The sequence below is a fragment of the Erysipelothrix tonsillarum DSM 14972 genome (genome assembly GCF_000373785.1).
GTDB classification, from domain to species: domain Bacteria; phylum Bacillota_I; class Bacilli_A; order Erysipelotrichales; family Erysipelotrichaceae; genus Erysipelothrix; species Erysipelothrix tonsillarum.
On sequence record NZ_KB892380.1, the window covers coordinates 230,686 to 346,028 of the forward strand.

At 36.6% G+C, this 115,343-nt stretch carries 112 protein-coding genes, 2 other RNA genes and 2 other annotated features (2 of these 116 only partly in view); of the genes, 58 read left to right on the forward strand and 56 right to left on the reverse strand.

Going from position 1 to position 115,343, the window contains the following annotated elements; genetic code table 11:
- Positions 1 to 92: the 5' end (the start) of an aldehyde dehydrogenase gene (locus tag B096_RS0108800; RefSeq protein ID WP_018580364.1), read on the reverse strand. The gene continues 1,270 nt to the left of window position 1, outside the view; only the first 92 of its 1,362 coding nucleotides appear in the window; the start codon lies at positions 90 to 92; its stop codon lies off the left edge, out of view.
- Between the two features lie 91 nt (positions 93 to 183).
- Positions 184 to 422, forward strand: a binding site (T-box leader).
- Between the two features lie 33 nt (positions 423 to 455).
- Here B096_RS0108800 and B096_RS0108805 point away from each other — a divergent pair.
- Genes B096_RS0108805 through B096_RS0108820 form a run of 4 tightly spaced genes read left to right on the forward strand, consistent with a single transcriptional unit; the run spans position 456 to position 4,166 of the window.
- The gene (locus B096_RS0108805) at positions 456 to 1,640 is read left to right on the forward strand and encodes a M20 family metallopeptidase (RefSeq protein ID WP_018580365.1); all 1,185 of its coding nucleotides are present in this window, start codon (positions 456 to 458) and stop codon (positions 1,638 to 1,640) included.
- Positions 1,633 to 2,694: a methionine ABC transporter ATP-binding protein gene (locus B096_RS0108810; RefSeq protein WP_018580366.1), complete on the forward strand. Its 1,062-nt coding sequence runs from the start codon at positions 1,633 to 1,635 to the stop codon at positions 2,692 to 2,694. The genes B096_RS0108805 and B096_RS0108810 overlap by 8 nt, the downstream gene beginning before the upstream one ends.
- The gene (locus B096_RS0108815; protein WP_018580367.1) at positions 2,687 to 3,367 is read left to right on the forward strand and encodes a methionine ABC transporter permease; all 681 of its coding nucleotides are present in this window, start codon (positions 2,687 to 2,689) and stop codon (positions 3,365 to 3,367) included. Before B096_RS0108810 ends, B096_RS0108815 begins: the two co-directional genes overlap by 8 nt.
- Before the next feature lie 10 nt (positions 3,368 to 3,377).
- The gene (locus B096_RS0108820; RefSeq protein WP_018580368.1) at positions 3,378 to 4,166 is read left to right on the forward strand and encodes a MetQ/NlpA family ABC transporter substrate-binding protein; all 789 of its coding nucleotides are present in this window, start codon (positions 3,378 to 3,380) and stop codon (positions 4,164 to 4,166) included.
- 32 nt (positions 4,167 to 4,198) lie between these two features.
- Here B096_RS0108820 and B096_RS0108825 read toward each other — a convergent pair whose 3' ends face one another.
- The 13 genes from B096_RS0108825 to mnmG form a co-directional block, all read right to left on the reverse strand.
- A complete protein-coding gene (locus tag B096_RS0108825; protein ID WP_018580369.1) occupies positions 4,199 to 4,984 on the reverse strand; it encodes a TatD family hydrolase in 786 nt (261 codons plus the stop codon).
- Positions 4,985 to 5,035: 51 nt separating this feature from the next.
- Positions 5,036 to 6,376, reverse strand: a complete 1,341-nt coding sequence (mnmE, locus tag B096_RS0108830) for a tRNA uridine-5-carboxymethylaminomethyl(34) synthesis GTPase MnmE (protein ID WP_018580370.1) — start codon at positions 6,374 to 6,376, stop codon at positions 5,036 to 5,038.
- A 42-nt stretch (positions 6,377 to 6,418) separates the two neighbouring features.
- Positions 6,419 to 6,970, reverse strand: coding sequence for an SIR2 family NAD-dependent protein deacylase (locus B096_RS0108835; RefSeq protein ID WP_018580371.1), 552 nt, complete (start codon positions 6,968 to 6,970; stop codon positions 6,419 to 6,421).
- Between the two features lie 25 nt (positions 6,971 to 6,995).
- Positions 6,996 to 7,940: a nucleoside hydrolase gene (locus tag B096_RS0108840; protein WP_018580372.1), complete on the reverse strand. Its 945-nt coding sequence runs from the start codon at positions 7,938 to 7,940 to the stop codon at positions 6,996 to 6,998.
- Positions 7,941 to 7,997: 57 nt separating this feature from the next.
- Positions 7,998 to 8,513: a hypothetical protein gene (locus B096_RS0108845; RefSeq protein ID WP_018580373.1), complete on the reverse strand. Its 516-nt coding sequence runs from the start codon at positions 8,511 to 8,513 to the stop codon at positions 7,998 to 8,000.
- A gap of 90 nt (positions 8,514 to 8,603) precedes the next feature.
- Positions 8,604 to 9,473: a ParB/RepB/Spo0J family partition protein gene (locus tag B096_RS0108850; protein ID WP_018580374.1), complete on the reverse strand. Its 870-nt coding sequence runs from the start codon at positions 9,471 to 9,473 to the stop codon at positions 8,604 to 8,606.
- Entirely contained in the window at positions 9,457 to 10,254 is a 798-nt protein-coding gene (locus B096_RS0108855; RefSeq protein ID WP_018580375.1) for a ParA family protein, read from the reverse strand. Before B096_RS0108855 ends, B096_RS0108850 begins: the two co-directional genes overlap by 17 nt.
- 29 nt (positions 10,255 to 10,283) lie before the next feature.
- Positions 10,284 to 11,039 (reverse strand): nucleoid occlusion protein, encoded by a 756-nt coding sequence (gene noc / locus B096_RS0108860; RefSeq protein ID WP_018580376.1) that lies wholly within the window; start codon positions 11,037 to 11,039, stop codon positions 10,284 to 10,286.
- Entirely contained in the window at positions 11,032 to 11,748 is a 717-nt protein-coding gene (gene rsmG, locus B096_RS0108865) for a 16S rRNA (guanine(527)-N(7))-methyltransferase RsmG (RefSeq protein ID WP_018580377.1), read from the reverse strand. Before rsmG ends, noc begins: the two co-directional genes overlap by 8 nt.
- A gap of 184 nt (positions 11,749 to 11,932) precedes the next feature.
- On the reverse strand, positions 11,933 to 12,223 hold the full coding sequence (locus tag B096_RS10090) for a hypothetical protein (protein ID WP_156813137.1): 291 nt from the start codon (positions 12,221 to 12,223) through the stop codon (positions 11,933 to 11,935).
- Positions 12,184 to 14,376, reverse strand: coding sequence for a hypothetical protein (locus B096_RS0108875; RefSeq protein WP_018580379.1), 2,193 nt, complete (start codon positions 14,374 to 14,376; stop codon positions 12,184 to 12,186). The genes B096_RS10090 and B096_RS0108875 overlap by 40 nt, the downstream gene beginning before the upstream one ends.
- Positions 14,377 to 14,521: 145 nt before the next feature.
- Complete coding sequence (locus B096_RS0108880; protein ID WP_018580380.1) at positions 14,522 to 15,481, reverse strand: Gfo/Idh/MocA family protein; 960 nt, start codon at positions 15,479 to 15,481, stop codon at positions 14,522 to 14,524.
- An 11-nt stretch (positions 15,482 to 15,492) separates the two neighbouring features.
- Positions 15,493 to 17,343, reverse strand: coding sequence for a tRNA uridine-5-carboxymethylaminomethyl(34) synthesis enzyme MnmG (gene mnmG, locus B096_RS0108885; protein WP_018580381.1), 1,851 nt, complete (start codon positions 17,341 to 17,343; stop codon positions 15,493 to 15,495).
- A 142-nt stretch (positions 17,344 to 17,485) separates the two neighbouring features.
- Between mnmG and B096_RS0108890 the strand changes: the two genes are divergently transcribed.
- From B096_RS0108890 to B096_RS0108900, 3 genes are all read left to right on the forward strand, one after another.
- Positions 17,486 to 17,857: a GntR family transcriptional regulator gene (locus B096_RS0108890; protein WP_018580382.1), complete on the forward strand. Its 372-nt coding sequence runs from the start codon at positions 17,486 to 17,488 to the stop codon at positions 17,855 to 17,857.
- Complete coding sequence (locus B096_RS0108895; protein WP_018580383.1) at positions 17,841 to 18,731, forward strand: ABC transporter ATP-binding protein; 891 nt, start codon at positions 17,841 to 17,843, stop codon at positions 18,729 to 18,731. The genes B096_RS0108890 and B096_RS0108895 overlap by 17 nt, the downstream gene beginning before the upstream one ends.
- 79 nt (positions 18,732 to 18,810) lie before the next feature.
- On the forward strand, positions 18,811 to 20,709 hold the full coding sequence (locus B096_RS0108900; protein ID WP_244264591.1) for an ABC transporter permease: 1,899 nt from the start codon (positions 18,811 to 18,813) through the stop codon (positions 20,707 to 20,709).
- Between the two features lie 193 nt (positions 20,710 to 20,902).
- Here the strand turns inward: B096_RS0108900 and B096_RS0108905 are convergent, their stop codons facing one another.
- Complete coding sequence (locus tag B096_RS0108905; protein ID WP_018580385.1) at positions 20,903 to 21,505, reverse strand: histidine phosphatase family protein; 603 nt, start codon at positions 21,503 to 21,505, stop codon at positions 20,903 to 20,905.
- A 31-nt stretch (positions 21,506 to 21,536) separates the two neighbouring features.
- Positions 21,537 to 23,465: a methionine--tRNA ligase gene (gene metG / locus B096_RS0108910; protein WP_018580386.1), complete on the reverse strand. Its 1,929-nt coding sequence runs from the start codon at positions 23,463 to 23,465 to the stop codon at positions 21,537 to 21,539.
- 430 nt (positions 23,466 to 23,895) lie between these two features.
- Between metG and B096_RS0108915 the strand changes: the two genes are divergently transcribed.
- A complete protein-coding gene (locus B096_RS0108915) occupies positions 23,896 to 24,252 on the forward strand; it encodes a helix-turn-helix transcriptional regulator (protein ID WP_018580387.1) in 357 nt (118 codons plus the stop codon).
- 112 nt (positions 24,253 to 24,364) lie between these two features.
- Here the strand turns inward: B096_RS0108915 and B096_RS0108920 are convergent, their stop codons facing one another.
- Genes B096_RS0108920 through tmk form a run of 5 tightly spaced genes read right to left on the reverse strand, consistent with a single transcriptional unit; the run spans position 24,365 to position 28,258 of the window.
- Positions 24,365 to 24,766: a Fur family transcriptional regulator gene (locus B096_RS0108920; RefSeq protein ID WP_018580388.1), complete on the reverse strand. Its 402-nt coding sequence runs from the start codon at positions 24,764 to 24,766 to the stop codon at positions 24,365 to 24,367.
- A gap of 59 nt (positions 24,767 to 24,825) precedes the next feature.
- Positions 24,826 to 25,800 carry a GMP reductase gene (gene guaC / locus B096_RS0108925; protein ID WP_018580389.1) on the reverse strand — a complete coding sequence of 325 codons (975 nt, stop codon included), beginning with the start codon at positions 25,798 to 25,800 and terminating at the stop codon, positions 24,826 to 24,828.
- Positions 25,801 to 25,809: 9 nt separating this feature from the next.
- A complete protein-coding gene (rsmI, locus tag B096_RS0108930; RefSeq protein WP_018580390.1) occupies positions 25,810 to 26,655 on the reverse strand; it encodes a 16S rRNA (cytidine(1402)-2'-O)-methyltransferase in 846 nt (281 codons plus the stop codon).
- Between the two features lie 36 nt (positions 26,656 to 26,691).
- A complete protein-coding gene (locus tag B096_RS0108935) occupies positions 26,692 to 27,642 on the reverse strand; it encodes a DNA polymerase III subunit (RefSeq protein ID WP_018580391.1) in 951 nt (316 codons plus the stop codon).
- Positions 27,635 to 28,258: a dTMP kinase gene (gene tmk, locus B096_RS0108940; protein WP_018580392.1), complete on the reverse strand. Its 624-nt coding sequence runs from the start codon at positions 28,256 to 28,258 to the stop codon at positions 27,635 to 27,637. The genes B096_RS0108935 and tmk overlap by 8 nt, the downstream gene beginning before the upstream one ends.
- A 108-nt stretch (positions 28,259 to 28,366) precedes the next feature.
- Here tmk and B096_RS0108945 point away from each other — a divergent pair, with 108 nt between their 5' ends.
- The 3 genes from B096_RS0108945 to B096_RS0108955 all read left to right on the forward strand — a co-directional run bounded on the left by B096_RS0108945 (position 28,367) and on the right by B096_RS0108955 (position 30,201).
- Positions 28,367 to 28,561, forward strand: a complete 195-nt coding sequence (locus B096_RS0108945; RefSeq protein ID WP_018580393.1) for a hypothetical protein — start codon at positions 28,367 to 28,369, stop codon at positions 28,559 to 28,561.
- A complete protein-coding gene (locus B096_RS0108950; protein ID WP_018580394.1) occupies positions 28,562 to 29,101 on the forward strand; it encodes an NUDIX hydrolase in 540 nt (179 codons plus the stop codon). It abuts the gene before it with no gap.
- A 95-nt stretch (positions 29,102 to 29,196) separates the two neighbouring features.
- Complete coding sequence (locus B096_RS0108955; protein ID WP_018580395.1) at positions 29,197 to 30,201, forward strand: linear amide C-N hydrolase; 1,005 nt, start codon at positions 29,197 to 29,199, stop codon at positions 30,199 to 30,201.
- 149 nt (positions 30,202 to 30,350) lie between these two features.
- Here the strand turns inward: B096_RS0108955 and B096_RS0108960 are convergent, their stop codons facing one another.
- The 8 genes from B096_RS0108960 to rpmH form a co-directional block, all read right to left on the reverse strand.
- A complete protein-coding gene (locus B096_RS0108960) occupies positions 30,351 to 30,671 on the reverse strand; it encodes an FtsB family cell division protein (protein WP_018580396.1) in 321 nt (106 codons plus the stop codon).
- A 110-nt stretch (positions 30,672 to 30,781) separates the two neighbouring features.
- On the reverse strand, positions 30,782 to 31,045 hold the full coding sequence (locus tag B096_RS0108965) for an RNA-binding S4 domain-containing protein (RefSeq protein WP_018580397.1): 264 nt from the start codon (positions 31,043 to 31,045) through the stop codon (positions 30,782 to 30,784).
- On the reverse strand, positions 31,042 to 34,458 hold the full coding sequence (mfd, locus tag B096_RS0108970) for a transcription-repair coupling factor (RefSeq protein ID WP_018580398.1): 3,417 nt from the start codon (positions 34,456 to 34,458) through the stop codon (positions 31,042 to 31,044). The genes B096_RS0108965 and mfd overlap by 4 nt, the downstream gene beginning before the upstream one ends.
- A gap of 2 nt (positions 34,459 to 34,460) precedes the next feature.
- Complete coding sequence (gene pth / locus B096_RS0108975; RefSeq protein WP_018580399.1) at positions 34,461 to 35,009, reverse strand: aminoacyl-tRNA hydrolase; 549 nt, start codon at positions 35,007 to 35,009, stop codon at positions 34,461 to 34,463.
- A gap of 39 nt (positions 35,010 to 35,048) precedes the next feature.
- The gene (locus tag B096_RS0108980) at positions 35,049 to 35,663 is read right to left on the reverse strand and encodes a Jag family protein (RefSeq protein ID WP_018580400.1); all 615 of its coding nucleotides are present in this window, start codon (positions 35,661 to 35,663) and stop codon (positions 35,049 to 35,051) included.
- Between the two features lie 17 nt (positions 35,664 to 35,680).
- A complete protein-coding gene (gene yidC / locus B096_RS0108985; RefSeq protein ID WP_018580401.1) occupies positions 35,681 to 36,523 on the reverse strand; it encodes a membrane protein insertase YidC in 843 nt (280 codons plus the stop codon).
- A 29-nt stretch (positions 36,524 to 36,552) separates the two neighbouring features.
- Positions 36,553 to 36,879, reverse strand: a complete 327-nt coding sequence (gene rnpA / locus B096_RS0108990) for a ribonuclease P protein component (RefSeq protein WP_018580402.1) — start codon at positions 36,877 to 36,879, stop codon at positions 36,553 to 36,555.
- Positions 36,880 to 36,927: 48 nt separating this feature from the next.
- Positions 36,928 to 37,062, reverse strand: coding sequence for a 50S ribosomal protein L34 (gene rpmH, locus B096_RS09865; RefSeq protein ID WP_003774176.1), 135 nt, complete (start codon positions 37,060 to 37,062; stop codon positions 36,928 to 36,930).
- An 805-nt stretch (positions 37,063 to 37,867) separates the two neighbouring features.
- Here rpmH and dnaA point away from each other — a divergent pair.
- The 10 genes from dnaA to serS all read left to right on the forward strand — a co-directional run bounded on the left by dnaA (position 37,868) and on the right by serS (position 51,718).
- The gene (dnaA, locus tag B096_RS0108995) at positions 37,868 to 39,229 is read left to right on the forward strand and encodes a chromosomal replication initiator protein DnaA (protein ID WP_018580403.1); all 1,362 of its coding nucleotides are present in this window, start codon (positions 37,868 to 37,870) and stop codon (positions 39,227 to 39,229) included.
- 264 nt (positions 39,230 to 39,493) lie between these two features.
- The gene (dnaN, locus tag B096_RS0109000; RefSeq protein ID WP_018580404.1) at positions 39,494 to 40,612 is read left to right on the forward strand and encodes a DNA polymerase III subunit beta; all 1,119 of its coding nucleotides are present in this window, start codon (positions 39,494 to 39,496) and stop codon (positions 40,610 to 40,612) included.
- A 2-nt stretch (positions 40,613 to 40,614) separates the two neighbouring features.
- Positions 40,615 to 41,364, forward strand: a complete 750-nt coding sequence (locus B096_RS0109005; protein WP_018580405.1) for a DeoR/GlpR family DNA-binding transcription regulator — start codon at positions 40,615 to 40,617, stop codon at positions 41,362 to 41,364.
- 105 nt (positions 41,365 to 41,469) lie between these two features.
- Positions 41,470 to 42,396, forward strand: coding sequence for a 1-phosphofructokinase family hexose kinase (locus B096_RS0109010; RefSeq protein ID WP_018580406.1), 927 nt, complete (start codon positions 41,470 to 41,472; stop codon positions 42,394 to 42,396).
- 1 nt (position 42,397) lies between these two features.
- Entirely contained in the window at positions 42,398 to 44,254 is a 1,857-nt protein-coding gene (locus B096_RS0109015; protein ID WP_018580407.1) for a PTS fructose transporter subunit IIABC, read from the forward strand.
- A 128-nt stretch (positions 44,255 to 44,382) separates the two neighbouring features.
- The gene (locus B096_RS0109020; RefSeq protein ID WP_018580408.1) at positions 44,383 to 44,604 is read left to right on the forward strand and encodes an RNA-binding S4 domain-containing protein; all 222 of its coding nucleotides are present in this window, start codon (positions 44,383 to 44,385) and stop codon (positions 44,602 to 44,604) included.
- Positions 44,594 to 45,679 (forward strand): DNA replication/repair protein RecF, encoded by a 1,086-nt coding sequence (recF, locus tag B096_RS0109025; RefSeq protein ID WP_018580409.1) that lies wholly within the window; start codon positions 44,594 to 44,596, stop codon positions 45,677 to 45,679. Before B096_RS0109020 ends, recF begins: the two co-directional genes overlap by 11 nt.
- Positions 45,679 to 47,598, forward strand: coding sequence for a DNA topoisomerase (ATP-hydrolyzing) subunit B (gene gyrB / locus B096_RS0109030; RefSeq protein ID WP_018580410.1), 1,920 nt, complete (start codon positions 45,679 to 45,681; stop codon positions 47,596 to 47,598). Before recF ends, gyrB begins: the two co-directional genes overlap by 1 nt.
- Before the next feature lie 9 nt (positions 47,599 to 47,607).
- A complete protein-coding gene (gyrA, locus tag B096_RS0109035; RefSeq protein WP_018580411.1) occupies positions 47,608 to 50,124 on the forward strand; it encodes a DNA gyrase subunit A in 2,517 nt (838 codons plus the stop codon).
- Between the two features lie 85 nt (positions 50,125 to 50,209).
- Positions 50,210 to 50,397: a binding site (T-box leader), on the forward strand.
- 34 nt (positions 50,398 to 50,431) lie between these two features.
- Complete coding sequence (gene serS, locus B096_RS0109040) at positions 50,432 to 51,718, forward strand: serine--tRNA ligase (protein ID WP_018580412.1); 1,287 nt, start codon at positions 50,432 to 50,434, stop codon at positions 51,716 to 51,718.
- Positions 51,719 to 51,721: 3 nt separating this feature from the next.
- Here serS and B096_RS0109045 read toward each other — a convergent pair whose 3' ends face one another.
- Complete coding sequence (locus B096_RS0109045) at positions 51,722 to 52,510, reverse strand: HAD family hydrolase (RefSeq protein ID WP_018580413.1); 789 nt, start codon at positions 52,508 to 52,510, stop codon at positions 51,722 to 51,724.
- A gap of 98 nt (positions 52,511 to 52,608) precedes the next feature.
- Between B096_RS0109045 and ffs the strand changes: the two genes are divergently transcribed.
- Positions 52,609 to 52,696, forward strand: an RNA gene (gene ffs / locus B096_RS09870) — signal recognition particle sRNA small type.
- Between the two features lie 13 nt (positions 52,697 to 52,709).
- A complete protein-coding gene (locus tag B096_RS09710) occupies positions 52,710 to 53,618 on the forward strand; it encodes a GNAT family N-acetyltransferase (protein ID WP_244264593.1) in 909 nt (302 codons plus the stop codon).
- Positions 53,619 to 53,640: 22 nt separating this feature from the next.
- Here B096_RS09710 and B096_RS0109055 read toward each other — a convergent pair whose 3' ends face one another.
- Positions 53,641 to 54,264, reverse strand: a complete 624-nt coding sequence (locus B096_RS0109055; RefSeq protein WP_018580415.1) for a sortase — start codon at positions 54,262 to 54,264, stop codon at positions 53,641 to 53,643.
- Positions 54,265 to 54,352: 88 nt separating this feature from the next.
- Here B096_RS0109055 and dnaX point away from each other — a divergent pair, with 88 nt between their 5' ends.
- Genes dnaX through B096_RS0109070 form a run of 3 tightly spaced genes read left to right on the forward strand, consistent with a single transcriptional unit; the run spans position 54,353 to position 57,684 of the window.
- The gene (dnaX, locus tag B096_RS0109060) at positions 54,353 to 56,194 is read left to right on the forward strand and encodes a DNA polymerase III subunit gamma/tau (protein WP_018580416.1); all 1,842 of its coding nucleotides are present in this window, start codon (positions 54,353 to 54,355) and stop codon (positions 56,192 to 56,194) included.
- An 11-nt stretch (positions 56,195 to 56,205) separates the two neighbouring features.
- Entirely contained in the window at positions 56,206 to 56,796 is a 591-nt protein-coding gene (gene recR, locus B096_RS0109065) for a recombination mediator RecR (protein ID WP_018580417.1), read from the forward strand.
- Positions 56,797 to 56,805: 9 nt separating this feature from the next.
- Positions 56,806 to 57,684 (forward strand): hypothetical protein, encoded by an 879-nt coding sequence (locus B096_RS0109070; RefSeq protein ID WP_018580418.1) that lies wholly within the window; start codon positions 56,806 to 56,808, stop codon positions 57,682 to 57,684.
- On the opposite strand, the gene B096_RS0109075 is transcribed toward B096_RS0109070, so the two are convergent.
- Positions 57,647 to 58,192 carry a CYTH domain-containing protein gene (locus tag B096_RS0109075; protein WP_018580419.1) on the reverse strand — a complete coding sequence of 182 codons (546 nt, stop codon included), beginning with the start codon at positions 58,190 to 58,192 and terminating at the stop codon, positions 57,647 to 57,649. The genes B096_RS0109070 and B096_RS0109075 overlap by 38 nt on opposite strands.
- 42 nt (positions 58,193 to 58,234) lie before the next feature.
- Here B096_RS0109075 and B096_RS0109080 point away from each other — a divergent pair, with 42 nt between their 5' ends.
- Positions 58,235 to 59,017, forward strand: coding sequence for an NAD kinase (locus B096_RS0109080; RefSeq protein ID WP_018580420.1), 783 nt, complete (start codon positions 58,235 to 58,237; stop codon positions 59,015 to 59,017).
- Between the two features lie 85 nt (positions 59,018 to 59,102).
- Here the strand turns inward: B096_RS0109080 and B096_RS0109085 are convergent, their stop codons facing one another.
- Positions 59,103 to 60,314 (reverse strand): FtsW/RodA/SpoVE family cell cycle protein, encoded by a 1,212-nt coding sequence (locus B096_RS0109085; protein ID WP_018580421.1) that lies wholly within the window; start codon positions 60,312 to 60,314, stop codon positions 59,103 to 59,105.
- Between the two features lie 41 nt (positions 60,315 to 60,355).
- Here B096_RS0109085 and B096_RS0109090 point away from each other — a divergent pair, with 41 nt between their 5' ends.
- The 7 genes from B096_RS0109090 to B096_RS0109120 are packed head-to-tail and all read left to right on the forward strand — an operon-like array spanning position 60,356 to position 71,455.
- Complete coding sequence (locus B096_RS0109090) at positions 60,356 to 61,924, forward strand: PTS transporter subunit EIIC (RefSeq protein ID WP_244264594.1); 1,569 nt, start codon at positions 60,356 to 60,358, stop codon at positions 61,922 to 61,924.
- A complete protein-coding gene (gene mutS / locus B096_RS0109095; RefSeq protein WP_018580423.1) occupies positions 61,921 to 64,428 on the forward strand; it encodes a DNA mismatch repair protein MutS in 2,508 nt (835 codons plus the stop codon). The genes B096_RS0109090 and mutS overlap by 4 nt, the downstream gene beginning before the upstream one ends.
- Positions 64,421 to 66,196, forward strand: coding sequence for a DNA mismatch repair endonuclease MutL (gene mutL, locus B096_RS0109100; protein WP_018580424.1), 1,776 nt, complete (start codon positions 64,421 to 64,423; stop codon positions 66,194 to 66,196). Before mutS ends, mutL begins: the two co-directional genes overlap by 8 nt.
- The gene (gene miaA, locus B096_RS0109105) at positions 66,193 to 67,089 is read left to right on the forward strand and encodes a tRNA (adenosine(37)-N6)-dimethylallyltransferase MiaA (protein WP_018580425.1); all 897 of its coding nucleotides are present in this window, start codon (positions 66,193 to 66,195) and stop codon (positions 67,087 to 67,089) included. Before mutL ends, miaA begins: the two co-directional genes overlap by 4 nt.
- Positions 67,090 to 67,148: 59 nt before the next feature.
- Positions 67,149 to 68,000 carry an ABC transporter ATP-binding protein gene (locus tag B096_RS0109110; RefSeq protein WP_018580426.1) on the forward strand — a complete coding sequence of 284 codons (852 nt, stop codon included), beginning with the start codon at positions 67,149 to 67,151 and terminating at the stop codon, positions 67,998 to 68,000.
- Positions 67,984 to 69,117 carry an ABC transporter permease gene (locus B096_RS0109115; RefSeq protein WP_018580427.1) on the forward strand — a complete coding sequence of 378 codons (1,134 nt, stop codon included), beginning with the start codon at positions 67,984 to 67,986 and terminating at the stop codon, positions 69,115 to 69,117. Before B096_RS0109110 ends, B096_RS0109115 begins: the two co-directional genes overlap by 17 nt.
- A gap of 46 nt (positions 69,118 to 69,163) precedes the next feature.
- Entirely contained in the window at positions 69,164 to 71,455 is a 2,292-nt protein-coding gene (locus tag B096_RS0109120) for an ABC transporter ATP-binding protein/permease (RefSeq protein WP_018580428.1), read from the forward strand.
- 69 nt (positions 71,456 to 71,524) lie between these two features.
- Here the strand turns inward: B096_RS0109120 and B096_RS0109125 are convergent, their stop codons facing one another.
- Positions 71,525 to 72,379, reverse strand: a complete 855-nt coding sequence (locus B096_RS0109125; RefSeq protein ID WP_018580429.1) for a DegV family protein — start codon at positions 72,377 to 72,379, stop codon at positions 71,525 to 71,527.
- Positions 72,380 to 72,432: 53 nt separating this feature from the next.
- Positions 72,433 to 73,302, reverse strand: a complete 870-nt coding sequence (locus B096_RS0109130; protein WP_018580430.1) for a DegV family protein — start codon at positions 73,300 to 73,302, stop codon at positions 72,433 to 72,435.
- A 97-nt stretch (positions 73,303 to 73,399) separates the two neighbouring features.
- Between B096_RS0109130 and B096_RS0109135 the strand changes: the two genes are divergently transcribed.
- The 4 genes from B096_RS0109135 (at position 73,400) to B096_RS0109150 (ending at position 76,480) form a co-directional block, all read left to right on the forward strand.
- Positions 73,400 to 74,008, forward strand: coding sequence for an IMPACT family protein (locus tag B096_RS0109135; RefSeq protein WP_039736964.1), 609 nt, complete (start codon positions 73,400 to 73,402; stop codon positions 74,006 to 74,008).
- A gap of 12 nt (positions 74,009 to 74,020) precedes the next feature.
- A complete protein-coding gene (locus tag B096_RS0109140) occupies positions 74,021 to 74,440 on the forward strand; it encodes a Fur family transcriptional regulator (RefSeq protein ID WP_018580432.1) in 420 nt (139 codons plus the stop codon).
- 70 nt (positions 74,441 to 74,510) lie between these two features.
- Positions 74,511 to 75,350 carry a VOC family protein gene (locus tag B096_RS0109145; protein ID WP_018580433.1) on the forward strand — a complete coding sequence of 280 codons (840 nt, stop codon included), beginning with the start codon at positions 74,511 to 74,513 and terminating at the stop codon, positions 75,348 to 75,350.
- Between the two features lie 17 nt (positions 75,351 to 75,367).
- The gene (locus B096_RS0109150; RefSeq protein ID WP_018580434.1) at positions 75,368 to 76,480 is read left to right on the forward strand and encodes a cation diffusion facilitator family transporter; all 1,113 of its coding nucleotides are present in this window, start codon (positions 75,368 to 75,370) and stop codon (positions 76,478 to 76,480) included.
- Between the two features lie 47 nt (positions 76,481 to 76,527).
- On the opposite strand, the gene B096_RS0109155 is transcribed toward B096_RS0109150, so the two are convergent.
- From B096_RS0109155 to B096_RS0109165, 3 genes are all read right to left on the reverse strand, one after another.
- Positions 76,528 to 77,193, reverse strand: a complete 666-nt coding sequence (locus B096_RS0109155) for a hypothetical protein (RefSeq protein ID WP_018580435.1) — start codon at positions 77,191 to 77,193, stop codon at positions 76,528 to 76,530.
- A gap of 87 nt (positions 77,194 to 77,280) precedes the next feature.
- Positions 77,281 to 78,504, reverse strand: a complete 1,224-nt coding sequence (locus tag B096_RS0109160) for an MFS transporter (protein ID WP_018580436.1) — start codon at positions 78,502 to 78,504, stop codon at positions 77,281 to 77,283.
- Between the two features lie 109 nt (positions 78,505 to 78,613).
- Entirely contained in the window at positions 78,614 to 79,807 is a 1,194-nt protein-coding gene (locus tag B096_RS0109165; RefSeq protein WP_018580437.1) for a helix-turn-helix domain-containing protein, read from the reverse strand.
- Between the two features lie 222 nt (positions 79,808 to 80,029).
- On the opposite strand from B096_RS0109165, the gene pyrR reads away from it, so the two are divergent.
- The 4 genes from pyrR (at position 80,030) to B096_RS0109185 (ending at position 82,770) form a co-directional block, all read left to right on the forward strand.
- A complete protein-coding gene (pyrR, locus tag B096_RS0109170) occupies positions 80,030 to 80,542 on the forward strand; it encodes a bifunctional pyr operon transcriptional regulator/uracil phosphoribosyltransferase PyrR (RefSeq protein WP_018580438.1) in 513 nt (170 codons plus the stop codon).
- A 16-nt stretch (positions 80,543 to 80,558) separates the two neighbouring features.
- Complete coding sequence (gene pyrF / locus B096_RS0109175) at positions 80,559 to 81,245, forward strand: orotidine-5'-phosphate decarboxylase (protein WP_018580439.1); 687 nt, start codon at positions 80,559 to 80,561, stop codon at positions 81,243 to 81,245.
- Positions 81,245 to 81,871, forward strand: coding sequence for an orotate phosphoribosyltransferase (gene pyrE / locus B096_RS0109180; RefSeq protein ID WP_018580440.1), 627 nt, complete (start codon positions 81,245 to 81,247; stop codon positions 81,869 to 81,871). The genes pyrF and pyrE overlap by 1 nt, the downstream gene beginning before the upstream one ends.
- Before the next feature lie 65 nt (positions 81,872 to 81,936).
- Entirely contained in the window at positions 81,937 to 82,770 is an 834-nt protein-coding gene (locus B096_RS0109185; RefSeq protein ID WP_018580441.1) for a MerR family transcriptional regulator, read from the forward strand.
- 25 nt (positions 82,771 to 82,795) lie between these two features.
- Here the strand turns inward: B096_RS0109185 and B096_RS0109190 are convergent, their stop codons facing one another.
- A complete protein-coding gene (locus B096_RS0109190) occupies positions 82,796 to 83,269 on the reverse strand; it encodes a hypothetical protein (RefSeq protein ID WP_018580442.1) in 474 nt (157 codons plus the stop codon).
- A gap of 103 nt (positions 83,270 to 83,372) precedes the next feature.
- Positions 83,373 to 84,041 (reverse strand): metal-dependent hydrolase, encoded by a 669-nt coding sequence (locus B096_RS0109195; protein WP_018580443.1) that lies wholly within the window; start codon positions 84,039 to 84,041, stop codon positions 83,373 to 83,375.
- Positions 84,042 to 84,189: 148 nt separating this feature from the next.
- Here B096_RS0109195 and B096_RS0109200 point away from each other — a divergent pair, with 148 nt between their 5' ends.
- From B096_RS0109200 to B096_RS0109225, 6 genes are all read left to right on the forward strand, one after another.
- A complete protein-coding gene (locus B096_RS0109200; RefSeq protein WP_018580444.1) occupies positions 84,190 to 84,843 on the forward strand; it encodes a metal-dependent transcriptional regulator in 654 nt (217 codons plus the stop codon).
- A gap of 1 nt (position 84,844) precedes the next feature.
- Positions 84,845 to 85,762, forward strand: coding sequence for a metal ABC transporter solute-binding protein, Zn/Mn family (locus B096_RS0109205; protein ID WP_018580445.1), 918 nt, complete (start codon positions 84,845 to 84,847; stop codon positions 85,760 to 85,762).
- Between the two features lie 21 nt (positions 85,763 to 85,783).
- On the forward strand, positions 85,784 to 86,524 hold the full coding sequence (locus B096_RS0109210) for a metal ABC transporter ATP-binding protein (protein ID WP_018580446.1): 741 nt from the start codon (positions 85,784 to 85,786) through the stop codon (positions 86,522 to 86,524).
- Positions 86,521 to 87,654: a metal ABC transporter permease gene (locus B096_RS0109215; protein WP_018580447.1), complete on the forward strand. Its 1,134-nt coding sequence runs from the start codon at positions 86,521 to 86,523 to the stop codon at positions 87,652 to 87,654. Before B096_RS0109210 ends, B096_RS0109215 begins: the two co-directional genes overlap by 4 nt.
- Positions 87,651 to 88,772 (forward strand): metal ABC transporter permease, encoded by a 1,122-nt coding sequence (locus tag B096_RS0109220; protein WP_018580448.1) that lies wholly within the window; start codon positions 87,651 to 87,653, stop codon positions 88,770 to 88,772. Before B096_RS0109215 ends, B096_RS0109220 begins: the two co-directional genes overlap by 4 nt.
- A gap of 81 nt (positions 88,773 to 88,853) precedes the next feature.
- Positions 88,854 to 89,408: a phosphatase PAP2 family protein gene (locus B096_RS0109225; protein WP_018580449.1), complete on the forward strand. Its 555-nt coding sequence runs from the start codon at positions 88,854 to 88,856 to the stop codon at positions 89,406 to 89,408.
- A 16-nt stretch (positions 89,409 to 89,424) separates the two neighbouring features.
- Here B096_RS0109225 and B096_RS0109230 read toward each other — a convergent pair whose 3' ends face one another.
- Positions 89,425 to 90,381 (reverse strand): serine hydrolase domain-containing protein, encoded by a 957-nt coding sequence (locus B096_RS0109230; RefSeq protein WP_018580450.1) that lies wholly within the window; start codon positions 90,379 to 90,381, stop codon positions 89,425 to 89,427.
- Positions 90,374 to 90,997, reverse strand: a complete 624-nt coding sequence (locus B096_RS0109235) for an HAD family hydrolase (protein ID WP_018580451.1) — start codon at positions 90,995 to 90,997, stop codon at positions 90,374 to 90,376. Before B096_RS0109235 ends, B096_RS0109230 begins: the two co-directional genes overlap by 8 nt.
- Before the next feature lie 200 nt (positions 90,998 to 91,197).
- Between B096_RS0109235 and B096_RS0109240 the strand changes: the two genes are divergently transcribed.
- On the forward strand, positions 91,198 to 92,217 hold the full coding sequence (locus tag B096_RS0109240) for a G5 domain-containing protein (RefSeq protein WP_018580452.1): 1,020 nt from the start codon (positions 91,198 to 91,200) through the stop codon (positions 92,215 to 92,217).
- A 241-nt stretch (positions 92,218 to 92,458) separates the two neighbouring features.
- On the opposite strand, the gene B096_RS0109245 is transcribed toward B096_RS0109240, so the two are convergent.
- On the reverse strand, positions 92,459 to 92,857 hold the full coding sequence (locus B096_RS0109245) for a hypothetical protein (RefSeq protein ID WP_018580453.1): 399 nt from the start codon (positions 92,855 to 92,857) through the stop codon (positions 92,459 to 92,461).
- A 130-nt stretch (positions 92,858 to 92,987) separates the two neighbouring features.
- Positions 92,988 to 93,335: a transfer-messenger RNA gene (ssrA, locus tag B096_RS09875) on the reverse strand.
- Positions 93,336 to 93,451: 116 nt separating this feature from the next.
- Here ssrA and proB point away from each other — a divergent pair.
- Complete coding sequence (gene proB, locus B096_RS0109250) at positions 93,452 to 94,282, forward strand: glutamate 5-kinase (protein WP_018580454.1); 831 nt, start codon at positions 93,452 to 93,454, stop codon at positions 94,280 to 94,282.
- Between the two features lie 8 nt (positions 94,283 to 94,290).
- Positions 94,291 to 95,523, forward strand: coding sequence for a glutamate-5-semialdehyde dehydrogenase (locus B096_RS0109255; RefSeq protein WP_018580455.1), 1,233 nt, complete (start codon positions 94,291 to 94,293; stop codon positions 95,521 to 95,523).
- Positions 95,524 to 95,535: 12 nt separating this feature from the next.
- Here B096_RS0109255 and B096_RS0109260 read toward each other — a convergent pair whose 3' ends face one another.
- The 9 genes from B096_RS0109260 to B096_RS0109300 form a co-directional block, all read right to left on the reverse strand.
- On the reverse strand, positions 95,536 to 97,347 hold the full coding sequence (locus tag B096_RS0109260; RefSeq protein ID WP_018580456.1) for a sulfatase-like hydrolase/transferase: 1,812 nt from the start codon (positions 97,345 to 97,347) through the stop codon (positions 95,536 to 95,538).
- A 97-nt stretch (positions 97,348 to 97,444) separates the two neighbouring features.
- A complete protein-coding gene (gene proC / locus B096_RS0109265; RefSeq protein ID WP_018580457.1) occupies positions 97,445 to 98,218 on the reverse strand; it encodes a pyrroline-5-carboxylate reductase in 774 nt (257 codons plus the stop codon).
- A gap of 18 nt (positions 98,219 to 98,236) precedes the next feature.
- The gene (locus tag B096_RS0109270) at positions 98,237 to 99,562 is read right to left on the reverse strand and encodes an AAA family ATPase (RefSeq protein ID WP_018580458.1); all 1,326 of its coding nucleotides are present in this window, start codon (positions 99,560 to 99,562) and stop codon (positions 98,237 to 98,239) included.
- Positions 99,563 to 99,574: 12 nt separating this feature from the next.
- Positions 99,575 to 101,548 (reverse strand): alpha/beta hydrolase family protein, encoded by a 1,974-nt coding sequence (locus tag B096_RS0109275; RefSeq protein ID WP_018580459.1) that lies wholly within the window; start codon positions 101,546 to 101,548, stop codon positions 99,575 to 99,577.
- Between the two features lie 114 nt (positions 101,549 to 101,662).
- The gene (locus tag B096_RS0109280) at positions 101,663 to 102,919 is read right to left on the reverse strand and encodes a DUF1576 domain-containing protein (RefSeq protein ID WP_018580460.1); all 1,257 of its coding nucleotides are present in this window, start codon (positions 102,917 to 102,919) and stop codon (positions 101,663 to 101,665) included.
- 113 nt (positions 102,920 to 103,032) lie between these two features.
- On the reverse strand, positions 103,033 to 103,704 hold the full coding sequence (locus B096_RS0109285; RefSeq protein WP_018580461.1) for a GTP pyrophosphokinase: 672 nt from the start codon (positions 103,702 to 103,704) through the stop codon (positions 103,033 to 103,035).
- Positions 103,705 to 103,781: 77 nt separating this feature from the next.
- A complete protein-coding gene (locus B096_RS0109290; RefSeq protein WP_018580462.1) occupies positions 103,782 to 104,072 on the reverse strand; it encodes a HesB/YadR/YfhF family protein in 291 nt (96 codons plus the stop codon).
- Between the two features lie 57 nt (positions 104,073 to 104,129).
- Positions 104,130 to 104,783 carry a beta/alpha barrel domain-containing protein gene (locus tag B096_RS0109295; protein ID WP_018580463.1) on the reverse strand — a complete coding sequence of 218 codons (654 nt, stop codon included), beginning with the start codon at positions 104,781 to 104,783 and terminating at the stop codon, positions 104,130 to 104,132.
- A gap of 9 nt (positions 104,784 to 104,792) precedes the next feature.
- A complete protein-coding gene (locus tag B096_RS0109300) occupies positions 104,793 to 105,647 on the reverse strand; it encodes a YitT family protein (protein WP_018580464.1) in 855 nt (284 codons plus the stop codon).
- 97 nt (positions 105,648 to 105,744) lie between these two features.
- Between B096_RS0109300 and B096_RS0109305 the strand changes: the two genes are divergently transcribed.
- Genes B096_RS0109305 through alr form a run of 4 tightly spaced genes read left to right on the forward strand, consistent with a single transcriptional unit; the run spans position 105,745 to position 108,680 of the window.
- Positions 105,745 to 106,254, forward strand: a complete 510-nt coding sequence (locus B096_RS0109305) for a GNAT family N-acetyltransferase (protein WP_018580465.1) — start codon at positions 105,745 to 105,747, stop codon at positions 106,252 to 106,254.
- The gene (locus B096_RS0109310) at positions 106,238 to 107,182 is read left to right on the forward strand and encodes a dipeptidase (protein ID WP_018580466.1); all 945 of its coding nucleotides are present in this window, start codon (positions 106,238 to 106,240) and stop codon (positions 107,180 to 107,182) included. Before B096_RS0109305 ends, B096_RS0109310 begins: the two co-directional genes overlap by 17 nt.
- Positions 107,183 to 107,199: 17 nt before the next feature.
- Positions 107,200 to 107,610, forward strand: coding sequence for a hypothetical protein (locus B096_RS0109315; protein ID WP_018580467.1), 411 nt, complete (start codon positions 107,200 to 107,202; stop codon positions 107,608 to 107,610).
- Positions 107,610 to 108,680: an alanine racemase gene (gene alr / locus B096_RS0109320; protein ID WP_018580468.1), complete on the forward strand. Its 1,071-nt coding sequence runs from the start codon at positions 107,610 to 107,612 to the stop codon at positions 108,678 to 108,680. The genes B096_RS0109315 and alr overlap by 1 nt, the downstream gene beginning before the upstream one ends.
- A 37-nt stretch (positions 108,681 to 108,717) precedes the next feature.
- Here the strand turns inward: alr and B096_RS0109325 are convergent, their stop codons facing one another.
- From B096_RS0109325 to B096_RS0109335, 3 genes are all read right to left on the reverse strand, one after another.
- On the reverse strand, positions 108,718 to 109,395 hold the full coding sequence (locus B096_RS0109325) for an HAD family hydrolase (protein ID WP_018580469.1): 678 nt from the start codon (positions 109,393 to 109,395) through the stop codon (positions 108,718 to 108,720).
- Positions 109,396 to 109,621: 226 nt separating this feature from the next.
- Entirely contained in the window at positions 109,622 to 110,539 is a 918-nt protein-coding gene (locus tag B096_RS0109330; protein WP_018580470.1) for an aminoglycoside phosphotransferase family protein, read from the reverse strand.
- A 3-nt stretch (positions 110,540 to 110,542) separates the two neighbouring features.
- Entirely contained in the window at positions 110,543 to 111,817 is a 1,275-nt protein-coding gene (locus B096_RS0109335; RefSeq protein ID WP_018580471.1) for a DNA recombination protein RmuC, read from the reverse strand.
- A 114-nt stretch (positions 111,818 to 111,931) separates the two neighbouring features.
- Between B096_RS0109335 and B096_RS0109340 the strand changes: the two genes are divergently transcribed.
- The 3 genes from B096_RS0109340 to B096_RS0109350 form a co-directional block, all read left to right on the forward strand.
- A complete protein-coding gene (locus B096_RS0109340; RefSeq protein WP_018580472.1) occupies positions 111,932 to 112,840 on the forward strand; it encodes a patatin-like phospholipase family protein in 909 nt (302 codons plus the stop codon).
- Positions 112,840 to 113,652 (forward strand): aldo/keto reductase, encoded by an 813-nt coding sequence (locus B096_RS0109345; RefSeq protein WP_018580473.1) that lies wholly within the window; start codon positions 112,840 to 112,842, stop codon positions 113,650 to 113,652. The genes B096_RS0109340 and B096_RS0109345 overlap by 1 nt, the downstream gene beginning before the upstream one ends.
- A 165-nt stretch (positions 113,653 to 113,817) precedes the next feature.
- Positions 113,818 to 115,343, forward strand: the 5' portion of a protein-coding gene (locus B096_RS0109350) for a heavy metal translocating P-type ATPase (protein WP_018580474.1). Its footprint extends 334 nt past the window's final position; 1,526 of the gene's 1,860 nt are visible here — the first part of the coding sequence; the start codon lies at positions 113,818 to 113,820; the stop codon falls past the right edge of the window.

Below are 115,343 nucleotides of genomic sequence, written 5' to 3' on the forward strand. Positions count from 1 at the left end.
TTTTCTAAACGGTTTAACGCATCTTTACGGAATAAAATTGGCTTTGTAATTTGAGATTTGAAAAAATTCTGTTGTGCTTCAAATAATGTCATGGTGGTCACACTCCTTAGGTACATCATAAGGTACAAGGGGTGAAATGTTAAATGAATTGGTTGACAAATATTTTTTTTTAGTTGATAATAATGAAAAGCAATGAAAAGGAAAGTAAGTCCGTGAAAGTTTTTACAGAGAGTCTGAGATGGTGAGAGCAGATGAATGGAAACGTACTGAAAATGGCCTTGGAGCTGTATAGTTGAATTCGAAAGATTTAGGCTATGCCGTATTCGCCCGTTAAAGCGATAGAGTTTGGTAGAACTTGAAGAGGTTAATATCGTAAGGTATTAATAAATTAAGGTGGTAACATGAGCACGCTCATCCTTTGGGATGGGCGTTTTTTATTTGTCAGGAGGAAGTATATGAATAAAATCATAGAGACAGCCGTATTAAATCGAATTGATCAATATAAAGCATTATCGTGTGATATCCATGCACACCCCGAGATTTGTAATGAAGAAGTTTATGCATGCGACCGTTTAAGCTCCTTATGTGTGCAGGAGGGTTTTGCTGTCACAGTTGACGTGGCAGGTCATCATACCGGTTTTGATGCCCGTTATGTTTCGAAAAAGCCAGGTCCAGTCATCGTCTTTCTTGCTGAATATGATGCATTACCTGGACTCGGTCATGCTTGTGGACATAACCTCTTTGGGGTCACTTCAATTCTTGCTGCGACAGCACTTAAATCGGTAATTGATCGCGTTGGCGGAGAAGTTCGTATCTACGGGACGCCTGGTGAAGAAGGTGGCGAGAACGGAAGTGCGAAAGGAAGCTTTGTACGTGAACATTACTTTGATGATGTGGATGCCGCTTTATGTGTCCATCCGGGTCATTTGCACAGTCTAACGGTTGAAACACTCGCCAATGATCCTGTTGATGTTGCCTTTTACGGAAAACCCAGTCATGCCGCAGCTGCTCCTGAACTCGGTATCAACGCATTGGATGCCTTAATTCAAGTCTTCAATTCAACAAACGCCATGCGAGAGCATTTTCCCAAAGATGTTCTAATTCACGGAATTATAACGGATGGTGGTATCGCCCCCAATATCGTTCCAGAATATGCAAAAGGACGTTTTTACCTCCGAGCTCAATCTCGCACAACCCTTAGCAAAGTCACGAAACGCTTTGAGGACATTGTTAGAGGTGCAGCATTAGCAACAGGATGTGAATACAAATTCGGTTTATTCCAAAACAGTGTTGACGATACCATCCTTACCCCTTCTTTTGACAAGCTCTACCTTAAACATCTTCAAAATTTCGGATTTGATGTTGTCCACCGCGACGGTTCAACCTTTGGTTCCAGTGACGTGGGGAACGTGAGCTATGTTGTTCCGACAATACAGCCAACCATCAATATTTCTGATACCTTTATCGCTGGCCATAGTCCTGAGTTTCGTGAAGCAGCTTGCAGTGAACAAGGACTTAACTCTATCGCACTTGGCGCACAACTTCTTGCTTTAACCGCTTTGGATTTGATTCAAGATCCAGCACTTCTTAAAGCCATCCAAAAAGAACACCAAGAAAGGATTGAAAACAAACATGATTGAACTCCAAAATATAAGTAAAACCTTCAGTACCAAAGAACATCAGGTACATGCATTAAAGAATGGATCCCTGCATATTGAAAAGGGAGAAATATTTGGCGTAATCGGCTTTAGTGGTGCCGGAAAAAGTACTTTGGTACGCTGTATTAACTTGCTTGAAGTGCCTACTTCTGGAAATGTAATTGTAAATGGAACACATCTAAATCCCGACTTTTCAAAATCGAACTATCAAAAGCAACGAGAACAAGTTAAAGTCTTGCGCCAACAACGGCAAAAAATAGGTATGATATTCCAACAATTCAACCTCATGCGGTCTCGTACAGTCTTCCAAAACATTGCATTCCCCCTTAAAAATCAAAAGCTTTCACACGATGAAATGAAGACAAAAGTTGAGAACTTGTTAGAGTTAGTTGGTCTTGAAGACAAAGCAGGCGCTTACCCAAGTCAATTATCCGGCGGGCAGAAGCAACGTGTGGGTATTGCACGTGCACTTGCTAACGACCCTGATATTCTCTTATGTGATGAAGCGACAAGTGCCTTAGACCCCCAAACAACCAAAACAATCCTCAAATTGCTCAAAAAGGTTAATAAAACCCTCGGTATTACCATTGTAATCATTACCCATGAAATGGACGTCGTCAAAGATATTTGCGATCGTGTCGCCGTTATGGAAGACGGGGAAATCAAGGAGGTTAATACCGTTAAAGCTATCTTTGTGAATCCTCAAGCACAAATTACCAAAGATTTTGTTGATACAACCACCAACACCGCAGAAACGATTGAACTCTTTAAAACAAATCCTGAGGTCTTAAACTTACAGTCCGACCAAGAGTTAATAAAAATTGATTTTATCGGCTCGAGCACACGCGATTCCATCATTTCAGAAATATCTCAACAATTTGAAGTCAACGCAAGCATCATCCACGCTAATATCGAGATTGTGCAAAACGATATTGTCGGAACCATGATTGTTATTCTCTCTGGAGCACGAAAAATCGAAGCATTAAATTATTTACATCAATTAGATTTAAACGTGGAGGTGATTAATAATGACTAATATAATTCAACAATGGGTTCCAAATTTAGTTCAATATTGGCCTGAGTTTATTGAAAGTATCCAACAGACACTGTACATGTTAACAAAAGCAGGAATCTATTCAATTATTGCAGGGTTGTTCTTCGGAGTTGTCTTGGTGATGACTCGAGAAGATGGCTTAAAACCAAATCGTATGCTTTATACTCTCTTGGATACATTTGTAAACATCTTTCGGTCGATACCTTTTGTAATTTTATTAACTGCCCTCATTCCCGTTACTAAAATAATATCCGGCACCGCAATCGGTGTCGAAGGTACCATCTTCCCCCTCGTCGTAGGATGTACGCCATTTTTTGTTAGACAAGTTGATTTAAGTCTATCAGAAATTGATCGCGGTCTCATTGAGGCGGCACAGTCGATGGGACTCTCATCATTTCAAATCGTCACGCGTGTCTATTTGCGTGAAAGCATTCCTTCGCTAGTCCGTTCAACAACCATAACCCTTATTAGTCTACTGGGCCTTACAACCCTCGGTGGTGTTGTTGGGGGTGGCGGGCTTGGCGATTATGTCATTCGTTACGGTCATAATAAGTATAATACCGATATTTCAATCGTGGCAGTACTTGTTATTCTCATCTTTGTTTCAATCATACAGATGATTGGAAATTATATTATTAAGAAAACAACACACTAAGGAGCAAATTATGAAAAAAACACTTATTATATTACTAACATTATTAGTACTTACAGGCTGTGGTTCAAAACCTAAAGATAAGGTTGTGCGAATTGGTCTTCATGGCGGTGACCAAACTAAAAGTTGGAACTATGTTGTGGACCAAGCAGCTCAGGAAGGCATTAACATCGAATTGGTTTATTTTTCTGATTATCCCCAACCTAATGCAGCTTTGCACTCGAAAGAAATTGATATGAACGCCTTCCAACATCATATTTATTTGGAGGATGAAAGCCAACAAAATGGTTATGATCTTACTGCTGTTGCCGATACATTTTATTCACCACTCGGACTTTACTCTAAATCGATTAAAAATCTATCTGAATTAAAAGATGGCGATAAAATCGCAATTCCAAGTGATCGTACAAACGGTGCACGTGCCCTTCAATTACTTCAAACGCATGGTCTCTTAAAACTCAACGACGCAAAGCTTCCGGATAAAAAGGATATTGTCGAAAACCCTCATAATTTTGATATCTTCGAATTAGAAGCATCAAATCTCCCAGGTGCACTTGGAGAAATTCCTCTAGCTGCAATCAATTCTGGAATTGCCGTTGATGCTGGCTTCACACCAAGCCGTGACGCGATTGAACTTGAGGCCTTAACAGAAGATAATGCTGACTATGTCAACCTCATCGCAATCCGTTCCGAAGATAAAGATCGCGATGATTTAAAACGTATTGTGGAAATTTATCAAACTGATGCCGTTAAAGCGTTAATTATTGAAGAAACAAGTGGCGCTTCAGTCCCAGTATTCTAAAAGAAAAAGAGAATCCCACGAGATTCTCCTTTTTATCCTTGAAATAATGTTTGGTAGTTTTTATGAATTTGTGTTTTTACTTCATTCGGTGTTAAATCTTTAAGCTCACCAATCTTTTCTCCCGTATAACAAACAAAGGCAGGTTCATTCCGTTTCCCTCTTTTAGGTACAGGTGCTAAGTAAGGTGAATCAGTTTCTGTCAAAATTCGGTCAATCGGCGCAATCTCCAATACATCACGAACATTTTGCCCGTTTTTAAACGTTAAAATTCCACCAACCCCTATGTAAAATCCTAAATCAAATACTCGGCAAGCATTTTCTACCGTATCGCTATAGCAATGTACAATCCCCTTTGCTTCAACGGGGTGTTGTGTAAGAATATCAAGTACATCTGCCATCGCATTTTGCTCGCCATTTCGAACATGAATCGCAATTGGCTTTTTATGTTCATTGGCAAACTTAATTTGACGTATAAACATTTCTTTTTGTGCTTCCTTATTTGAATCATCCCAATAGTAATCCAACCCAATTTCGCCAATACATACAACTTGAGGATGTTCAAGGTACGCCATCATGCGCTCAAGATCACCATCCTTAGAATCCTTTACATCACAAGGATGGATACCAACCGCGAGATCAAACATTTCTGGTTCATCTTTTGTTTTTTCTAATGCTAATTCAATTTCGTTTATTGACCCGCAAATAATACAAATCTTATCAATCCCTTGTTCCTTTGCATTCAATACAAGTTCATCAAAAGATTCTACAAGTCCTTCCGATGCAATGTGTGCATGGGAATCAATCCAACCATATGCCATATTTTTAACTCCTCATTCTAAGATAATAAAGGCTCCCTTAGGAGCCTTGGTTTATTTACCGAGACAGAAACGCGCGAAAATTTCATCCAACACATTAATATCTTTCTTTGGTTTAACGACTGATGCGAGTTCTATATAAGACTCATTTAAATCAATCGTGACTAAATCAAGTTCCATTCCAAATTCTAACGCTTCAATAGCTCGTTGCATTGCCAAATAACTCTTTTGGACCTGAGCAATATGACGCTCATTTGAGAGCGTTGGCTTGGTAAGTGCTTTTGTATGCTCGACATATCGTTTATTTATCTCATCCACTAGTTCATGAACATCACCGTTTAAGGCACTGACATATAGCGCATCTTCATGACGCTCAACAAGATCTTCTTTGTTATAAACAACGATTCGTTCTTTATCCTTGGTCGCTTCTAATAAATCAAGGTCCTCTTGATCGCGTGGGGCAGAAGCATCGAATACCACAATGACCAACTCAGCGGTCTCCAACGCTTTACGACTTTTTTCAATACCAATTTGTTCAATACGATCACCGGTATCTCGCAATCCAGCAGTATCAACGAGATGCAATGCTACATTCTCTAAGCGTATCCAACCTTCAACCAAGTCTCGAGTTGTTCCTGCGATCTCCGTAACAATTGCCTTATCTTCTTCAAGTAATACATTAAGAATGCTTGACTTACCCACATTCGGTTTTCCAAGAATAACGGTTTTAACGCCTTCTTTCATAATTCGACCACTCTGCGATTCTTTAAGGATTTTACCTAAATCTTCCAGGAATCGTTTTGCTTCCGGAAGAATGATTGATTCCGTCAAGACCTCGACATCATCATACTCCGGATAATCAATATTAACCTCAATATTTGCGATAATTTGGATCAAACGCTCCAAGAAGGGTTCAATTAATTTACGTACATTCCCTTGAACACCTGAAATCGCAAGTTCTTGTGCAAATTCATTAGGAGCCTGTATGAGTTCCATGACAGATTCCGCTTGTGACAAGTCAATACGTCCATTTAAAAAGGCACGTTGCGTATATTCGCCCGGTTCTGCCATGCGCGCACCCACAGAAAGACACAATGCGAGTATTTTTTTGGTTACCAAAACACCACCGTGACAGCTGATTTCAACCACATCTTCACGCGTATAAGTTCGAGGCGCTCTAAAAACGCTGACAAGAACCTCATCAACAACTTGTTGGTTCACGGGATCAATAATATGACCATAATGAACGGTGTGGGAATCAACATTTTCAAGATTACGCGAGAAAATCTTATTGACGGTGTCAATGGCATCGACACCGCTAATTCTTAAAACATTGATGGCACTTTCCTGAAGTGCCGTTATAATTGCTACTATTGTATCTGTTATCATACGCATATTATAGGTAAAAAAAAGAGAATGCGCAATGAATTCTCTTTTTTAATCTTCTTTAAGTGACTTAAGGGTCTCACGAACCTGTTTTTCAGCATTATCTTGAATTTCAATAATTTCAGCGCCATTTGCGTGCGCAATCTCACGAAGGTCAGTTGCGACAGCAGTAAATCGAGATGCCCCAACCACGAGTAGGATATCTCCTTCGCCCAGTGAATCAACTTTTTGGTATGCTCGTTGATAATTTGGGGCAGGATCACCATACAAGACCGGCTTATTAAAAAGTTGATCAGCATAAGCTAATTCATCTTCATCGGGCATGCGACCATGTAGTGCTATGGGTACACTTCCCGCCTTTTCATGCAACCCGTCAATGTTCATTGTTATAACCGGGATATCGTATTCCGCTAAAGCTCGATGTGCATCGTTTGGTTCTGCATTTTTAATCACTTTGAAGAGTGAAGCAATCGTTTCACGATACAATTCGGGATGGTGTGTCGCAAAACTACGATGCAAACGATCACGTATCTCGGGTTGCTCCATAAATGTATTAATTCCCGAAGCCTTACTAATTCCAGCTCCTGTAAATGCCAATATCATCCAACCACTCCTTTTGTCTATTGTATCATGAGATGGATTCAATGAGTGAATCAATATCGCTAATTAAACGATCCTTAAAGGCTTCGATATTGGCATCCAGAGCGACCCAAACATTAGGCATTTTATTTTTATTGTATGCTTCAAGATCAAGTACAGTTCGTCCTTTTTGTGTTGAATCGTTAAGAACGTCTAAGTTGACACATACTCCTTCAACCACTGTATCGTCTAAAGCAACCACCGCAGCAAGGGGATCATGAAGTGCACACCCGCCCCACGATGGATATGATTTTTTATAAGCCTTAAAATAATAATCTACAATTTGGTATAGTTTTGGGGCTTTTTCTTCCCAGTGTTTTAAATCCTGTTTGGTGAAAATGGCTCGATTTGTGACATCAAGACCAATCATAGTTATGGGTACCGAACTTCGTAAAACGATCTTACTGCTTAGATCGTCTTGTGCAATATTAGCTTCCGCAAAAACACTGACATTTCCTGGAACGCCGAAGGCTCCCCCCATAAGAACTAACTTCCCAATTGATTCCATAACTTGTGGATTACGTTCAATTGCCTTGGCTACATTGGTCAACGGCCCCGAAGCAATGATTACAAGATCTTTGCCGTATTTCTTGGCAGATTCCAGCAAAAAATCTACTGCATGTTTCTGTTCCTTTTGAATTGGTGATGTAGAAAGTTCTACATTACCAAGTCCATTTTGACCATGAAACAGAATGCCTCCCGCTAAATGTTCATACTTTTCATCACGGCGCGCATGGGTACAGCCTTGATATACAGGTACATCATGACGCTTAAAATAATTTAAGAGATTTAATGTATTTTGAGTTGCACTCGCAACATCGATATTACCATAAACCGTTGTAATCCCTAGCAAATTAATGTTTGTTTGTGCACACATGTATGCGATTGAGATTGTATCGTCTATACCTGTATCCACATCTAAAATATATTTCATTTCATCCCCCTCTTTGATTATAACTAATTATTAACAACTAAAACAATCCACTTTATACTATGGTTTTTCACAGACCATCTGCTGTTTGAGTGCCAATTCGTGAATACCTTCTATACTCGGAGAACGATCAATCCAAGGTGTATACCCTTTAATTGTGTTGCCATCAAAAATAATATCTACCGCTCCGGATATTAGGTATTCTGGCTTGTACTCTTTCGCTTTCGTTTCACTATTCTCTTGTTCAATATTCACCACAAAGACTTGTGCTTGTGCCGTTTTATTACCACCTAAGCACATATCAAGTGGATTCAGTCGAAAGGAAAGGATTGTTTTTGTGTCAACTAATTCTTGGTAATATTGTGTTGCATTCGCATACATGGCATCAAACAACTCTGTCTCAGATATTGCGACGTTGGTAACGTTACTGGTTTCATTATTGATATTATCTGTCGCAGTTGTTTGTTGATATATAAAAATACCTAGAACTACAATAAAAAGAATTAAAGCAACTCTTAATAATATTTGGTTTTTTTTATTCGATTTATCTAATATTTCATGTCGTTTTTGTATCATGAATCCACCTCTAACTTTACGATATCATTATCATTTTATCGATACGAGAAATTACCATGAAAGATGTAAAAAGGACGCGTTGGCGTCCTCTTATTCAATAATATCAAGCAATTCTAAAATACGGTTTAAATCTTCATCATCATCAAATGAAATGGTAACTTTATTGTTGGTGATGTTAACACGTGTTTGTAGACGGCGCTCAAAAAGTGATTGCGCATACTCGTATTCCTTATTGCGAACCTTTGGTTCAATGGGTTTAACATCTTCTTTATTAATGAGACGTTCTGCTTCTCGAACCGATAATTTTTTGTTATATATTTCTTCAGCAATACGCTCAATTTCTTTTGGATCTTCAATTGTTACTAATGGGCGAACATGACCCATGGTTAATTTATTTTCACTAACCATTTCTTGAACCGATTTTGGAAGTCTTAGCAGACGAAGTAAGTTCGTAATATGACTTCGAGACTTGCTTACACGCTTTGCAACTTCTTCTTGGGTTAAGCCCAAACGATCAATAAGGGAACTGTATCCCATCGCTTCTTCAATAACATTTAAATCTTCACGTTGAACATTCTCAATGATCGCAATTTCCATCATCTGTGAATCATCGAAATCAACCACGATTGCGGCAATTTCATCAATTTTGGCACGCTTTGTTGCACGTAATCGGCGTTCACCAGCAACCAGTTCGTAACCTTTGTTGGTTTCTCGAACTAAAATCGGTGTGAAAAGTCCATGAGTTGAAATTGATTGTGATAATTCTTGTAACTTGTCTTCGTCAAAATGACGACGAGGTTGATAAGGATTCGTACGAATATCTTTTACTTTAAGGCTTGTTTTTACCCCAGTAAATTCATCATTATTGCCTTGTTGGATATCTTCTAGAACTGATGTTACATCATCACCGAAGATTGCACCAAGTCCACGACCTAATCGATTACTATCTTTCTCTGCCATTCGAGTCACTCCGTTTCTTATTATATGATAAGACTTCTTTCGCTAGAGATGCATATGCTTTAGCGCCTTCCGATTTTAAATCATATTCGAAGATTGAGTTTCCACGAGAAGGAGCTTCAGACAACTTAACATTTCTAGGGATATTACTCTTATAGACACGTTCTTTAAAATATTTACGAACTTCTTGTTGAACTTCCACACTCAATCGAGTACGTACATCAAACATCGTAAGTAAAACGCCTTCTATTTTTAAATCTGGATTAAACAGCTTTTGTACGAGGCGGATTGTAGATAATAACTGTGTTAATCCTTCCAATGCATAATATTCACATTGCACAGGTATAATGACTGAATCCGCAGCCGTCAATGCATTTGTATTCAAAAGTCCCAATGATGGCGGACAGTCTATAATTATATAATCATAGTCTTCCTTTGCCTTAATCAATTTATTCTTTAAAAGACGTTCACGACCAATCTTGAATTCAACCATTTCCAGGTCTGCACCCGCAAGATCAATCGTTGCAGGAATTAAATCCATGGGTGGAGTATTCAAAGTCATTTTAATGTCACTTACTTCTTTTTCAGAAAGAATTAAATCATAGGTACTATCTTTAATGGCCATTCTATTTGCACCGACACCTTGTGATGCATTTCCTTGGGGGTCAAGGTCAACTAATAGAACTTTTTGGCCAAGGTAGGCTAAACCGGCTGATAAATTTATACTTGTCGTAGTTTTACCAACGCCACCTTTTTGGTTAGCTACAGCGATTATTTTCCCCATTGACTCACATCCTTTGTTATATTCTTAGGTTATTTAGGGAAGCGTACCGTGATGATAACCTCATCATCCGTTTCTTCCATATCATGTTTTACCGTAATTCCTGTTTTCTCGATCATGCCGATTGATTGTTTAATTGTATTAATTCCAATCTTAATATGTTGAGAGATACCACGTGTTACAACTTTTTTCTTGCGTGGTTTGTTAATGAGCGTTTCCGTTTCTTTAACATTTAGTTTTTTATTCAGAATTTCATCTAAAACTTCTTCAGTTTTTTCTTTTTCAACACTGAGTAATGCACGCGCATGACGTTCTGTAATCTTACGCTCACCCAATGCCTCAAGTACTGGCTCCGGCAATTCAAGGAGTCTAATTTTATTGGCAATTGCGGATTGTGACTTACCCACTTTTGTGGCTAGTTCTTTTTGAGTGATTTTTTGAATCCTTAAAAGGTCTCGGTATGCTTTTGCTTCCTCTAACACACTTAAGTCTTCACGTTGAATATTTTCAATAAGTGCCAATGTTGCACTCTTATTATCATCAATATTACTGATAATGCATGGAACTTCCGTAAAACCAAACATTCGCATCGCACGATATCGACGTTCACCCGCAATAATTTCATATTCATCTGTCTCGTTCACTTCACGAACTACAATCGGTTGAAGAAGGCCATTTTCACTAATCGATTGTCCCAATTCCAACAAACTCTCATCGTTAAAAGTTAGCCGCGGTTGATTACGGTTAGGTTTAATTTTTTCAATAGCTATTTCTCTACGATCAATCATGGTTCCTCCCAGACAGTGGTGTCTTCTTAATTTTAGCATAACTTCTTGGATACTTATGTGAAGCCGATTTTACTTTAGTAATCTCTAAATTGTAACGGTCACCCATCAGCTCATCACTGAATTTATGAGTTTCAGTCAGTTCTCCGCCGAGAATTTTTATGGCTTTCAAAGAATCTTCATATTCTTCGATTCCTTTCGATCCTTTCATTGCTAAAAATACGCCTCCTACTTTCACAAAAGGAAGGCATAGTTCGCTCAAAATATCGAGATATGCAACAGCACGTGCGGTTGCAACATCAAACGATTCTCGAAGATCACCAATTACATCTTCGGCACGTCCATTAATAACAACAACATTTTTGATTCCACACTCGTTTACAACACGTTCTAAGAAATTGGTGCGTTTCGTTGTTGGTTCAATACATGTAACGTGTACATCTGGTCGCGCGATTGCGAGTACAATTCCCGGAAACCCGGCGCCGCTACCAATGTCAGCAATTCGGCTCTTTTCCTTAATTAATGGTGATATAAGCAATGAGTCATAGAAATGTTTCAAGAAAATCCCTTCATCATCATCAATACCCGTTAAATTTAAGACTTTATTCACTTCTTGAATAAGATTCTTGTACGATAAAAATTGTTGTTTCATATCTTCTGAAACAACAATTCCCAACGCTTCAATTTTACTAATAAATTCTAAAAAATTCATGAAGCCTCCAATTACAATGCTTATGTTATAAACACATTATTATCATATTTGATTCTTACGATTAGAATCTAAACTACGTTGTAATTATAGCGTATTTCCAAGATTTCCACAACAAAACCTCGTGACAAATATTTAGTCAAAAATGCATAAAAGACAGTAAAACACTGTCTTTTATGGTCATATTTTAGATTGTATTTTTCTCCCTTTTCGATAATAATACACAAATACCTAATATTATAAGAGTTACCCCCAATTTATTACGCTCTTTTTGTTGCCCTGTATTGGGAAGAACGCTATGTTTGTCCCGTATTATTTCCCCGGTAATGTCATTCTCATCAAAATTTTGGTTGGTCTTGATGCTTTTTGTTTTAGGAGGTAAAGAATGACTTCTTCTATGTTCTATTTTTGAAGTCTCATCCATCTCGTTTACCTTAGTTAATTCAACTTGTTTTGAATCATTTGTTTCGGCCTCCAAGGGCTTGGTGAAAATTGCGTTTCGCTCATCAATTTAGGAACAGTGATTTCATAAATAATTGCTGATTCCATCGTACTGCTTTGATTTCTTTCCATCTGTTCTAAATCTCTCATAATTTGCATAACCTCACGCTCATGTCTTAGACGATTATCCAAATCTTGCCTTAATGCAGCTTCCAAGTGAATCTTTTTTTCATTCTCAATTGCATTTAAAATAAAATCGGATTCCTCGAACCAATGATGTTGTTCATCACTATCAGAAATTTCAAAGCCATCAATACTCGGTATCATAAACAAATTTTCTTTGTTTTCAACTATAGAACCCTGAACGTCAATCAGATTCAATGTCTGTTCAAGACTGCTTAAGTCTGTAACACGATTAATATCTTTTAGTGCTCCACTCGGGTTGTTGGAATTGATTTCGGAAACTTTAGGGGTGATTGCGTTCCCATCTACATACAAATCAAAGTACTTTGGCTTAAACTGTTCTTCAAACTCAATTTTTCTTACTTCATAAGCAATGCGATTTTTACGATCTTGTTCAAGGATTTGTTCAATATTTTTCCGTTTGATAATCTCGCGTTGCAATAAAGCCTGATAACCGTCTTCTGGTAAAAAACTTGGCTGATCATCAATACTATATCCATCCATAAATACTATTTCTGGTAATAAGATATTCTTGGGTTCTTCGTGTTCCTCTTCTCGGATCACAAAGCTGTCAATCGACAACAACGTTTCATTATCCAACTTTATCGGTGTTTTGGGACTTTCATGCAATATAAACCCTTCGATATCCAAGAGTTCTTCGGGATTGATTTTATTTGCCGATAAAGGTTTGATAACTTCTACAAAAACATCATCTTCTTCTTTTTTAGGTTTGAATGCTTTTTCAATCTCAAAATGCAATGGTTGAATAATGCGGTCAATATACAGTTTAGAATCCGTCGATACACTGAAAAATTTATCTCGTTCACCAACAATTAAGGATGGATTTTTTGATGCATTGACTTTAAACGTCACGTTACTTTGGTTCAAGTCTACCGTTTGCTTGATATGCGTTGGTTGCTCATTCTGTAAAAGATATATATCAAGAACACTGAATTCTTTTGCATCGGGATGGTTTAGAATATTGGGTCCCCACTCAATACTAAATACTTTATCAATGTATCGTTCTACATTAATTTGGGTAATATTCTTAAGTTCAACTTCATCCAAAGTTATCGTTAAATTTGAATTATCAAGATTAAATCGCTTAAGTTTATAGACTGTTTCTAAATCTATTGTCTCTAGATCTTCAAAAATAACATTTCCATCTTTTAGTATTCCTTTGATTTCTTTGTTTTTATCATTAACAAGGATTATTTCTCCAGTTAATAAATTAACGTTTTCTCCCTTGAGAGGGATTATTTTTTGAATCTTTGGACGAATATAGAATGTAAATTCTGAGTCATTAACGATTTTCTTCTCTATCTTTATTAAATCATTATCTTCTGTAATAATATCGAACACATACGGCTTATTTTTTTCATCATATTTATTCGTGATAAATGAATAATTTGAGCGTGATTGCCGCATATTGTGCTTGGTTCGAAGGCTCGACGATTTAACACCGTTTGCTGTAAGTATAAATGGGATTGCTTCAACGTTTTTAATCTCACCTTCCCGAATGACACTAAACTTTATTGTTTGATTTTTAATTCTAATGATATTTAGAATATTATCCGTTTGAATGACACGATATTCTGCATAATTATCTGTATCTTTATGAATCAAAAAACTATATTTCTTATCATATACATTATGAGGTTCGCGTTTTAAATCAAGTGAATCTCTTACGACTAAATTATCAATTGTGATTGTCCTTGTATTTTTAGTTAGATTGGTGATTTTCCCAATTTCAATGGATAAATTATCCTTAACATCCTCCTGCATACTGAGTGTGATTGGTTCATCTCCACTTTCCATCCCAAACCACTGAATGGTGTATGTTTTTGACCCACTTATACAGGAAGTGGGACTGTTACAGATTCCACGCATATTGTTTTGATTGTCCATATTTGGAAATTCAAAACCAACATCAGCATGAATTGATTCAGGATTATAAACTAGAAAAAGTAATGAAAATGCTACAAAAATAAAAACTTTACGTATCATTATATCCCCTCCACAATTAATAGCGTGTTAAATTTTCACACATCACCATACATCTTGTAAAGTAGAAATCTTATATACAACGAATTGTTGTTTATTCGGTTTTTATAGTACATAAAAAAACCGAACCCTATCGGCTCGGTTTTCGTTAATTATTGGCTGTTTTCTGTGCTTTTTCTGCAATACGAACAACATTGAGTGTATGTTCTAAATATCGATCTCGTATTGAATAATCACGTGTTCTGATTGCTTTTTCAAATACTTCAACTTGATAGGACAGACGCGGTTGGTCTTGGATATTAATCATTTCCTTGGAATCTTTGGTGATTATCGTTACCGATTCAATCCCACTAACACTCTCGGGAATGTAAATATATCCTTTTTCACCTTGTATTTGTCCAAAATTTTGAGAAAAACTATCTTTCGCGCCGACACACTCTACGGTCATGTGTGGATAATTCATAACGAGGACGCCTGAAGTATCAATGCCGTTTGAATGTTTATTAGCGTAATACATCACTTCATCCGGCATACCAAAGATACCAACGACGAAGTGAATGTTGTAGATGTTAATGTCTGCAAGTGCTCCACCCGAGTATTTTGGATTAAAGACATTGGGAGTATCACCTGCTAAAAGTGCATCATAACGGCTGGAATATTGACTGAAATTGCATTGAACCATCTTTATATCGCCGATTACTTCTAAGTTCGATTTTATAAAATTATAGTGCGGTAAATGAATATTGCAAATAGCTTCAAAGAGGAAGAGGTCATGCTCTTGGGCATATCGAATTAACCTTTGAGCTCTTTCTTCTGTTTCAACAAATGGTTTTTCTACAATCACATGCTTTCCTGCTTTGAGCGCAGCGAAAGCTTGTTCGTAGTGTAGGCTATTGGGTGATGCAATATAAATTGTATCCACCAATGAATCTGAAAATAAATCATCAAGCTTTGTGTATCGCTTTTCAATTCCAAACCGCTTAGCCAAAGCATCAGCACGACCTTGTGTTCGCGAATAAACGGCTTTAAATGAAACCCCACTAAGATCTTGCGTTGAGGCAATAAATTGCTCAACGATAACACCTGTACCAATTGTTCCAATATTCATGATTTTCCACCCTATCCTTTGTGTTTGAGTACCATAGCAAGTATTGCAATATCGGCTGGATTTACACCTGAAATACGTGATGCTTGTCCCATCGTAACAGGTCTTACTGCCGTTAGTTTTTGACGCCCCTCAATTGATAAGTTTTCAATAGAATCATAATTAATATCTTCTGGCAATTTTATATTTTCCATTGAACGAAGTTTTTCTGCTTCTTTCATGGCTTTTTTGATATAGCCTTCATATTTGATTTCTACTTGGATTTGGAATGCTAAGTCTTTTCGTACTTCCATGTCCATCAGATTTAATACTTCTAACAATTCTATTCCAGGTCGCTTGACCGCATCATAAATCGTTAGGTCATGTGCTTGGAACGGTGAATCTTTTTCTGCAAAATAAGCTTCAAACGCCGCATTATGTGGCAATTTTATTGTCTTACTTGCCTCAATGAATTCATCAATGATTTGAATATCTACTTCTATTTTGCCATATTCTTCATCACTTAACAATCCAATATCATGTCCAAAATGTGATAAGCGACGATATGCGTTATCATGACGTAATAACAAACGATATTCCGCACGGGAAGTAAGTAGACGATATGGCTCCAATGTTCCTTTAGTAACAAGATCATCAAGCATAACACCAATGTACGCTTCATCACGCTTAAGGATTAATGGTTCTTTACCTTGATTTTTAAGGGCCGCATTAATTCCAGCCATCAATCCTTGGCCTGCAGCTTCTTCATAACCAGATGTCCCATTAATTTGTCCCGCTGTAAACAAGTTTTCCACCTTCATGATTTCAAGCGATGGTTTTAACTGAATCGGATCAATTGCATCATACTCGATTGCATAACCGTAGCGTTGAACACGACAGTTTTCCAATCCTGGTACAGTGCGTATCATCGCATCTTGAACATCTTCAGGTAATGACGAGGATAACCCTTGAACATAAGTCGTGTCCAATTCCGCTGACTCAGGTTCTAGGAAAATTTGATGACGCGTTTTATCCGCAAACCGAACAATTTTATCTTCAATTGAAGGGCAATAACGAGCCCCTACACCTTCTACAACACCTGAATACATACTAGACTTCTCTAGATTTGCTTCGATTAATTCATGAGTTGTTGGATTTGTATAGGTTAAGTAACAAGGATATTGTTCTTGAATAACATCCTTTTTCTTTGTACTATTTGAAAAATAATAGGGTTCATCATCACCCGGTTGAATCGTTGTTTTAGAAAAATCAATGCTGTCCGTATAAACACGAGCAGGGGTTCCAGTCTTGAGACGGAATGTTTTTAAACCTAATGAGCGCAAAGATTCTGACAAACTATTCGTTGTCGGATCACCATCTGGACCACTTACCGTAACCGTTGATGAAAGTAAGATTTTTGAACTCATGTAGGTGCCGCTTGTAATGATGACTGCTTTTGCAGCTACAAATTCATCACCTTTACATCGAACACCGGTCACAACGCCATTTTCGGCAACAACGCCTTCTACCATTTTTTGTACAATTTCAATTCCTGGTTCTGCAAGAACGGCATCACGCATTGCGCGTGAATATGCCAACTTATCCGATTGAACACGCAAGCATTGAACACCAGGGCCTTTGCTTGAATTAAGAATTCTAAACTGCAATGCTGTCTTGTCGGCAATTTTACCCATTACTCCGCCAAGCGCTTCAATTTCACGAACAACAATACCTTTTGCAGGACCACCAATGGATGGATTGCAAGGCATTGATGCAATTTTATCTACATTTAACGTAAAGAGTGCAGTCTTTTGACCCATTCTTGCTGAAGCAACTGCTGCTTCAACACCGGCATGACCGCCTCCTACTACAATAACATCATACATATAAAAGCCTCCGTACGTATTTTATCACAATTATACCTTATTCGAGATGATAATGATTTAAGTTCACCCTTTTATTATCGCTTGACACTGAGCTTATGATGTAATACTGTATTAATGTAAGTGGTACAGACAGGAGGTATCTATGTTTACAATTAATACACGGAACACAACACCTATCTTTGAACAGATAATTCAACAGGTTGGTAAGTTTATCGCAATGGGTATTCTCCAGCCACACGAACAGCTTCCTACAGTTCGATCGCTTGCCAAGGAACTAGGGGTCAATCCCAATACCGTTTCAAAGGCTTATCACGAATGTGAGATGAACGGACTTATATACTCACTTCCTGGTAAAGGGTCATTTGTAAGTGAGCATGAAAAAGGCGTCAATAATCTCGTAAATGATGCCTATGAAGAAATTATATCAGCTTATCATAAATTGCGAGAATTAGGCGAAAGCCATGAAACAATACTTAAAACATTAAAGGAGTCCCAAAATGATACAGTTCACTAATGTTAATAAAAAGTTTGATAATAAAGTTATACTTGAAGATATTAATATTACATTCCAAGAAGGGTCTATTATTGGTCTCGTTGGAAAAAACGGATCTGGGAAGTCCACCCTCTTAAGATTGATCAGTGGTGTTTTACATGCGGACGCTGGAGTAGTGCTCATTAATGACGAATTTGTCTATGACAATCCAGCAGTTAAAAAAAATCTTTTCTTTGTTGGTGACGATCCTTTCTTTTTCAGTCAATCCACCATTAAGGATATGCAACAATTTTATAAGGTATTCTACAAGTCTTTTGATGATGCATATTATTATGAACTGCTCGCTCTATTCGGACTTGATGAACACAGCAAGATTAACGCTCTTTCAAAAGGGATGAAACGTCAAGTTTCATTGCTACTTGCACTTGCCTCTAAACCGAAGATTCTGCTTTTGGATGAAGCCTTTGATGGACTTGATCCGATTATGCGTTTTCGGATTAAACAACTCCTCGGCGAAATGATTTTGGATGAAAACGCAACAATAATCATTTCTTCTCATAATCTTAGAGAGCTTGAAGACATTTGTGACACGGTGGCAATCATTGACGATAATAGCATTTTGATGAATCAGGCAACAAATGATTTCGGTGAATTATATCATCGTTACCAAATTGCATTTGAAGAAGAAAAAAATGCAATTAATTTTGATTTTCTTAAACCCTTAAATGTTTCTGGATCAGCACGTATTTTCTCAATTATTCTAAAAGGAAATCGTAATGAAATTGAAACACAATTAAATGCAATGAACCCTTTACTTGTTGAGCACAATGACGTTACTCTGGAAGAAATATTTATCTATGAAATGGAGAACAAGAACTATGAAAACCTTGATTAATTCTCGAATAAATTTTGAATATCTAAAATTTAATTTTAAAAAATATAAAGGCCTCATATTATTTTATACGATTCTGCTGATGACATCTTTTCCTATACCGATACTCATTCGTTGGATCCAGCTGCGTGATACAGACTTTCCCTCGAAATACTCCAATGTTTCCGTCTATATTCCTGTCTTTATTACCCTAATATTATCAATTGTGACCCCGATGATACTCTTTAATTATTTAAATAGTAAAAAATCAGTCGATGTCTTCCACTCACTTCCAATCAAACGAAGTGATCTCTTCTTAACGAACTATGTTTCAACACTCCTCATCATTTTCATTCCTTTCACGCTTGCATACTTCTCAGGTTATGCGTTAAATAATATTCTTTTTCAAACCGCAATTGAGTGGTATCATTTCGAAATTTATTTCCAACTGCTTGCGATTTTCTTTGCTACAACAACACCTGTAATGTTTGTCTTAATGAATACTGGTACGTTGTCGGATGCATTGATTTATACTGTAATTATCTTTATTGCTCCATTCCTTGCATTTGGTGCTTTGGAATTATTCGCATCCACTTTTATTAGAGGATACACATCGATGAGAATGGATTCGCTCGCATTTTTATCACCACCGATATCCGTATTCTTTGGATTAAAGCGTGGTTTTAATCCTTATGATATGGCGCTCTATGCATCCTATTGGTTAATTCTCGGATTGATTTTACTCTCAATTTCATTGGTCATCCATGATGGCCGTAAATCCGAAAAGAGCGAAACTCCTTTTATAAATAATTGGTTCTTCCCGCTCATAATTTATCTTTTCACAGGTATTGTACTTATTTTCCTAATACCATTATTCTCAATGGGTACACGAACGTTATCATTTGGATCTGTAGTAATGCCGCTTCTTATCTCATTGCTTCTATTTACTTTACTTAATATTATTAAAAATCGTTCGTTAAAAAATATGACGCTGATTTTGAAGAACTATACCATCTATGCTGTTATCTTAATGATTTTTTGTATTACAGTTTATAAAAGTAATGGATTCGGTTTTACTTACTATATTCCTAAAATTGATAAGATTGAATCCGTATCGATTACATCTCAGCGTGAATACGACCGGTACAGTGATTCCTATTCCTTAAATAATGCTGGAAATTACCTATTTCAAAACGAGTTAAAAGTAACCCACGAAAACCCAGAATTGCTTGAAATTACAAATGTTTTCCATTATTCTATTGTAAATCAATTGAAAGAAAACGGTAGTCTGATAAGTACTGATCTCAATAAAACCCATGAATATACTCCGATTTATATTGAATATAAGTTAAAAAGCGGAAGTAAGATTAAACGCCTCTTCTATGTTAAAGATGAGCTTTTAAAACCTTTATATCCCGCCGTAAATAATCCCGATACAATAAAAGACACAAATCTTTATTTCAATGAAGATGTTCCCATTAACCAAACATTAATCTTCAATAATAAACTCACAGAAGGTTACCGTTTTATGGGTTCACGCGATCAATTAATTGCGTTGTATAAAGAAGATCTTCTTAATACTACACCTGAACCGAATGGCGAATCCTTAAATTATGTTCTAGCATATAACACAAAAAATTCCTCATTTATGGGTAATAACCTTATAAATATCGATAGTCGTCATCCAAAGACAACACAATATATTCGCGAGAACATCAAACCGCTTGAAAATATGACCAGCAACGTTGTTGTCTATTCAGATGATGTTTTAAATACAATCTATGGTAAAGGTTTTAGTGGACCATTAGACATTGAGCGAAGTGAGCGATTTGATTCGCAATCTGAAGAAGTTCTTGATCTTGAAAAACACATTCAACCAACCGATCGTATTTCATCGTTATTCTTTAATGATAAACCACACCGTGTTTATGGTGTAAATATAGTAATATCTGACTTAGATGTATACTTTGAATATCTATTATCAGTTCAGACAGAATCCTAGTCTGATTAATCAAAAACTTAAGCTCCCAATCTTGAACGATTCATGATGTGGGAGCTTTTTACGATTTACATGATTTTAATTAGAAAAACGAAGTCAAAAAAAGTTAGGTACGCTCTCACTGATTTAAAATCAGCATACAAGTTTACCTAACTTTTTTACTATCACTAAAACTCATTGTGTTACGATAGATTTTTTATTTTTTCTCAAGTTCTTTTACATCGTTTAGAATGATGTGATTTAATTCCATATCATAATCTAAATCTAAAATGTAACCCAGTCCATTGGGTGCGTGAATTTCTCTAAAGTCTAGGAAAGGTCGATTACCCAGGAAAATTAACAATGTTTTAATAACTCCTGAATGACAAACGATTGTGGAAGATTCCACATCATGTTCTTTCATATCTTTTAGAATACCTTCCAGTTTTGAAATGATGCGATAGCTAAACTCAGTTAATGTTTCTCCATTCGCAATGCGCTTATTTACAAGGAAACCATCGAAATAGTTTTCAGAAACTTGATCTCCGTGTACATCCTCATAATCACCAAAGAATATTTCGCGTAATTCTTTACTCGATTCAAAAATTGGTGTCTCTGCGCCGTAAATGATCTTAAACGTATCAATTGTACGGGTTAAGTCCGATGTATAATAACGCTCTGTTTGTGGATAAACGTACTCTGTTCTATATTGCTTTAAGTCTTCAATTCCTTGTTTTGATAAGTGAACATCGGACCAACCTGAGTACGTTCCTTCTTCATTAGAAGTCGTGTAACCATGTCTTACTAATACAATTTTCATAAAGCACCCTCTTTTCTATACAATACCTATCTTATCGTAATAAGGTTCCGTTTGCTACATCACCGCCTGTTACAAGTCTTACTTTATCGCCTTCTTCAGCAGTAAGAATCATACCATTCGACATAATACCACGTAGTTTTACAGGTTTTAGGTTTGCTACAAGAACTACTTTATGATTTTGTAATTCTTCTTCAGTAAAGAAATCTACAAGGCTACTTACTACTGTAACTTCTTTCGTTCCAAGATCTACTTGTAATACGTACAATTTGTCAGCTTTAGGGTGTTTTTCAACCTTAACAATTGTACCTGTACGAAGCTCAACATCTTGGAATTGATCAAATGTTATTTCTTTAGTTTCTTCCACAACTACTTCTTCGACCACAGGTTCATCCTCCTTTTCTAATAATGCTAGTGTTTCCTTCACATCTAAACGATTGAAAATGATATCTGTTTTAGAAACTACAGATTTATTGAGTTCAAAGAGTCCGAATGTTTTTGCACTTTCAAAAGAAGTGTGTTCTGTTTGAAGTTGATCTAAAATGCGTTTTGAAGTCTCAGGAATAAATGATTCAAGCGCAATTCCACCAATTCGAATAAGTTCTGTAAGATTATAGAGAACCGTTTGAAGTCGGTCTTGTTTTTCTGAATCTTTCGCAAGAATCCATGGTTGCGTATCATCGATATACTTATTCCCTTTTCTAAAGAGAGCAACAATCTCGCTAATTGCATCAGCAACATGAAGTGTATCCATCTTAGCTTCTACAGATGGAATCAGATTTTTACATGCCGTGATTAATTCTTCATCGATGGTTTCCGTTTCATTGTTGACTGTTAAAACGCCATCAAAATATTTGTTTGTCATTGAAATTGTTCGGTTTACTAAATTTCCAATAATATTTGCAAGATCAGTATTAATTCGTTCAATCATGAGCTCATACGTTAAATGCCCATCGCGTTCAAAAGGCATTTCATGAAGCATGATATAGCGAACTGGATCAACACCTAATACATTGGTTAGGTCATCGACATAGAGCGCATTTCCTTTTGACTTACTCATTTTACTATCCCCTGTTAACAACCAAGGGTGGCCGAAAATTTGTTTTGGTAACTCAATATCCAATGCCATTAAAAGAATTGGCCAATAGATTGTATGGAAACGCAGAATATCTTTACCGATTAAGTGAACATCAGCGGGCCAAAATTCATCGAAGAGTGGTCCGTTATTGCCGTCAACATCATATCCAAGTCCCGTGATATAGTTAATTAAAGCATCAATCCAAACATATACAACATGCTCAGGATCAAAGTCTACAGGTATACCCCATTTAAAACTAGTACGAGAAACTGCAAGATCATATAAATCTTCTTTCAAAAAGTTTTGAAGCATCTCATTCTTTCGTGATTCCGGTTGAATAAATGTCGGATTATCCTTAATGTATTGAACCAAACGTTCTTGGTAATTACTCATCTTAAAGAAATAACACTCTTCTTGTTGACGAACTACTTTGGCACCACATTCTGGACAAGTTTCGTCTTCAACTTGAGAGTCTGAATAAAAAGACTCACACGACTTACAATACCAGCCTTCATAATGGCCTTTATAAAGATCGCCTTGATCAAAAAGCTTCTTGAATACTTTTTGTACTTGTTCTTTATGATAATCATCTGTCGTACGAATAAAATAATCATACTTAACATTCATTAAGTCAAAAAGGCCACGAATAACACCTGAAATATTATCCACATAATCCTTTGGTGACATGTTATGTTCTTTTGCGTTATCTTCTATTTTTTGTCCGTGCTCATCCGTTCCTGTTTGGAACCGCACATTATAACCTTGTGCACGTTTAAAGCGTGCAATACTATCTGCTAGAACAATCTCATAAATATTTCCGATATGAGGTTTTGCTGATGTGTAAGCAATAGCGGTTGTAATATAGTAATTTTTATTGTTTTTCATTTGATTTCCTCCGCCAGAATTTCTCCTTAATTATAGCCTATTTGTACATTATCTACAATAAGACACAACCGTGCATTATTGATAGTTTTATGATTTCAAATCTTTTTAATAATATGATACTTTATACGGGTTTGAACGATATTTATGCTGCTACCTTGGATGCTTTGTATTATGGCACACGATTGCTTTCTTCAGGTAATCATTTATACGATTACCAAATGGTGATTTGCCCATCAGATATTAGTTAAATATATTTGTCATAATATGTCTGTTTTTTTTACCATCTTTCGTTTTCACAACTCAAATTTTACTTAAATTCTTCATTTCCAAACAACAATGTTCTATTTTTATATGAATTTTTCACACTCTTTGAATAGATATTGCAAAATAAGAATATAAGTGCTATATTCATTGAGGTGAAGGAGTAATTATGTCGAATATATTAGGTCAAAGACTAAAGGCTCGTCGTAAAGAACTACGTATTTCTCAACAGGAACTTGCTGTTGCTGTCGGATATACATCTCGTTCTACAATCGCTAAAATTGAAGCGGGTGTAATCGATTTACCTCAGTCAAAAATTTATGATATCGCCGAAGCTTTAGAAACAACTCCAACGTACTTATTAGGTTTAGAAGAAGAACTCGAAGCTTTAACCGCATCAGCAATCGTTGAACATCTACAAACAGTTACTGTTGAACAACTTGTTGAATGTTTTTCTCAATTAGATTTATATAGTTATGAAAAAGTAAATGAAGCAGTAGGTAAAGTATCACTTAGTTACAAATAAGAATCCGAAAGTATTCTGTTTTCGGTCAAATAAAAAAAAAGAAGCAGGTGCTTCTTTTTTTTTGCACAAAAAAGTTAGACCGAAGTCTAACTCTATTAAGGTCTTTCACCCTTTATGAATCTTTATTCTCTGCTTTTGCTAAGCAATCCTTACATATTCCTTCGAAGGTGATGTCGTGATCTAACACAACACATCCTAATTCTTCTTCAACCAGTTCATGTAATTCTTTACGATAATCTAATTCAACGTCCTCAATGCGGTTGCATTCACGACATCTAAAATGATAATGATCATGTAAGTTTTTATCATAGATAAATCCTAATTCTGGATGCCTTACGCGATTAATTAATTTTTCATTATAGAGCACATTTAAATTTCGATAGACAGTCGCAATACCAATGGACACATCGCCTTCTTTAAGCTTTGTATGAATTTGGTCTGCCGTCATATGTCCTTCAGATGCTTGAATTAAATCTAAGATTTCTTGTCTTTGTTTAGTAAGTTTGATACTCATTATCATCACCATCTTAATTATAGCATAAAATATGCTATTTTAAGAAAAAATGCTTGAATCTAGCGATCTCCATTAAAAATACTGTTCTTTACAATCACATAATCCACTTTACGAATCGCCTCTAAATCACGACCACCCGCATAGGAAATTGATGATTGAAGATCTTGTTGCATTTCTTTTAGGGTATCTTCGATTTTTCCTTTATGTTCAATTAAGATTCGCTTTCCTTCAACATTCTTATGTTCGCCTTTTTGGAATTGTGATGCACTCCCAAAGTACTCTTTGAATGCTTTTCCATCAACTTCAATGGTTTCTCCAGGTGATTCTTCATGTCCAGCAAATAGCGAGCCTACCATACACATCGTTGCGCCAAAGCGAATTGATTTCGCAATATCACCATGGTCACGAATTCCTCCGTCAGCGATGAGTGGTTTTCGGGCAGCTTTAGCACACCATGATAATGCAGCTAATTGCCATCCGCCAGTTCCAAACCCTGTTTTTAATTTAGTTATACATACCTTACCCGGTCCAATTCCAACTTTTGTTGCATCAGCTCCAGCATTTTCCAGTTCACGAACCGCTTCTGGGGTCCCAACATTTCCTGCAATCACAAATGTGTTTGGTAGGTATTCTTTAATATGCTTAATCATTCGTATTACTTGTTCTGAATGGCCATGAGCAATATCAATCGTGATATATTCTGGAATAACATTGTCTGCCGCTAAACGACGAACAAAATCATATTCAGAATCCTTAACGCCTACACTGATTGATGCATAAAGGTCACGGTGATTCATATCTTGAATAAAGCCATAACGACGTTCCTCGTTAAAACGATGCATTACATAAAAATAATTATGTTCTGCTAACCAGATAGCGAGCGGTTCATCGATTATTGTTTGCATGTTTGCAGGTACAACAGGCATTTCAAAGGTTCGATTTCCCAATTTAACGCTTGTATCGCATTCAGAGCGACTTTTCACAATACATTTATTTGGAATTAATTGAATATCTTCGTAATCAAATATTTTCATTACGGCCTCCTATTTATTCTCGTGATAGTAAGAATAGAGTTCATTTTTAGAAACACCATTCTCTTTTGCCACAGAAGAAATTGAACGCGAAACAGAATTTCCTGCATTGATCTGTTCCTCAATGTGTCTGATTAAATCATCGAAACTTACTTCCACTTCTGTAGAATCTGCCTCAATAACAATTACAAACTCACCTTTTATCGTTTCAACGGACTCCATGACTTCAGTAACCGTACCACGTATAAACTCCTCATGCATTTTTGTTAACTCACGCACAAGGCAAATCTTTCGATTACCTAACACATCATACACGATTTCTAATGTCTTTTCTAATTTATGAACTGATAAATAATAGATTGTTGTCATCGGTAAATCTTTATGTTGGATGAGTTGTTTCTTAAGCTGACTTTCTTTGTGTTCCATAAACCCCATGAAAGCAAACGGTTGGACAATTAATCCTGATGCAACAAGGGCATTTAAGAACGCACTGCTCCCCGAAATTGGTACAACGTTATATCCCGCTTCAATAACATCCCGTACGAGTGTTTGCCCTGGATCGGAAATAAGTGGATAGCCTGCATCACTGATTAAACCAATATTTTTACCGCTTGCAAGCAGTTCTATAATCCCTTTTGTTGATTCCTGTTCGTTATGCATGTGGTGACTAATCATTTTGGTTTCAATATCAAAGTGCGAGCAAAGTTTACGTGCGTTGCGCGTATCTTCTGCGGCAATAATATCAACGGTTTTGAGAATATCAATTGCGCGTGGCGTCATTTCGTTTAAGTTCCCAATTGGCGTCGCAACAAGAAACAGAGTTGGTTTATCATTTTTAAAGCTTTGTTGTTTTATCATCATATTCTCCTAAAATAGATAAACCTTTAATCTAGATTAAAGGTTTTTGTAGTATTTCGTAAGTTCATAAGCAAATTGATCAATGACAAGATTCACATTAACTCCAGGACGTATCCGATCTTTCATGCTCAAGGCAATCTGAAGAATGTTAATGCTATCTTTTTTTGGTAGGTCTTTTGTACGTATCTTGATGCTTTCTTCACGTTGTCCCTGCGAGGAAAGTACAAATTCAAAAAGTTCAAAAAACAGTACAAGTCGCTCACGGTCCATCCGTTTTTTCTTAATACCCTCGACCTGTAAGGTAAGAATTGCACTCAAATAATCACCCTGGTTTAAACTATCCAAAACATCAAAGAAAATAGAACTACTCTCTTTATACGACGCATCCGTACTTTGAGCTTCTATTTCTTCAAGGTTTTGATTCATTCTCGATAATAAGTATGCATCAATGCGGTCCATCCCTTGGTTGCATGCCGTTTCAAATAAAATTTGATGATTCATCGGTTCAAGTTGAATGGTTAAGCAACGTGAGCGAATGGTTTCGAGGACACGGTTTTCCTTACTTGTGGTAAGAATTGCTGTAATCTCCCCTTCAGGTTCTTCAAGAAATTTAAGGAGACTATTCATCGCCTCAACCGTCGCATTATCTACATCTTCAATGATATAAACTTGATGGCCATCCGTCTCAATAGATGTTTGACTAAAATACTCTTTAAGATCGATTACTTCTGCTTTTTTTATGCTCTGTTCTTTACCGCTAAGTATTCGAACATCAGCATGCTGGTTCGAGTGGACGCGCTGGCATACTGAACACGTACCACATGCACCAATGCTTTGTTCTCGACACATTAAACTCATTGCCATATATTTCGCAAACGCTAAAGCACCCTGATCACCTACGATGAGATACGCATGCGAAACACGATGTTTCTCCTGTTGGCGATGAAATAAATTCAGTGCTTTCGTTTGATATTCAAGATTACTCATGGCCTAAAGTCGCTTCAATAATTGCAATGACATCAGCCGCAACGGCATCGATGGATTGATGCGCATCCACAATTTTAATACGATCAGGAAACCGACGAATCACTTCTTGGTAGCCCTGATAGACCTTATCGTGGAACACATTGCCTTCGAGTTCTAAACGGTCTTTATAACCTCTTACACCAATGCGTTCTAATCCCTCTTCAGGATTAACATCGAGAAAGATTGTTAAGTCGGGTAAAAAACCATCAATTGCAAACATATTGATATCCCACACCGCATCAATACCAATTCCACGTGCATACCCTTGATATGCTAGTGAACTATCAATAAATCGGTCACAAATTACGAGTTTCCCCTCATTTAGAGCTGGTTGAATTTTCTCAATTAAATGTTGGCGACGACTTGCAGCATAGAGTAATGCTTCCGTTCGATCATCCATTTCTTTATGTTCCGGATCCAAAATTAATGCTCTAATTTTTTCAGAAATTGGAATCCCACCCGGTTCTCGAGTACAAAGTACAGGTTGTTTCTTCGCTTCAAAATACTCTGAAACAATCTTTGTAATGGTTGTCTTTCCACTGCCTTCGGGACCTTCAAATGATACAAATAATGTCATGCTTACACCTCTTCTTTAAATATTATAGCATGGTCTTTCTAAAAGTTGTGCGTTTTATCAATTTGGATTATTATGTAAGAGAAGAAGAAATAGTATGAGGGAAGAAATATGATGAATCGAATTAAAAAAGGTTTCCAAAAAGCTTCAAACGATAACGTTTATATGATTGTTTTAGGAATCGTGATTGCGTTAATCGTTATTAATTACTTTGTTGATATAACCGCACTGACAGTCCTTACACTGATTATGTTTTGTGTAGCTTTTGGTTTATTAATCAAACATATAGTAAAGAAGGAAGATTAAATGGTTAGAGATGGTTTAAAATTGAATGAAACATTAAAATACAAAGGGAAAATTGTAGATGTTTACGATGTCTCCTTTAAAACTCAAACAGGTTTATTTGAAGCAGAAGTTTTGAAACACGCCGGAGGCGTATGTATCGCTGCAACACATGATGATAAATCTTTCTACTGTGTTGATCAATATCGTTATGGTGTAGAGTGCATCATGCAAGAATTTCCTGCCGGTAAAATTGACGAGGGTGAACAACCACATGAAGCAGCTTTACGTGAACTACGCGAAGAAATTGGTTTTGAAGCCAAAACGGTCGTACCGCTTGGTTACATTCATCCTTCACCTGCCTATCTAGATGAAGTCTTGTATCTTTACTATGCCTCTGATCTTGACTTCGTCGGCCAAGATCTTGATGAGAATGAAGTCTTAAATGTTTATACGCGTGAGTTAGATGATATTATTGCTGATATCACAGCTAATCGTATAACAGATGCCAAGACAATTTCACTAGCTTATAAATTAAATCATTACATCACGCAAAAACAATAGGTTAAACCGTAAATTTGGTTGACCTTTTTTAGGGATATTCACTTATTACTCACATAAAATGGTAATATATTAGAGACGAGAAAGGTGGTACGTTTATGTGTACAGGAATACAAGTAATTTCAAAGCAAAATAATACTTTTTGGGGTCGAACACAAGAGTTTAACACCCTTTTACCCGTTTGTGGGATTATCGTTCCGCGAGGAACGGTTGTTAATAATACGCTGTCCCCTGTGGTCGCAAAGTATGCAGCATCCGGTATCAGTATTGATGATCCTTCAAAAGGCATTCTCTTTATGGATGGCATGAACGAGCATGGACTTACAGGTGGTAGTTTTTATTTCGGTAACGATTATTCAGACTATGCGCCTTCAAGTGCAATTGAACTCATGGGTAAACAAGCTTTACGAGGTGAAGAGTTTGTAACTTGGGCGCTCTTAAATTGTGATTCAATTGTTGATTTACATCGAAAAGCAATCAAAGAGGTAGCAATTTCTAATGAACCTAATCAATTAGGCGAAGTACTTCCACAACATTATGTTTTTGTAGACCGAACCGGGGCAAGTATAGTAATTGAACCTTCATCAGCTGGCTCTTTCGATATTTATCCCAATGAAATTGGCACCTTTACAAACCAACCTGAGTTTCCGTGGCATGTTCAAAATCTTCAAAATTACGTATCGATGAATCCACATATTCATCCTGCTAAAAAATTCGGTAAATTTCAATCGTACAGTTCTGGTAAAGGGAATGGTTTATTTGGTTTACCGGGTGACTTTACCCCTCAATCACGTTTTGTCCGTGCAACCGTGTTTAATACCCTTTCAAAGCAACCAAACGATCACGAAGCCTTGGATAAAGTATTCCGTATTTTAAATACAGCAGACATCCCTTACGGCCTTGTTATAGGTGATGACGAGAGCGTTCAGTATACACAATATACATCTGCGTACGACCTCGAAAAACAAACTGTAAATATCTCTACATATGAAAACCGCCAAATTCAACAATTTCATTTTAACCCATTGATGTTTGATAGTGGACGTGTCATCCGTTATGAAATTAAAAGAACACAAAATATTGAACTCATGAATGAAATTTAGTTTAGTTCCAGTCCAAAATTTATTTATAATTAATTTTTTAAAAACCCACTTTTATTGTGGGTTTTTCTCTTTTTCAAACAAAAAAAAACACAGAACTTGCGTGGTGGTACACGTTTACTCTGTGTTTTGTTTATTTTGATTTATATGAATCACTCGGTTTTTGGTAAAATAAACACTTGTTCTTCAGATTTTGACAAGAGATGTTTCCCTCGAGCATAGTTCTGTACATAAGTAGGATCTTGAAGTTTGGCTTTTTCCAATGCAAGTTCCCCTTGTTTCGTTTCAAGTACTTTTAAATTTGAGCGTACACTTTTAAGTTGTTGATTCAATTGAAATGTTGAAACTAATTCTTTAGCAGATTTAGATAACATTAGGCATGAAACGGATACTATCAATATACCAAGAATGATTGATGCAATTTTAATTGTTGGATTCTTAGCTATTCGTGTTTTCGTAACTGTTTGTCCCATCGTACCACTTCTCTTTCTTTGTTTAATTCTATATTAAAATTATTTGTAAAGTTTATTTATCTACACATATTATACTGACATTCTCAAAAATTGCAAGAGTTGGCAGTTTTCTACTCTGTCTTTTCAATCCGCTGATCTGAAATAAGTTCATACATAGGCGGATTACTTCTCAAGATTTTATCACTTAAAAATGTTACTTCTATTTTGATGTGTCTGTGCTCAAACCGAATTTCTATTTGATCCTCAAGCGATACTTCTGATGAAGGTTTCGCTTTTTTTCCATTGATAAACACACGTTCATCATCAGCAAGTTCTTTAGCTACAGTACGACGTTTAATAATACGTGATACTTTTAGATATTTATCGAGTCTCATTGTTTTTGCTCCTTTAAATTTTCGAGTATGTAAATTAAATCTTCTGCCCACTCAGTATACATTGGCATCGTAATAATAATTGTTTGGTTAACATACTTTATTTTGATTTCACTGGACTTTTCAGAGATTAATTCAAAGAGATGAACACCATCTACTTGACTGCTGTATATCTCGGTAAAAACAAGTTCAACCTTATTGACACGTTCTTTGAATGATTTAATTCGACTATCATTTAAGAAGAGTTCAAGGCGCGTCTTTTCTAATAACATCTTAACAGAATTCGGCAATTTACCATAACGATCATCAATCATGTCATTAAATTGTTTCAATTCGTCCAATGTTTGGATTTGATTAATTTGTTGGTACAGATCCAATTTTTCACCATCATCACTCGTAAAGTCTTCCGGTAAATAACCATCTACTTTGAGATTAAATCGTTCTTGCTCTTCAACATCGATGACTTCTTTTCCTTGGCGTTTTGCAATTGCTTCTTTAAGTAATTGCACGTATAAATCGATGCCGACGGTATCGATAAACCCAGATTGGTTTCCACCGAGTAATTCTCCGGCCCCTCGAATTGTAAGATCTCTCATCGCAATCTTATAACCACTTCCTAATTGAGTGAATTCTTTAATGGCTTGAAGTCGTTTCTGTGCCACTTCAGTTAGTCCCTGTTTATTCGGAACTACAAAGTAAGCATAGGCAAGTCTGTCCGATCTCCCTACACGTCCTTTAATTTGATAGAGCTGGGATAAACCAAATCGATGCGCGTTATCTACAATAATTGTATTTGCATTTGGAATGTCAATTCCTGTTTCTATGATTGTTGTACATACAAGGACATTAATCTCTTTACTAATAAATCGAATCATTACATCTTCAATCTCATGACGTTCCATTTGTCCATGAACAACCGCTACCGTCGCAGCTTCCACATGATTTGAAATTACTGACGCTACTGAGTAGATTTGCTCCACATTATTAAACAAATAGAACACTTGACCATCACGATTTAATTCTTTAGAAATAATATCGTTAATGGTTTGTTGGTTCTTCTCGATAATGTAAGTCATTACGGGAAGTCGATTTGATGGTGGTGTATTAAGTTGAGACAAGCTACGAAGCCCAATAAGAGACATTTGGAGCGTACGAGGTATTGGTGTCGCACTCAACGATAAAACATCTACAGACACCTTAAATTCCTTAATACGTTCTTTATGTTCAACACCAAAACGTTGTTCTTCATCAATAATGAGTAAACCTAGGTCTTTAAATTTAACGTCGCGGGATAATACCCGATGTGTTCCAACTAAAATATCGACTTTTCCGTCTTTTACACGTTGTATGATCGCTTTTTGTTCTTTATCCGAAACAAATCGATTTAACACTTCAATCGTTACAGGAAAATCCTCAAGCCGTTCTTTAAGCGTACGAGCATGTTGCTGCGATAAAATAGTTGTTGGACATAAAAACACAACTTGCTTATGATCCACAAAAGCTTTAAAAGCAGCCCGAATCGCAACTTCTGTTTTACCAAATCCTACATCGCCACAAAGTAAACGGTCCATAGGTACATCTCGTTCCATATCACGTTTAATTTCTTCAATTGCTGTTTTCTGATCTTGGGTCAATTCATACTCAAAAGCATCTTCAAATTGCTTTTGATATTCTGTGTCGGGACTAAAAGCAAATCCGCTTGCATCCATTCTTGTAGAATAGAGTGTAACTAATTTGTCTGCAACATCGGCTACATCTTGTTTAATTCGTTCTTTATTTTTTTGCCAGGTACTACTTCCGAGCTTACTTAAACGAACAGAGGCCGCTTCTCGGGACATAAACTTACGAACAAGGTTAAATTGTTCCAAAGGCACAAACAATTCATCACCGTCTCGATATAAAATACGCATAAAATCTTTATGGATTCCATCGATTTCTTTTGTAGTAATACCCATGTATTTTCCAATACCGTATTGACGGTGAACAACATAGTCTAACGTGTCGAGGTCAGACAACTGGTTGAGACTTTCAGCTTTTAAAAACTTATTATCATATCGGAATGTTCTTTTTTTATATTTATACAGTTCATTTGCTGTATAAATAACCGTATCAATATCTTCTAAAATAAAGCCCGTCGTTATGTGTGCATAGTCGATGTAAATACCGTTTGATTTTGGTTTATCCATGAGAACTTGATAATCAATCCCTTGCTGAATCATCATCTTAATAAAATCTTCCATCGTATCTTCATCTAAAGCAATAATAACTTTTTGCGTAATAGCTTCTTTTCGTAGCCATTTTAATGTTTGCTCGATATTCTCGGATACAATGTTTGCAGTATGCCAAGGAATAAAGACTTCACCTTCTGTTTGATATTCAAATATCTCGCGATAAGCGTGACCCGCTTTAATTCGCTCAAACGATTCAAAAATATCGGACACATAAATCATCTGATTCATTTCATATTGTTCTTCAATAAATGTGTGTGCATCCAACGCATTTTGTTTAAGTGTACGTTCAACCGCTTCAATTGGACTCATGTAAGTGTTCGAATCGGCTAAATAATCATAAATTGTAGCATAACGGGACCAGAATGATAGTAGTGGATAGAGTGTTACATCAAATTGATGCATGTGAAGTAACTCGCGCTTTTGTTCCATTTCGTGAATGAGTTCCTGATTCTCTAGGTGACTTATTTTTTCGCTGAGTGTCTGAGTGATTTCTTCAATATCAGCTTGATCAAGCAGAATATCTGTCGCAAAGGCAATGTTGGCTTCCTCAACTTGTTCTAAGGAACGCTGGTTTGCAATATCAAAATACCTTAAACTATCCACTTCAACATCAAAAAATTCAATACGTAATGGTTGATCCATTTGAATGGAGAAAACGTCACAAACACCCCCACGAACAGCATAAGTAAAAGGTTTTTCAACATACTTAACCCGTGAATAACCAAGACGTTCTAGTTGACGGGATAACGCGATAGGCTCCCACTCATCCCCCACTTTGATATTAATGATTGATTTTCTTAAAACGTCTACAGGTGATAATTTTCGCACAGATGCTATAGCATGAGTAATACATATGTCAAAGTTGCCATTCACAATCTTATACAGTGCATCAATTCGATTCGCTTTCATAATTTCCGATTGAACAATTGCTTCGACTCTTAAAGATTCCTCGTGATTGTAATAAACAACATTCGCAGTTTCGTCGAGATGTTTAATCTCATTAAATAAATTCGTTGCTTGTTGCTCATTCTCCTTAACAATAAATATAGGTTTTTTACTTATTCTGCTTGATCCAAGAACTAAGAGTGCTTCTTGAACCACGCTTAAATGGGCAAAAATACTTTTGCCCTGGGTATATTCTTTAACCAGCGTGTGCTTTTCTAAATAATCATATAACCAATTCATCGCTAAACTCTTATATTATATTCATTCATAAGTTGCTCTGTGCGTTTTCCATTAATAAAATCTTCAACACATTTTGCACCCATATGAATTGCTGTATCTTCATCGATTTTCCCCAGCACCCAGTCCACCGTTTTGATATTACTGCTTTTTCCGATACCAACCTTAAGTCTAAGAAATTCATTGGTTCCTAAGTGGTCAATAATACTTTTAACTCCCTTTTGTCCACCTGAAGAGCCTTTTTCTCTTAGTCGAAGTGATCCAACCGTAATATCCATATCATCACTAATTACTAAAAGATCTTCCAAATCTACATTATAATAGCGAACTACCTCACCCACTGACTCTCCTGAGAGATTCATAAATGTTTGTGGTTTTACGAGAATGACCTTTTCAGTTCCTACAAATGCTTCCCCAATAAGGGCTTTAAATTTATTTGTTGAGATTGAAATACCTAATTTTGATGCAACCTCATCAATTACTAGAAATCCAGCATTATGACGTGTTTTTTCATACTGCTTACCTGGATTTCCAAGTCCTACAATAACTTTCATACATACCTCCATTAATCAAAAAAGAATAAGGGCTTTCCCTTACTCTTTGTTTGGATCATATACAATCTTAAGATGACGGTCTCGACCCGAACCTTCGCTCTGTGTGCGAATGCCTGGAAAGTCTGTCAATTCTTTATGAATGACACGACGTTCGTCATTAGGCATTGGATCTAATGAAGCATCAATTTTTGAGCGGCTAACATTCTTAGCAATGCGTTTGGCCATCGCCTTAAGTTTTTGATATCGATCTGTTTTATAGTTGTTTATATCAATCATGACATAAAAATGACGCTTGAACTTAGAATTTACAGCATGTTTCAGAAGCATGTTCATACCTTCTAACGACTTCCCATTTTTTCCAATTAGGATTGCGTTATTATCTGCATTTAATGCTACCTTTACGTTATTATTTTTTACTGTAATTTCTTGTTCAACTTTTAATCCCAAACCTGTAAAGAATCCATTTAAGTATTCTTCAACAAACAATTTGACATCATCAAGGGCAAACACTTCAGCAGTAACACTCGACCCGATGCCTAAGAAACCTGATTTTTCTTCAATGACATAATAGATAAGATCACTTTGTTCAACATTCTTTTCTTTAGAGGCATTTTTTAAAACATCCTCTAAAGTTCTAGCTGTATATTGCTTCACGTGTATTCCTCCTTTATTTATTTTGCGCCGTATTTATGATTAATAAATAATGTTTGTACCAATTGTGCAAGAGCCGACACCATCCAGTATAAACTCATACCTACTTGCCAGTTAAGGGCAAGAACAACAATCATGATTAGTGATGAATACATCATCATGTTTGCTTGATTAGCAGGTTGTTTATCATATGGACGTTGACGCATCTTACGTTTAGCAAGATGTTGAGGTAAGAACATAGAAAGGAATTGTGAGACTGCCATTAGAATAAAGATTCCAATAATAATGATGTTACCTTCTTTAAATCCTTGCATAGGTGTTAACTCAAGCGTTTGACCAAATACAGTACCATTGATAATTGCTTCTGATCTCATAACAGCTTGATACATTGCAATCATAATCGGTAATTGAAGGAATGTTCCACCAAGAGCACCCATTGGATTAATTTCATGTTTTTCAAATAGTTTTTGCATTTCAGTCGCTTTTTGAAGTTTCGCTTGTTGATCGGTGCGACCTTGATACTTCGCTTCAATTCGCGCTTGTTCTGGTCCAATTAATTGCATTTTTTGTTGTTGTACTGTTGCTTTGATTGAACCTTTAATTGTTATTAATTTAATGATTAAGGTAACTACAACAATAGAACCAATTGTTCCAATATATTGTGAGAAAAAGTTTAATGCCTGAGCGATTGGCCATACAAATAATGCGCCAAACCATGTATCTTTCCCCCATGTCCAAGAATCTCCCAAGCTAATAATTTTATCAGCAAAAACTTGTTTTGTTTTTGGGTCCATTACCTGAGTACAGCCAGTCAATGCTAATAGCAATATGCTGAATATAATCAGTTTTTTATATTTTTTCATACCTGTCTCCTAATCTAAAAATACTCACTTTACATTTTAACCGTTTTTATTAGGTTTTCCAAGTCTTTTCGATTTTCATCATAACTCTGTTCATAATATTTTTTTCGTACTAGAACAATATAGTCATAAGGTGTATCAAACATATCGATATCTTGGAGCATATTTCTTATTTGGCGTTTTGTTTTGTTACGCACTACTGCATTCCCTAATTTTTTCGGTGCTGCAATTCCGTATCGTGAATGATCCTTAGTTCTTTTATCTATATATACGGTAAAAGCTTTTGAATTTTTAAAGCGTCGATTTCCCATGATTCGCTGGAAATCTGCTGCTTTTTTTACTCTGTATTCTTCTCTCATTTTTTTTCACTTCCATTATGACAAAAAAGTCACCCATAAGGGTGACTGTTATGCAGATAACACTTTTCTTCCTTTTGATCTACGACGTGAAAGCACGCGGCGACCGCCTACTGTTTTCATACGGGCTCTAAAACCATGGACCTTTTGGTGTTTCCGTTTGCTCGGTTGATAAGTTCTCTTCATGAAAACCACCTCCAGTTCTTTATATATACGAAGAGCAAATGCTTTAAAATTATATAAGAAATACTTTTCAATGTCAATAAAGTGTCTTAAATAACGTTTTGATTAAGTAAATCACCATCTAATTGATACTATTTCATTCTAACTTTATAGAATTATCATGGACATTGTAACACATCCTTGTTTCAATCACGATGTTTTTTTTATTTTTTTAGAATAAGTATGCTGCTTCACCAATAAAAAACCCAGTGAAAGCGAGAGCGTCCCCGTTTTAAAAAGGAGATATGCTTCCGCTTTCACTGGGTTTTTTGACGAGAATTGCGCTTTTATCGTCGATAATTGGCCTTGGTTATCCACTTTTATAGGTTGGTTTTTTAAAATGTTGGTAACTTGTCCTCGTTTGTGGGATAAGTGATGTGGAGGCTTTTTGATAACAAATTTATGTGGAAAAACTATAAACATGATTTTTCAGGACTTTATAACAATGTTTATCAACAGATTGTGGATAATGTGGGAAAGTGTCTTTAACGCACTCAGGGGTGCGTTTTATCATGTTGATATATACGTGTGTTAATTTCAAAAATTACGGATTGATTTATCTTTCAACACAGTGTTGATAACTTTTTTTATATCTCCACATTTTATAAACATTCATAATTTTGTGGACAACTGTGGATAACTTGAATTAAAAGCATTAGAATAGCGGTATTCCACTATATTGTATGTGGATAACTTGTGGGGAGTTTTTTTGTCTATGGAATTGTAATTTAAATTTGCTATTATAGTACTTGCAAAGGGGTATATGAATATGACAACTATGAAATTTTATTTAGAAGATGTGTGGGGAAAAGTAAAGCAGGCGATCAAAGAAAGTAACCATTTTGATGAGCCTATATATAATACTTATATTGAGGATACCAACCTCGCAGCATTAAACGATACCACTGCAGTAATTGTGGTACCAACTTATCTACAAAAAGTGATTCTTTCTGAGGAAATACCATTCCTTAATGAAGTTATTAACCGAATTTTGGATAAGACCACCATGGTGTGTGAAGTTTTATTAGAAAATGAATTTAAAAAGAATATCGCTGTACAAGTTCCCGTTCAACCCCAAATTCCTGTCGTTATTCGTAGTGATGGTATTGCCCCAAATCAAACATTTGATAACTTTGTTGTCGGACCAAGCAATAAAGAGAGCCATTCCGCAGCACTTGGTTGTGCCTATCGACCTGGCCAATTCTACACACCACTTTTTATCTATGGTAATTCAGGACTTGGTAAAACCCATCTTTTAAATGCCATTGGAAACTATATCAAAAAACTAAATCCAGATGCTCGAGTGCTCTATACTTCCAGTTCAGATTTTGTAAGACAAGTAGCAACTTCAATACAAAATCGCACAATCGAAGACTTTAAAGAACAAATGTATAATCTCGATGTACTCTTGATTGATGATATTCAATTCTTAGCTGGAAAAGAAAAATCACACGAAATCTTTTTCCACATTTTTAACGAACTTATATACAATAAAAAGCAAATTGTAATCACAAGTGATCGTCTTCCTACTGAAATAAAAGGACTTGAAGATCGCTTAATCAGTAGGTTTTCATCCGGTTTATCTGTAGGTGTTGATTCACCTGAATTTGAGACTTCGTTAGCGATTCTAGAATTAAAAATTAAACATAAAAGTGTTGACCCAGGTCTTTTTGATGAAGATGTTCTCAGTTATATCGCTTCCAACTTTTCGAAAGATGTTCGAATGTTAGAAGGTGCATTAAATCGTTTACTCTTCTTTTCCATTGAGTTCTCGCAAAATGACCACATTGATATCAATATTGCGATGAATGCATTTAAAACAAATGGTGAGCCCATAAAAACAAATGAACTTGATACGAAAACAATTAAGCGCATCGTGGCCGATTATTATGGCCTCACTCAAGCTCAACTTGTTTCAAAAGCCAGAACCAAAGCTATCGCAAATGCACGACATATAGCAATTTACCTGTGTCGTAAACATCTTGATCTTCCTTACAACAAAATTGGCGAAGATTTTGGTAAACGAGATCATTCTACAATCATCAGTGCCTGTGATAAAATTGAAAAGAAACTAAAAACAGATCAGATGTTAGCAAGAGCTGTTTATGAACTTGAAGCTAAAATTAAATAGTTATCAACAGTTATCCCCAAACTCATAACAGTCTTTTACATACGATTTAGCCTTTCGTTAGTGGGTTTAAGGTAAGTTATACACTTATCCACATGCCCTAGTAATACTAATTAATTCTTTTATACTAATAAACCTATAGGCCTTGAGGACTTTTTATTTAAAAATACTCGAAGCATTGGGTTTATTTTTACGAAAAAAGAATTCAATATAAAGTTCATAATATGATATAATTAATACAATAGTGTTAATCATTTGGAGGGTTATATGAAGTTCAATATAAAGAAACAATCATTTTATAAAGCATTGTCCTCTGTAGGACGTGCAGCATCTACACATTCACCATTGCCAATTCTGTCAGGAATTAAGTTTGAGTTAAGAGATGATGCTTTAACTTTAATTGCGAGTGATTCAAATATTTCAATTAAAGAAGTTTTGTATGCTAATGACGAAAACAAATTGAACGTATACGAAGAAGGTGAGGTTGTTTTAGAATCTCGCTACATCTTGGAGGCTGTACGTAAACTTGATAGTGAGTTTATTGATTTTGAAATCATTGATGGTGCATTAACCCGTATAAGTGGGAATAAAGCAGAATATAATATCAATGGTAGTAAAGCAGAACTCTACCCAACGATTGATTTTACGAAACCTACAAAAGAATTTAAAATGCCAGGTTTTAAATTATCCGAAATTATCCAACAAACAGCCTTTGTTTGTTCAACAAGTGAGGATCGCCCAATTTTTACCGGCGTAAATTTTAAGACAGATGGAAATCTTATGAATTGCGTCGCAACAGACAGTTATCGTCTTGCAAAGAAAACTATCGAGTTACCAACACCAATGGATTTCAATATTTGTATTCCTGCAGTTAATTTATATGAAGTTTCAAAAACAATAAGTGATAATAAAGACGTTCATATCGCTGTTTCAGATAAACTCGTTCAATTTTATGTTGATGCAACATTAATTCAATCACGTTTAATAGATGGTTTATTCCCTGATGTTAACCGTTTAATTCCCGCCGAATATGGTTTTGAATTAACCGTTAACAGTCACGATATGATTAATGCAATTGATCGTTCTTCTTTTTTAAAGAGCGATGGATATTGGACTGTTAAACTTGAAGCATCCAATGAAGGTGTCCTTATCAGTTCAAAATCACAAGAAATTGGGAGTTCGGAAGAAGAATTAAAACCAATTGACTATATTGGTGGAAATTTAAAAATTTCATTCAGTGGACGTTATATGATTGAAGCACTTAAATCGTTTAAAACAGATACTGTTAAAATCTTATTTGTTGGCGAAATGCAGGCATTTATTCTAAAGAATCCTGAAGATGATTCAATTGTTCAACTTGTGCTTCCCGTTAGAACATTCGATTAATTATGTTGAAGAATCAAAGACATTTACAACTTATCCACTACATTGATATGCATCAATTTGCAAAAGTTGAAGAGCTTGCGCAGTTAGTGGATGTTTCCGAAATAACCGTTCGACGCGATATTAATGAATTGGATGAAAAGGGACTGATTCATAAGGTACATGGAGGCGCTACCTCCATTACAATACGCGACTATTCTATTGATATTGAGCTGAATACACGAAACGATGTTAATGCTGATATTAAGGAACAATTAGCACAAGAGGCAGCACATCTTGTTAAAAATAATGCTGTTATTTATCTTGATGCAGGAACGTCTGTTTCTCGCATGATTCCGTACTTAAGAGATAAACATATCACAGTTTATACTCATGGATTACATCATGTTGATGCTTTAGTTCAGTATGGAATTGAATGTTATGTAATCGGTGGTTTTGTTAAGCCAACAACGCGAGCTGCGGTCGGTGGTTTAAGTACACAATATTTAAAACAAATGAATTTTGATCAGGCATTTATTGGTTTTAATGGTCTTGAGGCTACTTTTGGATTTTCTACACCCGATGAAATGGAGGCTGTCACAAAATCGACGATTATAGAACAAGCTTCACAGGTATATTTTATCGGTGATAGTTCTAAGTTTAATCAACGATCAGGTGTCCGTTTTGCTTCTTCGGAAGATGGTGTTTTGATAACAAATCAAGATCCGGGTGCAGGATACGAAAATTATGAAATAAAAGTTAAAGGTGAACATTAAGTTCATCTTTTTTTTTACAGTTATGAGTAAGAATGATATTTTATGATAAATATTGATTGAAACCACTTACATATTATGTTATTCTAGATTTAGGAGGAATATTTTATGATTTATGTCGTTACGCTTAATCCTTCAATTGATTATCACATGACACCACGTTCACTGACTCTCGGGGTCACAAACCGATCTGAGTCGGAGCAAATACGAATTGGTGGTAAAGGTATTAATGTAGGAATTGTTTTAAATAATCTAGGACAAGCATCTACGTGTATTGGTTTTCTAGGTGGGTTCACCGGAAATCACGTTCGAGAAGAGTTGAAGCAGTATCCTCTGATTCACGATGGATTTCTAAATACTGATTTTCCAACCCGCATTAACATCAAACTCGATTACAAAGGTGAGACTGAAATCAATGGAAGTGGACATCCAATTGATGATGAATCAATTGGAAAACTTTCAAGCTTTATCTCACACTTAACGGATCAAGATTTTGTTGTTTTAACGGGGAGTGTTGCAGCTGGTATGTCATACGATTGGTATGTCACAGTGTGTGAAGCACTAGATCAACAGAATATTCCATTTGTTGTTGATGTGAGCACTGATAAACTAATGGATATGATTCCATTCAAGCCTTTGTTAATTAAACCAAATAAGGATGAAATATGTGCCATCCTTGGATTGGATTCGCATAATTTGTCACTTGAACGGCTTGTGTCTGAATCCCGAAAGTTAATGAATAGGGGAGCCAACAATATTATTGTTTCTTTGGGGTCAGAAGGTTCTGTTTTTATTTCGAAAGATGCATGTTACAGGGCATATCCACCGGAAGGAACCTTAGTTGATTCTGTCGGTGCAGGAGACTCAATGGTAGCCGCATTTATCTACGGTTATGTAAATAATTTATCACTGTTGGATTGTTATAAGTTTGCGTGTGCATCTGGAAGTGCTACTGCATTTTCGGATCATCTTGCAATAAAAAAAGATATTTTAAAATTAAAAGAAAATATAATTATCGAAAGGATCAATTTATAATATGAAAAATCTAAATCAGGTTTTAAAACGTAATCTTGTGATATTTGATTTAAAATCTTCCAATAAAGAAGATGTACTGTCTGAAATGGCAACTAAACTAGGTGAAGAAGGCATCGTAAGCGATGTTTCCTCGTTTATTAACACTTTGAAAGATCGAGAAGCCATTAGTACAACTGGTGTTGGTGATGGTATTGCCATTCCTCATGGTCGCAGTGCTGTTGTGTCGGAATCTGTTGTTGTTTTTGGTCGTAGTGAAAAGGGAATTGATTTTGATGCGATGGATGGCAATCCTGCATATTTATTCTTTATGATTGCGACACCTGAAAATTCTGGTGACGATCATCTCGCGATTTTATCCAAATTATCAGGTCTTCTCATGAATTCAGATGTACAAAAAGGACTGAAAAAAGCCTCAACTTATGAAGCTTTACTGGAAGCATTTGATCTTCAAGAGGCTCGTGAGAATGTAATTGGTGAGGATGAACCATATATTGTTGCAGTCACTGCATGTGCTACAGGCATTGCTCATACATACATGGCAGCTGAAAAATTACAAGAAACTGCAAAAGATCATCAAATTGCAATCAAAGTAGAAACGAATGGATCGTCTGGAGTTGGTAATCGTTTAACACCAGCAGATATTGAACGAGCAGAAGCGGTAATTGTAGCAGCAGATATAAACGTTGAGATGGAACGATTTAAGGGTAAGAAATTAATTAAGGTACCTGTTGCTTCAGCTATAAGTCAACCCGAAGTGTTAATTCAAAGAGCGTTAAGTACATCAGAAATCTATACATCTGAATCAACCGAATCCTCGCATGTTGAAAATGAAGGAAATAATCTTTATAAACATTTATTGAATGGTGTATCGCATATGCTTCCATTTGTTGTTGGTGGCGGAATACTTATTGCGATTGCATTTATGTTCGATCAATTGTTGGGAGTTCCAACTGCTGAATTAGCCCAATTAGGTTCATATAATGCATTTCCTGCTATTTTGAAAGACATTGGTGGGCAAGCGTTTGGCTTTATGTTACCAGTTCTAGCAGGATATATTGCTTATAGTATTGCAGACCGACCGGGTCTTGTAGTTGGTTTTGTTGCTGGTGGTATTGCATCAGCAGGGGGCGCGGGATTCTTAGGCGCATTAATTGGTGGATTCTTAGCAGGTTACGCCATGAATGTGATAAAGAAACTTCTGGTAAATTTACCACAAAGTTTGGCCGGGATTAAAACAATTCTCTTGTATCCAGTCCTAGGGGTGCTTGTGACGGGATTATTAATGGTTTTGATTAATATACCTATGAAAACTGTGAATGAATCGATGAATGCCTTCTTAAATGGGTTGTCGGGCACAAATGCAGTCCTTCTTGGCGCTTTACTTGGCGGGATGATGGCGATAGACCTCGGAGGGCCTATCAATAAGGCTGCCTATGTCTTTGGGACTGGGACCTTAGCTGCAACTGCTGCAGGACAAGGAAGTGCAGTCATGGCGGCTGTTATGGCCGCTGGAATGGTTCCCCCACTAGCAGTCTTTGTGGCAACACTGTTATTTAAACATAAATTCAACCCCGAAGAACGCCAAGCGGGTATGACCAATCTGATTCTCGGTGCATCGTTTATTACTGAAGGGGCTATTCCATTTGCTTCCAGTGATCCACTTCGAGTTATTCCAAGTTTTGTTGTTGGATCAGCTTTAACGGGGGCACTGTCATTAGCCTTTAATATTACAGTAAATGCACCGCATGGTGGACTCTTTGTAATCGTGTTAGTCAGTCAGCCTTTGTTATATATTTTATTTATCATTATTGGGGCAATTGTCAGTGGGCTTTTAATGGGTATTTTAAAGCGTAATTAGACGATTTTCACCTTAAACATCACGAAACCACATTTCGTTTAAATAATGTGGTTTTTTGTGCGTTATATGCAGCCGAAAATGATGATTTTTATCCGATTTTATAGTATAATAAGAGGGTATTAAAAAGGATGGGTGCTATGAAAAAAGAGACTCAATATATCACTTTAGGACAATTTCTAAAAGTGGCTGATTATGTTAATTCCGGTGGCGAAGCGAAACATCTTATCCACACGTTTTCAATTCAAGTAAACGGCGAAGAAGAACACCGTCGCGGAAGAAAATTATATCCTGGAGATGTTGTTGTAATTGACGGTAATAAACACGAAATCACAACAGAGCATGAAGGTTAAAAATCTTGAATTACGACAGTTTCGTAATATCCAAAATCTCAATCTATCTTTCAATAAAAATATCAATGTTTTTATAGGCGATAATGGTCAGGGAAAAACAAATATTATCGAATCACTTGTCTATCTTTCTTCAGGGCGATCCTTTCGTGTTAATTCGGACGATTATTTGATTCAATATGGCAGTGACTTCTTAAGTATTGTTGCAGATGTTGAAGATCAAAATAATATTCAAAATCTTAAGGTAGTGCTTAGTAATGCGGGGAAGTATCTCCAAGTTAACCAACAACCTTTAAAAAAAATGACCGAGTTTATCGGTCGTTGTAATGTGGTCTTGTTTAACCCCGAAGATATTAACTTTTATTCTAATAGTCCGAGAAAAAGACGACGTGAGATTGACTTTGAATTGGGGAAAATGTCAAAGCGTTATCTCAATCAATTAAGTTTGTCGAATAAGTTACTATCAGAACGTAATGCATATTTGAAAAATAAGAATGTTGATCAGGATTATCTTGATATCTTAACAGAAAAACTTGTGGATGAATCAATCTTAATTATTGAAATGAGAGCAAAGTTTATTCATGCGCTCAATCCAATAATTAACCATTATTACCACATATTGAGTGATTCAACAGATGAAATTGGTTTGCACTATAAAGCACCGGTTTCCCTTGATGGAAATGTCAGAGATCAATTATTCACAAAAATGCATGATTCAATTCAACGAGATTGCGATTTTAAAGCAACGCAAATCGGTATTCACCGAGATGATTTTGTTTTTATGGTGAACGATATTCCAGTCGTGAATATATCATCACAAGGGCAGAAGCGTATGCTTATAATCGCTTTTAAACTTGCGATTGTTGAATTGATATATCAAAGTCGTAAAACGTATCCAATTCTTTGTTTAGATGATCTATTCTCAGAATTGGATAATGTAAGACGTGAACGTGTTCTAAACGTGTTACACGATGAAATGCAAGTATTTATTACTACTACTGATTTAGACTACGTTAAAACAAATCGTGATAAGGCAGTCTTTAAAGTCTCAAGTGGTAATGTAGAGGAGGTTATTTAATGTCGAATACAAAGGTAGATCATTCATATACTTCTTCCGATATTCAAGTTCTTGAAGGATTGGAAGCAGTACGTAAACGACCTGGGATGTATATTGGTACAACAGCATCACGTGGTTTACATCATTTGGTTTGGGAAATTGTTGATAACGGAATTGATGAAGCTTTAGCGGGATTTGCAACAGAAATTATTGTGAATGTGGATAAAGATAATATCATTTCAGTTTCGGATAATGGTCGTGGGATTCCAATTGGGATTCATGCGAAAACAGGTGTTTCAACTGCTGAAACTATTTTTACAGTTCTTCACGCCGGAGGTAAATTCGGTGGTGGAGCTTATAAAGTTTCGGGGGGGCTCCACGGTGTTGGTGCTTCAGTTGTAAATGCGCTGTCTGAATGGTTAGAAGTTAAAATTTATCTTGATGGTACGGAATATTACCTTCGCTTTGAAGAGGGTGGAAAAGTAGCTGTACCACTTGAAAAAGTAGGAGATACTGACAAAAAAGGTACAACAGTACGTTTTAAAGCAGATCCTACAATTTTTACTGAAACAACCGAGTACTCACATGATGTTTTACGTGATCGTTTACGTCAAATCGCCTTTTTAAACAAAGGTATTAAAATTGTATTTGAGGATGAACGTGAACCTGAGGAAACAAGACGCCTTGAATTTAAATATGAAGATGGACTTCGTGAATATGTTCAATACATGAATGCGAATAAATCACCAATCCATGAGGAAATTGTTTACTGTGAAGGTGAGGAAGATGGTATTCTTGTCGAAGTTTCAATGCAGTATAATGATGGTTTTACACCTAATATTTATTCCTTTTGTAATAATATCAACACTCATGAAGGTGGAACTCATGAAGATGGATTCAAACTTGCATTAACACGTGTTATCAATAATTATGCTAAGGATCATAATCTTTTGAAAAAGGATGATGATGGATTCTTAGGGGATGATGTTCGTGAGGGGTTAACTGCAATTATTTCGGTAAAGCACCCTGATCCACAATACGAAGGACAAACCAAAACTAAATTAGGAAATAGTGAGGTTCGTAAGATTGTTTCTAGTGTCTTTGGAGAACAATTAGATCGTTACCTTCTCGAACATCCGGAAGATGCTAAAATAATCATAGATAAGGCAGCAATCGCTTCTAAAGCCCGTGTGGCTGCTCGTAAAGCCCGTGAGTTAACACGACGTAAAGGGGCATTGGAAGTTTCATCACTTCCAGGTAAACTTGCTGACTGTTCAAATCGCAATCCTTCCGAATGTGAAATCTACATCGTCGAGGGGGATTCTGCGGGTGGTAGTGCTAAGCAAGGTCGCGATAGTAAATTTCAAGCAATTTTACCACTTCGTGGTAAGGTAATTAACGTTGAAAAAGCTCGTCTTCATAAGATTTTTGATAATAATGAAATTCGAATGATGATTACGGCGTTTGGTACGGGTGTTTCAGATGAGATGGATATCGAAAAATTACGCTATCACAAAATCATTATTATGACCGATGCCGATGTCGATGGTGCGCACATTAGAACCTTACTACTCACATTCTTCTATCGTTTCTTACGTCCATTAATTGAAAATGGTTTTATTTATATTGCTCAACCACCTCTTTACAAAATTTCACGAGGTAATAAAATTGCCTATGCTTATGAGGAAGAGGAATTAGATGAATTAAAAGTCGAATTTGGTGATCGTTACAACGTTCAACGATACAAAGGTCTTGGGGAAATGAACCCCGAACAATTGTGGGATACAACAATGGATCCGGAAACACGGACTTTAATTCAAGTTACTATTGATGATGCAATGGAAGCTGATGTTATTTTTGAAACCTTAATGGGTGATGAAGTCGCACCGCGTCGTGAATTTATTCAAGCGAATGCGGAATATGCTGACTTGGATATATAGGAGGACAATATGGAAGATAATACACAAAGTTTTGATAAAATTAAACAACGTAATATTTCTGAAGAAATGAAAAAATCGTTCGTATCCTATGCCATGTCAGTTATTGTTTCACGTGCATTACCAGATGTTCGAGATGGTTTAAAACCTGTACATAGACGTATTTTATATGCTATGAATGATTTGGGTATGACTAGTGACAAGCCCTATAAAAAATCAGCGCGTATCGTTGGTGAAGTAATTGGTAAGTATCACCCTCATGGTGATACTGCCGTTTATGATTCTATGGTACGTATGGCTCAAGAATTTTCATACCGTTACATGTTGATTGATGGTCACGGAAACTTCGGGTCAATCGATGGTGACGGTGCTGCTGCGATGCGTTATACGGAAGCCAGAATGTCTAAAATTTCAATGGAACTCATCCGTGATATCAATAAAAACACAGTGGATTTCATTGATAACTATGATGGTGAAGAACGTGAACCAACAGTATTACCTTCGCGTTTCCCTAATGTTCTTGTAAATGGGGGAACCGGTATTGCGGTAGGGATGGCAACAAACATTCCACCACATAACCTTGGTGAAGTGATTGATGCGACGATTGCGCTTATTAATAATCCGGATATCACAATAAAAGAGCTTATGGAAGAATACATCTATGGACCAGACTTTCCAACGGGTGCACTCTTATTAGGTCGCAGCGGCATTAAATCTGCCTTTGAAACGGGTCGTGGATCCGTAGTGATGCGAGCAAAAGTCGCAATTGAAGAAATGAAAAATGGGAAGACACGTTTAGTTGTCACAGAAATTCCATATCAAGTAAATAAAGCTACTCTTGTAGAGAAAATCGCAACATTAGTTCGTGATAAAGAAATTGATGGTATTACCGACTTGCGGGACGAATCAAATCGTGAAGGAATTCGTATTGTTATCGAATTACGTCGTGAAGTCCAAGCAGAAGTTGTTCTTAATCAATTGTATCGACTAACAGCATTGCAATCTTCATTTGGTGTTAATATGTTGGCGCTTGTAAATGGACGCCCAGAATTATTAAATCTATTACAAGTTTTAAGTCATTATCGCGATCACCAAATTGAAATCGTAACACGAAGAACTCAATTTGAACTTAAAAAAGCAGAAGATCGCGCTCATATCTTACAAGGCTTAATGATTGCACTTGATCATATTGATGAAGTGATTTCGATTATTCGTTCTTCAAAAGATGATCCTGAAGCAATTTCTCGATTAAACGAAGCATTCGAATTATCTGATATTCAAGCTAAAGCTGTATTAGACATGCAATTGCGTCGTCTAACAGGCTTACAACGAGACAAAGTTGAAAGTGAATTTAATGAATTAACACTTCTAATCGTCGATTTAAAAGATATTCTTGCAAACCATGAACGTCTCTTAACCATTATTAAAGATGAGTTAATTGAAATTAGAGAGAAGTTCGGCGATGATCGTCGTTCAGAAATCGTTGAAGCAGACATCGATATGCTTGATGAGGATTTAATTCCTGTTGAAGATATTGTTGTAACAATGACTATGAACGGATATATTAAACGTACAACGGTTGATTCCTTTAATACACAAAACCGTGGAGGTAAAGGTGTTCGAGGCATCAGCACTTATGATGAAGACACTGTTGATCAATTTATCGCTATGTCGACACATGATTACTTGTTACTCTTTACAAATCTAGGGAAAGTATATCGAATCCGTGGATTTAATGTTCCATCTTCGAGTCGAACATCAAAAGGGATTCCTGTAGTTAACTTATTGAACCTTGCAGAAGATGAAACAGTTAAAACACTCGTTAAAGTTGCTAAGGATGATGAATCAAAATTTGCGTTCTTTGTAACAAAACAAGGTATTGTTAAACGAGTAGAAGTGCAAGAATTCGAATCAATCCGTCAGAACGGTAAAATCGCAATCACTTTACGTGAAGATGATGAACTTGTTGGTGTACGAATGACCAATGGTGATAACGAAATTATTATCGGAGGAAGTAACGGTAAAGCTGTTCGCTTTGATGAAAATGAAGTTCGTGCCATGGGACGTACAGCATCAGGAGTAATTGGATTTAATGTGGATGAAGGTGAAGTAGTTGGTATCGCTACTGACAGAGAAGGTCAATATATCCTAGCTGTAACTGAAAAAGGATACGGTAAACGTACTGATATTGAAGAATATCGTCGTACAAAACGTGGTGCTAAAGGTGTTAAAACCGTTAATATAACAGAGAAAAACGGTAATTTAGTTGCACTTCGCGCGGTAAATGGCGATGAAGAAGCATTAATCATTTCAAATGAAGGAACGGTTATCCGTACAGAAATCAGTAATATCGGTATCTATGGACGTTCAACAATAGGTGTTCGTCTAATCAATGTTGGTGAATCCGATTCTGTATCTCAAGTTGCAATTCTTCAACCACCTGTTGAAGAAGAACCCGAAGACATTGAGAACGACACAGAAACTAATAAAGAAACAATTAATGAAAAAGAAGTTGAAATAACAGAATAAAATAATATAAAAGAGCAGGGATCAAATCCTTGCTCTTTTTTTAGCGATTATATTTGACTTAAAATACCTTTATCGCTATAATTTACTTAACTCGTTGAGAGGGATTAATATAATAGTTTTATTTAAGAGAGATGATGGTAGGTGTAAATCATTATAAAACATTATAGTTCCACCCTGGAGAGATTAATTTCGGAAGACAACCGTTATCTGTTAAAGGTATGTTCCACGTGGAACATATGAAGAAGGGTGGCACCACGTTCATACGTCCCTTAAGAGGTGTTTTTTTTATTTTCAAAAGGAGAAAAGCATGTTAGATATTAATCTATTTAGAACCAATCCTGAACTCATCAAGGAAAACCTTAAGAAGAAATTCCAAGAAGATAAAATGGAGATGGTTGATGAAATTATAGCGTTAGATATTGAGTATCGTGCGATTAAAACGCGTGCAGACGAACTTAGAGGGCAAAGAAACGCACTAAGTAAGCAAATCGGCCAACTCATGGGTCAAAAGAAAATCGATGAAGCAAACGCAATTAAAGAACAAGTACAAGCGTTTGCGATAGAACTCAAAGATATCGAAGAACGCGAAGAACCATTGTTTGATAAAATTAAATCCTTAATGATGAATATCCCTAATATTATTGCAGACGATGTTCCGATAGGTAAAGATGATAGCGAAAATGTAGAACGTTATACTGTTGGAGCGGTTACTGAAAAAGGATTTGACATCCCTTACCACACTGATATTATGGAATCATTCGGCGGAATTGACTTGGATGCAGCACGTAAAGTAGCTGGTGCAGGTTTTTATTACTTACAAAAAGACATTGCACGCTTGCATTCTGCAGTTACAACCTACGCACGAGATTTTATGATTGATCGTGGTTATGATTATGTTATTCCTCCATTTATGATTCATCGTGATGTTGTAAGTGGGGTAATGAGCTTTGAAGAAATGGAAAATATGATGTATAAAATCGAAGGAGAAGACTTATACTTGATTGGTACAAGTGAACACTCCATGATTGGTAAATATATCGATACAATCATCGATGGAAACACACTTCCTCACAAACTTACAAGTTACTCTCCATGTTTCCGTAAAGAAGTTGGAGCACATGGGATTGAAGAGCGTGGTGTATATCGTATTCATCAATTCGAAAAGCAAGAAATGGTAGTTGTTTGTCATCCTGACGACAGCGCGGCATTGTTTGAAGAACTATATCATAATTCAGTAGACTACTTCAGAACTCTAGATATTCCAGTTCGTGTCTTAGAATGCTGCTCTGGGGATCTTGCAGATCTTAAAAACAAAAGTGTTGATGTCGAGGCGTGGAGTCCACGTCAAAAGAAATACTTCGAAGTAGGAAGTTGTTCAAACCTTACTGATGCACAAGCAAGAAGACTTAAAATAAGAATTGATACACCCGAAGGACGTGTCTATGCACATACGTTAAATAATACAGTCGTAGCACCACCACGTATGCTTATCGCATTCTTAGAAAATAATCTTCAAGAAGATGGAAGTGTTCTAATACCAGAAGCACTTCAACCTTACATGGGATTCAAAAAGAAAATAGAGCCTAATAAATAGGCTCTATTTTTTTATTAATTTTTGAATTTGGTTCATAACACTATTTTCATTATTAGACCCAATTACTTCGTCAGCAATTTGTTTAACATCATCATGAGCATTTGATACCGCATATGATCGTCCAGCAAGTTCAAGCATTTGAATATCATTGTGGTAGTCACCAAAGGTTACAATGTCCTCAGGGGCGATATGAAGCGCTTCTAAGAGGTGTTTGAGCCCGTTACCTTTATTGACACCACGATGCATTACATCAATCCATACAGCGCCTGCGGTAACTGCATTATACTTCTCTTTTAAAGGGCCTTTTACATAGTGATTATAGTTATCTACGGTGTGTTGTAGACTGCATGCAGTTATTTTAACAATATCAACATCCAAAGCAGTCAGGTCATCGACAATAGAAAAACCAGGATAATACTCCTCGAGATATCCTTCATGAATTGGATCACCGAGTTCAACATATGCACAATCAATACCTGAAGCAATGATCGATGTTTCTTTACACTTTCTAAAAGTGTGGGTAACTGTAGCGATATCTTCTTCTGAAAAAACGGAGTGATAAAGAATTGTTCCATTATGTTCAACAATTGCGCCATTATCAGAAACAAAGGAAAGGTTATCTAAGTAATCTTTAGCCTTTTGTTTAATGCTAAACAAGGTTCTTCCACTTGCGAGAACCATATGAATATCATTGCGTTTAAGATCCCTTAGAACTTCGTCAAAGTTATGAGGGAGTTTAGAATCATCATCTAATAAAGTGTGATCCATGTCTGTTGCCACTAATTTAATCATAATAAACCTCCACTGAAATTATACCATAATGTTTCACGTGGAACATTTAAAATAGTCGTTTAAGTGGTTGCAATTTAGGACAGTTTTGATATAATAACTATGCTACAACAACATAATCTAATTAACCAGGTCAGGGCAGGAATGCAGCAGCCTTACATTAGCTCTTATGTGTGTTGTGGCTCTTTTTGTATATAAGGGGGTGTTTGCAATAGAACATCATCAATTTATGGAAGAAGCGTATCAAGAAGCGCTCGTTGCATACAAACTTAATGAAGTCCCTGTTGGTGCCGTTGTTGTAATGGATGGCAAAATAATTGGTAGGGGACATAATGTTCGTGAAACGCAACATCAACCATCTGGTCATGCAGAAATCGTTGCGATGGACCAAGCGGGTAAATATCTTGGAACCTGGAATTTGGAGGGTTGTACCTTATATGTCACGCTCGAACCGTGTGCGATGTGTGGTGGAGCTATCATGCAATCGAGAGTAAGTACAATTGTTTATGGTTCAAGCGAACCGAAAAGCGGATGTTTTGGCTCGATTATTGATTTCACTCAAATTAATGGTTATCAACACTATCCAAATGTGATTCGTGGTGTTGAGGAAGAAAAAACAAGAAAACTAATGCTCGATTTTTTTAAACAACAGCGAAATAATAAAATAAAAATAAAAAAAATAGATGAAACGCTTTTTGAAGATTATCTTGAAGTGCGCAAAAAGGTATTCGTCGATGAACAAGGGATTGATCCTCAAGAAGAATACGACGTTTATGATGTGTTGGACAATCCTACTGTGCATCATATTGCAGCGATACAATATGGCTCCGTCGTTGGAACAATGCGTTTATATTGCTATGATAAGAAAATGAAGCTAGGGCGACTTGCGGTCTTAGTTTCACACCGAAATCAAAAAATCGCATCACGTTTAATTCGCTATGCGGTCATTCAAGCTGAAAACAATGGCTATAATAGTATTGAATTGAATGCACAACATCAAGCAATAGCATTATATCTTAAACATGGATTTGAGATTGTTGGGAGTCCTTTTGAGGAAGCGGGAATTCAACATTACAAAATGATTAAACAAATAAAAAAGCCAATACTTTAGTTGTATCGGCTTTTTTATTTGTTTAATTAGTTGGTTCCGAACTCTCAAGTTCAGCTTTAATAATTGTTCGATTTACACTGTAATCATTCGCTTCGGTACACGTTACGAGGGTGAGTGTAGCACCTTTAGATTCATCATCGTTGAGAACGGATGTATCGGTATAGGGAACTTCGAAATTATCATATACTTTATAGATATAGGTTGTGTTATCTTCTTTACGATGAAGTTTGATCGTATCTCCTTTTTCGATTTTTTCGAAATCACGGAAGACACAACTCGCACATCGACCATTATGACCGGCAATAGAGAAATTACCTTCCCCAGGTGGGTCAATAGAACGGTTCCAAGCAACTACGTATCGATTTAAATAACTCCAATCATCAGACTTTACAATTAAGTGATTAATATCGAGTTTTTCGATTTCAATCGAACCCCATTTAGCAGTTTCTTGCTTTGAGGGGCCATCTGAGTCATCTTGAGGAAGTGGCGCATTGAGAAAATCTTGTAATTCACGTTTGAGTGCTTCACGTTCAAGATATGAAGAACCGACATCGTACACGATAATCCCAAGTCCAGCAATAATCATTAAAATACCTAAAAAACCAAATAAATTAAATTTTTTCTTTTTCTTAGTATTGTTTTCCATAATCATCCACCTTAACTACATTATATAGATTGTAAAACAGAATATCAATATAATGCCCTCCATGATATAATGATATAAAGGTGATAATATGTCGTATCAATCGTTATATCGAAAATATAGACCTGCACATCTTGATGAAGTTGTCGGGCAAGAACATGTAGTGAACGTACTTAAAAATTCTGTTACTAAAAACAAGATATCACACGCATATCTTTTTTGTGGTCCACGTGGAACCGGTAAAACATCAATTGCGAAGTTGTTTGCCCGTGCGGTGAATTGTGAAAACCCAGATCAAGTAATTTGTGGGGTCTGCGATAACTGCAAGGCTGTCGCTGATGGAACACATCCTGATCTCATTGAGATTGATGCCGCAAGCAATAATGGGGTTGATGAAATCCGTGGTTTAATTGAAAAAGTAAAATACACACCAATTTTAGGGAAGTATAAAGTTTATATTATTGATGAGGTTCATATGTTGTCACAAGGTGCATTTAATGCGCTTTTAAAGACGCTTGAGGAACCACCAAGTCATGTCGTATTCATACTGGCAACCACAGAAATTCATAAAGTGCTACCAACAATTATTTCCCGTTGTCAACGTTATGATTTCAATCGTATTGGCGAAAAAGATATTGCGAATCGACTTGATTACGTTCTTGAAAGTGAACATGTAGAAGCGGAAGCGGGAGTTTCCAATCTTATCGCAACGTTATCGGGTGGTGGGTTAAGAAATGCGCTAACCATCCTTGAACAAGCCATTGTACTTGCAGATGATCAGATTACAATTTCGCAGATTTATGATACAAATGGAATTATAACCGTTGAAGATAAAATAAATTTATTTAATAGTATTTTAAATCAAGATATGGAAGTTTTGGTAGATCAAATTACTCGTATGAATGAAAAGAGTGTAAATATTGATCGACTTATGATGGATTTAGTGAGTGGTCTAAAAGATTCCATTATTTATACCCATACGAAGTTAAGCAACCTAGTAAACGAAAATGAAATCGAATTTATAAAATACTTAGATAACTCAATCCATGTAAATGAACGACTTGTTATAATTGAAACATTACTTGGATATGCGGATAAAATGAAGTTTTCTCAAAACCAAGCAACGTATTTTGAAGTTGCGATGGTTGATGTCTACAATTCTTTTAGTAATACTGTACATCAACCGAAAGTGATTTTAAATCAACCTAAAGAGAATACGGTGTCAGCAGAAGCAATATATCGAGCTGAGAACAATATGAAAGAGAATGCTAACAATTCAGCACTATTCGATAAAACCGAACCTATGAAAAAAAATAAACCGGTTGAAACAAACGATGAAAAAATAAAACAAGAAGTAACTGACGATGTTCTTGAAGATACTGAAATCGATGAAATGGAAATCACAATAGAAAAAACAGTTTTAGAAGCAAATAATACACAAGCACCGGATGCCTTATTAGCAGTTGAGGATGTAGTCCAATATATGGTTTCTGCGGATAAAGCTATGCGAATTAAAGATGAAGCAGCCTATCAAAATATAGATCGTTATAAGATTGATCTTACGTGGGCAAGACCCAGTCGTCTAATAAGTGGTGGTAAACTTGTTCTAAGTAGTAGTTTCTTTGCGGTATTTGCACTTTCAAATGAGGCAGCTGTAAGAGAAGTTGCGGAACTACGCAATCAAGGAGAACTTTATCAGTTCTCAGAAGTACTGTTTGGAGAACAAAAACAAATATTAGCAATCACACAAAATATGTATACAGAAGCCGTTTCTAAATTTCTCCAAATGACTAAAGATGGTAATTTGCCAGAACCTTTAGAACCAAAAGTTTATACGTTTGGGACAGAAACAAAAGAAGAAGAAACAAAAGATGAGAGTTTAGAAAAAGTAAAAGAACTTTTTGGAGAGATTGTTGAAATTGTTGAATCGTGAGGTGGTTTTAAATGTATCCTAAAAAACTCGAACAATTAATTGAATCCTTTATGATGCTACCGGGTGTTGGTCAGAAAACGGCGGAACGTTATGCGCTAAATATTTTAGAACATCATGTAGAAGACATTGAAAAGTTTTCCGAAGATCTTAGCGTCGCACGTAAAGAAATCAAACCCTGTAAGGTGTGTCATAATTTATCTGATGAGGAAGTGTGTCAAGTTTGTTTAGATCCATCTCGTGATCGGTCGATAATTTGTGTTGTTGCAACAGCAAAAGAAGCATTTTCGATTGAAAAAATGAATGAGTATCACGGTGTATACCACGTCCTCGGAGGGTTAATATCCACACATAAGGGCGTTCTGCCAGAAAATCTTAATATCGCATCGTTAATTGACAGAATCGATGAAAATGTAAAAGAAGTAATTTTAGCTTTAAATGCAACAGTTGAGGGAGAAATGACTTCGCTTTATCTCGCTAAAAAATTGGAAGATAAAGTAGAAGTTTCACGTTTAGCATTTGGTTTACCTATTGGCGGTCATTTAGACTATGCTGATGATATGACATTAATGAAGGCTTTTGAAGGTCGTAGTAAAGTCAAATAGGAGGTCCATATGAGCTCAATTGCATATATATCTGATGAAAAAATGATTGAATACCACCGTATCAATGGAAATCAAACAATTAACTTCTGGAGACTGAGTGTTAAGGGTTTTGAACGCTTTGATGTCGGTGATTTACTTTTCTTTTTAGATAAACGGTTAATACATCCTAAAACGAAAGAAAAAGGGATCATCGGTTATGGAAGAGCAAAAAATATTCGGACCATGAGTGTAAAAAGAACTTGGGAACAATACGACCAAATGAATGGCTATACTTCCTATGAAACGTTTGAAGAGGCAATACTGAATCTTACGAAAGACAACAGTCTACCAAGACAAATTCAAAGTATTGAACTCGAACAGGTTAAGTTTTTTGCAGCACCGATTTATCTTAATGAAGTCGATTTTAAACTGACAAAGCGACTTGAATCATTTACTTATCTTGAAGAGGATCATTCGGATGTGTCACTAAAATTACTAGAAAAAGGGAAGCGAATTGGGATTGATGAGTGGTTTACAATTATTCATGACCATGCGTTAAGCGAAAAAGATATCGAAGAAGATATTCATCATCAGCGCATCCGTGATGTCCTTTCAAAAATTCGATGTGAATGGACCAATATACAGGAAACAATGATTCAAACAAATGAGTTAATTTATAAAGTAGGGTCAATCGGTTATACATATCATGGGGCTAAACAAGCTTCAATCTATCTACCTTGCTCTTCGTTAAGAAATCAAATTTATGAATTGTTGGGTATTTCCTGGGTAATAAAAAAAGAACTTGAAGATATCAAGTTCTCATTCGTAATTTGTACTAAAAATCAAACGTCACCAGAACCGTATAAGGCACTTATTCATCGTATGAATTTAGAGCTCTTAGATATTTAGGCTGTGATGCTTTGTATTCAATATTCAGAGAGTTAAGCGTGTCCAAATAATGTGGGTACGCTTTTTCATTGGCGGCATGTAATTCATACTCAAGTTCAAAATCAAAGGAGTTCAAAAACTTGGTATAATCTAAACACCAGACGCCATAAAGGTCAGAATATTCATATCGAACAGTATTACTAAAGGCAATAATTTCCATTGTTTTCATATCAATATTTCGTTCATTGAGAAAATGAATAATTCGATCATCATTGAGTGACTTGTCATTTAAGGTAACCTCGTATTCCAATACACCTTCTTCTTGTGGAACCTTTAATGTGAATTCATAGTTTTTTCCAATAGTGCGAATACGACACATGGATTGTTGGTTGAAAAGCGACCGTTGAGGTGTATCATAATAGGTATTCTCTTGATACTTAGGCTCTTCAAAAGGGAGTGAATCTAAAATTCGATTAAATTCATCCTGAGTAAGTTTTGTTTTATATTCAATTTCGAGATGTTGTTTCATACATATATGGTACAATAAGTTTAGATGAAAAGGAAGTGGGTTATGAAACGTTTCACACTTGTTCAACGTGGTGATGCCGCGTCACAAGACATTTGTACGAAAATACGAGATGCTCTTGTAGAAAACAACTTTACATATGATATAGAAAATCCAGAGCTCGTTATTTGTGTTGGTGGTGATGGAACGCTTTTAAAAGCATTTCATGATTGGTTACATATTATCGATGATGTCGCTTTTGTAGGGATTCATTCAGGCACCCTAGGTTTCTCAACGGATTATACAAAAGACTGTGTCGACCAATTTATAAAAGATGTCATTCATAACGAACCAGTTATTGAAGAAAAGCGGATACTTGAAGCCCTTTGTATCAATGATACACGGGAAATGCATGTTTGTGCTTTGAATGAAATTCGAGTCGAAAATATTGTTAAAACTCAACCGTTAGACATATACATTGATGATTGTTTTTTCGAAACATTTAGAGGGAATGGGGTCTGTATTTCAGGTCAATATGGATCGACGGCCTATAACCGCTCTATCGGTGGTGCTGTTATTTTTCCAGGATTGGATTTATTACAGTTAACAGAGATTTCAGGGATTCATCATCGTTATGCTCGAAGTTTGGATTCGCCATTAATTATGAAACCAGATTCCAAAATTATTTTGAAAAGTGATTCTTTTGACCACGCACTTTTATGTTATGATCACTTACACAAACATTTAGATGGTATCCATGAGATAAGAATCTCTAGTTATCCTAAAGTAATGCGCTTTGCACGATTCAATGATATCCCACATATTCAACGCCTGAATGCGTTGTTTTAAAAAAAGTATGACGAGTTGTCATACTTTTTCTTTTATTTAATATTATCCACACCAGAGTTGTGGTTGCGATATAAATTTAGTTTTTTCAATGTTTATGTAAATTCACTGTTTCGCTATACATATGAAGAGCAACGGCAATGGGTATCATGTAGGACACCAGAGAAGAACCTCCATACGATATAAAAGGTAAGGTAATTCCTGTAATTGGAAGGATTCCAAGAATCATTCCAATATTCTGTAAATCTTGAAAGACAATCATTCCAATGATGCCCATCATCATATAACGTTCCTTCGGAAGATTGCTCCGAAGAGTGTTGATAATTAATTTAATATCAAACGTAAATGAAAGAATAACTACGAGCGATGCTCCGATAAAACCAAAGTTTTGGGAGATGACCGCAAAAATAAAGTCTGTTTGAGGCTCTGGAAATTGTGCAATAACTGACCCTAAAGGATGACCTGTTAATCCAGCAGTACCAAGTGATAAAAGTGCTTGAAATAATTGGTATCCATATGTTTGTGGGTATTTCTCGTAGTCAAGCCAACCATAGAAGCGTGTCAGTCGGTAATGTGTTGCGCCCCCACCAAGAATTGTATTCAAGAGTTCTTGGTTATTGTAGTAGAGCCAGACAATACCAAGAAGAAGTCCCAAGGCTAACCCAACAATTACGAAGAACCATTCTCTACGAACCCCAGATAAGAAAAACATCGTTGCGAGACTAACCAAAATAACGATTGGAACACCTGTATCAGGTTGTAGAAAGATAAGAATAAAGGGTGGAAGTACATACTTCAACATTTTAAAAATAAGCTCGAAATCACTTCTAAATGAATACTCTGTTTTTAATGAATTATGTTCGTGAATCGTATTCGCAGTTTTTATTACCAAGACAATTTTCATAAATTCACTTGGTTGGAATGATCCAATTCCGGGAATAGAATACCACGCATGGGTTCCGTTAATTTCGGGAGCGAAGCGTAGGTTAATTCCAAAGCGGGAAGTAAGAATCCGTGCTACGACGAGGCCGAGCAGACAAACCATAAGAATCCAATAGGCAATGTCGACGGCTGTAAAGATCCTATCAACGCCGATTTTTAGTAGAAAGGCGACAACTGCTAGCCCTACAAGAATCCAACTTACTTGTTTAATGACGAGATTTATCCCGCCATCTTGATTCATAAGTGGTGCTGCAAGATGAATTGCAACTAGGCTAACGCCAAATAACGCAAAGAGCAAGACAATAAGTGTCACATCAAGCGTGAAGTGTCGTTTGCTTTCATTTATAAATTTGTTCATCGTGCCTCCTTTTGCGAATGAATGTAATAGTGTATAATAGAATGGAAAAGTTAGAGGTGCTCAAAATGAATCGTCTTCAGACATATTATGAACAGTTACAACTCCCATTGAAATCATTATTCTTGGGTTGTTTCTTGATTACAATCGGTTCTATTATAGCAAACCCATATATCGTCATGATATTTAAATTTAACAGTCCACTATTCGTTACAGCATCGAAATTGTTGTTGTATGCTGGTGGTATCATTTTATCATATTTTCCACTGTATGTTTTTATTAAATTGTTAACGCATCGAAATGATGAAACCAATGTTGTGGTTACCGGATTCATTTCATATTTAGTGTTCTTAGTCGTGATGACTTTATTGTCGCCAACGACATCACCAAAAGCAGCGTATTCAGACATTATAAACATTACAATTGGAAACGAATCATATGGTTTGTTTAAAACAGGGATTTTTGGCTTCTTAGCCGTATTAATGGTGGTACGATACTGTCATCGTAGCCACAAGGAAACCGCAGGGTTCTCACAACTCTCTTATTTAGATAAAGATACCGTGAAACTTGTGAATTCAATTATCGGTTCCGCAATTGTAGGTGCGATTTTCGCATATGTATGGCCTATGTTTGTAGATGGAATCTATAATGCATTAAAATTTATTTCTTCGGACTCTCATAACCCAATGAGTTTATTTGCTTATGGTGGGTTAGAGCGTCTTTTAACACTTGGAAATATTCAAACAATGATGCATCAGGAAATTTGGCTTGGTTCTTTAGGGGGATCTTGGATGAATATTGGGGGAGAAACCTTTGTGGGTGATGCCAATATTTGGACTGCACAGCTAAAAGAAGGTTTAAATATGATTAGTGGTGCCGGTCGTTATACGAGCGCTTATTACGTATTAAATCTATTTGCGATTCCAGGATATTTAGTCGCAGTATTCTCCACAATTTCAAATAAGAAAGTTCTTAAGAAAAACTTGTATTTATTTGTAATTGCAATTTTAACCTCAATGTTAGGTGGCATTATATTCCCAGTTGAAGTATTGATGCTTCTAACCAGTCCAATTTTATATTTCTTCCACTTATTCATGACTGCATTCATTTATGCAATTTTAGTGGGATTCGGTGCAACAGTAGGTTTCTCATATTTGGGAACCGTAACCAGTGCCACACCAGGAAACTTAATTGATTTTATCGGACTTATGCGAAATACAGTAATGTTTAATAAAATTATGATTGTTCTACTTGTAGGAATTATCACATTTATTATCTATTTTGCAATGACGCGATTCTACTATAGCAGAATGGCGATTGATGTTTTAAATATTGGAAGTAAGAAAGAACGCGTTAGTGACTTTATCGAACGTTTAGGCGGACTTGAAAATATTGAAGCAATTTCAAGTACACCAACACATATTCATGTAGCACTTCGTGATCGTGATGATCTGAATGTTTCAGGCTTACACCGTCAAGGTGTAACACGAATTATAGAAACACGACAAGGGTTTACATTATCCGTAGGTTCATCATCCTTTATGCTACAACGTGCTGTTAACCGTCTTCTTGATGCACTTCCAAAAGAAGATACGGAAGAAGAGGTAGCATGACAAAAACAACATTAACACCAATGTTACAACAATATATGGACATAAAGAAAAACACCAATGATGCGTTGGTGTTTTATCGCTTGGGAGACTTCTATGAGTTGTTTTTTGAAGATGCAATTACAGCATCAAAGGTTTTAGATCTCGTACTAACGGCTCGCTCTGCAGGTAAAGACCAAAAAGCTCCGATGTGTGGTGTTCCGCACCATGCTGCGCAAGGATATATCCAAAAATTAGTAAGTGCGGGCTATAAAGTGGCGATTGTCGAACAAGTTGAAGATCCAAAAGAAGCAAAAGGTATAGTTCAACGAGAAGTTGTCGAAATAGTAACACCTGGCACCTATTTTGAAATGGATGATAATGAAACAAGGGAAATCGCTTCAATATCCTTAGATTTAGTTTATGCAACAATTGTGAGCTGTGATATTGTATCTGGAAATCTTCGTGCAATTCGGGTAATGAATGATTTTGTGGAAATTATTAAAGTTCTCCAACAATTTCAAGTAAAGGAAATTGTTATATCGGAACATTTCGATGCGAAAATCTTAAACGAAATAAAAAATAAAACTGAAATTTATATATCATACCAAGATGAACTATCGACGTCCGTTGACCATAAAGATCCAACGATAAAGAAGACTTTAGCGCGATTGACTCAATATTTAGTTTATACGCATAAGCGTAACTTAAATCATTTAAGTGAAGTCGTTGTGTTGAACGATGAAGCATATCTACGTATGGATTATGCAACCATGACAAACTTGGAACTCATAGATCATCAAAAGGGAAAGGAACTTTCACTTTTCTATTTTATTAATCGAACACAAACCAACATGGGTGCCCGTTACCTTAAAGAAACGCTTATGCAACCGATGGTTAACTTGGAAGCGATTCAGCATCGTCATTTTCAAATTGAAACTTTGATGGAAGATTATCTTTTAGCTGATGGACTTTCAAAAAAGATAAAGGAAACATATGATATTCATCGTGTTATTGCACGTTTATCAACGGGAAAACATAATGCTCAAGATCTTGTTCGTTTAAAGAAAACATTAGGGATTTTTAAAATGATGCAAGAAGATGTATCAGGAATTTCTTGTTTTGATTTTATGGAAGTTGATGCACTGGAATCGGTCTATAATTTATTGGATTGTCATATCTTAGACGATGCGCCGGTCGCACTTAAAGAGGGACGTACGTTCAAGCATGGGGTTCATGAAGAACTTGATGAATTATTAGAGATATCCAAAAACGGCAAGAAATGGCTTGTGAATTTTGAGGCAGAACAACGAGAAAAGACGGGTATTAAAAACTTAAAAGTTGGTTATACACGGGCATTTGGCTACTATATTGAAGTATCAAAAGGGCAGATTGAGAATGTCCGGGAAGAATTCGGTTATATTCGTAAGCAAACACTAACCAATGCAGAACGCTATATTAGTGAAGCTTTACAAGATTATGAAGTAAAAACAAGTCAAGCAAGTGAGCGTATTCTAGAGATAGAACACATTCTATTTGACCAAGTATCTGAATTTGTTGCTCGTTATGCATCAGAAATTCATAACATCGGGTCAGCAATAGCGTTGATGGATACACTTATGGCATTATCTGAAATTTCTTCATTACCTGGCTACCATTGTCCGCAATTCGTATCAGGAAATGTTTTGGATATTCGAAATGGGAAACATCCTGTTCTTGAATCAACGTTAAAAGACCATCAATATATTGCAAGCGATGTTCTAATGAATCAGGAGCGAAACACACTCATACTAACAGGTCCTAACATGGGCGGGAAAAGTACATACATGCGTATGGTTGCTTTAAATGTAATCTTAGCTCAGACAGGTTGTTATGTTCCGTGTGAGTCGATGCAGTTAAGTCTTGTTGATCAAATTTTCACCCGTATGGGTGCGAGTGATGATATTTTAATGGGGCAATCAACATTCATGGTTGAAATGATGGAAGCTCAAGCGGCATTATCAAGAGCAACCAAGAATTCATTAGTACTCTTTGATGAGATTGGTCGAGGAACTTCGACTTATGATGGGATGGCGCTCGCACAAGCCATTATCGAATATATAAATAATTCGATTAAGTGTCGCACCGTATTTTCAACACATTATCATGAATTAGTTACTTTAGAAACTATGTATGATGGTATTAAAAATATTCATGTTGAAGTGCATGAAGAGAATGATGATGTCACATTCTTATATAAAGTCATTGATGGTCGTGCAGATAAATCATACGGAATTAATGTTGCGCGCCTTGCGCATTTACCACAAAGTATTATCGAGCGAGCAAAGCAAAATTTAGAAATCTTAGAACTCTCTAAGAATCGTCTTGATATTGACGCAAAAGTCTTAACTGTAGAAATTGAACCGCAAGGTTATAGTACTGTAAAGAATAAAATACAATCCATTGATGTTAATCAATTAACTCCAATTGAAGCATTGATGGTCCTATCTGAACTAAAAGCGATAATTGAGGATGATGATAATGAATAAAATCAAAGTACTCGATACACATTTAACAAATATGATTGCAGCGGGAGAAGTTGTAGAACGCCCAGCTGGGATTATTAAAGAACTTGTAGAAAATTCAATTGATGCGAATGCTACAAGTGTTGAAGTGCGTATTGTTGAAGGTGGTATGGGATTAATCGAAGTGAGTGATAATGGGGATGGTATGAGCGGATCAGATTTATCGCGGGCTTTTGAACGTCATTCAACTTCAAAAATAAAGAGTGTTCTTGACCTCAATGCGATTTCGTCATTTGGTTTTCGCGGAGAGGCATTGCCATCAATTGCTTCAGTGAGTCACGTTGAAGCAATCACACATGATGGTGAAGAAGGTAATCGAATAATCATTGATAATGGAGTGAAAAAAATCAATGAACGAGCAGCTAGAAATAAAGGGACGACAATTTCCGTTTCAAATCTCTTCTTAAAAACACCAGCGCGCCTCAAACATATTAAAAATATCCATTATGAAACATCAATAATACTTGATACCATTCAAAAATTTGCTATGGGAAATCCGCATATTGCGTTTACCTTGTATAATGAGGATAAAGTAAGTTTTAGAAGTTATGGTCGCAATGATATAGCGGATGTATTTCATCGTGTTTATGGTGCTCATGTTACACAAGATACAGAATGTTTTAAAGCAGAAAATTATGATTTTAAAATTGATGGGATTATGGCACTACCACAACATAATCGGGCGAATCGTTACTCAATTTGGCTGTACATTAACAATCGTATGATTCGTTTTCCGAAAATTCAAAAGGCAATTGTAGATGCGTATCGAAGACATATGCCACAAGATCGTTATCCAATTGTGGTCATGAACATTCATGTTGATCCGCAACTGGTTGATGTCAATGTACACCCTAGTAAATGGGAAATACGCCTCTCAAAAGATAATGTCTTAATCGAATTAATTCAGGATTGTTTTGAAAATATTTTAGGAACAAATATGCGTCCACAACGGATTTCTTTCCCAGAACCTAAGCCAATTCCAGTTCAAACGGATTTAAAAGAAGCATTACTAGACGATATTGTTCCGAAATTCGAACCGTTAATTGAGGAGCCTAAAAAAATATATCAAGCGGATTTTAATTATGATGAATTGCCGTTATCCGATTATAAACCCAGAGTTTCTGATCCACGTGAATCGACTGATGATATCGACGAAAAAATAGAACCTTTGACGGTACTTTCACAGTTAAGTGGCTGTTATATTCTTGCACAAGGAGATCAAGGACTCTATATTATTGATCAACATGCAGCAATGGAACGCGTTCGCTATGAGTACTATCAAAAGAAAATGTTGAATCAAAATAATCCGACTCAAGATTTTCTAATCCCTTTAATTATAGAAGGCAGAAAAACAATAATTGGCCGTGTCGATGAAATTAATAAAATACTTCAAGAGTTTCAGTTAGAATTAGAGGTTTTTGGGGATGATGCTTTTGTACTTCGTTCAACGCCATTATGGATTGAAGAAAATGTTGTAGCTGAATTTATCAATGAGGTTCTTGATATGTTTGAAGCAGAACGCATAATAAGGGAAGAAGATCTTCGCCGAAATGTTCTTGCCACGCTTGCTTGTCATTCTTCAGTTCGGTTTAATGAATTTATGTCAATGGATGAGATGATCGAGTTGGTGCGTCAATTGAGGGCATGTGAACAGCCTTTTAATTGTCCTCATGGTCGTCCAACATTCATTACTGTAGAACATAAACAACTCATTAAGGAGTTTAAGCGATGAAAAAAGTAATAGTAATCGCAGGGGTTACTGCTTCGGGTAAGTCGAAACTTGCAGTAGCGCTAGCTCACAAAATTAATGGTGAAATTATTAGTGCGGATTCTGTTGCAGTTTATAATGAACTTAATATTGGAAGTGCGAAACCGACCCTTATTGAACAGGATGGGATACCGCATCATCTTATTAATATTGTTTCCTATACAGAATCTTATCATGTAGCACGATTTCAACTTGAAGCGCGCGAAGCCATTGATTTGATTATTAGTAAGGGAAAGATACCGATTATCGTTGGTGGAACCGGTCTTTATATCAATGCTTTATTAAATGATTACCGTTTTACAGAGGAGTTAGAACTTCCTGAAATTGATGAGAGTCTGACTAATGAAGCAATGATGAATGAACTTATCCAAATTGATCCCGTAACCGCTTCGACAATACACATAAATAACCGTAAAAGGTTAATTCGTTCACTTCAAATGGTTAAATGCACGAAAAAACCGAAAGCGGATTTAAACAGTAACAAAGGAAAAGAACGGCTCTATGATGCGAAAATATATTTCTTGCAAGGGGAACGAGCATTGCTTTATGAGCGAATAAACATGCGTGTTGAGGTGATGTTGAATCATGGATTACTTGAAGAAGTATCGCAGTTGTACTCCAACGATAAAAATCTTTTTGATTATCAAAGCATGCAAGCAATTGGTTATCGAGAGTTTAAACCCTATTTCCTGGGTAATAGTACAATCGATGAAGTAAAGACCCAAATTCAACAGAATACACGACGCTTTGCGAAGCGACAAATCACATGGTTCAAACATCAGACTGAAAGCACATGGATTGATGTTTTCAATGAAGAACCTTTGAATCGTGTGCTCGAAGATTTAAAAGAGTGGTAAAAACCACTTTTTTTTGTAGGAAATTAAATGCAGTCATCGCATCTAGTAGAGGGTGAACTATGAAGGTAGAACATTTGACGAAACAGTACAAAAATAATAGAGGTATAAATAATGTATCTTTTATATTAAATCCAGGGGAAATTCTAGCCGTTCTTGGGATCAACGGAAGTGGTAAATCAACCCTGTTTAAAACAATTACAGGACTGATACGTAAAGACTCAGGAGTGATTGAAATAGGTACGATGGGTTATGTACCTGAAAATCGTTCGCTTTTCAAGGATATTACGGTCAAAGAACATTTGGAATTGTATGCAGCACTTCATCGGATGAATATAGATGTCATTGAAGAACATCTAATGTACTGGATAAAATTCCTTGAACTCGAAATCTATCTTGATTCAAAAATATTAACACTTTCAAAAGGGAATCAACAAAAAGTACAGATACTTTGTGGATTAATTCATGATCCTGAAACAATAATTATGGATGAACCATTAAGTGGGTTAGATATTCATAATATGCGTCTTATTAAAGGACTTCTTCGCGAGTTATCCCGAAAAGGAAAATCAATCTTGATTTCAAGTCATCAATATGAAGAAGTAGAGGAAATATCTGATCAGGTATTAATTTTAAAAGACGGGAATGTAAGGATGTATGGCATGCTTAGTGTGTTGAAGCAGGATGCTTCACTGACATATTTGATTATTGAGAAAGAACAATATTATGATATTAAACATCTTGATTTGGATTATAAAATTGTGGAAGATAAGATTTATATCATGATTCGTGAAAAATCAATTTTAAGCAAAATACTTCCAATTCTCATCGAGTCACGCAGTGTTGAAAAAATCGTTGTTGATGCGATTTCCCTCAAAGAAATGGTAGAGAAGACATATGAAGACGTTAATTAAATTTTCAATAAAACGAAGGATATTAAATCGCGCAACATTACTCTTTTATCTCATTGTATTTATTGTTTCGGGGTGTGTGCTTTTTGGTGACAAAATTCTGTCATTACTACTTCCTAATATTTCAGAGCCCACACCTGTGTATACTATGAATATTGAATGGGAAAGATTTTCATTAGGATTTGAGAAGGTTATTAAATATGATGAAGATGCTTCCATCAAGATTGACAAAGAAGCGGGAATTTATACTATCAAAACACCGACCTCACTGAGCCCTACAGAGAAAAGTACGTTAAATCTTATCATCGATAGTTATGAAAATGGCTCCAAAATAAAACCGATTGTTGTATTTAAGAATGAGTCGACACATAATCTAAATTTAGAAATTGTTTTTTCAATATTAACAACCTTGTATTTTTTAATTACATCACTAAGTTCATCAGCAGTAAGTGAAGTAATTATGGAAAAAACTTCCAATGTACTCGAAATGCTTTGTTCAGTTATTACTGTAGAGACTTATTTTGTTACTAAAGTCATATTGGGACTTGTGATGATGTTGATTCAGCTGATAAGTATTGTTCTAATTTTTGGTTTTTGGATTCTTATCAGACAAGTCTACGATCAAGGGCAAGGTCTCGTTGAGGTCCTTCAGACTCTAAGTATTTTAGATTTTGAAGGGAAAACATTTTATGATATTTTAAAAAATTTCAATTTATCATCTACGGATTACGTGAATATTGGATGTGCATTTTTAATACTTATGATTGGAATAGCAACCGTTCAAGTTATCCTTCTAATTTTATCCGTTCGCATTCGATCGATTGAAGAGGCAGGGAGCGTGCATGGTCCATTGTATTTTGTCATGTTATGTATCTACTATCTCTCAATATTTTTAAATACGCGTTATCAAATGACTGAAGGGTGGGGAGTGTATTTATCCCTAACGCCACTATTTAGTATGTTATTCTTACCACTTCGAGTTTTAGTATACAATGTTGATGTTTTAGAGATTGGTGTCGCATTTGGGACCGCAATCGGATTATTTATGATTGTATTTGAATTCTCTAAATACTACAGTGAGATGTATATTTTTGATAATGATACAAAAAAGATTGACTAAACACCTCTAATGTATTACTGTATTAATACATTAGAGGTGAATTAACATGTTGAAATTAGACAAAATAACAAAAAAATATGGTGATGTAGAAGCGCTAAAAGGCGTTTCATTAACATTTAGAAAAAATGAATTTGTGTCCATACTCGGACCTTCAGGTTGTGGTAAAACGACAATGTTGAATATTATCGGAGGTCTTGATCGTTATACGAGCGGGGATCTTAATATTTCAGGGGTATCCACAAAGAACTATAAAGATCGAGACTGGGATTCTTACCGAAACAGTTCAGTTGGGTTTGTTTTCCAATCCTATAACTTGATACCGCACCTTACCATTCTACAGAATGTTGAATTAGCATTGAAGCTATCCGGTATTTCAAAAAAAGAAGGTGAACAACGAGCACGTACTGCACTTGAAAAAGTTGGATTAACAGACCATTTACATAAGAAACCTAATCAGTTATCAGGTGGACAAATGCAACGTGTAGCAATTGCTCGTGCAATCGTGAATGATCCAGAAATTATTCTAGCTGATGAGCCAACGGGAGCATTGGATAGCAAGACAAGTGTTATTATTATGGATTTATTGAAAGAAATAGCACAAGATCGTCTTGTAATTATGGTTACTCATAATGCTGAACTTGCACACGAATATAGCAATCGGATTGTTGAGTTACTTGATGGCCAAATTATTAGTGATAGTAATCCTTTTGAATCAGATGTGGATAGTGCAAAATTGACGAAACCAAAACGCACATCAATGCCTTACACAACAGCGCTTGGCTTGAGTGGAAAAAACCTCTGGGCTAAAAAGGGAAGAACTATCTTAACAAGTTTTGCAGGGAGTATCGGAATTATTGGTATTGCGTTGATTCTTGCTTTATCATCAGGTCTATCGAATTCGATTAATAAAATGCAATCAGATACGTTAGCCACATCTCCGATTACAATTGGTACATCAGATTTTGATTTTAGCGGTCCAGTAATTTCAGAAGATACCCAAAATCTAGAAGAATTTCCTTCTGATTCAAAAGGGCAGGCTTATGAACCTAAAGTTGAAACAAAAGTGATAAAAAATAATATTACACAAGAATATATTGATCATGTTGAAAAGTTAGATTCTGAAAAATATATTTCAATTCAATATATTCATAATGCCAATATGAATATGATTCGTAAATCAGGGGATAAATATATTCATGTTGAATCAAATTCCTCACATATGGGTGAGTTATTAGATAATGAAGCATTCAATAACAATCAATACGATATTCTTGAGGGACGCATGCCTCAGGGCGATCGTGAGTTAGTGTTGGTTGTGGATAACTATAACAGAATCGCAAAAGAAGCATTAAAAGAACTTGGACTTGGCGATCTCCCTGATTCATTTGAATTCAAAGATTTAATTGGTCAAGAATACAAGTTAATACAGAATAATGATTACTATGTTAAAGATGAATTTGGATTATATCGTGAAGCTACAGCTCAAAATTATGAATCGATTCATAACAATTCAAATGCTAAGACACTATCTGTGGTAGGTGTGATGCGCCAAAAAGAAGACTCATCGTTCCAAATGTATTCACCGGGCCTCTACTATCGTTCAGACTTGGTTAAGTCATTCATCAAGGACTCAACAGATTCGGATGTTGTTAAAGCGCAAAAGGAAAATGGAAAAGAATACAGTGTGGTATCTGGAATGCCTTTTGAGGGAAATCCATTCAAGGATGCAGACGCGTTATATCAAGATCAATTAGAAGAACTTGGTTCGTCAACACTTCCTCGTAATATTTCAATCATTCCCGCAGATTTTGAATCTAAGAAAGAAATTCGTGAACATTTAGATGCATATAATTCAGATAGAAAAGATGAAGATAAAATTACCTACAGTGATATGTCTGAAATGATTACGGGCGTCATGGAGACTGTCGTAAGTACAGTTTCATACGTATTAATTGGTTTTTCATCCATTTCATTAATTGTTTCATCACTGATGATAGGAATTATTACCTATGTATCCGTGATTGAGCGAACCAAAGAAATCGGTGTGTTGCGAAGTTTAGGAGCTCGAAAAAAAGATATATCTCGAGTATTTAACGCAGAAACATTCCTTATTGGATTTGTGTCGGGTACCTTGGGTATTATAGTAACTTACTTGCTTACATTCCCAATCAATTCGATTATCTATAGTTTGACGAAAACAGAAAATATTGCAGTGTTAAATCCACTTCATGCAGTTATTTTAATTGTTATCAGTATTATTCTTACTTCCATTTCAGGTGTTATACCATCACGAATGGCAGCGAAAAAAGATCCTGTAATTGCACTTAGAAGTGAATAAATGATTTTAAATCGACCCAAAGACATCCATCACTTGGATGTCTTTTTAATATAAAAAAAGAAGTCTTAATTAGACTTCAATTTTTTTCATATATTGAAATGCAAGGGAACCGATTCCAACATGAACACTTACAGTCGAAATTAATTCAGTGACATAAAGTTCAGTATTTGGAAAAGCATCACGTAATTTGTCTGCAGTTTTAGCTAATTCTTCTTTAGCATCCACATCGACAACTGTAATTTTATATGTTTCATCTACGCCCGCTTCTTTCATGGCTTCGATGACTCGATCAATAGCTTTTGACATTGTACGAACTTTATCGAAGGGTTCAATAATTCCCTTTGTTTCTTTATTAAGATGTAGTATCGGTTTAATCTTTAAAAAACCACCAAGTTTTGCCGCAAGCGGTGATAAGCGCCCACCACGAGAAAGGTGAGCTAAATCATTAGGAATAATAAAAGTATTACAATTATTCAAGGCAACATCAATGCGTTCAGTGATTTCAGGAATATCATATCCCTGATCCAATAATTTTCGCGCAGCAACACCACAATCAAATTCAATCGAAGCCGCTGTAAAGCAATCGATGTACACAAACTCAATATCTACGAATTGAGCTGCCGTATTCATTGCTCCGATTGTTCCTGAAATACCTGTAGTAATAGGTATTGCGAGAATACGCTCGTATCCTTGTGCTTTAATGTCCCGGAATAAATCTTCAATCATTCCAAGTGCTGGTAATGATGTCTGAAGCATAATATTTTGCCGCATAAAATCGTTTACTTGATCGATTGAAATTTCAACACTCTCAAGTGAAGCATCATCCCCGTTGATGATCTGTAAGGGTATCGCGAAAAGACCATCCATTTCGATATGTTCATTATAGTAATTACTACTACTATCGACAATAACTGCAGTTTTCATAATACAACCTCCAAGTACTATCATTATACACTAATAATTTAAGTCATACGACATCACTTCAAATATTTATCAACTTTAGGTATCCATTGAATTGCGATTGTTCCTAAGCCTGCATGTGTCGCTACAGCGGCAGGAAGATCCATGATAAAGCTATTGTGGGTGCCAAAAGCGTCATTTATAGCATTGCGGAGCCGCACGATAATCTCAAATCCGTCACTATGCAAGTAATAAAAATCATATTCTTGCGCATTAATTCCTTGATCCTTCATATGAGTGATAAGCATTTCAAATATTTTGGTTTCAGTTCGTGCAGTTCCAAATTTTTCGATAGTTAATCCATGATTTTCAAGGTAAAGTAAAGGTTTAACTTTCAAGAGTGATGCAAGCATTGCGGCATGCTTTGAAATACGACCACTTACGCGTAATTGATCTAAATTTTGAGGGTAAACAAAGGATTCAGTACGTAATAAAAACTTATCGACCCTTTTAAGCATCTCATCCAACGGCATGTTATCCAATTCCATTTGTCTTAGGAGTTTGACAGTTTGTTGTACAGGCCCCCCAAGCGAAAACGAATCAATAACATGTATATCGCATGATTCGATATGTGAGGCGGCCTGATTGAAAGCACTAAAAGTTCCAGATAGATTCGAAGATAAGGTAATTGCAATAATGGTTTGGTAACCTTTCGCCTTAATCTTTTCAAAGAGATCAATTAGTGAGCCTAAATTAGGTTGCGAAGTCAGAATTTTTTCTTTTTTTTCTAAAAGAGCGTGAACCGTTTCCTTAGAAATAGTTTCTTGATCTAAATACTCAACATTATTGTGAATGAGTGTTACGGGTGCAATAAAAACATCATACTGTTTTATTTCTTCTGGGGTGAAACATATTGATGAATCACATACGATTGCTATTTTTTTCATACAAATCCTCCGATGGAAGCATTATAGATGATAATACTTTGAATGTCAAACTATTATAGTCCTTTATGAAAGATGGGAAATGCTTTATAATAGATACATGGAACAATTAGACTACAAAACAATCGAAGCTGAAGTGATGGTGGAACAAGAAATCAATAAATCTAAATTTATTGGTTTTTTAGCGCCGATTCGTTCTGAAGAAGAGGCGAAGGCTTATTTAAAATCAATTAAGAAAATGCATCCCAAAGCAACGCATCACTGTAGTGCCTATCGGATTCAAGAGATTGAACGTTCTAATGATGATGGAGAACCTGCATCGTCGGCAGGGTTACCCATGCTTCAAGTTTTGCGGGGACATAAACTTGATGGCGTTATTGCTGTAGTTGTTCGTTACTACGGAGGTATTTTATTAGGGGTTGGAGGTTTAATTCGTGCTTACGGGTCTACTGTAACACTTGCAATTGAAGCTTCCGTTCTCAAAACACCCCAAAAAGTATTTACCATTGATTTATCGTTTCCCTATGAATTCATTAATGATGTAGAAGTTCATATAACAAGCGTTGGGAGTGTAATTGATCGTAATTACGATTCATTAGCTCGCTACCAAGTCCAAGTCACAAATCCAGAGTTACTTGATCCCTTGGATGATGTTACTCGTGGAACAGTCAGCAAAAAAATAATTAAAGAATCAATAGAGTTTATTTAGGAGGTCATGATTATGGATATCAAGTCAGAGTTAAATCATCACGGAATTAAATCGACACGACAACGTGAAGCGATTTTAAGCATTCTTAAAGAGAGTGTAACGCCCATAACAATTAATCAAATCCGTGAATCTTTGGATGCGGTTGGTGAGTATATGGATTTATCCACAATTTATCGCGTTCTTGATGTTTTTGAACAAAAAGATCTTATTACCAAAACGGTGCCTTTGGAACCGTCGCAAAGTGTCTATGATTATAAGCGCCATGTTCACAAACACCATCTTATTTGTACCGAATGCGGAACCATTACAATTATTGAGGGATGTCCGCTCGGGGGATATGAACGAAAAGTAGCGAAGGATAGTGGCTATGTCATTGACCGTCACCAATTAGAACTTTACGGAGTTTGTCCAGAATGCCAAAAAAGTGCTTAGGCACTTTTTTTATGAGCATAAGCCTTTTATTTATAACATAGTGTAGTAATATGTTAATAGAGGTGATGGAATGAAAAATCTAAATAATATCAAACTAAAGAATATCGTACTACGTGTTCATAACCTGTCTACCATGCAACATTTTTATGAAATGATCATGGGACTTGAGGTTATCAGAAAAGAGAAAGAAACCGTTTTGTTAGGAGTGGATGGGAACGTATTGATAACGTTGAGCGCAATAGAACCATATGAAATGCCTCAACACAATGCGATAGGTCTTTATCACTTAGCACTACTATTGCCCAATGAAGCCTACTTGGGACAGTTCTTAAGGCACTTGATCAACTTAAATCAATCGATAACGGGGTTGGGAGATCATTTGTATTCCCAAGCCATTTATTTTAATGATCCAGAAGGAAATGGCATTGAAGTGTACGCGGATCGTCCGCGTTCAATGTGGACAATTGATGACAAAGGGATGATTGAAGGTGGAACTAAGGCAGTTGATATTGAAAAGCTCATGAGTACTGCATATACGACTGCGTGGAAGGTAATGCCGCTAGGAACAACTATGGGGCATGTTCATTTACAAGTACCAAACATCCAGCAAGCTCGAAAATTTTATATCGACTCATTGGGGTTTGAACTGAAAACGGAAATGTCTCAAGCCTTATTTATTTCAAAAGATGGGTACCACCATCACATTGGAATCAACGCATGGGCCGGTCCACACTTGGAACATCTTCCAGCTCAATTCACCGGAATGGAATCTTTTACAATAGCATTGGATGATTTAGATGGGTATCGTCGTGAACTAATGAATCGAGGAATTGAAACCGTTGATATCGATGAAAAACATTTTACCATTGAAGATCCATTTCACATAAAGATTATATTTGAAAAAAACTAATGTGATATAATGGTACTATGAAAAAATTAGAGAAACGCAATGTGATTGGAATCAAGGCAGGCATCGTTGGGATTGTTTGTAACTTGATTCTTTTTACATCAAAATTAGTTATTGGTACGCTTTCGCACAGTTTTGCGATTCTCGCGGATGCAATTAATAACTTATCAGATAGTTTGTCATCCATTATCACGATTATTGGATTTAAAATTGCTGCAAAGCCTGCAGATAAGGAGCACCCATATGGGCATGAGCGGTTTGAATACATTAGTGGTTTTGTGATTTCGATCATTATGCTCTATTTAGGGGTAGACATTATTAAGTCATCCGTTAAAGATATTTTAGATCCCCAACCGATGCAAATTAGTAAGGCAATGATTGCTGTATTATTGTTCTCAATTATAGTAAAAGCAGGAATGTCCGTATATTATCGCAAAAAAGCTAAAGAAGCAGATTCCGAAGTGTTGGTTGCCAATGCCCAGGATAGTCGCAACGATGTCTTGATTACAGGAACTATTCTGATTGGTGTCTTTATTCAATATTTCTTCAACTTCCGAGTGGATACATACTTAGGTATTATGATAGCCATCTTTATCATCTATTCATCAATAATGATGGTGCGAGAATTTATGAATGAATTGTTGGGAAATAGACCTGATAAAGAAACGTTAGCGATTATTAAAGCCATTCTTTGTCAAAATACCGAAATTGAAGGCTATCATGATTTAATGATTTATAATTATGGCAAGTTTCATGTTTATGGTGTTGTTCATGTTGAAGTGGATGCAAAACTAAGCCTAATTGAAGCACATGATATTATTGACGCGATTGAACGCGAAATTAAAGAAGCAACACGTATTGATATTGTGATTCATTTAGATCCGTTGGATATGGATAGTCCCGAAATTTTACGAATTCAAAGAGTGATAAAGCAATACCTAGTAGAATTCTGTGAAGGATGTAAATTTCATGATTTGCGCATCATTAATGATGTGTTAATCTTTGACGTGGTTCTATCTGAATCTTTAAAACATAAGCCGGAGCAAATTAAAGATGAAATCATAGCATACCTACGTTCCGAAGGCATTTCGTATGAACTTGAAATTACCATGGATACAGATCAACTTATATAGAAAAAACGTCTTAGTGGAACGGCTTTCGTTCTGTTTAAGACGTTTTTTTATAGGTAAGTTGCGCTCACACTGATGCTCCAAAGAATTAAAGGATAAAGGGATGGAAGGACAGAACGGACAGAACGGTTTAATGTTTCCGAAGCAGAGTCTTTTAGTAGTGTTAGTGGGAAAAACGCGAGTATGATTAACATACTTGGTGTTGATAAAAAAGTTAAGAGTAGTACCAAAGCGACCCAACTTATAAATTGTAAAGGTAAGGAATCTCTAAATATATAAGTAAGTAATGCTAATGGAATAATAATGGAACCATGATCGGTATACCGAAGACCAAGATAGAGAAAGATTGGAAAAAGTATCCATCCAATAAGTTTAAATGTAGGATATTTTTCTGTAATAAAGAATTCATACAGATACAAGAGCTGACACGTTAATAATAGCGTTAAAAATAAATTACTATGTGTTTGAAACACTGGTGAAACAACAAAAGCATTGATGAATGCGTTGCCGATAAACATTGCGATAGCGGCAATAAATAGATGACACAAAAGTTTTCGCTTATTTTTATAACTATTAAACAGATGAACCGAAAGGATTGCCATAATTGGACTAAGCAGTATATAGGGATCGTTAAACAAGGTGACATTAAACAGTGGTGCTACAGTATCAAATATAATTAAGGCTAAGGCCATAATGCCAATAATTGTAGTTTTCATGTAATCAACTCCTTCTACCTATATCATAGATAAAAGCAGCCGATAGCACCATTGATTCTACTTACATCTTGGTTACAAATTTGTAAGTTATTGTGTGTTGTAGTTATAAAAACTACGGACTTGATTATGAGGTGGCAGAATAAATACGACGAGTGCCAGTAAGTAAAAACATTGCGCAAAAAGATGTACATAAGGAATTGGAAATGATTCTGCGAGTGCTCCAAATGTAAATTGACCCAACATCATGGCTCCCGATATCAAAATCATAAAGAAGGAATTAACTTTTGCACGATATTGTGATGGAACACGTTTTTGGACTGCACTAATCCGAATGTTTGCGCTATTCATACCAATAATTCCAAGAATAATTCGAATAACCACCATAAGTGGGAAGGGAACAAAAAAGAAAATGCTTTCAAGTCCAATAAAAAGTGCATATACTGCTACCGCAATTGTATATCGATGATGGTCTTTGAATATAATCAGACTATGAATAAGTCCTCCTATCAAATAACCAAAGCTAGAGAAAGATTGTAACGTTGCATAATGCGTTTCCGTTAGGGTGGCATGCTGTTTAAAAAACGGATAAATTAAATTTGACGAAGCACTTGAAAACATAACTATCGCGAAAAAGAGAAAGACAGAGCGCAGCGCGCGATCAGATTTGAGATAGATATAGCCGTCTTTTAAATCTTGTTTAACATCGATTAAAGTCGTTTTCTGGGACTGAATATAGTCAAAAGGAGCATCAATTTTACGTTCGATAAGAACATCGATCAATGTTAAAGCGGCATAAGCAAAAAAGATAGAATCAAGGCCGTACAACCGATAAAAGATCATAGCAATCGGTGTCATAATAACACTGCAAAGTGGATTTATCGTGTTAATAATCGCATTGCCTTGTGTAAAATAATGCGCATCAATGACTTGAGGAATAATGGTTTGAGAGCTGATAGAAGAAATATTTCCAAGTGATGTAATTATTAGAATAATGAATAAATAAGAATAATAGTTAAAGCTAAAATATTTCACATAAAACCCTGCTAATAAGAAGAAAAGCATTAGGATTACTTCATTAGTAATTAGAACTTTTAAAGGGTTTTTACGATCAATAAAAGGTCCAATACCCAAGGGGAGAATTAAGTTTGGGATCATGGATAAAGCCGTAAAAACACCTGCCAACATGGTGGATTGTGTTTGATCGAAAATAACAAGACTTAATGCAAGGTTTAGCCCAATACCTCCCATTTCAGAAAAAATAGTTCCGAAGAAAACACGAATAAAATTTTGATTCCATAATTTTTTGTTCATAATAAAACCTCCTACATCTATTAAACGCCTTTTCTTAAGGTGATGTAAGAGGTCTGTATTGGGAAAATATGCACTAATAAGGGGTAATTACAGCCATTAAGAGCATTTATTAGGAAATATTGTATTTTTCGGTTAGAATAAGCGCCTTTTTATAGAGTCGATTAGCGCTATAGTATTGAATAAGGAATTTCACATACATCAATACGTATCCATGATGGGCATCCTTTTCCGCGATTGTCTTACAAGTTTCCAAGTGGAAACCATATTGATGATGATGCAGATAGTTAGGTTCTTCAATCATAAAGGTAATCAATTGATATACTGCTTCAGACAAACAATCTGAATTTCTTTCCATTTCGTTATGAATCCTAGATGCTGCTTCAAGATTGTTTTGAAAAATATAAAGCATTGCTAGTTTTTGAAGGATGAGATTGTGAATTTCTTTTTCTGGTATGGAGAGATCTTTTGAATCATTATATGCCTGCACAAGGTAACTTTGTGCTGCTTCATACATACCGACAAGAAGGTAGGTAGCACCGATATTATAATTGACTGAGATGACGGCGGTAGAATCATCCAAATATCGGGTAAGACGTAAGGCACGGTTGTAGTATCGAAGCATCATCTTCATTTGATCAGGACTGGTGTAGGTTAAATTTGCGTAGGAAGAACCAAGCATCATAGAACTTTGATACATCCCCTTAACATTCCCAGTATCCGCGTATATTTGATAGGCAGAATTAAGATTATCAATTGCACTATAGTAGGAGCCATAGCGATAATAGGCAACCCCAAGTTGATGGTGAATCAAGCCGTAGTGATCAATCCGTTTATATTGGTTTAGAAATTCAATCTGTTCAAGGGTCGTAAATGTTTCCACCCGGGCTAAGACGTATGCTAAGCGTTGGTCTGTTGTCATGATATCAATGAAAGCTTGAAGATCATCAATATAGTGATTTTCACGATTGATATAATACAAGACTAAATGAGCATTAATCGTAGCTTTGGAGTAGAAACAAGATTGCGCGAGTGCTTGTAATTCATCATTAGCGACAGGGGATTCAAAATTAATTATACGATTCCAAAAATCTAGAGATAGCGTATTGAACCGTTCCAAAAGAATAGGATCATGGATTAAATCAATTCCAAGACAATCAAAAAGTAATATTAAAATTTCATCGCTAGGTGATACTTGATTTGATTCAATTTTAGAAAGATAAGAAACGGAACAAATTCCTTCCGCTAGAGCAGTTTGACTCATATACTGGTGTTGGCGTTCATTTTTTAAAAGTGTTCCAAGCATGATAACACCTCCTTAAATTAATTCTATCACAACTACAGTGGTCCAAAGGATGTTTTGTTAAGTGGTTGACAGATAAAACAGAAACGCATATGATAAGAATGAAATAAGAACCTTTAAAATTGTCCAGAGAGGCAAGCAAGGAGAGAGTATTAAACACTTATCATATGATGAGCCTCTTTTCGTGCGCGAGAAGGGGCTCTTTTCTATGAATGGAGGGAAATTATGGTGAAAATCGTTATGAATGGGTTAGAGATACAACGTGCAATAAATCGGATTGCATATGAAATTCTTGAACGGTATCAAGGTGTAGAAAATCTTGTCATCGTGGGAATTGAAACACGAGGGATTGATCTTGCGCAACGCATTGCGTCAAAGTTGGAAGCAATCGAAGGTCCAATACCTTGTATCAGTTTAAATATCCATCAATATCGAGATGATGTTATATCGAAAAAGAAAGTTACTCATTCGGATATTCTAGAAAACAAAAACATAGTACTTGTTGATGATGTTTTATATACGGGTCGAAGTGTTCGATCAGCAATGGATGCTATTATCGATTTAGGTCGTCCTGCTACAATTTCTCTCGCCATCCTCATTGACCGAGGCCATCGCGAGCTGCCGATTAGTGCAGATTTTATAGGTAAAAATATTCCCAGTTCACGTAAGGAACGAATATCCGTACAAACGATTGAAACGGATGGAAACGATTGCGTTTTACTAGAAACAAAATCATAACGAGAAGGAGATTATCATGGAAAATGTAATTATTGCTTTAGACTTTGAAAGTCCTCAAGAGGCTTTGGCATTTCTTGATTTATATGAAGATACATCATTATTTGTGAAGGTGGGTATGGAACTCTATTACCAAAGTGGACCTACAATTATTAGTGAAATTAAGAAACGTGGTCATAAAATATTTTTGGATTTAAAACTTCATGATATACCGAATACTGTCGAACGTACCATGCGTCGTTTAAAAACGATGGGTGTTGATATGACAAATGTTCATGCGGCCGGAGGCATGGAAATGATGGAAGCTGCACGTAAAGGATTTGGCGATACAGGAATTTTGATTGCCGTTACCCAACTTACATCAACTTCTGAAGCACAAATGCAACACGAGCAATTGGTTCATGCAACGTTGAATGATTCGGTTCTACACTATGCTGAATTAACCCAAAATGCAGGGCTAGATGGTGTTGTTTGTTCTCCCTTAGAAGTTCAAACGATACAAAAGACATGTGGAAAAGCGTTTTTAACGGTAACCCCTGGAATTCGTCCAAATAAATCAGACAATGGGGATCAAAAACGTGTTACAACTCCGGCGCAAGCAAAGAAAAATGGTTCAAGCTACATCGTCGTGGGAAGACCGATTACACAAGCAAAAGATCCTGTAGCAGCATATAAAGAAATCGTCAAAGAATGGGAGGAAGCATAATGATAACAGCAGAACGTATTGCACGAGACCTCTTGGAGGTTAAAGCAGTCACCTTAAGCCCGGATAATCTCTATACTTGGGCCAGTGGACTTCGAAGCCCTATATATTGTGATAATCGTATTACAATGAGTTATCCACACGTCCGTAAACATATTGCTGAATCGTTTGCGCAAGCAATTTCGCAAAAATATCCAGAGGTTGATTATATTGTAGGAACGGCGACAGCTGGAATTCCCCAAGCATGCTGGGTCGCTGATCTCCTGGACAAACCGATGGCATATGTACGCCCCAAGCCCAAAGACCACGGTAAAGGAAACCAAATTGAGGGCATGATCCCTAAAGGGTCCCGTGTGATTGTGATTGAAGATTTAATTTCAACGGGAGGGAGTTGTCTTCAAGTATGTGAGGTACTAAAAAAAGCTGAAATTGAAGTCCTAAGTGTTTATGCAGTATTCACGTATGAACTCAAGCAAGCAAAAAAGGCTTTTGAAGAAATAAATATACCACTCCATACGTTATCGAACTATTCAACATTAATACGGGTTGCGCGAGAAATGGATGCGATCACGGAGGCAAACTTAACATTATTACAAGATTGGTCTCAAGTTCCTGCATCATTTAAATAAAAGGGGAGCATGTCTACCCTCTCATCCGTTATAATGAACATAAGAGTCTTTAAAGAGGTGAAAACATGATTAAAATTGGCGATTTTTCAAAGTTATCACGATTAAGTATTCGTGTCTTACGTCATTATGATGAAATCGGTCTTTTGAAGCCGGTGATGATTGATGAACAAAATGGTTATCGGTTTTATGAAGAATGGCAATTGGAGCGTGCAAATCGAATCGTTGCATTGAAACAGATTGATTTAAATTTGGATACAATAAAAACTATTTTGGACCATGATGAAGATACCAGTCTCTTACTCGAGTACCTAAACGTTCAGGATTGTGTCATTACCGAGAAATTAGAAAAAGCACGTGAACAACAGCAACTTATCGATACAATGATCAAACAGTTAAACAGAGATCATCCGCTCGTTTATCAAATTATTCGAAAAGAGTATCCTTCACAAACAGTTGTGAGTTTAAGAAATACAATTCCGACGTATGAAGATGAAAGCATGTTATGGTCACAAATGATGGTAGAACTGGGTGATCAAACCTTGGATTATGCGAATCCTTGCAATGCCCGTGCAATCTTTCATGATGAAGAATACTGTGATCAAGACGTTGATGTAGAAGTGCAAATGAGTGTAAATAAAATGGGTCAGAACACCGATTGGATAAGATTTAAAACAACGCAAGCACAAGTGGTTGCATCAACAATCCTAAAAGGAAGTTATGAACAAGTAGGAGCGGTTAATGAGGCAATCCTACAGTGGGTACAGAATAATCATTATACCTTCGATGGTCCCATGTTTAATATCTATCTGGTTGGACCTAATGAGACTGAAGACCCCAATGAGTGGGTAACAGAAGTTTGTTTCCCAATAAAAAAACTTAGTATAAGAACAACTCCATGAGTTTGCTCTCGATACTAAGTTTTTTTTATTTCATAGATTTAAAAAGGTTAAGCCGTTCTTCATTATCAATATCATGATCTGAGATGCCTTGCAGCGGATTATCGGTATTAAATATCGCAATGACTTTATGTGCTTTAACCCATGTGAGTTCAGGATAATTTACGAGAAATAAATCATTGAGAGGCTTGGAATCGGTGTAATCTGTCAGCACTCGTTTCGATAAGTAACCATCTTTAAACAAATTAAAATCAACAATCCAAATATCATAATCATTATCTTTTAAACGTTGAATGATGCCATCACCCAAAGTCATGGCTTCTTCATATTTCAAGTAAAAATTTTTCTGTTCTTCAATCCGATTTATATCGAGATTATCCACCGGAACCGTAAAACGATCGAGAACAACATTAAATCCTTTAAGTATATAGAGACAATGACTGCGGTGTTCGCAGCTCATTTGATGATTATTGATAACGCGGTTAATTCTTTCCTGTAACATAATTATCACTCCTTTAATTATATTATACGCCACTATGTTTACTAAACAACACTGAAATTACGAAAACATTCGTTATACAATAAAACAAAGGTCAAATGTCAGTTTAAGTGGCTTTAACTTGATATTGTTGACCCATCTTAGGAATAAATACTGATTGTGGATAACATTCTTTTTTAAATAATTCCGGATCTTGTTTGATAAGTGGAAACGTATTGTAGTGCATCGGAATAAAACATTGAGATGTGATGATGGTTGTTGCCAGAGTGGCGTCTTGAATTCCCATCGTAAAATGATCACCAATAGGAAGACAGGCAATATCAACACTCCCAACAAGGGCCATATCGCTAAATAGCACAGTATCCCCTGCATGATAAAACCGTGTGATGCCATCATCAATAAGATAGCCTGCGGCAACTCCCATTGTTTTTCCTTCATAGGATGATGAATGAAGTGCTGGAATCATTTTAACAGACCCAAAGGAAAAGTTATGAGTACCACCGAGATTCATGCCAATACAGTCATATCCGCGATCTGTAAAAAAATCTGCGACTTCGACTATAGCGATAATTTGCGCTTGATTTTGGGTGGCGATGATTTCGGTATCGCCAATATGGTCATCGTGTGCATGGGTGAGTAGAATGGCATCGACTTGTATCGCTTGTACATCCGTAGGACATAAGGGATTCCCTGTAATAAAAGGGTCGATGATGATACGATACCCATTTTCAAAAATCAGTTCAAAACATGAATGACCGTGCCATATATAGTCCATAAATAGACCTCCTTTATTCTAGTGTATCACGATAGTGGGTGTAAGGGATGTGAAAGCGAAAATCATAGATAACGGCTTGCATAACCCAACAGTTAGGTGTATACTACTAATGAATTAGGTTAGCCTAATTATTAGAAAGAGGTATGCAATGACACCGAATCGTGAAGATTATATAAAAACAATTTACTCATGTAATGAGAAAAAAGAAAAGCTAACCAATAAGGAACTTGCTGAACGACTAGGCGTATCACCTGCTTCAACAAGCGAGATGGTCCGAAAATTGATAGAATCCAATCACGTAATTAAAGATAAACAATTAGGACTATCGTTGACCACAGAAGGAACACTTGAAGCAAAAACGCTTGTTCGCAAGCATCGCCTTTGGGAAGTGTTTTTAGTAGAGCATCTCGGTTATTCATGGACAGAAGTGCATGAAGATGCGGAGGTACTCGAACATGGCACATCGGAATTGCTAGCAGACCGATTGAATGAATTTTTGGGGTATCCTGAACATTGTCCTCATGGCAGTCGCATCTATGGCAATACAACAGCAGATATAAATCAGTCTGTTGCCTTAAGCACGCTAAAAAAAGGACAACGAGGCGTACTTGCGAAAGTTCGTGACCACGAAGAACTCTTAAAATACTTAGAACATGTGAAATTGAATTTAGGTGCTTCGTTTGAAGTTGTGGATGTTGATCCGTATGAAGGACCCCACCATATATTGATTGACAATCGTCATGTGCCGGTAAGTCATAAAGCATCACAAGAAATCTACGTAATATTAGATAGCGAGGAATAAAATGAAAAAAATATTAGCAGTTTTACTTGTTACACTCTTGGTACTAACAGGGTGTAAATCAACACCAAATGATAATCCATCGGCAGATCATGATGGAAAAATTAATGTTGTTGCGACAACAACAATGATCAAGGATTTAGTAGAAATCGTTGGGGGCGACAAAGTTGCCGTTAATGGAATGATGGTGGCGGGTGTTGATCCCCATTTATACAAAGCGAAACCAAGTGATGTTAAGGCAATTCAAGAAGCAGATATTGTAGCCTTTAATGGTGTACACTTAGAAGCGAAGCTTGATGATGTTCTATCAGGACTTGAAGGTTCCGGAAAAAATATTATTAAACTCGAAGATGCGCTTGAACCAAGTGATATCATCAATGATGAAGAACAAGGAGGACATGATCCTCATATATGGTTCGATGTGAATCTATGGAAAAAGAGTGCACAACATGTAGCGAATAAGCTTTCTGACTTTGATTCTGAAAATAAAGATTTTTACCAAACCAATGCAGCCAACTATATTACTGAGTTGAACGACATGGAAGGGTACATTAAAAATAGAATCGCAGAAATACCTGAAGAACAACGTGTCTTGGTAACAGCTCATGATGCATTTGCCTACTTCGGTCGTTACTTTGGGGTGCATGTGGAAGCGATCCAGGGGATCTCAACGCAATCTGAAGCTGGGATTGCAGATATTAATGATGTGTCAGATTTAATTGTAAGTCGCAAGATTAAAGCAATTTATACGGAATCAAGTGTTCCTAAGAAAACGATTGAATCATTACAAGCTGCCGTTAAAGATCGTGGCTTTGATGTTTCGATTGGGGGCGAAATTTATTCGGACTCCTTAAAAGAAGATACAAGTTATATCGAAACATATAAAATAAACGTTGATACAATTGTAGACAACTTAAAATAATTAAGAAAAGGGAGTGTGAATATGGCAGAGAAGGAATATGCAATTGAAGTTGAAGATTTGACGGTTACTTATGACGTTAAACCTGTTCTTTGGGATTGTGATGTCAAGTTTGAAAAAGGAAAGTTGACAGCAATCGTAGGGCCTAATGGTGCCGGAAAATCAACCATGATTAAAGCCATTATGGGGCTTCTAAAACCAATTTCAGGCAAAATTACAATAAATGGAAATAATAAAAATGAGGACTACAAAAATATTGCCTATGTCCCGCAAAGCGGAAGTGTTGACTGGGATTTTCCAGCAACCGTAGAAGATATTGTTCTCATGGGGCGTTATGGCCATATTGGTTGGATAAAACGACCACGTAAAGAAGACCGTGAAATCGCAAATGAGATGCTGGAACGCGTTGGGATGAGTGCTTACCGTAATCGGCAAATTAGTCAATTATCGGGAGGACAACAACAACGTGTGTTCCTTGCTCGCGCTTTAACACAGCAAGCTGAAATATACATTTTAGATGAGCCACTTAAGGGTGTCGACGTGAAGACGGAAGAAATACTAATGACACTTCTCAAAGAACTTGCTGCAATGGGAAAAACAGTTATTGTTGTTCACCACGACCTTACGAGCATTGAAGGGTACTTTGATAATATTGCGCTTGTGAATGTTAAACTTGTCGCATGGGGTCCTGTTCAAGATACCTTTACTCAAGAAAATCTTAAACTTACCTATCACACAGATGTAGGAGGTATCGTTAAATCATGATGAATGCAATTATAGATTTGTTCAGTAATTATACATTTCAAATCGTTGCACTCGGATCGATTGCGTTAGGGATTCTCACTGGAGTAACTGGAACGTTTGCAGTACTTCGAAAGCAAAGTTTATTAGGAGATAGTATTGCTCATTCGGCTTTAGCCGGAATTACCATGGCATTTATTATGACAGGTACAAAGAATACTGAAATTCTCCTCCTAGGAGCTTTGATTGCCGGATTACTCGCAACATTTATTATTAACTCAATCTCGAATAACACTCGAATTAATTTTGAGAGTGCAATGGCTTTGGTTATGTCGGTCTTCTTTGGAGTCGGGTTTATACTATTAACCCATATTCAAAAATTACCGGATTCCCAACAGGCCGGGTTAGAACGTTTTCTATTCGGTCAAGCTGCAACGATATTACAACGTGATGTTTATTTTGTTATCGGTGTCACTTTGATCGTTGTGATCATAATGCTCTTATTGTGGAAAGAGATTAAAGTATTCACGTTTGATCCGGTTTATGCACATTCAATTGGATTATCCACAAAATTTCTAAATATTGTGCTATCTGGATTTATTGTTGCCGCAATTATTATGGGAATTCAAATGGTTGGTGTGGTCTTAATGTCTGCATTGATTATTGCCCCTGCAGTGGCAGCACGTCAGTGGACCAATTCATTGACCGGTATGACGATTCTTGCTGCGGTTTTTGGCGCAATTTCAGGACTTGGAGGAACAATCGTAAGTTCTCTCATAAATAAATTTCCTACAGGTCCTGCAATCGTTGTAATCGCAAGCATAATTGTTATATTAAGCTTATTATTCGCACCGGGTCGAGGGATTCTTAATAAAGGCCTGCGACAACATCGAGCAAAACAAGCGTTTGAGGCGGATATGGCAATTATTAATCTATTAACACACCAACTGCTCGACATTGATGCTCACTTTACAAAAGAACAATTGCAGGATGCATGCATTATTGATCACCATCGTGAAGGGAAATCATTTGAACGTCTCTTTAATAATTTAAAAAAACGTCATATGGTTGAACGGGTTGATGATTCGATGTACTTTAAGTTAACCAAAGTCGCAAAATTAGAATATGAACAAAATCGAGGTGATCACGTATGACATTATCCATTCCAACACAAATTATGTTAATTGCTGTAGTGGTTGCATTGTCCTGTTCCCTACTTGGGGTATTTTTAGTTCTTAAAAAAATGGCTATGATGAGCGACGCAATTACGCACACGATTCTATTAGGAATTGTCATTGGGTTCTTTATTACCCATGATTTTAACTCGCCCTTATTAATTTTGGGAGCCTCTTTAACGGGGGTGCTTACGGTCTATCTTATTGAAATGCTTCAACGAACACGGCTGCTCTCTGAAGAGTCGTCTATTGGTGTAGTATTCCCACTATTATTTAGTATCGCGATTATTTTAATTACGCGTTATGCGGGTTCTGTTCATTTGGATACCGATGCAGTACTACTCGGTGAAATAGCCTTTGCACCATTTGATACAATGATGTTATTTGGTATGCAGTTACCGAAGAGTTTGGTTACGATGTCAATCATTTTAATTGTTGACCTACTCTTTGTTGTTATTTTCTTTAAAGAATTAAAACTTACAAGTTTTGATCCTCTACTTGCGGCAACACTCGGGTTTGCTCCCGTTCTGTTACACTATGCACTGATGACACTAATTTCAGTTACTGCGGTGGGTGCATTTAATGCAGTGGGTTCGGTTTTAGTAATCGCATTTATGATTGGACCTCCTATCACGGCGTTTCTATTAACCCATGATTTGGTCAAATTAATTTTGATCAGTTCAGGATTTGCAATTTTCAATGCAATTACCGGCTACCAATTCGCAAATTACTTTGATGTTTCGATAGCCGGAAGTATGGCCTTAATGACAGGAATTTCCTTTGGTGTGGTATTTTTATTCTCACCAAGAGAAGGGCTTATCTCTAATAAAATTCGTCGTCACCAACAAAAGAGTGAATTTGCAGAGTTAACGGTTCTCTTCCATCTCTATAATCACGAAGAAAGTGATGCAGAAGCAGAAGAAGCCGGGGTCTGGAGTATTTATGAACACCTCAATTGGTCACAAACAAAGATACAGAAAATTATTCAGAATTTAGAAATTAAAAAATATATTACGATTGATAAAGAGATTATTAAATTAACCAATCTCGGTCGTGAAGTAAGCATCAACCATGCCGAAAATATTTTTGACCGCTAGAAATAGCGGTTTTTTTCGTACATTGTTGTCACATATAAGACATATGAAGAAGGATTTGATATGATAAATGAGGTGATAAATATGGAACTATCAATATTAAATTGGATACAATCGTTAAGGACGCCGGGATTAGATCGCTTTTTTGCCGTCTTTACAACCTTAGGGGATCATGGTGAGTTGTGGCTCATTATTCTTTTGATTTTATTTGTAATGAAAAAAACGCGTAAAGTCGCAATATTAGGATTGATTGCACTTGTTGTAGAATTAATTCTCGTCAGTGGTGTAATTAAGCCGATTGTGATGCGTCCAAGACCGTTTTTTGTAAATCCTGTAGATTTAGTCGTACCTGCACCGCGAGGATCATCATTTCCTTCGGGCCATGCAGCGAGTTCATTTGCGGTTGTTATGACGCTTTATTTTAATAAGATTAAATATAAACCGGCATACGTTACGCTAGCGGTTATCATGGCATTTTCAAGACTCTATGTCTATGTACATTACCCTACAGATGTTTTGGTAGGAACTTTACTCGGTATCTTCATTGCTTATGAAGTTACAAAATACCAAAAGACAATCTTTAAAATCATGGATACCATTCTCATTAAAATTGGGATACGAAAAGAAATAGCACAATAAGTGCTATTTCTTTTTTTTATTCAAAAAAGGTTTGCATCAATGCTTCACGTCGAGAAAGATAACCCGTATCGGTTCGACTGGGATGGACGCGATGTGCTAAGAGAATGAGTGCGCGCTTTTGATCAAGGACGAGAAGCGGACCGGTAAAACCAGTATGAAAGCAGGCATTTGTATCCTTATAAACGTAACGATTCCATCCCAAAGAACGGGAGTCGATATCTGTTTGTTGGATTTGCTGGTAGGTTTCGGTTCGTAAGAGGGAAGGATTATGGGTTACCATGGCTTCCGCAAATTTTTCTATGTCTGAACGGGTGGCGAAAAGCCCCGCATTGCCTGCGATACCGCCACAGTTACGTGCTGTTTCATCGTGAACTATCCCCTGGATGAGTCCGTGTTTTTCAGTGAATTCGGAAGGGACACAAATATGACGATTTTCAGGATTAAAACTGGTATGTTTCATTTGAAGGGGTTTGAAGATTGCTTGTTCAAAGCTTAGATCAAGCGATTGATCAATAGCTTCAATAACATAACCTAAGATTAAAAAATTAATACAAGAATACACCATTGAGTCGTTAGGATTTCGTACAAGATCAAAACAGGTAATAACTGACTGATAAATCTCATTTTGATTCATATCATAGCGACCAGTGACACTAGGTGCAAGTCCTGAACGATGTAAGAGACAATGCCGGATGGTCATGTTCGCATTGCGGAAATGCGGGAGGATGGCCTGAATCGGAGTATCAAGGGTTATTTTACCCTCTTCACATAGTTGTAGGATTCGTGTAGTGGTAAAGAGTTTGGTAAGGGAAGCAATATCAAAACGATGTGATTCCATAAGGTCAGGGCCACCGTAGCTTACTTTACCGAAGGTTGCACGTGTCCAATTTTCATTTTCGTAAATTGCAATGGTTAATCCACTTACGAGACCATCCGCTACAATTTTTTGCGCAGCGTTAAAACACTCATCCATGGTTGAGTACCGACACAATATCTGAAGGTTTTTTTAGAATATGGTCAATATCATCCATACCGTCTGTAGAAATATTTCCCCAACTTGCAAGTCCGAAAGCCATCCCTGCTGCCTTAGCAGCTTGGTAATCAAAGAGGGTATCTCCAATATACAAAACACGATTGGGCAGGACATTGAGTTTTTCCGCACATACGAGTAGTGGTTCCGGGTGGGGTTTATGATGTTTGGTATCTCCGGATAGTACAACTCCTTCAAAATATGCATCAATACCAGTTGATACGACATCAATCTCATACTGATTCTTTTTCTTTGAAGAAGCGATTCCTTGTTTAACGCAACCATCGAGTTGCTTAATGACAGTATCTATTCCTTCAAAAAAAGAAGCAGGTTCAGGGTATTCATTTACATATTGAACCCACCGTGGATAGACTTCCTCAGAAATACCTAACTGTTTTAAAACACCCAAACCATCATAAGCTGTTAGAGGGACGAGTTCGTCAAAAGTCATAGACACGCCCAATTCCTCCTCAACAATTCTAATTAATGGGTAAATATTCATATCAAATGTGTTTACGACCGTACCATCAAGATCGTAGATAATTGCATCATAGTTCATATACTACCTCACTTTTAATACTATTATACAACAAGTTAAGAAACAAATACTGTGTGTTCTCATATCAAAATAAAGGAAGTCGAATTCAAACAGTGATTTTTGCTCATCAAATGCGTAACAGTATGAAATATATGAGAAAGGAGTGGGATGATTTCAATAAATTTGTAACGTATAATAGGATGGGAATGGAGTATATATGTATGAAAAAACTATTAACCGCAATACTTTGTCTCGTTTTATTAGCGGGATGTGCAACAAAAGAAGATACGCAAGATGTTCTTGAATCGAAAACCCTCACCGAAAAAGATGTAGAACTTCTAAAAAAACACGGACTTGAAGTTTCTGATACAAAAGAAATTAAAGTCGATAAAGATGGGAATATGATCTTTACCGTGGATCAAAAGGAAATTAAAGTACCATTCACCGTACTTGATGACAAAGATGCAGACAAGAAATTGACGCAAACTCTAAAGGACCACAAAGCAAAAGAAGAACCCAAAAAGGATACTTCTAAGAAAAATGAAGCTAAAGAAGCGTCTCCCAAAGATGCAAAAGAAGAACCTAAAAAAGCAACAGAAGTAAAAAAAGAAGAACCAACAACTGCGAAAGCACCTACTGTAACATATCGGGAAGCAAAGGATTATGAATCAATTGCTTATTCTGAAGAATATCGCGAAGATAATTCAATGAACAAAGGTGAAAGCTATGTTCAACAAGAGGGTGTTTACGGACAAAAAGAGATTGTATACAGCGTGAAAGTTGTGGATGGGATTGATTCGGAATGGACCGTGAAAAGTTCATCAGTTATTAAAAACCCTGTTAACAAGATTATCGTGAACGGTACTTACGAAAGTAAGGGGACAATCAGTGATGGTTATGCAACTGATGTATATGATCGAATCAATTCAAATCGTCGTGCAAAAGGTCTTGGGAATCTTGCATGGTCAAACAGTCTTTATAGTTCGGCACAAATAAGAGCAAAAGAAATTGCAGTATTATTCGAACACACACGTCCTAACGGACAATCAGTGTTGTCAATGGCGAGTGATATCAATGGTGAGAACATTGTATTCGGACCGATTGATATGGATTATTTAGTGAATCTATGGATGAATTCACCGGGTCATTATAGTAATATCATGAACGACTTCAATTATACGGCGACAGCGGTATATATTGAAGGTGGTTATGCATACGCTGTACAATTATTCGGTTATTAAGCAAAAAAACTGTATTTCCAACATCTGGAAATACAGTTTTTTTTGCGAGTATTCGTCTCGTCATTTCGAAATAAAGATTTGTGAAGGAGTTGGTCGATACCGGGGTCATAAGGATGCTCTTTATCTGAAAAATCAACAAGAACAAAACTTAGAACTGTAAAGTAATTGCAAGCAATGAACTAAATGTGATGAGTAATAAAATGAATCGGTTATATCCGAAATCGATTAGATTCCTTCTCTATTAGTTTGATTGCAACTTAATATGTTCAATTAATTGTTGTGCCTGGTCTGATGAAATTCGATAGACCTTGCGATCAACAACTAATTTGTCGTCTAAAACCCAAATCTTCATTTCAGACTGATCATTAAAATGAATATTCATACGATAAGTAAACTCGGGTTGACTCGTTTGGCGTGCATTACCCTTAATTTCGATTGATTTAAGGGCTGTGATACTATCCAAAATATGTGTTTCATCTTCGGTTGTTGTCTCCATCGTATCATTGATATATGTGATTGAACCAACTTCAGATTCATCAATTGCTTGGAGTTTTCCTTGTGAAAAATAATTAGGCAACCCCATCATCATTAAGACACCAATACAGACAATAAAGACAATGAGTCTCGATTTTTTTTTCATATTCCCACCTCTATCTCAATTATAACGGATTTGTTTAGCAAAATATTGCGGATAATAGAAATGTTATTTGAGGCACGGAAATAAAAAAATCACATGCTAGCAACGCTGCATATGATTGATTAAGTTATATTGGTGGAGATGGCGAGAGTCGAACTCGCGTCCAAGAAGTGTTCCACATTCGAATGTCTACAGTTTAGTCTGTTTCTAAATAATCAAAGTTCAAGCTCCAGACAAACCTTCCTTTGATGTGCTCTAAAATTTTCGTGGCATACACCGAGCAATGATGGCCCTTATTCTTTGTGAGTGAGTTGATATCGCTTGCCCAAAGACCAAACGCACGATATCAGGCTGCAGCGTTAAACGCTAATTAAGCAGCGAATTGTAAACTGTTGTTTCCAGTTAATTTTTTTTAGCTATTAGGTAGCAACTCCACTGCAATTCGAATCAAACAAAATCCTGTCGAAACCATGACATCCCCAGGACCATCATTATAACAATATTTCTTAAAAACTACAATCATTAGACGTCATGCTATCTCTTTTTAAAACCTCGAGGATAGTGTATTATAGATACAGAAATAGAGGGACAGATATCATGAATAGAGAAATTTTGAGAGATAAAAAACGGATTGTTGTGAAAGTGGGGTCATCATCGCTGACCCATAAAGAATCAGGAGATTTAAATTATCGTAAGCTGGAACAACTTGTTCGTGTTCTTGCAGACTTACGAAGCCAAGGGAAAGAAATTGTGCTTGTATCTTCGGGGGCACAAGCTGTAGGTCGAAAAGCTTTAAACCTTTCTCAAATACCTGATAAAATGGCACAAAAACAAGCCCTTGCGGCAATTGGTCAAGCGAAACTAATGATGACTTATCAACGACTGTTTGCAGAGTACAACCAAGTAGTTGCCCAAGTGCTGCTTACAAAACACACTATGTTTAAAGAAGAGAGTCGGGATAACGCTAAAAATACATTTCATGAGTTATTAGAAATGGGGGTTATTCCCATCGTTAATGAAAACGATACCGTCGCAACACATGAAATTGAATTTGGGGATAATGATCATCTGAGTGCATTTGTACTAGCGATGATTGATGCGGATTTACTTATTATTCTTTCAGATATTGATGGGTTTTATACGGACGATCCTTCCCGTAATGAAGCTGCAACATTGATTGATTATGTTGAGAAAATTGATGAACGACACTTACGGATGGGGAAAGAAACAAGTTCTTCAGCTGTAGGTACGGGTGGTATGAGTGCCAAAATCGATGCGGGTCGAATCGTAACAAGTTCTGGTGCTGATATGGTCTTGGCCAACGGGAATGATGTGAATGTTTTACATCAAATTCTTGATGGTGAGAAGGTAGGTACTTATTTTAAAGCAAATAAATCGGAGACGTTTGACTTAGAAGCTTATCTTTAGGAGGATGTATGAAAACAATAGGAATTAATGCAAAAACGGCAGCGCGTTCACTTGCCTTGCTGGATACGAAAACAAAAAACAAAGCGTTACAATTGATTGGAGAAAACTTGTTGAACGATGCGGAACACATTTTACAAGCAAATCAAAAAGACTTGGAAAAAGCAGATGCACAAGGAATCACAGGTGCACTTCGAGATCGATTGGTTTTAAATTTACCGCGCATTGAAGCAATGGTTAGTGGACTTCATGACTTAATTACTTTAGAAGATCCAATTGGAACAGTCTTAGAAGTCATTACCCCAGAGAATGGGTTGATCATTGAAAAAATAACGGTTCCTTTAGGGGTGATTGGTATTATTTATGAGTCAAGACCGAATGTAACCGTAGATGCTTTTGGGCTTTGTTTTAAAAGCGGTAATGCAGTTGTTTTAAAGGGTGGAAAGGAAGCCATCCATTCAAACATTGAATTAGAACGTATTATTCGTATGAGTTTAAAACATTTGAATATTGATCCCAACGTGATTCAAGTGATCCAAGATACTCGACGCGAAACAACTCATGCGTTGATGAAAATGCACGAATACATTGATGTGTTGATACCTCGTGGCAGTGCAGGACTTATTCGAACTGTGGTTGAACACAGCACGATTCCTGTAATTGAAACCGGTGCAGGGAATTGTCATATTTATGTTGATAAGGATGCGGATTTTGAAATGGCGTTGGAGATAATTGAGAACGCTAAGTGTCAACGTCTTGGGGTGTGCAATACGATGGAATCATTGGTTGTTCACGAGGCTATAGCGGCAGAATTCTTACCACTTCTATGCGATAGATTGCCTCAAGTTGTCTATCATGGGGACGAGAGTGCCTGTACGATGGTCGATGTAATGGTTCCCGCAACCGAAGCAGATTTTGGGAAAGAATATTTAGATTTAGCGATGTCTGTGAAAGTGGTTGAGAGTATCGATGAAGCTATTCAACACATCAATCACTATAACACCAAGCATTCGGAGGCTATTATTACTATGAATTCCGAAACAGCCAATCGCTTTACCCACGAGATTGATGCATCTACCGTTTATGTGAATGCTTCAACACGCTTTACAGACGGCTCTCAATTTGGTTTTGGTGCTGAGATTGGTATTAGTACTCAAAAACTTCATGCAAGAGGCCCTATGGGCTTAAAACAGCTTACATCATATAAATATATTGTAAAGGGAAAGGGTCAGACACGTGTCTGACCCTTTTATGTATTATTTATCGAGTGTGGTCATTAATGAACGATCATAGAATGTACTACGACGTGAGAGTTCATCATTAAAGACTTTAAGCCCATCTCGTTCAATTAAGGTTTCGGTATCGGAAAAGAGATTTGTACCTAATCCAAGACGATTACCTTCAATTTCTACACCCATTGCGGAAAGCGTAGTAGGGAAGAAATCAACGGGAGCATACGAACGATTTTGTGTTTTAAGAGCTTTTTTAGGAGCATTAAGGATTAAATTAAAGACTGTACGTTGGTAACTTGAATCAAAGTTTTCAAAAAACTTTGTATCCATACTCAAGTGGTCGCCAGTTATAAGAATTGTTGTATCTTTATAGAAAGGTTGTGCTTGGATCCAACGTACAAACTTAACGGTTTCAGCTTGAGAGAATTGAATCACATTTGCATATTGTGATTCGTGTGGTGTTGGAGCCCCTTCTTGTAGGTAGCCATCAGGGAAGTGTGTGTCTGCTGTTTCCATCGTGAAATTGAAAGGTTTACCTGTTTTTGAAAGACGTGTAAGTTCTTCCTGAGCAAATGCATAGAGCTTCTCATCCTCATAACCCCACCATACTTCATAATCTTGAGGGATTAACCCTTCTTGACGTGCGTAATTCACATCAAAGATTTTAAAATCACCATGTGAGGAGAAATAGGTAGTGAGACCGCCAAAATCTGCATCGGCCCCAAACATAATTGTTTGCTCGTACCCTTGGTCATGCAAGATATCGCCAATTGCGCGAGCGCCAGGTAAGAAATATCCTGATTTACCGTAATCTTGTCCTTCTGCTGGGACTTTCAAGGGAATACCCATTCCCATATTAACCATTGCCGCTACAGACCAACCGGAGCCATATGTTTGATAAGGACCGCCAAATAAATCGTTATGTGAAAAGCTGATTCCTTCCTTCGCAAGTTCTGTCAGTTCAGGCATTAAGTTTGTATCCATATAGCCACCCAGTTCTTTAGGAAGGTATGAGTTTTCTACGGATTCAACATAAATATGAATGAGATTGCGTTTCTTTTCAGGGAAATGAAGAATATCATCAGTTGGTTCGACATAATTAGACTCGATATAAGGCGATTTGCTCGCCACAGACGTAGCAACCTCGTTGAGCTTTAAGCGACGAATACCAAAGACGGTTCCTCCTAACGCAAAGACGACGCCGAGGATCACAACTGTATATCGAAACTGTCGTGCAGTTACGATATCACGTCGATGTTTTTTAAAAATATGGATATCACGTTTGTTAAGTAAAGCGATGATAAAGACAATACCGACTAAGATTGTCTTGAAAATTGGTTTTAGCAGTTCTTGCATTACATTTCCACCGGTTCCTTTTACGGGTGAAATTAGATTAAAGATGAATTGTTCAGGCGTTAATTCACCGAAGAATGCTGTAAACCAAGTAGAAAAAAAGAAAAATGCAGCACCAATAATCACTGCAAGCACAACTAAAACATTGCCGATCCGGTGTTTTGGGGTGCGAACATAATCACCAGGAATAAAAATAATTGTATTGTTAATTAAAGCGTGTAGAAACATAAAGAATAGACCAAAAGGCAGGGCTACTAAGATGTATTTTAAGGCAAATTTCCAAGTATAGGCATGGCTAAGGAGTACTTGCGGTTTTTCTAAGCCAAAGCGAATGAATAGAACTGTAAGAATATTGACAATAATACCATATCCTATTATATTCACCCAAAGGTGCTGTTGTTTGTGCTCTTGATTCATAAGCACTTTGCTTAATCCACCAAAGAGAAAAGCAACTAAAAGATAAGTTAAAATTTGAATGATCATATGAATACCTCGAATCTTTCTAAATCAAGGATACAATATGCGGCAAGTGCTTACAAGTTGAATTGTAAGATTGAACAAAAAAAGAGCCGTTTGGCTCTTATCCTTGCTTATCTTTTAGAATGGTAGCATGTGCAGCGGCATGGATTGCTTCACTAAATCCATGAGCATCCAGAGCACGAACACCTTCGATGGTTGTTCCTCCCGGAGAGCAGACACGATCTACTAAGACATCGGCAGGAACACCGCTTGCCCTTAAATAATCAGCACTACCGGATACTGCAGCACAAGTAATTTTAAGTGCTGTATCATAGTCAAAACCTTCATCTAAAACGGATTTGGCGAGGTCATCAATAAATTTAAAAACAAAGGCAGGGGAACTTCCTGCAATGCCGATAAACCCGCTAAATTGCGATTCTTCAAGAGCAACAAACCCTCCAAGTTTCTCAAAAATAGACTCAACTGTGCGCAATACAGGAACGGTAACTAGATCGTTTTGACACATCGCGGAAATACCGCGTTGAATTGCGACATTCAAATTAGGCATAACTCGAATAATTGGCATCCGTCCTGAGAGTACTTCAATATCCGCAATCGTTTTCTTTGCGGCAATCGATACAAGCGTCTGTTGGTCGAGTACTGGTTTAATTTCGGTGAGAACGGTCTCAAACATCTCCGGTTTTACGGAAAGAAAGAGAATATCGACAGCCTGAGCACAGTCACTATTCGAAGTACAGGCATGAACTCCGAGAAGGTCTGCTTTTTCACAGGTCGATGAATACGTACGACCGCTGATGTAGATGGAATCTTTGTCTTCGATTCCGTTAATAATTGCGCTGGCCATATTGCCAACACCAATAAAACCTATTTTCATGATTTCACCTCGTATTTGTTAGAAAAGATTTTCTTTGTACATAATGCGTTGTAATTCTAAAACCCATTTTTTAAATTCGGTAAAGTAGGCATCGTTCTTTAATAATTGAGGACGATAGATTTCACCGTAAACACCCTGCTCATAACGGTTGCGGACATTATGGTTTGCCTGTGTAGGCGCGATATCCTCGATACAATTGACACGGTATGTTAAGTCAGCATCAGCGGTACAAATATAAATGCTGGCCGGATCAACAATATTCATGGTTGATAACTTATCAAGTGTTAAAAAGGTTTGACCTTCGAGTTGAGGCATATAGTAGCGCAAAATATGTTGAACCAAAAACGTATGCAGTGATAAATCAAAATCATCGCCGATTAACGTACTTCCCATTAATGCATCAAACAAAGCAAAGGTCTTATTAATAAAATCATAGGGACCTGATGGGAAATCACTATAGGGAATAATATAATTACCCTCAATGCCGCGTTTCACTACTTTGAGTTCATAATCCCACAATTCTCGGGCAACATGTTTAAAACTGTATCGTGCTTCGACCACGTTGGGGAAAAGCGTCGTAAGCATTTGGCTAAGTATGGGTTCTGCTTTTTCAAAGGCCAACTTACCAAGCGGTTCATGGGTTCCTGTGAATGGAGTCAAATTACTATCTGAAAAAAAATTAAAGTGCTTTTGATGATCATAATACGGTTCAACAGCGATATGCATGCGTCGTATAAACATACACACATCAAGTAGCGTATATTTAATGGCGATATTGTAAACCGCTTGTCGTTCAATGATAAAATTCAAAATTGATAACATAGTGTGATCACCATAATACGTATCATATAAATTTTGAATGATTGGTATATCTTTGGTAAGAATCATCCCTTTTCCAAATGAGAAATCAGTTGGTGATGCAGTAAAAATAATGATTGCACGATTATTAATACGTTTAAATAAACTTTCACTCACAATTTCTTGGTACGAGTCAAAAACAATTTCATAAACAAATATCTGGCCATCGAGCACGATTTCATAAGCAAGAACCATATTTTCTTGTGCAAAAATTCGATAATGACGTTTTACTTCTTGGCGCAAATCAAAAGCAGTTATATCAGGATGCTCGTATTTCGGTTTATCGCGTGTTTCAAGTAAGTAATTTAAATAGAGACCATTATTCATTTTTCTTAAAAACGCGAAGGAAAGAAGAAGTGATGATTTCCCTGAGGCATTATCACCGTAGAAATAGATGCGCGGTTTTACAGAACCGCGCTTGTTTTTAAATTCAATTCGCAAATCTTTATAACATCTAAAATTCTTTAGAGTTAGACTTCCAAACATCCAGAGACCTCACTAGTTTAAGTATTTATCCATCCAGTTGGTAATTTCCTCAAGACGTTTAACACGAGCCTTTGGTTTACCAGTACGTGAAAGATCGTGGTTTTCCCCACGTAACCAAACAAAGCGTGTATCAACCCCATTTTCTTTAATATAGGTGAAGAACTGCATAGCTTGTTCAATCGGACAGCGATAGTCTTCATCAGAGTGAATGAAGAGTAACGGTGTTTTCACGTTGCGAGCATATTTAAGCGGCGATTGTTGCCACATTTTTTCAGTATCATTAAGAGGATCAGCAGCCGTTTGGTCATCTGCAAAGTAGAAACCAATATCTGACGTACCATAGAACGAAATCCAGTTAGAAATCGAACGTTGGGTTGCGGCACACTTGAAACGATCGGTATGACCAACAATCCAGTTTGTCATAAAGCCACCATAAGAACCACCGGTAACACCAACACGATTTCGATCAATCGCGTAACGATCGAGGACAATATCGGTGAATGTCATTAAATCATCGTAATCGACACCACCATATTGACCAAAGATATCCATAAATTCATGACCGTAGCAATCACCACCACGAGGGTTGGTGAAGAAAACGATATAACCGCGATTTGCCCAAGCTTGCATCTCATGGTAAAAGACATCAGAATAAATTGTTTTAGGACCACCATGAATATCTAAAATAGCTGGGTAGGATTTGGAAGCATCATAATTCTGAGGTAACAAGACCCAACCATCAAGAAGTTGACCATCATTTGTATATTCGAAATGTTCAGGTTTTGCGATGTATTTTCCTTCGAGTGCTGCTTGGTTGAAAGTGGAAACTGGTGTTACTGTATTATGTTCTAAATCGAGACGGTAAAGTTCTTGAAGGGTGTTGTTGTAAAGACCAATACCATAAAATGCATCATCATACTTAACCCAACCATCAAGACTACCGGGTGCATCAAAGGCGCGTTCGATGGAAGAACCATCAAAAGCATAGAGGACGGTGCGATCACGATACGTTCCCACAAAGTAATATACTTCGTCAACAACACGATCTGTTACAGAACCGGCATAGCGAACATCGCTCCCTACTGAACCCCAACCGCTGAGACCAAAGTCTTGGACTTTAATCAGTGCGTCATGTGTAACTTGATAGAGATCGCTGTTTTGATTGATACCGTGTTCTTTGAGTGTACTTCCCATTGCATAGACGGTATCGTTAAGGATAAATGCTTTGCTGAAAGAATAGTCGTGTTTACTATAAAGTAACGTTTCTTCACCTTTTGTAAGATCGTAAAGATACAAATCTTGGTAAAAATCTGGTTTTCCTGACGCAACTTCGCGGGCATAAATTAAGCGTTGTCCTTCTTTATCAAAATGGTAAAGGGAGATGTCTTCATCTTTGCCGCAAAGTGGGTGGTACGCGTCTTTATCAATAGTGTAAATGAATAATTGACTGCGTTTAGCTTGATTAAAACCACCACCGTTTGAATAGAAAGGAATTTCTTCAAAGGTTTCAAAATAGGTATCGGCTTCTAATTGGGTATTGTAGCTTGAACGGGCTTCGTCATCGCCATCAAGATAGACATGATCACCAACATTTAAATTACCCGAAATTAATAAATGATTATCATCAATACATTTGAGCGAACCTACTGGGAATTTAAATGTATAAGCATGTGTAAGTTCTCCTGATTCTAAATGATAACGATAAAAGACGGATTTCTTGGCTTTTACAGAATTTTTTTCAGACTCTGAGCGTGCAAGTGGGAGTAGAATGGAATCATCTGTTTCCCAAAAATAACGTGAATCATTACCTAAATCAAAAATGCGTTTATGTGTTGATCCATCAGAAAGATATAAATCATGAACATAATCGTTTTCGTCATAGCGTGCGCGGGACTTAATAAAAGCCATGTGTTTCTTAGCAGGACTTGTAGTAAGTGAGGCCAAATAAGTAAATTCTAAAAAATCTTTTAATTCTAATTTTTTCATATGTTTCACTCCTTTTTAGAATTATATCACAATCGTGCTTATGAGAACGGATTAAGCGTAAAAAAAGAAGTTGGTGTATCCAACTTCTTTTTTGTGCAAATAAATAGGGTTGTTTTAAGAAACCCGTTTAGATTTTTGTTCTTTTAAAGGAATAAACAGACGTAAAACTGGTACCATAACGGCAGCTACGATACCGACTGCGAATCCAGTGTTATATAGATTCATACCAGCGTGCAGCGAACCGGAATTCAAGACTACCGATGAATTAATAAATCCTGCGAGGACTCCCCATATAAAACCGAAATCGCCGGCAATTGGGGCGAGTGCTGTACTGAATAAAGCCCCTAATAAGACTGCTGGTTCATCTAAAGACCAACTTTTGGTGAGGCCACCAATATAAATACCGATAAAAATCGGTGTAATATTACGCCAGTGCTTTCCAGCACCTGAAAAACCAACAATCGTCAAAATACCACCTACTGTCGGACCATTTAGCGCACCCTTTGCAATGACAAGAACGAAGAATAAGGCAAGAAACCCATTAACAGACATATTGATTAAAACAGCACCTAAACCATATTTTTTATAAAAGTCATTATCGCCATGACCGGTCTCGCGCAATAATTGATGATATTTAGAAAAAGCATTGTGATCACTCAGCCATCCAATATAGAAGAGAAGAAGGAATAGGATTGAGAGCACAATTGCGCAGGGAATTGTGTACTGAGTTGTTACGATAAGTCGTTTATAAGGAACATAACCATAGGACTTCATAACAGAAACATAAAGCGTACTCATAATACCTATAGCAAAACCAATATTAGCGAGACTGTAGCCATCATGAACTTTATAGAGCGAACGTGCTACAGGTTTAATGGTAAAGCCAATGGATAAACCTACAGAAATACTAAGGAATAAGCGAAGTGAGAGGGGGAGGTTTACCACAAACATCAATTCGCTTACAATCGGAGAAAAGCTGGTCGCCAAAAGCGACATATGGACAATATCTTTGTAGGGTTCTTTTGTAACCAAGGCATAAAGATATGTCCCTACGAGAATCGGAATAATGTTGACAATGTTTTTACCAAACAATCCGAAACTTAACATAAGCATAATGGAGGCAATAACCGAACCCGAAAATTCGGTCTCAGAATACATAATGATTATTACGGAAACAAGTGTAATGAGGCCTGCATTAAAAAGAGCTGCTCCAACGCCACCTATTGCGAAATAATCGGTAATTAAAATATCTGACTGAACAATGATTTGAATCATCCCTGAAAAAATTGCGTGCGGGGTATCAATAACAAAAGCAGAGCCAATAAGTAAAATACTTAAATATAAGAAAAGCCGGTTTGTTTGATTACGCATAAATCACTTCCTTTTTCATAAATATAACTTAAATATTCTTAAATAAAAAGCATTATATGAATAAAAGAACACCCATAAAACAATAAAAGAACGCTTACGCGTTCTAAAAAATTTTACTGGGAAGGCTCATCGTCAATTAGATTTCGAATATCGAGCATTTTTTGATCTGTTTTCGCAATCGTCTCAGCACAGTCAAAGAGTGCTTCTGAAACGGACTCAATATGGCGATGATCTTTTTTATAACGGATTTCATGTTCTAACGAAGCCCAAAAGTCCATTGCAATGGTTCGAATTTGAATTTCAACTTTGGCACCGTGTTTACCATCGGACAAAAATACAGGAACTTCTACAATCATATGAAGACTGCGATAACCATTGTCTTTAGGGAAACGGATATAATCTTTGATTTCGATAACACGAATATCGTCTTGTTTCGAAATCATATCTGCAACAATATAGATATCATCAATATAGGAACAAATAACGCGGACGCCAGCGACATCGTTAAGATATAGAGGAATCGATTCTACATTCAAAGGAACTTGAAGACGCAGCAGTTTTTCCACAATACTTTGCGGTTTTTTGACACGTGACTTGATGGTAGTAATGGGATTTCGGGGTGTGAGGGTTCCCAATTCCTTATCCAAGATTTCTAACTTTGTCGTGATTTCGCGTACGGCGCAATCATATAAAAGCATAAGTGCAATAAAGTTTTTGGTTTGATTGACAAAATCAGTAGGCACTTTAAATTTTTGATTGTTAATAATAACTTCATTTCGTGACATAAGCTCACCTCATAATATATTTTAGCATAAAATATTAAAAGTCTATGATATCTAAAAGAAAGTGAAAAAAAAGAGGGTTACCCCTCTATAATTGTGACGTCGTATTTTGGTTCATCACGTTCTTGATCGAATGTGATGCTGAGGTCTTTATCGGCAAAAAACCAATCATCTGATTTTTCAACGTAAAAGTTAATACCTTCAACTTTAATCATTTTTAAAGGTCGGCTTGGTTCCATAATTGCAAGTGCAAAGGAAAATCCCCCGTGTGGTCCATAGACCTTTCCAAAAAATTTAACGCTGTCGTTTTCTTTAAGATTAAGTTCGCGAATATACCATTCTGCTGCTTCTTTTGATACTTCTAATTTCATGATGTCACCTCTTTTAATAATGTTATCACACTCTGGGGGGATAATTGTAGAATATGCCTACTCGCGATAGGTTGCCATCAAGTCTTTAAACATCTCTGCAGTACTTGGGGGTGTAAATGATACGGCATTTGCACCTGCTTGAATTGTCATCCGACATGATTCTTCGGTCGGCCCTCCAGTAGCAATAATCGGGACTTCAGGAAATTTTTTACGAATTGCCGCAACCACTTCAGGGGTGCGTGCAGCTGCAGAGACATTGAGAATTGCTGCGCCCGCGTCAAGACGTGCTTGAATATCTTCATCCTCATTTAATATAGTAATAATAATTGGAATTTCAATTGCTTGCTTTACGAGCCGAATTAATTTATTTGTAGTAGGGGCATTGAGCACAACGCCAGTAGCACCTTGCTGTTCAGCATCTACTGCAAGTCCTACAACTCTTAGTCCTCGCGTAGTTCCCCCACCGATACCTGAAAAAACAGGAACATCCGCAACGTTTTTAATGGCGTGAGTAATAATGGGCTGCGGTGTAAAGGGATAAATAGCGATTACTGCATCTGCATTGCAATTACGAATAATCGCGACATCGGTTGTGAATAAAAAAGATTTTACCGTACGACCAAATAGTTTTATTCCGCTGGCCTCTTGAATGGATTCCGGTACACGAATAATGTGAGATCTTAAATTTCCGTTATATTCTGGAACAAACATAATTTCCTCCTATATGAGGCGTTTTTCAAAACCGCCATCTACTTTTAAATTCTTTGTGACGATGATAAATGCATCGGGGTCATGTTTTCGAATTAGTTGCTTTAGTTCAACTACCTCGCTTTGAGCAACAATGGTGACAAATACATCCATTTGGCTGCCGGTATATGCGCCGTATCCGTCCCAATAAGTTACACCACGATGAATTACATCGATAATTTCTCGTTTGATCTGCTTGTTTTTTGTATAGACCATAACACTTACTTCAATATTGTGTTCATGAAATTTATCAAGGCAGAACGAGAAAATGAATGAGTAAACAAGGGAATATAATGCGGTTTGAGCATTATAGACAATTAAACAGATTAAATAAATTGAGCAGTTAACCATGAGGTATAAAGATCCCAAACTTCCTTTCTTCTTTTGGGATAAATAGAATCCAATGACATCAAGGCCACCGGAAGAACCTTTAGCGCGATAGGACAAAGAAGCACCGAAGGCGCCGAGAACGGCAGCGATAATTATTGAAATAAAAACGTCGTCTACAATCGGTTGATTGAGCACAGGAATTAATGTAAAACAGATTGCTTGTGTTACAATAGTTACAAGTGTATAGCGCACAAATGAATGTGAAAACTTGAACCATGCGAATATAAGCAAAGGAATATTTAAGAATAAGTTTACAATCCCAGCAATATCAAATGCGAACTCAAATTTAAATAAGTATTGAATGGCATCACGCAAGAGTTGTGCGATTCCGACCATTCCACCATTATAAATTTGGGCAGGGATAATAAACAAATTTACAGAGAGGGCAAACATAATTGCGCCGGTAATACAGAGTAAATAATTTTTTGTTTTTTTCATAATTCAATTATAACAAAATCTCTTGATGAAGAGTATTGTTTCTTTATGAAAGAATTCGCGGTAAAAAGTACAAAAATCAGAAATATGAGGGGTTCTTATGAGTTTTAAAATTCGAAAAGCAACATCGCATGATTTGGATACAATTATGACGATTATCATTCAAGCTCAAGAAATGTTTTTGGCAAAGGGTATTGATCAATGGCAGAACGGTTATCCAAACCGGGAAACGATTCAAGATGATATTCAGAACGGAACCAGTTATTGTATTATAAAAAATGAAACCGTTGTTGGAACGTTTATGCTTCAACTGGGCAATGATGAAAATTATGATACGATAGATGGTGGTGATTGGCATGAAGAAGGGCCTTATGCTGTGGTACACCGTATTGCAGTAGATTGTCGATATCATGGCCAAAAGATTGCATTTCAAGCGCTAAAGGAAGTAGAAACACTTTGCGGAATAATTGGTTATTCGGTAATTAGAATGGATACACACAAAGACAATCTTGCTATGAATTCACTGTTGTTGAAAACAGGATACCAACTTTGTGGTAAAATAACTTTAAAAGATGGGGGCGAACGACTCGCGTATGACAAAAAAATATAAAATAATTGATTGGCACTGTGATGTTTTATTCAAACTTCAACAGGATCCAAATCTCAATTTTCAAAATTCAAGTAAACTTGACGTAAACTATGAAAAACTTAAAGCCAGCAATACTAAAGTTCAAGCAATGGCAATTTTTATTGATCCAGATTTAAATGTAGACCATAAGTATGAAATTGCTTTGGAACAGATTGAAGCATATAAAACACGTGTGTTAACAACACCAGGAATAACTCAGATTAAGGCGTTTCATGAAATTGAGTTATTAAAAGATGACGAAATTGGTACCTTCTTAACTTTAGAAGGACTTGATTGTGTGGGAAACGATATGAATAAAGTGAAACACCTTCTTGATGAAGGTGTGTTGTCGATTGGAATGACATGGAATGATGCAAACCTTGCTTGCGATGGGATTGGTGAACCCCGTGGAGCAGGACTTACCGCATTTGGATTCAACGTTGTGGAAGAGATGAATGCTCGGAACTTATTTGTTGATGTATCGCACATTAGCCTAAAAGGCTTTGATGATGTTCTTAACAATGCGAAACATGTTATCGCAAGTCATTCGAATGCTAAGGCGATTGCGAAACACCGTCGTAATCTCAGCGATAATCAAATTCGACGCATGATTGAACGGGACGCACCGATTCATGTGGTCTATTATGATGCATTTGTTAAGGATGATGATGAAGAAACAGTGATTGGAGATCTGATTCGTCATATCGAATATTTGAACCAAATTGGTTGTGGTAGTCGGTTGGGATTAGGATCAGACTTTGATGGTATTGAAACGAAGATAAAACATCTGGAAGATGCATCGAAAACACAAAATTTATTAATTGAAATTGAAGCGGTTCTCGGAGAAGAATTTACAAACGGGATTGCTTATGATAACTTTATTAATTATGTTAAGCACAAGATGATGTAAAGGAGAACAAAATTAAAATGGAAATCTTTAATACACGATCATTAACACAAAAACAACGATTCAATGTAGCGCTTCTAGTGGGGCTGATATCCGCTGTAGTACTCGGAATTGTATCTGGAATATTTCGAAATAAGGTAGCTAATTTTTCACTCATAATAGTAGGGGTTGGATATCTTATTGCGTTTGCAATTCGGAAATTCGGACGCGGTGTGCAAGTGAAATTTTCGATTGCAGCCGCAATATTTACATTTGTTGCAATTGTTATGAGTGATGTTGTTACAGTGATGGGGGTAGCGGGTCTCTTTGACTTAAGCAGTTATCAAATTATTTTTAAATATGCAGCACAAAATGAAATTCATTCCGTATTGTGGATTGCATATAGACTTCTTGCACTTTATATTAGTTACAATTATTCGAGGATTATTTAATGGATGGTAGAGAGACGATTGCAACCATAAATCTCGATAATCTTTCGCACAATATAAAAGAAATCCAAACAGTGACCGGAAAGTCGCTTTTTGGTGTTGTTAAGGCAAATGCATACGGTCATGGTGATGTTGAATGCAGTCGCATCATGATTCGTGAAAAGCTTCCGTTTATATGTGTTTCTTCCATTGATGAAGCACAGCACTTAACACGTAATGGCATCAAACACGATATTCTTATCTTTAGTTACGTCGATCCTGCGGTTATTGCACAAATAGATTGTGATCAATATATTTACACTATTCCATCGCTTGCGTGGTTCCAACAAATGCAAACTTATGATTTAAAAGTTCGATTACATCTCGAAATCAATGCCGGGATGAACCGTATCGGGGTTAAAGATGAGCGAGAAATTCAAGCGATTTTATCAAGTGATTACAAAATTGAAGGGATCTATACACATTTTCCAAGTCCAGAAAACCTGGAAAAAGGACGCATTCAACTCAAACATTTCGAGGAGATTGTCAAACGTTCACAACACACCTTTGATTGGGTTCATGTAGGGAATGCTCCGGTATCCTTAATAAAAGAAAGCACAATAATTAATGGTTTTCGTATGGGTTTAGCGATTTATGGGTATCGCGTTGATATTCCAACCTTAAAGCCTGTTTTATCACTTAATTCTAAGGTGCTACACATTGATAGTGTAGAACCAGGTGAAACAATTGGCTATGATTATACCTATTCTGTTAAGTCAAAGGAGCGATTTGGTACTATGCCCATAGGGTATGCGGATTGTTTCGACGTAAGAAATGCAACTGTCCCTGTTTTTATAAATGGAAAAGCATATCCAATTGTTGGCAAAATTTGTATGGACCAAACGATGATTCACATTGATGAAACTGTTAAATTAGGTGATGATGTTGAAATCATTGGTCCACATCGGACGTGTGAGTTTATTGAAAGTAAAACTGGGATTTCAAAGTATATCCAGCTTTCTACATTAAGTAATCGCATTACCCGCGTTTATCGTGAAGGTGATGCCATTGTACATATTGAAAAACGCAAATAAAAAAGAGGGTTTTAGCTGATGCTAGAAATCCTCTTTTTTAGATTGTGTTTAAAACATAGGCTTTAATTTGACTGAAAGAAAACAAGGTAAGACCCTCGTAATTCCCATCACGCCGACGGTGGTTAAACCAAATTGCATCCCATCCAACATTACGGGCGCCCATGATATCATTAGGCAGCGAGTCGCCAATCATAATAAATTCACCTGGATACTGATTTTCGATGAATTTAAAAATCTCTTTAGAAGGTTTATAGTGACCGATATCTCCAGAAACGATAATGCGTGAGGTGGGTAAATGGGTCTCTAAGTCTAAGGCTTTAACCTTCTTCCATTGGTGATCAGAAGGGCCATTGGTAAGTATGAAAAACGGGATACCATTCTGATTTAGGGCATTGAAAGCAACCTGGATATCGGGATGTAATTCTAAATGATCAAGGTGGTATGCGTAACGTGCTTGAAAGAAATCCGCTTCTCGATCATTCATTAAAATTCCGCGATTTTCCAGTGGCTTCTGGATGCGTAATCGTCTCATTAATTCATTCGTCATAGAACCATTTTGTGTAGACTCAAAAACAGAATCACTATAGAGGCGACTTTCTTTATAGAGAGCGGGGATATCATTGATAGTCGAGAACCCAGATTCCTCTAAGGCTTTTTTAAAAGGGATGAGCTGATCATAAATCGTATCATCCATATCAAATACAAATGTTTTCATAAAACCCTCCCAATACGATTAATTATAGATTATTCTCGTTCAAATTGATAGATTATAAAATAAGCGTGAAGACAACTCATTCGGTAAGATTATATGCTTGAAAATATTTGATTTAAAAATAACTGTCATAGCATTGAAAAATCATTCTCAGCACTGAAGGAATTCCCGATACTTTTGCAGTTAGAGAAATGTTATAACTCGGCCATATATCATTGATTTTTATCAACTAAATATTATTGGATTGGCAAGTGTCCATAATTCCTTTATACCATCGTGGTGTCTCAGAAGTATAATTATTAAAATCGGCGGTTGAGCGCATCGCGTGATATTGCATTGTTTTAACTTCATTACTTCCGAATGATTCGGCCCAAAGAATCGAATTGATTGATGAGAATGCAATGATTACTTTAGCAGTATTCCAAAAATCGTTTGGAATATCAAAATCAAAAAATCCATCAATAATCCCTGAGGCGTAAAAAGGAGCAATCTCAGCATCAAACATTTGTACTTTTTCTATAAATTGGTAAGGATGTTCATATTTGCAACGATTAAAATCGATTACGCCCAAATGATGAGTAGGGGTCCAAACGAGGTTACCATGATGGTAATCATTATGGGTTAAAACAAAATCATGTTGTTTTAGTACTGAAAGGTTTTCGCTAATAAAATCTAATATATTTGTGTCATTTGTAATACGAAGTCTATGATTGCGATATCGGTTTAATGTAAGGTTGATTTTTTCAATCATGGTATCGGCTTGAGAAGGGATGAAATCCACACTTTGTAATTCACTTAAAACGTACCCTGTGTTGATTCCGAGTTGATACTGCTGTTCATTGGTTAAGGTTTCTAGATGAGAAGCAAGGGGAATTCCGGGGATGAAACTAGTAATAATATATGAGAAAGTATCAATTGTGCCAACATGTAACGCTTTAGATAGGATGGCATAATCACTATCGAATTGATGCATACGCTCGTACATAGTCTCAAATCGTTCGAGGTAGTCTCTCTTTTGGAAGCGAATTAGATAATCATCTCCATCGACTCTAATGTGGTATTTATCTTCTAAAGACCATCCCGATAAGATATGTTCAACTAAGATTGCTTTACTAAAACCTTCAATTTTTTGAATTGTTGAAATCATAAACTAATCCTCTTTTTCGTGTTCGTTTGTAAGTAAATCACGGTCGACACCCGATATGGACTCGAATCGGTTTGAAATCTTTCGTGAGGTAATGTGGAGATCTTTAACATCTTGGCTCACATTTTCGATATGTTTGCTTAAATTATCCCAGCGTAAACGGTAACGGTCAAATTCAAGATTTAAGCGATTCAATTCATCATGTATTACACTTGCATATTTTTCGCGTTCGAGGTTTACAAGAATCGTTTGAATTGTTGTTAAGGTACTCATAAGGGTAGTTGGAGAAACAAGCCACACGCGTTTTCGTTGTGCATATTCGAGGATGTCAGGGTGGTATGCATTGATTGTTGCAAAGACTGCTTCAGCCGGTACAAACATCAACGCTTGATCGGAGGTGATTCCTGGAATAATATATTTCGATGCGATAGCATCGATGTGCTTTTTACAGTCAACAACAAATTGCTTCTCGGCAACGTTTCGTTGATTGCTGTCCAATTCTTTATCAATCATGCGACGGTAATTCTCAAGAGGAAATTTAGAGTCAATGACCAATGTACCTAAAGGTTCTGGTGCAAAAAGGACTGCATCCGGACGTACTCCGTTAGCTAGGTTATATTGCATTTGGTAGATTCGATCATTTTTATCACCGAAGATTGAGGATAAGATGTGATGAAGTTGAACTTCGCCAAAAGTTCCTCGTGTTTTTTTATCCGTTAAAACATCTTGTAAGGAAACGATTTCAACAGAGAGTGCATCAATTTTTTTCTGGGCTTCATCAATCTTACTCAAACGCTCGACAATATTGGTGAACGTATCATTAGTTTTTTTGAAACCTTGTTCAAGTGATTGACTGACTTTATCATCCATTAACATCAGACGTCGTTCTACACTTTCAGTGAGTTTTGTAAACTGTTGATCAAGTTGTAGATTCATTTTGTCGTGGAATAAAATGAGCGCGCGATTAACTTCTTTCTCAAAAACAATGTTTCGTTGCGTAAGGTCATTAAAACGGACATCAATTCGATCCGTAAACTGATTGAACTTATCCGAAACTTTTTCGCGGCTTTCGAAATCCAATTCTGCCATCCGTGACAACGTTGTATGTGTTTGGTTCAACAATATTTGTTCTAATTGATTGTATTCTTCAAAAAGTACATCAAATTGTTGTTTCAGCGCATCTGTTTTGATTGTATTACGCTGTGTTTTAAATTGCATATATATAAGGATAGCCAAAAGTATGATTATCAGCATTAATAAGATGGGTGTGTATTGTGTCATAAAAACTCCTTTATTTAGTTATATTATACGACAATGGTAACACAGAGTATCACTTTCATGTGTTTATCCTATACAGAAAAAGATTTATAGTATAATAAGGATAGAGGTGGCAATATGAATAGAATTGGATTAGCTTTATCAGGTGGTGGTGTTAAATCAATCTCACAACTTCCTGTCATTCGTGCATTGAAGGAACAAAATATTAAAATTGATGTGGTTGCCGGAACATCGATGGGTTCGGTAATTGCAGCGCTTGTTGCGTGCGGGCTTGACTCGGAAACATTAACCGATGTCGTACTGAAATTGGAACAGAGTATTAAAGAGAAGCATATATTTACAAAACCAAGTGCCAAACTTCTACCATTTTCTAAGGAAAAATTAACAGGGGGGTATGTGGATGGACAAGAACTTGAAGATGAACTTCAAAAGGTTCTTGATGTTATTGGAATTCACAACATTTGCGATGTCGTAATTCCTCTTGCGATTCCTGCTGTTGACTTAACTACAGGTAAGGTTGTTTGCTTCGTTTCGCACCCGGAAATGTTTACCATCACGGACAATGATTGGGAAATCATTACAGATATACCGTTGGCAAAAGCGGTTCGAGCATCGTGTTCGTTCCCGTTTGTTATCGCTGCAATGGAATATCAAGGGTATGTACTTGTTGACGGGGGTGTTCGAATGAACTTGCCGCTTGAACTTGTTGAAGCATATGGTGTCGATAAAACCATAGCCGTTACAATGCACTCCAATGAGCCATTTCATGAGTATAATTCGCTCATGGCAATTGCAACGCGTTGTATGGATTTAATGCGAATAGAAGATGACTACCATATTGTGAAGAAAGCGGACGTACATATCAATGTCCCGTTAGATGATGTATGGGTTTTCGAATTGGGTAAGGGTCGCTTCACCATGGATCGTGCCAATTTGGTACTTGAAAAACATAAAGATGATATTAAAGCGCTTGTAAAGAAGAAAACTTTTTGGGAGCGTATTAAAGAGGAACTGGAGGATTTATAATGCTCTACAAAACATTGAATAATAAAGTAGAAATACCGATGCTTGGTCTTGGGACGTACCGCTTGCTTGGGGAAGATGCCTATACAGTTGTTCGAAATGCCCTGAAACTTGGATATCGTCATATTGATACTGCAATGATTTACGAAAATGAAGAAGCGGTAGGACGTGCACTTAAAGATTCGGGCATTCCTCGTGAAGAACTCTTTATAACGACGAAATGTTGGAATGATGATCAAGGTTTTGAGACAACACTTAAAGCATTTGATACATCATTACAAAAACTAGGGTTGGATTATGTAGACCTTTATTTGATTCATTGGCCACAACCAAAGTCTCGCGATACGTGGCGTGCTTTTGAAAAAATATATAAGGAAAACCGAGCAAGAGCGATTGGAGTTTCCAATTTTAATGAAGAACAACTTGCGACGTTATTGCAATCTGCGGAAATTATACCGATGATAAATCAAGTTGAACGTCATCCGTATCTTGTCCAAACCGAACTGAAGCGGTTATGTGATCGTTATCAAATTGCGTGCGAGGGGTGGATGCCGATTGCTCGTAACAAAGTTTCGGAGAGTGAAACTATTGTAAAACTGGCGCATAAATATGGTAAGACACCTGCACAAATTACCTTGCGATGGCAAACGCAAACTGATTGGATCGTTTTCCCGAAAACACAATCAGAGCAACGATTGCATGAAAACTTTGATATTTTTGATTTCGAATTAACAAATAATGAACTCGAAATTGTGAACGGACTCAATGAAGATTTACGACTTGGTACGAATCCAAATAAATACGATATTGAATAGAGCGCAGATACGCTCTATTTTTATAAATAAAACCGTTCAACCTTGTGAATGTTTTTATTTATAGAATGAATAATCTTAAAGATGATGTATAGATTTATCATATGAACGTGTTATAATAGTAATATATATTGATAATCATTATCATTATTAAACGGAGGGTTACTTATGTGGAAAGAAACAATTTTAAGTCTAAAAGAAACGATCCTATGTGGAATTCTTTTATTGCTGGGAGCATTATTTAATAATAATATATTACTGATCTTAGCGATTGCGATCGGTGGTTATGAACAAACGAAAGAAGGGATTACCGATACCGTTCAGAATAAACATTTAAATGTAGAATTGCTTATGATTCTTTCTGCAATCGGGGCCTGTTTAATTGGCTATTATATGGAGGGTGCAGTTTTAATCTTTATTTTCTCATTATCTGGAGCACTTGAAGAGTTGACACTGGACCAAAGTCAACGCGAAATTCGATCACTTATGGAATTACAACCAACAGAAGCAACGCGATTAAATAAAAACGGAAGTACAGAAGTTGTTAGTGTTGAGGAATTAGAGGTCGGAGATAAGGTGATTGTGGCCGTGGGAGAAACAATTCCAATTGATGCAATGATCTATAATGGTCAAAGTAGTATTGAAGAAGCTGCAATTACGGGTGAATCAATGCCTAAGGAAAAGAAGGTGGGCGATACAGTATTTGGGGGAACATTGAATATTTCTCACCCGCTTACGATAGAGGTTAATACTTCTGTTAACGATACCTTAATTCAAAAAATTGTAAGAATGGTCGAAGAGGCACAACAATTCCCTTCGAAAACAGCTCGATTTATTGAACGCATCGAAGATTATTATGCACGAATCGTATTGGTTGTCGTAGCGCTAGTAATTCTTATACCAATTCTTTTTATGGGTCAGTCCTTTGAAGCTTCATTTTATAGAGGGATGATTCTCTTAGTTGTTGCATCGCCATGTGCGTTGATTGCATCGGTAACGCCTGCTACTCTATCTGCGATTTCGAATGGAGCCAAACGTGGTATTTTAGTTAAAGGCGGTATTCATTTCGAAAACATGATGGATGCAAAGGCAATTGCTTTTGATAAAACGGGCACACTGACTGAAGGTGTTCCATCACTCACGGATGTCTTCTATTTAGATGGTGTAGATGCTCGCGAAGTTGGAGAAGCTGTTATTGCGATTGAACAGTATTCTACGCATCCTCTCGCAAATGCTGTGGTCTCCGGCCTTTATAATCAGTTAAAAATTGAAGATTATCCATCCGCAAATAATGTTGAAGAAGTTGCTGGATATGGAATTAAAGGTGTTTATGGTGGAAAAGAATATCGGATTGGTAAACTTGAACACATGACAACGGACGATCAATTTGTCATTGATAAAGGATTAGAGTTATCTCAAGCAGGGAAAAGTCTTGTGTATATTCAACAAGATGAAGATGTTATTGGAGTCTTGGGATTAATTGATGTGATTCGTGAAGAAGCCATCGCACTAGTGCAATGGTTAAATAACAATGATATAAAAACGGTAATGATCACTGGAGACAACCAACAAACTGCAGAGCACATCGGTTCAAAAATTGGTGTTTCTAAAATTGTAGCAGAATGTCTCCCTGATGAAAAAGCGACAATCATTCGAGATCTTGAACGAGAAATGGGAACAGTGGTAATGATTGG

What these genes read in the sequence shown, in the direction of transcription:
- B096_RS0108805 (WP_018580365.1), top strand. Translation starts at nt 456, where the DNA reads ATGAATAAAATCATAGAGACAGCCGTATTAAATCGAATTGATCAATAT.
- B096_RS0108810 (WP_018580366.1), top strand. Translation starts at nt 1,633, where the DNA reads ATGATTGAACTCCAAAATATAAGTAAAACCTTCAGTACCAAAGAACAT.
- B096_RS0108815 (WP_018580367.1), top strand. Translation starts at nt 2,687, where the DNA reads ATGACTAATATAATTCAACAATGGGTTCCAAATTTAGTTCAATATTGG.
- B096_RS0108820 (WP_018580368.1), top strand. Translation starts at nt 3,378, where the DNA reads ATGAAAAAAACACTTATTATATTACTAACATTATTAGTACTTACAGGC.
- B096_RS0108825 (WP_018580369.1), bottom strand. Translation starts at nt 4,984, where the DNA reads ATGGCATATGGTTGGATTGATTCCCATGCACACATTGCATCGGAAGGA.
- mnmE (WP_018580370.1), bottom strand. Translation starts at nt 6,376, where the DNA reads ATGCGTATGATAACAGATACAATAGTAGCAATTATAACGGCACTTCAG.
- B096_RS0108835 (WP_018580371.1), bottom strand. Translation starts at nt 6,970, where the DNA reads ATGATATTGGCATTTACAGGAGCTGGAATTAGTAAGGCTTCGGGAATT.
- B096_RS0108840 (WP_018580372.1), bottom strand. Translation starts at nt 7,940, where the DNA reads ATGAAATATATTTTAGATGTGGATACAGGTATAGACGATACAATCTCA.
- B096_RS0108845 (WP_018580373.1), bottom strand. Translation starts at nt 8,513, where the DNA reads ATGATACAAAAACGACATGAAATATTAGATAAATCGAATAAAAAAAAC.
- B096_RS0108850 (WP_018580374.1), bottom strand. Translation starts at nt 9,473, where the DNA reads ATGGCAGAGAAAGATAGTAATCGATTAGGTCGTGGACTTGGTGCAATC.
- B096_RS0108855 (WP_018580375.1), bottom strand. Translation starts at nt 10,254, where the DNA reads ATGGGGAAAATAATCGCTGTAGCTAACCAAAAAGGTGGCGTTGGTAAA.
- noc (WP_018580376.1), bottom strand. Translation starts at nt 11,039, where the DNA reads ATGATTGATCGTAGAGAAATAGCTATTGAAAAAATTAAACCTAACCGT.
- rsmG (WP_018580377.1), bottom strand. Translation starts at nt 11,748, where the DNA reads ATGAATTTTTTAGAATTTATTAGTAAAATTGAAGCGTTGGGAATTGTT.
- B096_RS0108875 (WP_018580379.1), bottom strand. Translation starts at nt 14,376, where the DNA reads ATGATACGTAAAGTTTTTATTTTTGTAGCATTTTCATTACTTTTTCTA.
- B096_RS0108880 (WP_018580380.1), bottom strand. Translation starts at nt 15,481, where the DNA reads ATGAATATTGGAACAATTGGTACAGGTGTTATCGTTGAGCAATTTATT.
- mnmG (WP_018580381.1), bottom strand. Translation starts at nt 17,343, where the DNA reads ATGTATGATGTTATTGTAGTAGGAGGCGGTCATGCCGGTGTTGAAGCA.
- B096_RS0108890 (WP_018580382.1), top strand. Translation starts at nt 17,486, where the DNA reads ATGTTTACAATTAATACACGGAACACAACACCTATCTTTGAACAGATA.
- B096_RS0108895 (WP_018580383.1), top strand. Translation starts at nt 17,841, where the DNA reads ATGATACAGTTCACTAATGTTAATAAAAAGTTTGATAATAAAGTTATA.
- B096_RS0108900 (WP_244264591.1), top strand. Translation starts at nt 18,811, where the DNA reads ATGACATCTTTTCCTATACCGATACTCATTCGTTGGATCCAGCTGCGT.
- B096_RS0108905 (WP_018580385.1), bottom strand. Translation starts at nt 21,505, where the DNA reads ATGAAAATTGTATTAGTAAGACATGGTTACACGACTTCTAATGAAGAA.
- metG (WP_018580386.1), bottom strand. Translation starts at nt 23,465, where the DNA reads ATGAAAAACAATAAAAATTACTATATTACAACCGCTATTGCTTACACA.
- B096_RS0108915 (WP_018580387.1), top strand. Translation starts at nt 23,896, where the DNA reads ATGTCGAATATATTAGGTCAAAGACTAAAGGCTCGTCGTAAAGAACTA.
- B096_RS0108920 (WP_018580388.1), bottom strand. Translation starts at nt 24,766, where the DNA reads ATGAGTATCAAACTTACTAAACAAAGACAAGAAATCTTAGATTTAATT.
- guaC (WP_018580389.1), bottom strand. Translation starts at nt 25,800, where the DNA reads ATGAAAATATTTGATTACGAAGATATTCAATTAATTCCAAATAAATGT.
- rsmI (WP_018580390.1), bottom strand. Translation starts at nt 26,655, where the DNA reads ATGATAAAACAACAAAGCTTTAAAAATGATAAACCAACTCTGTTTCTT.
- B096_RS0108935 (WP_018580391.1), bottom strand. Translation starts at nt 27,642, where the DNA reads ATGAGTAATCTTGAATATCAAACGAAAGCACTGAATTTATTTCATCGC.
- tmk (WP_018580392.1), bottom strand. Translation starts at nt 28,258, where the DNA reads ATGACATTATTTGTATCATTTGAAGGTCCCGAAGGCAGTGGAAAGACA.
- B096_RS0108945 (WP_018580393.1), top strand. Translation starts at nt 28,367, where the DNA reads ATGATGAATCGAATTAAAAAAGGTTTCCAAAAAGCTTCAAACGATAAC.
- B096_RS0108950 (WP_018580394.1), top strand. Translation starts at nt 28,562, where the DNA reads ATGGTTAGAGATGGTTTAAAATTGAATGAAACATTAAAATACAAAGGG.
- B096_RS0108955 (WP_018580395.1), top strand. Translation starts at nt 29,197, where the DNA reads ATGTGTACAGGAATACAAGTAATTTCAAAGCAAAATAATACTTTTTGG.
- B096_RS0108960 (WP_018580396.1), bottom strand. Translation starts at nt 30,671, where the DNA reads ATGGGACAAACAGTTACGAAAACACGAATAGCTAAGAATCCAACAATT.
- B096_RS0108965 (WP_018580397.1), bottom strand. Translation starts at nt 31,045, where the DNA reads ATGAGACTCGATAAATATCTAAAAGTATCACGTATTATTAAACGTCGT.
- mfd (WP_018580398.1), bottom strand. Translation starts at nt 34,458, where the DNA reads ATGAATTGGTTATATGATTATTTAGAAAAGCACACGCTGGTTAAAGAA.
- pth (WP_018580399.1), bottom strand. Translation starts at nt 35,009, where the DNA reads ATGAAAGTTATTGTAGGACTTGGAAATCCAGGTAAGCAGTATGAAAAA.
- yidC (WP_018580401.1), bottom strand. Translation starts at nt 36,523, where the DNA reads ATGAAAAAATATAAAAAACTGATTATATTCAGCATATTGCTATTAGCA.
- rnpA (WP_018580402.1), bottom strand. Translation starts at nt 36,879, where the DNA reads ATGAGAGAAGAATACAGAGTAAAAAAAGCAGCAGATTTCCAGCGAATC.
- rpmH (WP_003774176.1), bottom strand. Translation starts at nt 37,062, where the DNA reads ATGAAGAGAACTTATCAACCGAGCAAACGGAAACACCAAAAGGTCCAT.
- dnaA (WP_018580403.1), top strand. Translation starts at nt 37,868, where the DNA reads ATGACAACTATGAAATTTTATTTAGAAGATGTGTGGGGAAAAGTAAAG.
- dnaN (WP_018580404.1), top strand. Translation starts at nt 39,494, where the DNA reads ATGAAGTTCAATATAAAGAAACAATCATTTTATAAAGCATTGTCCTCT.
- B096_RS0109005 (WP_018580405.1), top strand. Translation starts at nt 40,615, where the DNA reads ATGTTGAAGAATCAAAGACATTTACAACTTATCCACTACATTGATATG.
- B096_RS0109010 (WP_018580406.1), top strand. Translation starts at nt 41,470, where the DNA reads ATGATTTATGTCGTTACGCTTAATCCTTCAATTGATTATCACATGACA.
- B096_RS0109015 (WP_018580407.1), top strand. Translation starts at nt 42,398, where the DNA reads ATGAAAAATCTAAATCAGGTTTTAAAACGTAATCTTGTGATATTTGAT.
- B096_RS0109020 (WP_018580408.1), top strand. Translation starts at nt 44,383, where the DNA reads ATGGGTGCTATGAAAAAAGAGACTCAATATATCACTTTAGGACAATTT.
- recF (WP_018580409.1), top strand. Translation starts at nt 44,594, where the DNA reads ATGAAGGTTAAAAATCTTGAATTACGACAGTTTCGTAATATCCAAAAT.
- gyrB (WP_018580410.1), top strand. Translation starts at nt 45,679, where the DNA reads ATGTCGAATACAAAGGTAGATCATTCATATACTTCTTCCGATATTCAA.
- gyrA (WP_018580411.1), top strand. Translation starts at nt 47,608, where the DNA reads ATGGAAGATAATACACAAAGTTTTGATAAAATTAAACAACGTAATATT.
- serS (WP_018580412.1), top strand. Translation starts at nt 50,432, where the DNA reads ATGTTAGATATTAATCTATTTAGAACCAATCCTGAACTCATCAAGGAA.
- B096_RS0109045 (WP_018580413.1), bottom strand. Translation starts at nt 52,510, where the DNA reads ATGATTAAATTAGTGGCAACAGACATGGATCACACTTTATTAGATGAT.
- B096_RS0109055 (WP_018580415.1), bottom strand. Translation starts at nt 54,264, where the DNA reads ATGGAAAACAATACTAAGAAAAAGAAAAAATTTAATTTATTTGGTTTT.
- dnaX (WP_018580416.1), top strand. Translation starts at nt 54,353, where the DNA reads ATGTCGTATCAATCGTTATATCGAAAATATAGACCTGCACATCTTGAT.
- recR (WP_018580417.1), top strand. Translation starts at nt 56,206, where the DNA reads ATGTATCCTAAAAAACTCGAACAATTAATTGAATCCTTTATGATGCTA.
- B096_RS0109070 (WP_018580418.1), top strand. Translation starts at nt 56,806, where the DNA reads ATGAGCTCAATTGCATATATATCTGATGAAAAAATGATTGAATACCAC.
- B096_RS0109075 (WP_018580419.1), bottom strand. Translation starts at nt 58,192, where the DNA reads ATGAAACAACATCTCGAAATTGAATATAAAACAAAACTTACTCAGGAT.
- B096_RS0109080 (WP_018580420.1), top strand. Translation starts at nt 58,235, where the DNA reads ATGAAACGTTTCACACTTGTTCAACGTGGTGATGCCGCGTCACAAGAC.
- B096_RS0109085 (WP_018580421.1), bottom strand. Translation starts at nt 60,314, where the DNA reads ATGAACAAATTTATAAATGAAAGCAAACGACACTTCACGCTTGATGTG.
- B096_RS0109090 (WP_244264594.1), top strand. Translation starts at nt 60,356, where the DNA reads ATGGAAAAGTTAGAGGTGCTCAAAATGAATCGTCTTCAGACATATTAT.
- mutS (WP_018580423.1), top strand. Translation starts at nt 61,921, where the DNA reads ATGACAAAAACAACATTAACACCAATGTTACAACAATATATGGACATA.
- mutL (WP_018580424.1), top strand. Translation starts at nt 64,421, where the DNA reads ATGAATAAAATCAAAGTACTCGATACACATTTAACAAATATGATTGCA.
- miaA (WP_018580425.1), top strand. Translation starts at nt 66,193, where the DNA reads ATGAAAAAAGTAATAGTAATCGCAGGGGTTACTGCTTCGGGTAAGTCG.
- B096_RS0109110 (WP_018580426.1), top strand. Translation starts at nt 67,149, where the DNA reads ATGAAGGTAGAACATTTGACGAAACAGTACAAAAATAATAGAGGTATA.
- B096_RS0109115 (WP_018580427.1), top strand. Translation starts at nt 67,984, where the DNA reads ATGAAGACGTTAATTAAATTTTCAATAAAACGAAGGATATTAAATCGC.
- B096_RS0109120 (WP_018580428.1), top strand. Translation starts at nt 69,164, where the DNA reads ATGTTGAAATTAGACAAAATAACAAAAAAATATGGTGATGTAGAAGCG.
- B096_RS0109125 (WP_018580429.1), bottom strand. Translation starts at nt 72,379, where the DNA reads ATGAAAACTGCAGTTATTGTCGATAGTAGTAGTAATTACTATAATGAA.
- B096_RS0109130 (WP_018580430.1), bottom strand. Translation starts at nt 73,302, where the DNA reads ATGAAAAAAATAGCAATCGTATGTGATTCATCAATATGTTTCACCCCA.
- B096_RS0109135 (WP_039736964.1), top strand. Translation starts at nt 73,400, where the DNA reads ATGGAACAATTAGACTACAAAACAATCGAAGCTGAAGTGATGGTGGAA.
- B096_RS0109140 (WP_018580432.1), top strand. Translation starts at nt 74,021, where the DNA reads ATGGATATCAAGTCAGAGTTAAATCATCACGGAATTAAATCGACACGA.
- B096_RS0109145 (WP_018580433.1), top strand. Translation starts at nt 74,511, where the DNA reads ATGAAAAATCTAAATAATATCAAACTAAAGAATATCGTACTACGTGTT.
- B096_RS0109150 (WP_018580434.1), top strand. Translation starts at nt 75,368, where the DNA reads ATGAAAAAATTAGAGAAACGCAATGTGATTGGAATCAAGGCAGGCATC.
- B096_RS0109155 (WP_018580435.1), bottom strand. Translation starts at nt 77,193, where the DNA reads ATGAAAACTACAATTATTGGCATTATGGCCTTAGCCTTAATTATATTT.
- B096_RS0109160 (WP_018580436.1), bottom strand. Translation starts at nt 78,504, where the DNA reads ATGAACAAAAAATTATGGAATCAAAATTTTATTCGTGTTTTCTTCGGA.
- B096_RS0109165 (WP_018580437.1), bottom strand. Translation starts at nt 79,807, where the DNA reads ATGCTTGGAACACTTTTAAAAAATGAACGCCAACACCAGTATATGAGT.
- pyrR (WP_018580438.1), top strand. Translation starts at nt 80,030, where the DNA reads ATGGTGAAAATCGTTATGAATGGGTTAGAGATACAACGTGCAATAAAT.
- pyrF (WP_018580439.1), top strand. Translation starts at nt 80,559, where the DNA reads ATGGAAAATGTAATTATTGCTTTAGACTTTGAAAGTCCTCAAGAGGCT.
- pyrE (WP_018580440.1), top strand. Translation starts at nt 81,245, where the DNA reads ATGATAACAGCAGAACGTATTGCACGAGACCTCTTGGAGGTTAAAGCA.
- B096_RS0109185 (WP_018580441.1), top strand. Translation starts at nt 81,937, where the DNA reads ATGATTAAAATTGGCGATTTTTCAAAGTTATCACGATTAAGTATTCGT.
- B096_RS0109190 (WP_018580442.1), bottom strand. Translation starts at nt 83,269, where the DNA reads ATGTTACAGGAAAGAATTAACCGCGTTATCAATAATCATCAAATGAGC.
- B096_RS0109195 (WP_018580443.1), bottom strand. Translation starts at nt 84,041, where the DNA reads ATGGACTATATATGGCACGGTCATTCATGTTTTGAACTGATTTTTGAA.
- B096_RS0109200 (WP_018580444.1), top strand. Translation starts at nt 84,190, where the DNA reads ATGACACCGAATCGTGAAGATTATATAAAAACAATTTACTCATGTAAT.
- B096_RS0109205 (WP_018580445.1), top strand. Translation starts at nt 84,845, where the DNA reads ATGAAAAAAATATTAGCAGTTTTACTTGTTACACTCTTGGTACTAACA.
- B096_RS0109210 (WP_018580446.1), top strand. Translation starts at nt 85,784, where the DNA reads ATGGCAGAGAAGGAATATGCAATTGAAGTTGAAGATTTGACGGTTACT.
- B096_RS0109215 (WP_018580447.1), top strand. Translation starts at nt 86,521, where the DNA reads ATGATGAATGCAATTATAGATTTGTTCAGTAATTATACATTTCAAATC.
- B096_RS0109220 (WP_018580448.1), top strand. Translation starts at nt 87,651, where the DNA reads ATGACATTATCCATTCCAACACAAATTATGTTAATTGCTGTAGTGGTT.
- B096_RS0109225 (WP_018580449.1), top strand. Translation starts at nt 88,854, where the DNA reads ATGGAACTATCAATATTAAATTGGATACAATCGTTAAGGACGCCGGGA.
- B096_RS0109230 (WP_018580450.1), bottom strand. Translation starts at nt 90,381, where the DNA reads ATGGATGAGTGTTTTAACGCTGCGCAAAAAATTGTAGCGGATGGTCTC.
- B096_RS0109235 (WP_018580451.1), bottom strand. Translation starts at nt 90,997, where the DNA reads ATGAACTATGATGCAATTATCTACGATCTTGATGGTACGGTCGTAAAC.
- B096_RS0109240 (WP_018580452.1), top strand. Translation starts at nt 91,198, where the DNA reads ATGAAAAAACTATTAACCGCAATACTTTGTCTCGTTTTATTAGCGGGA.
- B096_RS0109245 (WP_018580453.1), bottom strand. Translation starts at nt 92,857, where the DNA reads ATGAAAAAAAAATCGAGACTCATTGTCTTTATTGTCTGTATTGGTGTC.
- proB (WP_018580454.1), top strand. Translation starts at nt 93,452, where the DNA reads ATGAATAGAGAAATTTTGAGAGATAAAAAACGGATTGTTGTGAAAGTG.
- B096_RS0109255 (WP_018580455.1), top strand. Translation starts at nt 94,291, where the DNA reads ATGAAAACAATAGGAATTAATGCAAAAACGGCAGCGCGTTCACTTGCC.
- B096_RS0109260 (WP_018580456.1), bottom strand. Translation starts at nt 97,347, where the DNA reads ATGATCATTCAAATTTTAACTTATCTTTTAGTTGCTTTTCTCTTTGGT.
- proC (WP_018580457.1), bottom strand. Translation starts at nt 98,218, where the DNA reads ATGAAAATAGGTTTTATTGGTGTTGGCAATATGGCCAGCGCAATTATT.
- B096_RS0109270 (WP_018580458.1), bottom strand. Translation starts at nt 99,562, where the DNA reads ATGTTTGGAAGTCTAACTCTAAAGAATTTTAGATGTTATAAAGATTTG.
- B096_RS0109275 (WP_018580459.1), bottom strand. Translation starts at nt 101,548, where the DNA reads ATGAAAAAATTAGAATTAAAAGATTTTTTAGAATTTACTTATTTGGCC.
- B096_RS0109280 (WP_018580460.1), bottom strand. Translation starts at nt 102,919, where the DNA reads ATGCGTAATCAAACAAACCGGCTTTTCTTATATTTAAGTATTTTACTT.
- B096_RS0109285 (WP_018580461.1), bottom strand. Translation starts at nt 103,704, where the DNA reads ATGTCACGAAATGAAGTTATTATTAACAATCAAAAATTTAAAGTGCCT.
- B096_RS0109290 (WP_018580462.1), bottom strand. Translation starts at nt 104,072, where the DNA reads ATGAAATTAGAAGTATCAAAAGAAGCAGCAGAATGGTATATTCGCGAA.
- B096_RS0109295 (WP_018580463.1), bottom strand. Translation starts at nt 104,783, where the DNA reads ATGTTTGTTCCAGAATATAACGGAAATTTAAGATCTCACATTATTCGT.
- B096_RS0109300 (WP_018580464.1), bottom strand. Translation starts at nt 105,647, where the DNA reads ATGAAAAAAACAAAAAATTATTTACTCTGTATTACCGGCGCAATTATG.
- B096_RS0109305 (WP_018580465.1), top strand. Translation starts at nt 105,745, where the DNA reads ATGAGTTTTAAAATTCGAAAAGCAACATCGCATGATTTGGATACAATT.
- B096_RS0109310 (WP_018580466.1), top strand. Translation starts at nt 106,238, where the DNA reads ATGACAAAAAAATATAAAATAATTGATTGGCACTGTGATGTTTTATTC.
- B096_RS0109315 (WP_018580467.1), top strand. Translation starts at nt 107,200, where the DNA reads ATGGAAATCTTTAATACACGATCATTAACACAAAAACAACGATTCAAT.
- alr (WP_018580468.1), top strand. Translation starts at nt 107,610, where the DNA reads ATGGATGGTAGAGAGACGATTGCAACCATAAATCTCGATAATCTTTCG.
- B096_RS0109325 (WP_018580469.1), bottom strand. Translation starts at nt 109,395, where the DNA reads ATGAAAACATTTGTATTTGATATGGATGATACGATTTATGATCAGCTC.
- B096_RS0109330 (WP_018580470.1), bottom strand. Translation starts at nt 110,539, where the DNA reads ATGATTTCAACAATTCAAAAAATTGAAGGTTTTAGTAAAGCAATCTTA.
- B096_RS0109335 (WP_018580471.1), bottom strand. Translation starts at nt 111,817, where the DNA reads ATGACACAATACACACCCATCTTATTAATGCTGATAATCATACTTTTG.
- B096_RS0109340 (WP_018580472.1), top strand. Translation starts at nt 111,932, where the DNA reads ATGAATAGAATTGGATTAGCTTTATCAGGTGGTGGTGTTAAATCAATC.
- B096_RS0109345 (WP_018580473.1), top strand. Translation starts at nt 112,840, where the DNA reads ATGCTCTACAAAACATTGAATAATAAAGTAGAAATACCGATGCTTGGT.